The sequence below is a fragment of the Pseudanabaena sp. PCC 9330 genome, assembly GCF_055795045.1.
The window spans coordinates 169,494-252,297 of sequence record NZ_JAYFES010000107.1; the positions used below are offsets into that span (position 1 = coordinate 169,494).

The 82,804-nt window shown below is 57.6% G+C and carries 68 protein-coding genes, 1 tRNA gene and 1 pseudogene (1 of these 70 running past the window's edge); 30 read left to right on the forward strand and 40 right to left on the reverse strand.

Annotated features, from left to right (window positions below):
• Both AC0QKW_RS14595 and AC0QKW_RS14600 read left to right on the forward strand, forming a co-directional pair.
• On the forward strand, nucleotides 1–998 hold the 3' portion of the coding sequence (locus tag AC0QKW_RS14595) for a protein kinase domain-containing protein (protein ID WP_473151805.1). It extends 871 nt beyond the left edge of the window; the window shows 998 of its 1,869 coding nt (coding positions 872–1,869); the start codon falls outside the window, past its left edge; it ends in the stop codon at nucleotides 996–998.
• 333 nt (nucleotides 999–1,331) lie between these two features.
• Nucleotides 1,332–1,586 carry a ribbon-helix-helix domain-containing protein gene (locus tag AC0QKW_RS14600; protein ID WP_473151806.1) on the forward strand — a complete coding sequence of 85 codons (255 nt, stop codon included), beginning with the start codon at nucleotides 1,332–1,334 and terminating at the stop codon, nucleotides 1,584–1,586.
• A gap of 90 nt (nucleotides 1,587–1,676) precedes the next feature.
• On the opposite strand, the gene AC0QKW_RS14605 is transcribed toward AC0QKW_RS14600, so the two are convergent.
• Nucleotides 1,677–3,167 carry an MBOAT family O-acyltransferase gene (locus AC0QKW_RS14605; RefSeq protein ID WP_473151807.1) on the reverse strand — a complete coding sequence of 497 codons (1,491 nt, stop codon included), beginning with the start codon at nucleotides 3,165–3,167 and terminating at the stop codon, nucleotides 1,677–1,679.
• Nucleotides 3,164–6,307, reverse strand: a complete 3,144-nt coding sequence (locus tag AC0QKW_RS14610) for a DUF1574 domain-containing protein (RefSeq protein WP_473151808.1) — start codon at nucleotides 6,305–6,307, stop codon at nucleotides 3,164–3,166. Before AC0QKW_RS14610 ends, AC0QKW_RS14605 begins: the two co-directional genes overlap by 4 nt.
• A gap of 402 nt (nucleotides 6,308–6,709) precedes the next feature.
• Here AC0QKW_RS14610 and AC0QKW_RS14615 point away from each other — a divergent pair, with 402 nt between their 5' ends.
• From AC0QKW_RS14615 to AC0QKW_RS14625, 3 genes are all read left to right on the forward strand, one after another.
• Nucleotides 6,710–6,955, forward strand: coding sequence for a hypothetical protein (locus AC0QKW_RS14615; RefSeq protein WP_473151809.1), 246 nt, complete (start codon nucleotides 6,710–6,712; stop codon nucleotides 6,953–6,955).
• 175 nt (nucleotides 6,956–7,130) lie between these two features.
• A complete protein-coding gene (gene ppc, locus AC0QKW_RS14620; protein WP_473151810.1) occupies nucleotides 7,131–10,262 on the forward strand; it encodes a phosphoenolpyruvate carboxylase in 3,132 nt (1,043 codons plus the stop codon).
• 40 nt (nucleotides 10,263–10,302) lie between these two features.
• Nucleotides 10,303–10,536 carry a hypothetical protein gene (locus tag AC0QKW_RS14625; RefSeq protein ID WP_473151811.1) on the forward strand — a complete coding sequence of 78 codons (234 nt, stop codon included), beginning with the start codon at nucleotides 10,303–10,305 and terminating at the stop codon, nucleotides 10,534–10,536.
• 14 nt (nucleotides 10,537–10,550) lie between these two features.
• On the opposite strand, the gene AC0QKW_RS14630 is transcribed toward AC0QKW_RS14625, so the two are convergent.
• The 6 genes from AC0QKW_RS14630 to AC0QKW_RS14655 all read right to left on the reverse strand — a co-directional run bounded on the left by AC0QKW_RS14630 (nucleotide 10,551) and on the right by AC0QKW_RS14655 (nucleotide 16,421).
• A complete protein-coding gene (locus tag AC0QKW_RS14630) occupies nucleotides 10,551–11,579 on the reverse strand; it encodes a Rieske 2Fe-2S domain-containing protein (RefSeq protein ID WP_473151812.1) in 1,029 nt (342 codons plus the stop codon).
• Nucleotides 11,580–11,680: 101 nt separating this feature from the next.
• Nucleotides 11,681–12,784, reverse strand: coding sequence for a fatty acid desaturase (locus AC0QKW_RS14635; RefSeq protein WP_473151813.1), 1,104 nt, complete (start codon nucleotides 12,782–12,784; stop codon nucleotides 11,681–11,683).
• 484 nt (nucleotides 12,785–13,268) lie between these two features.
• Complete coding sequence (locus tag AC0QKW_RS14640) at nucleotides 13,269–15,317, reverse strand: ribonuclease catalytic domain-containing protein (protein WP_473151814.1); 2,049 nt, start codon at nucleotides 15,315–15,317, stop codon at nucleotides 13,269–13,271.
• Nucleotides 15,318–15,346: 29 nt separating this feature from the next.
• Nucleotides 15,347–15,562 carry a 30S ribosomal protein S18 gene (gene rpsR, locus AC0QKW_RS14645; protein ID WP_473151815.1) on the reverse strand — a complete coding sequence of 72 codons (216 nt, stop codon included), beginning with the start codon at nucleotides 15,560–15,562 and terminating at the stop codon, nucleotides 15,347–15,349.
• 6 nt (nucleotides 15,563–15,568) lie between these two features.
• A complete protein-coding gene (gene rpmG, locus AC0QKW_RS14650) occupies nucleotides 15,569–15,757 on the reverse strand; it encodes a 50S ribosomal protein L33 (RefSeq protein WP_072015960.1) in 189 nt (62 codons plus the stop codon).
• 94 nt (nucleotides 15,758–15,851) lie between these two features.
• Nucleotides 15,852–16,421 carry a phycobiliprotein lyase gene (locus AC0QKW_RS14655; protein WP_473151816.1) on the reverse strand — a complete coding sequence of 190 codons (570 nt, stop codon included), beginning with the start codon at nucleotides 16,419–16,421 and terminating at the stop codon, nucleotides 15,852–15,854.
• 310 nt (nucleotides 16,422–16,731) lie between these two features.
• On the opposite strand from AC0QKW_RS14655, the gene AC0QKW_RS14660 reads away from it, so the two are divergent.
• Nucleotides 16,732–17,268 carry a phycobiliprotein lyase gene (locus AC0QKW_RS14660; RefSeq protein WP_473151817.1) on the forward strand — a complete coding sequence of 179 codons (537 nt, stop codon included), beginning with the start codon at nucleotides 16,732–16,734 and terminating at the stop codon, nucleotides 17,266–17,268.
• A gap of 328 nt (nucleotides 17,269–17,596) precedes the next feature.
• Here AC0QKW_RS14660 and AC0QKW_RS14665 read toward each other — a convergent pair whose 3' ends face one another.
• Nucleotides 17,597–19,252 carry a CocE/NonD family hydrolase gene (locus AC0QKW_RS14665; RefSeq protein ID WP_473151818.1) on the reverse strand — a complete coding sequence of 552 codons (1,656 nt, stop codon included), beginning with the start codon at nucleotides 19,250–19,252 and terminating at the stop codon, nucleotides 17,597–17,599.
• Nucleotides 19,253–19,342: 90 nt separating this feature from the next.
• Entirely contained in the window at nucleotides 19,343–19,837 is a 495-nt protein-coding gene (locus AC0QKW_RS14670) for a cupin domain-containing protein (RefSeq protein WP_473151819.1), read from the reverse strand.
• A gap of 542 nt (nucleotides 19,838–20,379) precedes the next feature.
• On the opposite strand from AC0QKW_RS14670, the gene AC0QKW_RS14675 reads away from it, so the two are divergent.
• Complete coding sequence (locus AC0QKW_RS14675; RefSeq protein WP_473151820.1) at nucleotides 20,380–21,513, forward strand: SpoIIE family protein phosphatase; 1,134 nt, start codon at nucleotides 20,380–20,382, stop codon at nucleotides 21,511–21,513.
• 154 nt (nucleotides 21,514–21,667) lie between these two features.
• Here the strand turns inward: AC0QKW_RS14675 and AC0QKW_RS14680 are convergent, their stop codons facing one another.
• The 7 genes from AC0QKW_RS14680 to AC0QKW_RS14710 all read right to left on the reverse strand — a co-directional run bounded on the left by AC0QKW_RS14680 (nucleotide 21,668) and on the right by AC0QKW_RS14710 (nucleotide 29,689).
• The gene (locus tag AC0QKW_RS14680) at nucleotides 21,668–21,988 is read right to left on the reverse strand and encodes an STAS domain-containing protein (RefSeq protein ID WP_473151821.1); all 321 of its coding nucleotides are present in this window, start codon (nucleotides 21,986–21,988) and stop codon (nucleotides 21,668–21,670) included.
• A gap of 116 nt (nucleotides 21,989–22,104) precedes the next feature.
• Nucleotides 22,105–23,193: a glycerate kinase gene (locus AC0QKW_RS14685; protein WP_473151822.1), complete on the reverse strand. Its 1,089-nt coding sequence runs from the start codon at nucleotides 23,191–23,193 to the stop codon at nucleotides 22,105–22,107.
• A gap of 14 nt (nucleotides 23,194–23,207) precedes the next feature.
• On the reverse strand, nucleotides 23,208–24,902 hold the full coding sequence (locus AC0QKW_RS14690) for a DUF3352 domain-containing protein (RefSeq protein WP_473151823.1): 1,695 nt from the start codon (nucleotides 24,900–24,902) through the stop codon (nucleotides 23,208–23,210).
• Nucleotides 24,903–25,244: 342 nt separating this feature from the next.
• Entirely contained in the window at nucleotides 25,245–26,522 is a 1,278-nt protein-coding gene (stpA, locus tag AC0QKW_RS14695; protein ID WP_473151824.1) for a glucosylglycerol 3-phosphatase, read from the reverse strand.
• A 72-nt stretch (nucleotides 26,523–26,594) separates the two neighbouring features.
• Nucleotides 26,595–27,389: a YdcF family protein gene (locus AC0QKW_RS14700; protein WP_473151825.1), complete on the reverse strand. Its 795-nt coding sequence runs from the start codon at nucleotides 27,387–27,389 to the stop codon at nucleotides 26,595–26,597.
• A gap of 24 nt (nucleotides 27,390–27,413) precedes the next feature.
• A complete protein-coding gene (locus tag AC0QKW_RS14705) occupies nucleotides 27,414–27,866 on the reverse strand; it encodes a hypothetical protein (protein WP_473151826.1) in 453 nt (150 codons plus the stop codon).
• Nucleotides 27,867–27,889: 23 nt separating this feature from the next.
• Nucleotides 27,890–29,689, reverse strand: a complete 1,800-nt coding sequence (locus tag AC0QKW_RS14710; RefSeq protein ID WP_473151827.1) for a PP2C family protein-serine/threonine phosphatase — start codon at nucleotides 29,687–29,689, stop codon at nucleotides 27,890–27,892.
• A gap of 234 nt (nucleotides 29,690–29,923) precedes the next feature.
• Between AC0QKW_RS14710 and AC0QKW_RS14715 the strand changes: the two genes are divergently transcribed.
• Both AC0QKW_RS14715 and AC0QKW_RS14720 read left to right on the forward strand, forming a co-directional pair.
• Nucleotides 29,924–30,349: an NfeD family protein gene (locus tag AC0QKW_RS14715; protein WP_473151828.1), complete on the forward strand. Its 426-nt coding sequence runs from the start codon at nucleotides 29,924–29,926 to the stop codon at nucleotides 30,347–30,349.
• A 57-nt stretch (nucleotides 30,350–30,406) separates the two neighbouring features.
• Nucleotides 30,407–31,363, forward strand: coding sequence for an SPFH domain-containing protein (locus AC0QKW_RS14720; RefSeq protein ID WP_473151829.1), 957 nt, complete (start codon nucleotides 30,407–30,409; stop codon nucleotides 31,361–31,363).
• A gap of 107 nt (nucleotides 31,364–31,470) precedes the next feature.
• Here AC0QKW_RS14720 and yidD read toward each other — a convergent pair whose 3' ends face one another.
• The 6 genes from yidD to psbH all read right to left on the reverse strand — a co-directional run bounded on the left by yidD (nucleotide 31,471) and on the right by psbH (nucleotide 34,774).
• Nucleotides 31,471–31,740: a membrane protein insertion efficiency factor YidD gene (gene yidD, locus AC0QKW_RS14725; RefSeq protein ID WP_473151830.1), complete on the reverse strand. Its 270-nt coding sequence runs from the start codon at nucleotides 31,738–31,740 to the stop codon at nucleotides 31,471–31,473.
• A 120-nt stretch (nucleotides 31,741–31,860) separates the two neighbouring features.
• Nucleotides 31,861–32,220, reverse strand: coding sequence for a hypothetical protein (locus tag AC0QKW_RS14730; protein WP_473151831.1), 360 nt, complete (start codon nucleotides 32,218–32,220; stop codon nucleotides 31,861–31,863).
• A 260-nt stretch (nucleotides 32,221–32,480) separates the two neighbouring features.
• Entirely contained in the window at nucleotides 32,481–33,152 is a 672-nt protein-coding gene (locus AC0QKW_RS14735; RefSeq protein ID WP_473151832.1) for a PTPA-CTERM sorting domain-containing protein, read from the reverse strand.
• 234 nt (nucleotides 33,153–33,386) lie between these two features.
• Nucleotides 33,387–34,004, reverse strand: coding sequence for an aminoacyl-tRNA hydrolase (pth, locus tag AC0QKW_RS14740; protein WP_473151833.1), 618 nt, complete (start codon nucleotides 34,002–34,004; stop codon nucleotides 33,387–33,389).
• A gap of 13 nt (nucleotides 34,005–34,017) precedes the next feature.
• The gene (locus AC0QKW_RS14745) at nucleotides 34,018–34,392 is read right to left on the reverse strand and encodes a TatA/E family twin arginine-targeting protein translocase (protein WP_473151834.1); all 375 of its coding nucleotides are present in this window, start codon (nucleotides 34,390–34,392) and stop codon (nucleotides 34,018–34,020) included.
• Nucleotides 34,393–34,570: 178 nt separating this feature from the next.
• Complete coding sequence (gene psbH / locus AC0QKW_RS14750; protein WP_473151835.1) at nucleotides 34,571–34,774, reverse strand: photosystem II reaction center phosphoprotein PsbH; 204 nt, start codon at nucleotides 34,772–34,774, stop codon at nucleotides 34,571–34,573.
• A 74-nt stretch (nucleotides 34,775–34,848) separates the two neighbouring features.
• Here psbH and psbN point away from each other — a divergent pair, with 74 nt between their 5' ends.
• Nucleotides 34,849–34,980: a photosystem II reaction center protein PsbN gene (gene psbN / locus AC0QKW_RS14755; RefSeq protein ID WP_040697336.1), complete on the forward strand. Its 132-nt coding sequence runs from the start codon at nucleotides 34,849–34,851 to the stop codon at nucleotides 34,978–34,980.
• Between the two features lie 188 nt (nucleotides 34,981–35,168).
• Here psbN and AC0QKW_RS14760 read toward each other — a convergent pair whose 3' ends face one another.
• Nucleotides 35,169–37,070 carry a transketolase C-terminal domain-containing protein gene (locus tag AC0QKW_RS14760; RefSeq protein ID WP_473151836.1) on the reverse strand — a complete coding sequence of 634 codons (1,902 nt, stop codon included), beginning with the start codon at nucleotides 37,068–37,070 and terminating at the stop codon, nucleotides 35,169–35,171.
• Between the two features lie 199 nt (nucleotides 37,071–37,269).
• Nucleotides 37,270–38,067 carry a cyclic nucleotide-binding domain-containing protein gene (locus AC0QKW_RS14765; protein ID WP_473151837.1) on the reverse strand — a complete coding sequence of 266 codons (798 nt, stop codon included), beginning with the start codon at nucleotides 38,065–38,067 and terminating at the stop codon, nucleotides 37,270–37,272.
• Between the two features lie 417 nt (nucleotides 38,068–38,484).
• Between AC0QKW_RS14765 and AC0QKW_RS14770 the strand changes: the two genes are divergently transcribed.
• Nucleotides 38,485–40,275, forward strand: coding sequence for an SLC13 family permease (locus AC0QKW_RS14770; protein ID WP_473151873.1), 1,791 nt, complete (start codon nucleotides 38,485–38,487; stop codon nucleotides 40,273–40,275).
• A 12-nt stretch (nucleotides 40,276–40,287) separates the two neighbouring features.
• Here AC0QKW_RS14770 and AC0QKW_RS14775 read toward each other — a convergent pair whose 3' ends face one another.
• Entirely contained in the window at nucleotides 40,288–40,839 is a 552-nt protein-coding gene (locus tag AC0QKW_RS14775; RefSeq protein WP_473151838.1) for a 1,2-dihydroxy-3-keto-5-methylthiopentene dioxygenase, read from the reverse strand.
• 216 nt (nucleotides 40,840–41,055) lie between these two features.
• On the reverse strand, nucleotides 41,056–42,990 hold the full coding sequence (locus AC0QKW_RS14780; protein WP_473151839.1) for a DUF3352 domain-containing protein: 1,935 nt from the start codon (nucleotides 42,988–42,990) through the stop codon (nucleotides 41,056–41,058).
• A 408-nt stretch (nucleotides 42,991–43,398) separates the two neighbouring features.
• Here AC0QKW_RS14780 and gltX point away from each other — a divergent pair, with 408 nt between their 5' ends.
• Nucleotides 43,399–44,838, forward strand: coding sequence for a glutamate--tRNA ligase (gene gltX, locus AC0QKW_RS14785; protein ID WP_473151840.1), 1,440 nt, complete (start codon nucleotides 43,399–43,401; stop codon nucleotides 44,836–44,838).
• 347 nt (nucleotides 44,839–45,185) lie between these two features.
• On the forward strand, nucleotides 45,186–47,072 hold the full coding sequence (gene ftsH2, locus AC0QKW_RS14790; protein ID WP_473151841.1) for an ATP-dependent zinc metalloprotease FtsH2: 1,887 nt from the start codon (nucleotides 45,186–45,188) through the stop codon (nucleotides 47,070–47,072).
• Between the two features lie 380 nt (nucleotides 47,073–47,452).
• Here the strand turns inward: ftsH2 and AC0QKW_RS14795 are convergent.
• Both AC0QKW_RS14795 and AC0QKW_RS14800 read right to left on the reverse strand, forming a co-directional pair.
• Nucleotides 47,453–47,534, reverse strand: a tRNA-Leu gene (locus AC0QKW_RS14795).
• A 199-nt stretch (nucleotides 47,535–47,733) separates the two neighbouring features.
• Nucleotides 47,734–48,819, reverse strand: a complete 1,086-nt coding sequence (locus tag AC0QKW_RS14800; protein WP_473151842.1) for a DUF2235 domain-containing protein — start codon at nucleotides 48,817–48,819, stop codon at nucleotides 47,734–47,736.
• 219 nt (nucleotides 48,820–49,038) lie between these two features.
• Between AC0QKW_RS14800 and AC0QKW_RS14805 the strand changes: the two genes are divergently transcribed.
• Complete coding sequence (locus tag AC0QKW_RS14805) at nucleotides 49,039–49,413, forward strand: YccF domain-containing protein (protein ID WP_473151843.1); 375 nt, start codon at nucleotides 49,039–49,041, stop codon at nucleotides 49,411–49,413.
• A gap of 194 nt (nucleotides 49,414–49,607) precedes the next feature.
• The gene (locus AC0QKW_RS14810; protein ID WP_473151844.1) at nucleotides 49,608–50,366 is read left to right on the forward strand and encodes a hypothetical protein; all 759 of its coding nucleotides are present in this window, start codon (nucleotides 49,608–49,610) and stop codon (nucleotides 50,364–50,366) included.
• Here the strand turns inward: AC0QKW_RS14810 and AC0QKW_RS14815 are convergent.
• The 5 genes from AC0QKW_RS14815 to AC0QKW_RS14835 form a co-directional block, all read right to left on the reverse strand.
• Complete coding sequence (locus AC0QKW_RS14815) at nucleotides 50,363–50,950, reverse strand: ribonuclease HII (protein WP_473151845.1); 588 nt, start codon at nucleotides 50,948–50,950, stop codon at nucleotides 50,363–50,365. The genes AC0QKW_RS14810 and AC0QKW_RS14815 overlap by 4 nt on opposite strands.
• A 16-nt stretch (nucleotides 50,951–50,966) precedes the next feature.
• The gene (gene rne / locus AC0QKW_RS14820; RefSeq protein WP_473151846.1) at nucleotides 50,967–53,087 is read right to left on the reverse strand and encodes a ribonuclease E; all 2,121 of its coding nucleotides are present in this window, start codon (nucleotides 53,085–53,087) and stop codon (nucleotides 50,967–50,969) included.
• Between the two features lie 551 nt (nucleotides 53,088–53,638).
• On the reverse strand, nucleotides 53,639–55,555 hold the full coding sequence (locus AC0QKW_RS14825) for a ribonuclease J (protein ID WP_473151847.1): 1,917 nt from the start codon (nucleotides 55,553–55,555) through the stop codon (nucleotides 53,639–53,641).
• Nucleotides 55,556–55,985: 430 nt separating this feature from the next.
• A complete protein-coding gene (gene dapA / locus AC0QKW_RS14830) occupies nucleotides 55,986–56,891 on the reverse strand; it encodes a 4-hydroxy-tetrahydrodipicolinate synthase (protein ID WP_473151848.1) in 906 nt (301 codons plus the stop codon).
• Nucleotides 56,892–57,058: 167 nt separating this feature from the next.
• Complete coding sequence (locus AC0QKW_RS14835; RefSeq protein ID WP_473151849.1) at nucleotides 57,059–58,087, reverse strand: aspartate-semialdehyde dehydrogenase; 1,029 nt, start codon at nucleotides 58,085–58,087, stop codon at nucleotides 57,059–57,061.
• Between the two features lie 81 nt (nucleotides 58,088–58,168).
• On the opposite strand from AC0QKW_RS14835, the gene AC0QKW_RS14840 reads away from it, so the two are divergent.
• From AC0QKW_RS14840 to metH, 6 genes are all read left to right on the forward strand, one after another.
• Complete coding sequence (locus AC0QKW_RS14840) at nucleotides 58,169–59,209, forward strand: hypothetical protein (protein WP_473151850.1); 1,041 nt, start codon at nucleotides 58,169–58,171, stop codon at nucleotides 59,207–59,209.
• A 102-nt stretch (nucleotides 59,210–59,311) separates the two neighbouring features.
• Nucleotides 59,312–62,317 carry an AAA family ATPase gene (locus tag AC0QKW_RS14845; RefSeq protein ID WP_473151851.1) on the forward strand — a complete coding sequence of 1,002 codons (3,006 nt, stop codon included), beginning with the start codon at nucleotides 59,312–59,314 and terminating at the stop codon, nucleotides 62,315–62,317.
• A 253-nt stretch (nucleotides 62,318–62,570) separates the two neighbouring features.
• Complete coding sequence (locus AC0QKW_RS14850; RefSeq protein WP_473151852.1) at nucleotides 62,571–62,702, forward strand: hypothetical protein; 132 nt, start codon at nucleotides 62,571–62,573, stop codon at nucleotides 62,700–62,702.
• Nucleotides 62,703–62,828: 126 nt separating this feature from the next.
• Nucleotides 62,829–63,785, forward strand: a complete 957-nt coding sequence (locus AC0QKW_RS14855) for an RNA polymerase sigma factor, RpoD/SigA family (protein WP_473151853.1) — start codon at nucleotides 62,829–62,831, stop codon at nucleotides 63,783–63,785.
• Nucleotides 63,786–64,039: 254 nt separating this feature from the next.
• Complete coding sequence (locus AC0QKW_RS14860; protein ID WP_473151854.1) at nucleotides 64,040–64,495, forward strand: Rieske 2Fe-2S domain-containing protein; 456 nt, start codon at nucleotides 64,040–64,042, stop codon at nucleotides 64,493–64,495.
• Between the two features lie 203 nt (nucleotides 64,496–64,698).
• Nucleotides 64,699–68,343 carry a methionine synthase gene (metH, locus tag AC0QKW_RS14865; RefSeq protein ID WP_473151855.1) on the forward strand — a complete coding sequence of 1,215 codons (3,645 nt, stop codon included), beginning with the start codon at nucleotides 64,699–64,701 and terminating at the stop codon, nucleotides 68,341–68,343.
• 101 nt (nucleotides 68,344–68,444) lie between these two features.
• Here the strand turns inward: metH and AC0QKW_RS14870 are convergent.
• A pseudogene (locus tag AC0QKW_RS14870) lies at nucleotides 68,445–69,183 on the reverse strand (Uma2 family endonuclease).
• 436 nt (nucleotides 69,184–69,619) lie between these two features.
• On the opposite strand from AC0QKW_RS14870, the gene AC0QKW_RS14875 reads away from it, so the two are divergent.
• Nucleotides 69,620–71,116, forward strand: a complete 1,497-nt coding sequence (locus AC0QKW_RS14875) for a glycosyl hydrolase family 57 (protein ID WP_473151856.1) — start codon at nucleotides 69,620–69,622, stop codon at nucleotides 71,114–71,116.
• Here the strand turns inward: AC0QKW_RS14875 and recQ are convergent, their stop codons facing one another.
• Both recQ and AC0QKW_RS14885 read right to left on the reverse strand, forming a co-directional pair.
• Complete coding sequence (recQ, locus tag AC0QKW_RS14880) at nucleotides 71,117–73,330, reverse strand: DNA helicase RecQ (protein ID WP_473151857.1); 2,214 nt, start codon at nucleotides 73,328–73,330, stop codon at nucleotides 71,117–71,119. It lies immediately after the preceding gene.
• A gap of 84 nt (nucleotides 73,331–73,414) precedes the next feature.
• Nucleotides 73,415–73,783, reverse strand: a complete 369-nt coding sequence (locus tag AC0QKW_RS14885) for a tetratricopeptide repeat protein (RefSeq protein ID WP_473151858.1) — start codon at nucleotides 73,781–73,783, stop codon at nucleotides 73,415–73,417.
• Between the two features lie 528 nt (nucleotides 73,784–74,311).
• Between AC0QKW_RS14885 and AC0QKW_RS14890 the strand changes: the two genes are divergently transcribed.
• The 7 genes from AC0QKW_RS14890 to AC0QKW_RS14920 all read left to right on the forward strand — a co-directional run bounded on the left by AC0QKW_RS14890 (nucleotide 74,312) and on the right by AC0QKW_RS14920 (nucleotide 79,808).
• Nucleotides 74,312–74,662 carry a slr0373 family blue light stress response protein gene (locus tag AC0QKW_RS14890; RefSeq protein WP_473151859.1) on the forward strand — a complete coding sequence of 117 codons (351 nt, stop codon included), beginning with the start codon at nucleotides 74,312–74,314 and terminating at the stop codon, nucleotides 74,660–74,662.
• A gap of 79 nt (nucleotides 74,663–74,741) precedes the next feature.
• A complete protein-coding gene (gene ycf46 / locus AC0QKW_RS14895) occupies nucleotides 74,742–76,274 on the forward strand; it encodes a stress-responsive protein Ycf46 (protein ID WP_473151860.1) in 1,533 nt (510 codons plus the stop codon).
• A gap of 141 nt (nucleotides 76,275–76,415) precedes the next feature.
• Nucleotides 76,416–76,766, forward strand: a complete 351-nt coding sequence (locus AC0QKW_RS14900; RefSeq protein WP_017299886.1) for a DUF1257 domain-containing protein — start codon at nucleotides 76,416–76,418, stop codon at nucleotides 76,764–76,766.
• Between the two features lie 271 nt (nucleotides 76,767–77,037).
• Nucleotides 77,038–77,901, forward strand: coding sequence for a 3'(2'),5'-bisphosphate nucleotidase CysQ family protein (locus AC0QKW_RS14905; protein WP_473151861.1), 864 nt, complete (start codon nucleotides 77,038–77,040; stop codon nucleotides 77,899–77,901).
• Nucleotides 77,902–78,012: 111 nt separating this feature from the next.
• Nucleotides 78,013–78,696 carry a Crp/Fnr family transcriptional regulator gene (locus AC0QKW_RS14910; RefSeq protein ID WP_473151862.1) on the forward strand — a complete coding sequence of 228 codons (684 nt, stop codon included), beginning with the start codon at nucleotides 78,013–78,015 and terminating at the stop codon, nucleotides 78,694–78,696.
• Nucleotides 78,697–78,810: 114 nt separating this feature from the next.
• Nucleotides 78,811–79,296: a tellurite resistance TerB family protein gene (locus AC0QKW_RS14915; protein WP_473151863.1), complete on the forward strand. Its 486-nt coding sequence runs from the start codon at nucleotides 78,811–78,813 to the stop codon at nucleotides 79,294–79,296.
• Nucleotides 79,297–79,484: 188 nt separating this feature from the next.
• Nucleotides 79,485–79,808, forward strand: coding sequence for a hypothetical protein (locus AC0QKW_RS14920; RefSeq protein WP_473151864.1), 324 nt, complete (start codon nucleotides 79,485–79,487; stop codon nucleotides 79,806–79,808).
• Here AC0QKW_RS14920 and nadA read toward each other — a convergent pair.
• Nucleotides 79,805–80,764, reverse strand: a complete 960-nt coding sequence (gene nadA, locus AC0QKW_RS14925) for a quinolinate synthase NadA (RefSeq protein WP_473151865.1) — start codon at nucleotides 80,762–80,764, stop codon at nucleotides 79,805–79,807. The genes AC0QKW_RS14920 and nadA overlap by 4 nt on opposite strands.
• Before the next feature lie 151 nt (nucleotides 80,765–80,915).
• Entirely contained in the window at nucleotides 80,916–81,668 is a 753-nt protein-coding gene (locus AC0QKW_RS14930) for a response regulator transcription factor (protein WP_473151866.1), read from the reverse strand.
• 379 nt (nucleotides 81,669–82,047) lie between these two features.
• On the opposite strand from AC0QKW_RS14930, the gene AC0QKW_RS14935 reads away from it, so the two are divergent.
• Nucleotides 82,048–82,437 carry a hypothetical protein gene (locus AC0QKW_RS14935; protein WP_473151867.1) on the forward strand — a complete coding sequence of 130 codons (390 nt, stop codon included), beginning with the start codon at nucleotides 82,048–82,050 and terminating at the stop codon, nucleotides 82,435–82,437.
• Between the two features lie 174 nt (nucleotides 82,438–82,611).
• On the opposite strand, the gene AC0QKW_RS14940 is transcribed toward AC0QKW_RS14935, so the two are convergent.
• Nucleotides 82,612–82,804: hypothetical protein (locus AC0QKW_RS14940; protein ID WP_473151868.1), on the reverse strand; the 193-nt coding region annotated here is incomplete at its 5' end.

Here is an 82,804-nt window from a genome sequence, read left to right on the forward strand (position 1 = left end):
GATGGAGTGGGTTAGCCGTTGGCAGTAGTCCTAAACCGTCGTCCCTGGCATCGATCAAACCCTCGGGTTCGCCCCCCGCCTGGGAACAACGGTTTGCCCTCAGTCTGCCGGGAATTGTGGCCAACGGCCTGGCGATCAGCCCCAATGGGCGGGCGATCGCCACCGCCTGCTCCGACGGCACCGTGCGCCTGTGGGACTGCACCAACGGCGAACCTATCCACACGTTTAGTAAATCGTTGGGACTCTTTGGCCTCGGCCATCGCGGCTCTGTCAATGCCATCGTTTTTACCCCTGATGGTGCAGCTATTATCAGCGGTGGTGAAGATAATCAGCTGATTCAGTGGAATTTGGCTGACTACAGCGGCCAGCAACTGCCGCTCTCGGGTTGGCAGATTTCAGCGCTGACCATCAGCGCTAAAGACAATATCTTGGCGGTGGGCAGCGGGGATGGGCGCATTCACCTATGGTCTCTGGACACGGGCGATGCTCCAAAGGTGCTGGTGCATCACCAAGATCAGGTGATGGCCCTGGCAGTGGATGCGCCGGGGAATTTGCTGGTGAGCGGGGGGCGCGATCGCACCATTCGCCTCTGGTCACTGCCCTCGGGTAGACTCACCCGCACCCTCACGGCACCCAAGGCCCCCATCACCGCCGTCGCCTGCCATCCCCAAGATGGCCGCATTGTGAGCGGCAACGCAGACGGCCACGTACAGGTGTGGAGCGCCGAGAACCCCGATACAGGTTTGGTGATTCACAGGGCACCATGCGCCATTACAGCACTGGCGATCAGCCCCAATGGGGCCTGGTTGGCGATCGGCGTAGAAGATGGCATCCTGAGCCTGGTGAATTTGCAAGGTCTGGGACAAACCGCCACTCTTCGTCACGCTTGGGCTGTACGAGCCCTAGCCTTTACCCCCGACAGCCGCATGGTGGTCAGCACCAGTGCTGATGCAACCATCCGCTTCTGGTGCCGTGCATCTGCTGCCGTCAACGTATAAATCTTATTGCTATAGAGATCAGAAGTAATATAGCGGATCCTAGACGGGCGAGGTGCGATCAAAATAGAGGAAACGCGGAGCGACGCTACACTATCGCATTTCCGGTAGGAACTCATGTTTCTGCCAGTCTACTCGCCCAATTGCTCACCCATTGAGCCGTTCTACTCGAAGGTCAAGCATCGCTTGAATTCAGTTAGGACACGAACGTATCAAGCCTTAAAAGACGCGATTGCATTTGCCTATGCTCAAGTTACCTTGGAAGACATTCGGAACTGATTTGCAAATGACTGCTACCGTACCTCATCCGAATGAGAACCGCTATAGAGGTTTCCTATGAGTATCAGTCTCACCCCTGACCAAGAGCGTTTTGTTGAAACCAAGCTTCAGCCTGGCAAATATCGCTCTACTGAAGAAGTGTTAGAAATTGCCCTGCGATTACTAGACGAGTGCGATCGCTCTGAATTCGAATGGATCGAAAATATGCGGGCAAAAATTGATGTTGCGATCGAAGCCTCTGACTATACAACCCCAGTCGATGGTAAAACCTTTGTAAATGGCATTCTAGAGCGTTTTCGGCAGGCAAACTAGCCATGAGCCGTTATGTCATCAACGTTCTTGACAGCCAAAATCTCTAAGTTTTGCTTCGTAAATGAGGCGGCTCTTTGGCAAGTGATAGCCCTAAAAATCAAAATATATGTAGGGCAGTGTCTCTGCCGGGGCCAAGAGCCAGGCCAGCAGACTAAACAGCGGTACCAGCAACAGCTTCACTGGCCAGCTCAGCTCCAGCTTTAGGCCGCGCTTGACCAAGTAGGTACCCGCCATCAGCCCCACCACGCCCCACAGCAGCATCAGCAGTTGGGTAAAGGTAAAGCCCAGCGACTCTACATAGACCAGCTGGCTAAACTGGGCATCTGACGGCGTGCCCCACAGCCGTTGCAGGGCCAGGGTAAAGCGCTGAGGCTCGGGCAGGCGAAAGAAGATCCAGCTGAAGAACACCAGCCCCTGGGTGATCGCCCAGCCCAGCACAGTGCCCGGCAGAGAACCCCAAAAAGCTTTTACCCCTGGGCTGGCCTTGCCCCACGCCTGGGTCAGCCGGTGCACCACCAGGCCCGCCCCATGAATGGCCCCCCAGATCAAAAAGCCCCAGTTGTTGCCGTGCCAGATGCCCGCAATCAGCATGATCGTCATCAGGTTGAGGCAGGTGCGCACCAGCCCCTGCCGCGACCCACCGAGGGGAAAGTAAAGGTAGTTGCGCAGCCAGTCGCCCAAGGTCATATGCCAGCGCCGCCAAAAGTCGGCCAGACTGGTGGTGAAGTAGGGGGCGTCAAAATTTTGGGGCAGGTTAATACCCATTAGCAGAGCGCTGCCCCGGGCGATATTCACGTAGGCGCTAAAGTCGAGGTAGAGCTGTAGGCCGTAGGCAAAGGTGGCCAGCCAGATATCGGCGCTTCCCGCCCGCTCTAGGTTGTCAAAGCTGAGGTTGACCAAGATAGCAATATGGTCGGCAATCAGCAGCTTTTTAGCCGCTCCGTAGGCGATCAGCCAGAGACCTTCCACAGTGGTGCTGAGGCCCGGCGGCTTTTGCTGCTCAACCTGGTCAATGAAAGGGTGAAAGCGAGTGATTGGCCCCGAGATAAGCTTGGGAAAGTACAGCTTGTAGGCGGCAAAATCAGAAAAATTGAGGGCCGCTGGCGACCCCCTATACACATCCACCAAGTAGGCGATGCATTCAAACACAAAGAAGCTCAGCCCCAGGGGCATGACGATGCGGGTGAGGGTGTCGCCGTCGGTAGCGGCCATGCCCAGCTGCCCTAGGCCCAGGCTTTGCAGCACCCCTTCGGCGTACTTAAACCCGAGCAGCAGCAGCACGTTGATGCCAATGCCCAACCACAGCAGGCGGGTGCGGCGCTGGTTCCAGCCGCGCTCGGCCAGCTGCCAGCGGGGGTTGGGAATGCGCCAGTCAAGCGGAGTGGCCATGGCGTTGCCGATGAAAAAGGTCACCAGCAGCAGCGCCACCATTAGCAGCAAATACTGCACCTGAATGGAGGCGTAAAACACTAGGCTGGCCACCACGAGCAGCCATAGCCTCGCCTGGAGCGACTCCAGCGTCCAAAAGATACCGACGACGCTGAGCAAAAAGAGAGCGTAGACCAGGGAGGGCAGGGTCATGGGGCGGGAGGAGCGGCAGGGCGGGGCCAGGCAATCAGCGGATCTTGACCTAACTGGCTAGACACCTGGTAGGCACCGTAGCGGTTTAGGTGGCTGGGGTCAGAGAAATAGTCGTAGCGATCGGGCCAGAGTTGGGCAAAATCGCGAAAGAGAAAGCCTGCTTCGGTGGTGGAAAGCTGGAGCATGTGCTGCAAAAACTGGGCTTCGGCCTCCTGGCGAAACTCGTCGAGGTATTCGTCGGTGAGGGGGGTGTTGATGAAAACAATGGGGATGGACTGGGCCTGGGTAAAGCTGAGCAGATTGGTAAAGGCCTCAGACTGCTGCCCATCGAGACGAAAGTTGTCGTAATCGCCATCGTAGCGCCCAGACACTCGGGCGTAGTTTTGGTAGTAGGTGGCAGGGTTAAAGCGCACCGCCAAGGCTAAGAACCCATCAAAGTCAATGGCGCTACCGGCGGGCATGACGGCGTCAAGCTCTTCTTCGCTGAGGCTGGTAGAGCTGGGCGTGGCCGCCACGAGCTGTTGCTGAAACCAACCCTTGAGCCAATCGCGATCGCCATACACCGCAGAGATATTGCCCAGGCGATTGCTCATCCAGTCATCTATGGCGGCATAGCTATTGGGCAGCGACCCGGTGGGGTTGAGCACGCCCGTCGAGTCGTCACCCGTAGCGACCTCGATCGCCTCGGGCCGACGGCTGGCCACGTCGCGAAAGCCGGGGGAAGCGGCGATCGCATTGTAGGTGACATCGATGCGACCACTGTTAAAGGCCCGCGCTCCGTCAGCCCAGATGATCAGCTTGGGCAGCTGGTGGGGCTCTAGCACCTGGCGAATCACCAGATCGACCACCTGGGCGGTGGCACCGTTGATGCCAAAGTTAAACACGCTGATATTCTCGTAGCCCAGACCGGCCAGCTCCTTGCGCAGGGCCACGGGGTCGACTCCCCGCAGGGCGCGGGAGCTGCCGACAATCATCACGTCGGGGGGGCCAGACTGCTCCAGCTGCTGGTAGTAGAGGGCCAGCTTTTCGTTCATCTGGTCGCTGTTGAAGCTGGCAAAGGAGGCCCGATCGACCAAATCGTCGATCGCTACCATGGGCTGACTGGGGCTGGTAGCCAGGCTGCCGTCAGGCTCAGCACTGCTGATGAAGCCGCCGCCAACCTCTCCGGCAGCGCTTTGGGCGGTGGGCCAGTCTAGCTGTGCCAGATCGTCTTCAAAGGGGGTGGTGGCCGATCCATCGGGGCTCAGATTCTCGGGGGCGATCTCGACTGCCTCAGCCCTGCCCTGCTGACGCTGAGGGGCTGTGATCTGCCCCAGCAGCCAGTCGACCTGAAGGGCAACCAAAACCCCCACCGCCGCCCAAACAACGGCAATTTTGAGGCCGTCTGAGCGGCCCATCTCTAAGCCACTGTCGAGCGGCTCACCCAGACCGTCGGGGCTAGTGCTGATGAGTAGCTGCGATCGCAGCAATAGCCGCCGCCCCTGGGCGAGCAGATCTTGCACCCACTGCCCTAAGGCAATATCCTCGTCATCCTCGAACTCTAGATCGGCCTCTAGGGTGGCAGAGACTGGCCCATCGGGGCGCACCAGCAGCTCATTGACGTAGCTGTCGGAGGCGGTAAACTCGGGGGTCGCCTCGGGCACCAGGCGGCGGCGCTCTAAAAAGTCGTGGCCAAAGCTCCAGGCGGGCTGGGCCTGGCCCGATCGCCGACCGTAGATGCGTACCCCCTCGATGCCGACCGGGCTCAGATCGAGCAAATATTCGGTGATCGGCGGTGCCACCAGGCGGCGGCGGGGGGCCACCGGGCTATCGACCATGACGTGCAGCAGCCCGTCGCGCAGCAGCAGCTGCACCCGCTGCCCGCCAGTGGCCAAGCGGTCATCGAGGCTGGGGTTGAGCAGGCGGGTGAGCAAAAAGGCGATCGCTGGTAGGTCACCGGTTTGGCCCAAGTACTCGGGGCTGTCGGCCAGGGCGCTGTGCTCGGTGGCGGGCAGATCGAGGTAGTGTACCCAGGCTGGGGTGGCACTCGCCCCAGGCAAAGTCTGGGGCTGGCCGTAGATCACCGCCCGAGAAATGCCCTGGGGAGCTAGCTCAGCTAAGGGCTCACTGAGCGCCGCCAAGACCGCTTCCTTGGCCTCTAGGCTCTCAGTCTGTTGGGTGTCGTGGTCACCGCTCTGGGGCGAACAGATTAGGTGCAATGTGCCGTTGGACAGCTCTGTGGTCACCCCCATGTGCCAGCTAGCCACCGCCGCCGACAACAGCCGGGCGATCGCATCGGTATCGCCCCAGCGGCCCCACTCCCGCAGCATCTCCTCCGGCGGGGTGAGGTCAATGCGCAGACTCCAGTCGGGCTTGGTTTCGCCCCGCACCTGAAGCAGCAGCACCGCATCTTTGAACTGGGTCAGCTGTAGCTGTCGCAGCCGCTCCGCCGTCGGGCGAGCAATCAGCGACGGGTCGGGGCTGTAGGTGGCCTCACAGAGAATCCACAGGCGCGAAATGGTGGTGTCGCCGTCGGCCTCGGTGGCCGCGTTTTCGTCGTCAATGGCAACGGCCATGCGGTGCAGGTGAGCGGTGCCCGGTATGGCCTTGATGCTGACCCACACCCCGACATCGAGGCTGCTGAGAGTCTCGCTCAGGTACCAGGCGATCGCCTCAGGGTCACCCTTGCGGGCCAGACTCAGGTTTGAGAGCACCATGGCACCGCTGCCGCCCTCGCCCAGCTTAAACTCAGGCTGCCCCTGGGTGTACTGCTCCAGCAGCGACTGGGTGGCCTTGATGTCGGCCTCATCCTGATTTTCGAGCACCAGCTGGGCCAGGTGGCGCTCCAGCCGATTGAGATAGATGGGGGCCGTCCAGGCGGGGGTGGGGTTGCCGGTCTGGCGACTGTAGAGGTAAAGCTGGTAGACCTGGGGATAGTGCTGCCGCACCAGGGGCTCGCCGGTTTCCAGCAGCGATCGCACCAGTTTGAGCAGCACCGCCGACTGCTCTAGGGCCAGCTCTGTCTCACACAGTACGTGGAGAATATTGCCCCGCAGCTTAATGTGCAGCTCTGCCGTAGGCAAACCCATGGCATGCTTGAGCCAGCTCAGCACGGTAGCCGCTGGCGAATTGGAGCTAACGGTTGGGTGGGATAAGGACACAGGCATCGAGGGTCAGAGTAACAGCTCCGGCTGAGGCCACACTCCCAAGCAGTGAGACGCTGCCCGGCTAGGCAAAGTTGTCATGGGCGCGGTCGGTTTAATTTATACCAACTCCAGCGCCAATCAGCTGATTTCTTTTCAAGGAGTTTGCCAAAAACCCAAAAAGTAATGTACAGCCTCGGGGCATCGCCGCTCCCGGTGCTCTGAATAAGGCGCTCTGGCCAAGTAGAGAGCGACTTGTCTAATATATTAATGATCAATTTCGCCAATGGTAGACGATGGGGCGACGATGCCAGCCCTAATTGGCCCCAGCCAGAGACCGCCCCAGTAAAATCGCCGTATTTTGGCTCTCAGGCCTATCCACCTGGCCTTCTCGTTACAACCCTTAATCTACACAACTCTATGCCCTCAGCTCAGTCCCCAGCCTCTGCGTCACCCCTGCCGGCCTGGCCCGGTCACTCTACCGAACTGCTCATCGGGGTGCTAGTGCCACCAGTGCTGCTGGGCATTTTGGCTGGCCAGATGCTAGCCGACGGGCTGACCCAGATCGGTCTGGCCAGTGAGCAACTTTTTGCCGGTGAACGACTGCCCAATCTCAACCCAACCGTCCCACCGGTCGAGGGTGCCCTCTCTACTAGTGAAAGCTAGGGTTTTAGCGCGGACTGGTAGCACTGCCCTCCTGCGGTATTTAATTGGAAATTTAGGTTCAGCCAGAAGCCTAAACCGGGTAACGTTTTCAATTTGTTCATCTAGATAAACTTCTTCCGGTCGGGGTAATCCTATAGAATCTTTGCGATATCGCCGTTCTCTCTCTGATATACCCATGAGTTCTATGCTCCACTCCTCCGGAGATACCAGGCCCGCTGCCCAGCCCGACGTGGTCGGCCCGATCGCCCCAGTGGCCGATCAGCCCTCCCTTCAGGATCTGCTGCTGCGCCACCGGCTGCGGGTCGTCGAAGACCTCTGGGAGAACGTGCTAGAGCATGCCTGCGGCCCCGAGTTACTCAAGCTGCTCCAGCAGCTGCGCCAGATGTGCTCTCCCGAGGGCCAGGCCCCTACCGCCGAAGAGGCCAGGGTCAAAGCCGTCGTCGATGTGGTCGAAGCCCTCGACCTCGAAGACGCCATTCGCGCCTCTCGGGCTTTTGCTCTTTACTTTCAGCTAATCAACATTGTTGAGCAGCACTACGAGCAGCGGGGGCAGCAGCAGCAGTACCGAGCCGCCTACGAAATTTCTGAGCTGGTGCAGCGGGCCAGTCACAGCCCCTTTAGTGGCTCCACTAACGGCAGCGAGGGTGCCCCCAACCTCGACAAGAGCAGTTTTTTCCAGGCCGATCTGCTCAGCCGTAGCATTGCCGAGCCGCCCAGCGGCCGCAAAGAGGCCGGTACCTTCCACTGGCTGTTTCCCACCCTAAAGCGGCTCAACGTACCGCCCCAGGTGATTCAAAACTTAATCGATCAGCTGGATGTGCGGCTGGTGTTTACCGCCCACCCCACCGAGATCGTGCGCCACACCATCCGCGACAAGCAGCGCCGCATCGCCAGCATTTTGCGCCAGATGGATCAGGCCGAAGAGAGTGCTCAAACCCTAGGGCTGGCCTCCTCCTGGGAAATGGAAGAACTCAAAGACGAACTCACCGAAGAGATTCGCCTCTGGTGGCGCACCGACGAGCTGCACCAGTTTAAGCCCTCGGTGCTCGACGAGGTCGACTATACTCTGCACTACTTTCAGGTGGTGCTGTTTGAGGCGCTGCCCCAGCTCTACCAGCGGTTTGATCGGGCGATCGCCACCACCTTCCCTGAGCTTGACCCGCCCCGCCATCGCTTCTGTCGATTTGGCTCTTGGGTCGGCTCCGACCGCGACGGCAACCCCTCCGTCACTCCCGAAGTCACCTGGAAAACCGCCTGCTACCAGCGCAACATGGTGCTGAGCAAATACATTGCCTCCATCGATCGCCTAGTCGATCTGCTCAGCCTATCGCTGCACTGGAGCGAGGTCTTGCCCGAGCTGCTGGAGTCGCTTGAGCAAGACCAAGTCAAAATGCCCGACATCTACGACGATTTGGCCATTCGCTACCGCCAAGAGCCCTACCGGCTGAAGCTCGCCTACATCAAGCAGCGGCTAGAAAACAGTCGCGATCGCAGCCAGCGTCTTTACCACAGCGACCCCTTCGCCGACCATTCTAACGACCCCAGCGGTGCCCCCATCTACCGCTACGGCCACGAGTTTTTGGCCGAGCTGCGCCTGATTCAGCGCAACCTAGAGGCCACCGGGCTCAACTGCCAAGACCTCAACACTCTGATCTGCCAGGTCGAAATCTTTGGCTTCAACCTGGCCCAGCTCGACCTGCGTCAGGAGAGCACCCGCCACTCCGACGCTCTCGACGAGATCGCCCAGTACCTGCAAATCTTGCCCCAGCCCTACAGCGACCTGCCCGAAGCCGAAAAAATCGCCTGGCTGGTGAGCGAGCTCAAGACCCGCCGCCCCCTCACCCCCCGCGAGCTGCCCTTCTCCGACAAAACCCGCGAGACCATCGCCACCCTGCACATGGTGCGCCAGCTCCATCAAGAGTTTGGCCCCGATATCTGCGGTAGCTACGTCATCAGCATGAGCCACACCGTCAGCGACCTCCTAGAGGTGCTGCTGCTGGCCAAAGAAGCTGGCCTCTACGACCCCACCACTGAGATCAGCAGCATTCAGCCAGTGCCCCTGTTTGAGACCGTCGAAGACCTCCAGCGGGCACCAGCGGTGATGGATCAGCTGTTTAGCCTGCCCCTCTACCTGAACCTACTCCAGGGCCAGGCGGCGCTACCTGCCGATGAGGGGCCGGGCAGCGTCGCCACCCCACGGGCCGTGCCCCTGCAAGAGGTGATGCTGGGCTACTCCGACAGCAACAAAGACTCGGGCTTTCTCAGCAGTAACTGGGAAATTCACAAGGCGCAGCAGTCGCTGCAAACCACCGCCGATCGCTACGGCGTCTCCCTGCGGATTTTCCATGGTCGGGGCGGCTCGGTGGGGCGCGGCGGTGGCCCTGCCTACGAAGCCATCTTGGCCCAGCCTGGACGCAGCATCAAAGGCCGGATCAAAATCACCGAACAGGGAGAAGTGCTGGCCTCAAAATACAACCTCAATGACCTGGCCCTCTACAACCTAGAAACCATCACCACCGCCGTGATTCAGGCCAGCCTGCTGAGCAATAGCGTCGATGACATTCAGCCCTGGAATGAGACTATGGAGGAGCTGGCCACCCGCTCCCGTAGCCACTATCGCCAGCTCATCTACGAAAACCCCGACCTGGTCAACTTCTTCCACCAGGTGACGCCGATCCAAGAGATCAGCCAGCTGCAGATCAGCTCGCGCCCCTCCCGACGCGGCGGCAAAAAAGACCTGGGCAGCCTGCGGGCAATTCCCTGGGTGTTTAGCTGGACCCAGGCGCGGTTTTTGCTGCCCTCGTGGTACGGCGTCGGTACCGCCCTGCAAGAGTTTATGGATGAGTCGCCCGAAGAGCACCTCAAGGTAATGCGCTACTTCTACAGCAAGTGGCCCTTCTTCAAAATGGTGATCTCAAAAGTCGAGATGACCCTGGCCAAAGTCGATCTGCAAATTGCTGAGCACTACGTGCGCGAACTCACCGCCCCCGAAGACAAAGAGCGATTTCTCAAGCTATTTGAGGCCATTTCCCAGGAGTTTTACCTGACCCGCGATATGGTGCTGCGCATTACTGGCCACGATCGCCTGCTGGATGGCGACCCCGATTTGCAGCGATCGGTTTACCTGCGCAACGGCACCATTGTACCCCTAGGCTTTTTGCAGGTGGCTCTGCTCAAGCGTCTCCGCCAATACAAAGACCAAGCCGCCACCGGAGTGATTCGCTCTCGCTACAGCCAGGGCGAGCTGCTGCGGGGTGCCCTGCTGACCATCAATGGCATCGCTGCCGGCATGCGCAACACCGGCTAAGCCTGTGGCAATGTCTTGGCGGCCGGGCGATGTACTCACCTTGCCTCACTCCGCCCGTGTGGGCCAAGGTGAGCAGGTGATCTCACCTCAAAAAAGTGGACATTCCCCAAGAGCCGACACCGAAGGAAAATGTTCAGGTGGCGCAATTCGCATCGTGCATCAATCGGGTAAGCCCGTCAGCCAGGTTGCACAAGCGATGGGGTTGACCGAAGGCACGCTGCATAAACGGGTGAAACCAGCCCCAAAAGACTTGGTGGTCTTGCCAAAACTTTAACTCACAACCCAGCCCTAGGCAGTATAAGTTGCGCCTAAGCCGAGCGACCTGAGCCCTTTCCGATAGGCGATCGACGTCTTGTCAGCCCCAATGTGCGACTCTGCCGACATATCAAGGGGCAGGTCTTCGGGGTATTGGGCCTCGACCACTTCCTTATCCTCCGCAAAAACCTGATAGTTAAACTCGTACACTGGTTCCAGGGGTTGGTCTTTGTCAAAGTTGCGGCAGATGGGCACAAAGATGCGCGTCTTGCGGGCCGAAACAGGGCTGGCCGCATTGAGAATGCACAGTCGCCCCTCACCGGGAAACTGTACCGTCAGCCGCGCGGTGAAGGGCAAAAACACCTCAAACACCCGCAGCCACTGAAAGTCTGCGGGGGCGCGGTCTTGCATGGCTTTGGGAAAGTTGCTCACATTACTCAGATACTCTGCTCGCAGCCCCTGGTTGGTAGAAAAAACCTCGTAGCGAGGCACCACGGGGTTGTTGATGTCGCCAAAGGTGTCGGTGTGCACCCAGGCAAAATGGGCCACATCGAGAAACCCCTCGATCTGCCGACCTGCTGCTGCATTGATATCCACTGCATCGGGGAGAATTTGCTGGTAATCGGGGTCATCCCACTCGGGCAGATCGGGGAGAACAGACTGGTCACCACTGCTGAGGGTTGTCCACACCAGGCCGTAGGCTTCTTGCACTGGATAGGTTTTGAGGCAGAGCTTTTTTGGAATGCTGGCTTCGGGGTTGGCAGGCACCTTCACGCACTGGCCATCAGCGGAGTAGTGAAAGCCATGGTACTTGCACACCAAAAAGTCATCCTTAACCCAGCCCATGCTGAGAGGTATGCCCCGGTGTAGGCAAATGTCATTGGCAACAGAAACCCCCTCGCCGGTACGCCAAATCACCAGTCGCTGGTCTAACAGGGTAGCGGTAACCGGCTGGTCAGTCACTTCGTGGCTAAAGGCGACAGGGTACCAAAAGGGGTATAGCGCATCCCAGTCAGATTCGGCGAATGTGCAGCCTCGGGGGTAAACCTGCTGGTGGGCCATGGCGTGTCTCCTACAAATGTTCTGCTAGAGATAGCAGACCAGGAGAGCTAGCGTCTGATTCTGAAGATACAACCCATGACCAAAGCATGGCTTTAGTAGACCTAGACAGCGCTGCGGCATTGCTGCTGTCGAAACGACTGCACTGACACCAGGCTACCAGCCTCAGGATCCCACAAAATGTACTTGGCACAGCCTGGCATATCGGCCATCCGCAGCGTTTTCACCGTTGAGAGCAGATGGGCATTTTCGCGCTGACAGGCTTTGAGATGGTAGTTGGGGATGCGTTCAGAGAGGTGATGAATATTGTGATAGCCAATGTCAGCGGTAAACCAGTTGAAGATAGCCGGGAGTTCTAGCAAGCTGCTACCCTCTACAGCTCCCTGTAGATAGTCCCAACCTTGAGTTTCGTGAGCGTACACCCCTTCAAAGATGTGCTGCACAAAGAAAACCCAGATAAAAATGGTCGCAGACAACATGAGAACAATGCTGTAAAGGCTCAAAAAGAGCGGAAAGCCGATGATGTGCCCGAGAAGAGCACAGCCGCCAATTACAGCAATATTATTCAGCAGTACATCCCAAAACTCTGCTGCCGACTGCCACTGACGTGACTCATGGGTGGCAATGATCTTCCCTAAGCTCATGCCTGGCTGCTGCCTAATACTGCGCCACAGGTAGCACATAAAATCATAGATTCCGGTCAACAGCACCAGTCTCGGTTGAATAGCCAGGTAGAAAAAACCACCTGGAATAGCCATTAAAGGGTGACGTAAGCTTTCATAGCTGCGCTGTTCAGCAGGGCTCAGCTGAGCAAACTCTTCAGTCGAAAGAAAGTCAGCAACTCCACGATACCGCTCCCAGTCGCCGTTGGTTTTGTGGTGATAGGCATGATCTCTAGACCAGGCATACTGAGGAATCGCATTAATTATCCCCAGCATAAAGCCGACTAAACGATTAACCCGCTTTGACCTGAAGAGCGAATAGTGCCCACAGTCATGCATTAACGAAAAACAGCGGAGAGAGAAAAGCACCAGCAGGACGATGATCGGAGGCAGAAACCAAAGCGAAATAGCTGCTAATTTGACGCCCAAAAACCACAACAGAACATAGGGAACAACGGTATTTAAAACCTGGATAGTAGCCCTTAGATCGTTGCTCTTCATATAGGGAGTTAAGACAAAATCAGACTTTTTGAGCGTAGCTTGCATTCAAAAAAAACTCTTTTGATATGGTTAATAAAGCTGCAACGACACCTGCCGCTTTTAGACAAGGAGCTAGCCCCGACTGCTACCGCTGGAATTACTAACCCAGGGCTACAGGGCAATCTCAATGGCTAGACAATGGTGGAGACAGTCTTGCAGTCGACTGGCCCTGGGGGAGACTGCATCGGGGCGATTTTGGCAACGATGTGACTATCAACTAGCTTCTCTGGCTTACCCAAGCAAGGGCTAGAGATCAGATCCGCGAAGGTAGCACTCTACCCCCGACTCACTGGGCGGGCAGAAGATAAGTGGTTAATGTCGTTGGTAGCCAGACGACACTCCAATCCATCGACATTAACAGTTTGATCGCAGCTTGAGCGTTAAGTAGAGACACTCTATCCAGTTGAGCAACCGTTAGACATCCATAAACAGCAAGGTGAGTATAACAAAGTATTACAAGTTTAGGAGCCGGGGAAGTAGACCTGGTGAGCTAGGTAAGCGTAGCCACCGCAGCTGATACATCCTTTTCGTCATCCACTGCCTCTTCAAAGCGGATGACATCTTGGCGAGGGCTGGCATGGCTGACCCGCACCTGCAACTGCTCTCCCAGGGCTACTGCTCGATTAAAACGCATGGCCAGCTCTAAACCTAGGTCTTCGACCATAATCAAGCCCAGCCTCTCGTCTTCACGCAGCCAGCGCAGCAGCATGACATCCCAAACTCTGCCTTGGTGGCGGCGCAGGTATTCAAGCGCCCAATAGCGCTTGGTTTGGCGCTCTACTAAAGTAGCCTCATAGGCAGCAGAACTAGCTCCGATCGCCAGTTCTGTCACCTCTGTAGAGGTAAACGGCAGCGGCTCACCCCGCAGGTGGGCTTTGAGCTGAAAGTGGGTCACCAGATCGAGGTAGCGACGAATGGGGGAGGTGACCTGGCTATAGCTGTCTAACCCCAGAGTGGCGTGGCGGTTGGGGGTAATACCCACCTCGCTGCGGGTCATGCAGCGACGAATAGCCGAGTCGCGCACCCAGCCCATGGGTAGCTGAATGAGTTCTTCATCGGAGGGCAACTCGGGCTGGGGCTGACTGCGAAAGGGGATGGCTAGGTCATGGGTTTGCCCGTAGCGGGCGGCAACTTCACCGGCCAAAATCATCATCTCAGCAACCATCTGCCGAGCCATGGAGTCATTGAAGACCTCAATGACAATGTCGTCGCCTGCCTTAGACACCTTGATGCTCGACTCAGGCATATTGATGTTGATAGCCCCTTGAGTCTGTCGCCATTGACTGCGCACCTTGGCCCAGCTAGCTAGGCCCTGGAGCTCTAGCTCGGCGGTGATGCCCAGTTCTAGCATTTCATCGACATCGTCGTAGGTGAGTCGATAGGTAGGGCGAATCAGGCTGGGGTGAATGGTGTAGTCGAGGATATCGCCGTCGTCGGTGAGGGTGACACCAAAACTGAGGGCATAGCAAGTTTGGCCCTGAATTAGGCTCATGGCCCCAATCGCTAGCTCTAGGGGAAACATGGGAATCATGCCGGTCGGCAGGTAGACCGTGGTACAGCGGCGGCGGGCTTCCAGGTCTAACTCATCTCCCGGCAGCAGCCAGCGAGTGGGATCGGCAATATGAATCCACACGCGCTGAGTACCGTCGTCTAGGGTCTCTAGGCTCAGGCCATCGTCAATCTCTTGGGTGCTCGCATCGTCTACGGTGTAGACCTTGAGGTGGGTGAGGTCTAACCGCTCTGCATCTGGGTCGGGTGGCGGAGACTGAAGACGCTGCTGCGCCATGGTAGAGGTTTCCTCAGAGAAGAGAGCGGGAATTTGGCTGCGCCGGAGGGCCAAATTTTCGTGCACACTCCATAGCCCTATGGCCACTAGGGTATCAAATGCTCCATCTGCCGTTGGGGCTACACCCAAAGCGTTGAGAATCTCTACGGCCTGAACGCGCTGATTGGACTCTTCGCCAAATAGCGCCAATCGCTCAAGCACCTCAAGTCGGGGACGATCGCCCTTTTCCCACTGCACCGTCTCCCCCGCCATCCCCCCACGGGCCTTGGTGAGAAAAGCTTCCCACTCCTGCTGACGCAGGGTCTCACGCTCGATTTGCAGGCGCAGTTCATCGACTTGGGCAGCGGGGCGGGGCTCGTAGCGATCGCCTTTCTGCTTAAAAAAAATCTTGTCTTCTACTAGCAGACGGTGGGCAGCGTAGCAGAAGGTCGGGCTCTGGTCAGAGAAGAGTAGCTGCGCCAAAGAAGCCGGGTCAGCAGACTCGCCGGCTTCGACGCAGAACTCCCAAGCAATCTCTAGGCTGGCAGGATCAATATAAGACTCAGCCTCTTTGATAAAGAGGCCAATGTCGGTATGTACGTAAGTCTGACCGCTGACTTCGTAGATAAAGTCGCGGGGGTGCAGGGTGTGGGCTTGACCACGCTCGTCGATCACGACCCAGTTTTTTTTGCCCTCGGGCCGGTCTGCTACGCCTAGACGTGGCTGCCCCTGGTGCTTAAATTCGACTAGCGTTCCTTTGTCAACCAAGCCCATACCCTAGCGATCGCCATCCCTAGCCTAGCTTAGCCTTCCCCATTCACATAGGGCAGCAGAGAAATGATGCGGGCGCGCTTGATGGCGGTGGTGAGATCCCGCTGTTGTTTAGCGGTCAAGCCAGTAATACGGCGGGGCAAAATTTTGCCGCGCTCGGTGATGAACTTGCGGAGCAGATCCACATCTTTGTAATCGATGGGGTCTCCGGGCTTGATTGGAGATACTCGACGACGAAAATAGGCCATGGGTGCTTACTTGATTTCTTTGTGGACGGTGTGCTTGTTGCAGTGGGTGCAGAACTTCTTCAGCTCAATGCGGTTGGTCGTGTTACGACGGTTTTTTTGGGTGGTGTACCGAGATACACCGTTAGAGCGCTTGTCGGGGTTAGTCCGACATTCGGTGCACTCTAGGGTGATGACGAGGCGGACGCCTTTAGCCATGACTGTTCACCTGAAAATAGGGCGGGCAGATATTAAGACACAGTCTTCCATTATTTCACAGGCTGCTCAGATCTGCCAAATTTGATTTTGGTTGCTACCCCTCTACCTTTTGCTCTACCCCAAACCCCACCAGCACCAGGGTATCTAGCGCTGCCCCCTCAGCGGGCCGTAGGTAGTTGAGAATGCGGCGGATGCGCATGGTGGGGTTGATTAATTTAATGGAGTCGACGGAGACGACTTTGGTGTAGGGGGTGGTCATTAGCAGCTCGCGATCCCTGGGGCTATAGCGAAAGCTAGAGATGATCGGGCGGTCTTCTTCGTAGGCGCGATCGCGTAGGTAGGCACCAGTCAGCACACCGTTGTCGTCTTGCTGCTGGGGCACAAAGAGGGCGCGTAGCTCTTGGGTAACTTCGTCGCCTTTGTCGGAGACGGTGTGAAAGGCGAGCTGGAAACCGGGGAGGCTGTCAATATCATCGACATTACTGACTTCGCCGTAGTCGTTGTCGTTGAGCACTTTGCGGCGCAGGTCGGGAGTGATGGCGTCGACGCGAAAATCGGTATGCGATCGCTCTACATCTTGCTGGGGAATGTAGTGGTAAGTGCGCTCGATCGACCACTGACCGATGCAGCAATCAAAAAAATAGGTGATATCGGCTAAATCCATGGCGGTAGCCCTTGAGCATTGGCGGCGATTTCTACGGTAACAGGGTTTGCAAACCCACGACTGCCCAGAGAGCTGCCCCTATCCCCAGGCAGCCAGTCGATTGAGTATTAATGCTTACAGAATCTTCTGAAGGACTGCGTAAAATCAGCGGCAAGCTTCTCCCGTCACCCCACCGGGTAATTGTCGGGGGCGAGCCTGCCCACTATGATGAAGAAGCTGGCATTAAGAAATGCAACAATTCAGATTTATGAATTGACTTCTTTCGCTCTGTATCGTTTTTTTCTAAGCCCGTTCGCCTGGATGATTGACTATGCCTTTTTCTGCTGATACCGCCCGTATCCTCGCCGAGCCTCTGGTACAGGCTTTCTTTCAAGACACCGCCGGAGACTGGCGATCGGAGCGGCGCTACTACACCCTTGAAAGCGGCGAAACCCAGCAGGTGGTAAGCCAAATTGCGATTAATTTTTTGGCGGCGGGGGCGGCAGAGTTGCTTCATCTAGCCGATCTGCACCAGCTAGAGGACAATCGCCCCCTAATCTGCGGCACCACAGTCACCTGGGAGAGCGACTATGTGGGCACGGGCAAAAAGCCCGTTAAGGGCAGCACTATCTTTGGGGTGCGGGGTCAGACGCTGTATCGCGATCGCGGTTTTGCCACCACCAAGCCAGTCACCGCCCAGTACCACTTCAACGACAACCGCACTCTGGTACTCAAAACTCGATACAACGACTCTAGCTTTGAAGAAGAAATTCGTCTGATCGGTCAGCGCTACCGCACCCGCCAAACCGTGATCTCGCGCGCAGGGGCAGAAGTCATGATTGGCCAATACCTAGAGACCCGCTGCTAGAGGGCCAAGCGGCTTCTGAGTACATCTGCTCATTAGCCTAGGTTATCGAATCCACACACAATCAGCAGAGATTGTGTTATTGAAAATCTGTTGTTATTGTTACAATGGGAAACGGAGGAGATGAGAGCCCTCCACAGGAAGAATTGTCTAGGGTCGGCACTGGCTGTTAAGTGCCTAGTTTCTAGTGGTTTCTTCCAGATTGAGAGAACAACGTAGATATTTAGTATCACCTAATCGGCTTCCAATGGGGGGCCGATTTTTTTGTTTCTTTACGTTTATGTCAATCGTCTATGCCGTGCTAGCGGATTGACATGAGGCCTATCCCCCGCTAATCCACCGGTAGATAAATGCAGGAGGGATGGGCCGAGCCATGGGCTAGGGTCACGGTGATAATGCGATGGTCAATCTGAGGGCAATCTGGCCCGACCCCGGTGCCGCTATTGACGGCGTAGGCAGGAAAGCAGGCGGCCGCTATGCTCAGACGCAGGCGGTGTCCAGGAGGGATAACCCAGGCTGTGGGCTGGAGATCTAGGGAAATGTTTAGGGGAGTAGAGTCATGATTGGGAGGCTGATCTAAACGAATCTGCCCCTGGGTCAGATTGACTACACGGCCATTGCTATGCACCTCAGAGAGCACAACGCTGAGGTCAAAGCTGGGAGCATCGGCCCAGCAATAAAGACTTGCTCTCGGGGTGCCCACGAGTCTGAGGTCAGCGTCGAGCACAGCGGTGGTGTAGGTGAGCACATCGGTGCGGCAGTCGAGAGCAGAGCGGTCAAAGGGGCCGGGGGGCAGGCCACAATGGCCGCCCAGGGAGGGTACCGGTCGCCAGGGGTCATGGACAATTACATCGGTGACCATCCCATTGGTGACCATCCCATCGGTGAAAGGCTGATCGCTAGAGGGAGGGGTTGATGGCCCCTGGGGCAGTTTAGGGTTGAGGCTGCCGTCGTCTCCAACCATACCGGCGAGGCCGGTGCTGCGGAGGTAAAAAGGCTGTTGGATCGGGGACGGCCAGCGATCGCGCCCCTGCCACTGGTTGAGCCCCATGACAAAGAGTTGCACCGCTGGTTCAGAGCTACCGTCCATGGCCTGATCCTTTAAGAACCGGTCAAACCAGCGGATTTGGAGACGATCGATGGAGCGATCGGCCTCGGGGCCAAAATCTAGTTCGCCGATCCGTCGCCCCCAGGGCAGGTGCCCCCAGGGGCCAATCCACAGGCGCTGTGGGGCTTTGCTCTGGGCCACCATCTGTTGATATAGGCGCAGATTGCCCCGCAGGTAGGGGTCAAACCAGCCGCCAATGTGCAGCATGGGCAAATCTACGGCGGTCAGATCGGGCTGGAGGGTCTGCCAGTAGCGATCGGCCTGGGGATGGTCGAGCCACTGGTGAAAAAACGAGTCTGGGGCATAGGTCTGAAGCACCTGGGGCCGGGCTGGGGTGGCCTGGCTGAGGGGCAGGGTGTGGGCGGCCTGGCGCAGAGCCTGGTAGGCCTCGGCATCTCCCCGCAGTCGGGCGGTTTCGGCGGCGAGCTGGAGAGCCCAGCCTAGGCCAATTTGCAGGGGTAGGGCACCATTTTCGTAGGCCCAGTCGGCGTAGGGGTCGTAGCCCACCATGGCGGGGGCGATCGCCCTGAGGGCAGGCGGGGCCATCGCCGCTGCGTAGAGCTGGGTCATGCCCTGGTACGAAAAGCCATACATACCCACAGCGCCACTGCTCTGGGGTAACCCTGCCGCCCACTGCACCGTGGCGTAGCCGTCGTTGGCCTCATGGCGAAACAGGTCAAACTCACCCCCAGAGGTGCCCCGCCCCCGCACATCTTGAATCACCACAATATAGCCCTGGCTGGCGTACCAGGTGGGGTGGGCGTAGACCACAGTAGAGGCGATCGCGCGACCGTAGGGCTGGCGCATCAGCAACACTGGAAATGGCCCTGCTCCCAAGGGGTAGTAGAGATCAGCATCGAGGTTGATCGAGCTAGCCATTTCACCAGGCTTTGCAGATGGCACAGCTAGGCTAGCAGTCTGCCTGGGTGCTACCGCGTAGGGACCAGAGGAACGCAAGCTAGCCAAGTACTATATCCCCGCAGAACTGTCGGCATCTCGTCGGCCCAATACCGCTAGATCTTCGTCGTCTAGCTCTACTGGGGTGCCGCTGCGAATGAGTTCGGCAAAGTCTTCGTTGGGCACCATGATGCACAGGGTATAGAGTCGGCTAGGGCCAGTATTCTCGACGACATGTACGCCGTTGGGAGGCACTAAAATGCTGTCTCCGGCGCGGATAGCGACAGGTTTGCCGTCGCAGGTGGCGCAGCCTTCGCCCTTGAGCACAAAGAACATTTCCACCGCCAATTGGTGTCGGTTGGGGGGCGTTTTGCCGCCGACATCAAAAATTTCCACGCAGTAGGTCAACGACATGCCGGCAATGGTAGGGTCAAACACCAGGGCCAGCCGGTTGCTGTCGCCGGGGCTGATGCGAAAAGCCTGATAGTCTTTGGGCGACTTATAGACTGGGACGACGCAGCTGGTCGGCAGCGGGCAGGTGGCTGAATTCATAACCAAGGTGTCCATAGATAGGTCGACCTAGTGTCCATCTCTACGCAGTAGTAACAGGATGTCTGCCAGATTTGCCCTAGGAAGTACGGTGCTGGCAGAGCCAACTGCCCTATGACAAAGCCAGTTGGCCATTTTTGGGGCCTGGGGCATCATTACTGACCTGGATATAACCCTAGAGTTGACCCGCATAGAGTTTACTTGAGTTATGACTAACAGACTGACACAGCGCTCACAGTAGCCCACCGCACCTTTCATAAAAAGTTGTCTGGGCAAAGGTAGCGATCGGCAGCTTGCTTTAGGGCTATTTGCTCTACATCTGGGCCGATAGAAACCCTTTGGAGGCAAGGCGGGCGGGTGCCAGCGGGTCGCCCCAATGCCAGATCGCGTAGGATCTTCATAAAGCCCCCTGGGGTGGTGGTTTAGGATTAGGCTAGGCAGTGGGTTGATAAGTCGTGCTGGGTCAGACCTGGCTCTGAGCCAGCTATCTCTGTGCCCTGTCTCTCCCTGTTATCCCCATAGGTGACGATGCGGTTACGCCCTGGGTCAAAAAGTGCAGCATGATCGACATTCTTATCATTGAGCATGATGCCGCCACGGAGCAGTTTCTGGTCAGCGCCCTTAAACAGCAGGGCTACAGCGTCACCACGGCCCGTAGTGGGGCTGAGGGGTTGGCCATGGCTGAGAAACTGCTGCCGGGGGTAGTGATCTGCGACTGGAACTTGCCCGGTGCCATTAACGGGCAGGAAATTTGTAGAACCCTCAAGCATCATCCGGTGCTGTCGATCACCTCGCTGCTGATGTTGACGGCTCGCTACAGCACCGCTGACCGGGTTAAAGGACTAGAGATGGGGGCCGATGACCTGCTGTCTAAGCCCGTTGATATCAACGAACTCAATGCTCGGGTGCGGGCGGGGCTGCGAATTTACCAGCTTACCCAAGATCTACGCCAGCAAAAGCACCGCATGGAGGCCGAAATGGCCGAAGCTGAGGGCTATGTGCGATCGCTCTTGCCCGACGACCAAGAGGGTCGGGTGCCAATTCAGTCGCGGTTTTTGCCTTCCCAGCAGCTGGGTGGCGACTGTTATGACTACTACTGGCTCGACCCAGACTACCTGGTCATATATCTGCTGGATGTGTCGGGGCACGGGCTGGGGTCAGCGCTGCTGTCGACCTCGGTGCTAAATGTGCTGCGATCGCAGTCTCTGCCCGACGTCAGCTTTTATCGCCCCGAAAAAGTGCTGCGAGCACTCAATGAAACCTTTCAAATGAGTGACCAAAACCAGAAGTATTTTACTATTTGGTACGGCGTACTCAACTGCGCTAACCGCCAGCTGCTCTACGCCAGCGCCGGGCACCCCCCGGCAGTACTGGTCTCGATTGATGATAACCAGCAGGTGACCACAACCCGACTGCGTACCCGAGGCATGCCGGTCGGGATGCTGCCCGATGCCAAGTATGAGTGGCAGCGGTGCTCTCTACCACCCAACAGTAGCCTTTACCTATTTAGTGACGGCCTCTACGAGGTGCTCCAAGACAATGAGCAATATATTGGCCTCGACGCTTTTGTAGATCTACTGGCGTTAGCCACGCGTAAGAAAAACGTAGATCACATTTTAGAGGCCGTCATCCAGCGCCAGGCGGGAGAAACTGCTAGCGATGACATGTCTTTGATGATGGTAAGTCTTGACTGAAGTTGCCAGCGGTCGCTGCCTATATAACTCTTGAAAAGACAGTTTTCTCAATAGTAAGCGGTGACCACCTAAACCGGATGCAGTCGCTGGATTAAAGCTAGCACCTTCTTTTGTGCCCCCCCTTTAGCCTCTCCTAGGTGACCTTTCTGTGGCTCTATTCATGCCATTTCTCCTCAAAGTCTTTACGGTCTTCGTATACTTCAAAAACTCGATCCATGCTGGTGAGTTCGAAGAGCATACGCACCTGATCGTTGATGGAGCAAATATAAAGATGGCGACTTAAGCTCCGCACCTTCTTGAGCAGCACAACCAGGGTACCCAGACCAGAGCTATCGATAAAGGTAATGTCTTTGAGGTCAACTAAAATAACGTCGGCTCCCTCCTGCAAGAGCTGCTCTACTCTCAACCGAAACTCCTCGGCCTGGGTGCTATCTAAAATGCCGGCAGGCTCAACGATCTGAATATTAGAACTCATAATAAAAACATAATCCTTTAATCAAAAATAAACTCAATAACAGCGGTCAACAACTTAAGATGCTTCCCGCAGGATTGCTCTAGAAGCCAACGCCTCGCCTCCAATCATGTCTATGACTAAATCATAGCTAATGTTGGCGAATAAATAGCCGTAGGACATCGATCGGAACCAATCTCAACGACTAGATTGACGTGATCGGCGTCGCGCTTGAGGGGCGGAATAAATAACTCTGGGTGTAGCGCTCGCCAGAAGTAGTCGACAAATTCATCAATGGTGGCGTCGTCCATACCGGTTTTGCCCTGGGCTTTCATCTGGTGCTCGGCGTCTTTGCGCCACTGTTTGCTGAGGCGATAGTCGGCTGGGCAGAGCACCATGAGGCGATCGAGGGCATCCCACAGGGGCAGGTAGGTGGCCAGTTGGGCATTCATATCGCGGGCAAACTGGCGATCGGCCTCGGTGGTGATGGGGGCCGGAGCCTGGTCAAATTGTGCAGGGTCGATGGGCCGAGCGCCTAAAAACCAGCCTTCAAACAGCAATATATCGACATTTTGCACCCAGACTGGGTCAATGCGATCGCCCTCTCCGCCGTGCAATGACTTGTCAAACTGGGGCAGCGCTACCGCCTCCCCCGCTGCCGCCGAGCGAATGTGAGTGATGGCCGCGAGGGCCAGGTCAATATCGTGGGTGCCCGGCGGGCCGCGCCAGCGCAGGCGAGAGTCGGTCTGCACGAGCTGCTGGCGATCGCCGTAGGTTTTGTAGATATCGTCGATAGAGAGGCCAACGGCTTTATGGCCCATCACCGCTAACAGGTGCTGCAAGATCAGGGTGAGGGTCGTCTTGCCAGTGCCCTGTACACCCAAGATGCCCTGGATCAGCGGTGCCTGGATCTGCTCACGGGCCTGTTTGAGGGTGACGGCCAGCGGCAGCCAGAGTTGCCAGTACAGAGGCAGGTAGCGATCGATGGGGGCAGCAGGGAGGGGCAGAGCGCGGTGGTGGGGAGCGATCGCCCTGAGCCATTCGAGCCGCTCTTGCAGTTTAGCCATGCCGTTATCGGGGGTGATGCCCCAGGCCGACGCCCGTTGGGGGTCGGCCAGCTCCCAGGTTAGAAGCTGCTGGAGCTGGGCAAGGTCTAGGTCATGGCCCGCTAGATGATCGGCCAGCAGAGATGCGATCGCAAGATTGGTCTCCGGGGTAGCGTTAGTCACGTCTGTTATAGCTGCTATTGGTTGCTGAGCTGGACCAAAATTTGGCCGGTCTGCATCGACTCGCTGCGATCGCCGCTGACCAGAGTAATCTCGCGTAGATGCTTGAGAACAGGCTGGGCGGCGGTACTCCACAGCCGCCACTGAGGGAGCTGGGCTACCGGCTGAATCTGGGGCCAGTCAATATGAATGTAACCGCTGCCGGGCTGTTCTGTGGCCAGGGGCCACCAGCTGGGAAGTCGGCGGGGCTGCGCCTCGGGATGTAGAACAGCTTCGAGCAGGGATGGAGAGGCAGTCAGCACTTCGTACTGGTCGACCTGGGCCTGGAGCCCCGCCACCTCGGCCACCACCGCAAGAGATTGGCCCCCGCGACCACCGGGGAGCGACAGACGAGTCCAGGCGATCGCGGGGGTACCTTGCAAATCGAGGGTGCCTTGACTCAGACCGTAGGCCTGGGTCAGAGCGGTGAGAGAGGCTAAGGCCTCAGTCAGACTCTCGCTCTGGGGCGCTACCACCAACCATTCGGCAGAGTCTGAACTAGCCGGGGCTTTGAGACCGACAGCATAGGTCTGGTCAATGCCAGTTTCTAGGCGGGCGGCAGCTCCGGTGCCTAAGGCTTCATCCAGCAGCCGAGTGAGAATATCTGTGCCCTCGCCTGAGGCAGAGACCAGAGTTAGCAGAGGCTTTAGATCGCGGCCCAGGGTGGCCAGGTCAGACCCCACCGCTGCTGCCGCCAGCGACTCGGGCAGGTAAGAGGCGATCGCCCCCCAATTTCCTGATTGGGGACTGCGGGCGTGGAGCCGGTGACCCTGGGCCGCTAGCAGTGCTGTATGGCCTACCAGCCCCTGGCGAGTGAGCTGCCACGACAGCAGCCCCCAGCCGACCTGATCGTCAAGGGTGCCAAAGGCGACGGGCTCGACCCTCGCCTCAGGATGTAACCACTGGTTGAGGGCGGGTAGGTTGAGCGCCAGCAGCCCTATTCTGGGCTGGGGCAGCGATCGCAGAGCGGTTTTGTAGCGGCGATCGGCCTGGAGATTTAGATCGGTGGATTGGGCAGCGGTCAGGGCCTGGCGCAGCACATCGGGGTGGTTGGCCGCCAGCAGATAGCGGTTGGCCACCAGCACGGTGGCGAGCTGAGGGCTGTCGGCGTTGGGCGATCGCTCCGTTCTCTGGCGGGCGTAGATTAGCCGACTGCCGGAAAAGTCTTCGAAGGTCAGGGCATCGCCTGCGATCGCCCGATTTTGCCAGTACAGCTCTAGGGTGGCCTGGGCTAGGGCGCTGTCGTCGCAGGCCAAAGCTACCAGATAGCCAGGGGTCTCGCCGTTGGTGGGGTCTTGGTCAAGATCGGGGCTGACCAGCGCCGCCGTCACCTCTTCCCCCAGCCAGGGTTGAATGTCACGGCTGTAGCTCAGGCCGGTATTGGCCAGCAGCAGTTGCTCAATGCGCTCCTGGTCTTGCTGCACTGCTGGGCGGAGGCGAGGGGCGGCCAGATATTCCCAGAGGGTGGCGAGGCGATCGGGGCGCACCAGTACGGAGGCCACTACGGTTGACTGCTTGGGTACAAACTGGAGGGCCATAGGCTGGCCTTGCCCGCCTCGTTCTAGCAGATAGAGGGGAGTATTGAGGGTCAAGCGCCCCAGCAGAACCAGCCCCACGACCAGCACTAGCCCGGCGGCAATGGACAGGGGACGAATAAATGAGCGAAACTTCATCGATCTCACCTGTGAACCCACAACACCCGCAGCACGCTCCGCTGCGTCAGCTCAGCCGCCAGTACAAGCCAAGATGTGACCTGGGGCAGTCCTTCAGTTGCAATAGATTTGCAATGGGGCAAGGGCAGAGCTTTTTTAGTGTATGGCCCTAGGGGGTCGCAATGACCCGAATGGCAATGGACTGTTGAGAAATTCAGCAATTTTTTATGGCGCTGGCCAGCTAGCTGATGACACAGGCGATCAGTTTATCGTCAAACCTGGAACGGCCAGCTGGCTCGCCATTCCCCAAAGCTGCTATTGAAGCGTCATCTCCTTTGCGGCGATGGGCGGTGGAGATTGGGGTCATCGATGCCGTTGTGCCGCTGCCGCTTGAAAGACTTGGCTGTACTGGCGATAGCCGCCGGGGAAGACCACGTTGAGAACTAAGGGATCTTCGGTATCGCGCGGGTCGCCGGGGCCAGCAGTGACTACCGGGGTGCCGTTGCCAGCCTCTAGTTTTAGCGCCCTGCGATTTTTGAGCTGACCCCTGCTGCTGTCGACGTAGGTGACCACGTTACCGGTGCCGTAGTGCTGCCCGATCGCTTGAATCAGGTGGAGAAAATTGCGATCGCTGCCCCCGCGCTGGGCCACCATCTGACCATCTTCGATGACCACGGCGCTGGTTACCGTATCGCCCACCCCAACCAGAGTGGGCATCAGCGCCGGGTCAAAACTTTGAATCACCAGATCTAGCAGTTCGCCGTGGCTGTGGGGTGCCTGGCGCACGCTAAAGGCTTCTCCCAAAGGGAATTCTCCTGTTTTGGCGGCATAGTAACGGTTGAGCAGGGCCAACACCCCCGCCTCTTTGATCGCCCCCCGCAGCATGAACTGAAAGTCGGTGGTGCCCGACTCATCGCCTTGGCCAAACCAGAGAATCTCTTTGCCGTCTGGCCCCCGCCCGCGGTTGGGAGCGTAGTGCACAAAAAATGAATCCGCCAAACCCTGGCGGGCGGCCTCGCGCAGCAGGTCTGCCATCAGGGTCTCCATGTCGTACTGGAGATCGACATACACCGCCCGCCAGTCGCTGAGCAGGTGAAAAAAGGTGTTCAAATTTGCCGTCGGAGAGGCAACATTGTCGAGCACCGTGGCCCCAATGGCCCGCTCCAGGGCTAGATCCGCAAAATCTTGCCGCCGCCCAAAGAACTGTCGCAGGCGATCGCCGATCTGCTCGGGCACCGCCGCCAAAAACGCCAGCTCCGCCGCACTCACCCCCGGATGGCTAACCTCGCCGGCGCGGGTCTGCCACTGCACGCCCCCCGCCGCCAGCCCTGGCAGGTAGCAGCATTCTAACTCGGCCACTTTGGCACTGCCCAGGGCGCGATCGACAATGCCATTGACCCCCCGCTTGCCCTTGTGCTCGCCGTTGGTAAGCACGTAAAAGTGACCGTCGAAGCGCTGAGTGGCCCTGACATAGTTCAGATCTATCACCCGATCGAGGGGATCTTTGACCAGCTCCATACAGACCCCGTCTAGGTCTTGGATGATCAGCAGATTGTCGGTGGTGGCCAAAAGGTCGGCCCAGGCAGCGTGATCGAGGGAATAGGCCTGGTGGTGAAGCCCAGGAGAAGCTACAGAAGCCATAACAATGGTCTAAACAAACAGCTTAAACCTAGCAGACCGTTCGCCAGGGCAAACCTATCTTGGGGAAGGCGACTACAGCCAGCCCCGGAGCCAGTAAATGAAAGTGCCAATGTATTCTTTCAGCGCTCGGGTGAGGTAGTGAAGGTTTTCGGTTTGGGGGACTAGGCTGAGCAGCTTGCCCTGCCAGGTGACAAACTCTGGGTCGACGGGGTCATCGACCACGTGAAAGTCGGTGGGGGCCGGGGTGGCCACAAAGCCCTGCCGCTGGAAGATCGCTAGGGATCGGGGCATGTGCAGGGCCGAGGTGACCAGCAAAATTTGATCGATACCGCGATCGCTCAGCAGCGCCTTGATATAGGTGGCATTCTCAAAGGTGTTGAGCGAGTCGGGTTCGATTGCAATGGCGCTGGCTGGCACCCCCAGGGCCATGGCCAACTCGGCCATGTCTTCGGCTTCAGATTTGCGCTGGCCTTGGCCCCAGGTAATGCGTCCACCGCTAAACACCAGCAGCGGCGCTTTGCCCGCCAGATACAGCCTGGCCCCGTGCAGCACGCGATCGCCCTCCTCCGCCACCTCCACCCACGATCGCGGCGGTATCTGGGGGTGAATGGCCCCACCCAGCACCACGATGGCGTCGGCAGAGGGCAAATTCACCGTGTCAGGGTAGCGCCACTCCAGCGATCGCAGCACCCCCGTGGCCACCCAGTTGTTGCTGCTCAGCAACAGCAGCGCCAGGGCACCTGCGATCGCCCCCCGCGCCCACCGGGGCCGACGCTTTAGCCACACCAGCGCTAGCCCTAGCAGCACACAGGCCAGCCCCAGGGGATAGATCAGCAGCGGCAGCAGCTTCGACAAAAACAAAAACATAGTTCTAGATTTCCTGTCCCTGGGCTAGGGTTTCGCGCTGCCGCGTTTCTCTAAGATCTGACGCATCTCCGCCAGCAACGTCTCCTGTTCGGTTTGCAGAGTTGCTAGCCGACCCAAAATTTCATCCAGGCGATCGCCACTCTCCTCAAAGGCCGCAGGCTTTGCCCACCACTGCACCAGCAACCCCGACACCGCCCCAAACAGCCAGCCACTGAGCCGAAAGGGCAACCCTACCAGAGCCAGCCAAAAGCCCTCGGTCAACCGGGCGATCGCGCTCCACAGCCCCGCAAACAATAACAGCCCCACCAACCCCAGCCCCAGCGTCCACAGGGGGTGCCCCACCAGCCAGCCAAACCACGGGTGCTGGGCCAGCCAGCCCTGCATTGGCCCCGCCAGCAGCGACTCCCAGGGATTCCCAAAGCCATCGCCAAAAAGTCCCACCATCACCCCGATTCGCCCAACACCTCGTACGGGCACACAGCCGTACGCCCCCACACCCCCTAGGGAGCCACCTGCTCCAGCGTTTCCCCCGGCGGCTCCGGCTCCTGGGGAGCACGGCTGGCCAACCACCACCAGCCCAGCAGGCCCACCAGCAGCGCCGACCCTGACACCGCCAAAATCCAGCGGGGCACACCATGGGGCGATTTGGGGTCGACGGCCACTGCGGCCACCTCGTCTTCGTCCTGGCTTTCGCCATAGAGCTTGGCCCCAGTGGGGGATGCCGTTTCTTGCTGGGCTCCGGCAGTGACCGGCGTTTCGAGATCGGCCTGCACCTGGGTTGGGGTCAAAAGCTTGTGCTGCATCAGCACCACAGCAGTATTGTCGTGGCCATTTTTTTGGTTGGCCAGCTCAATCCACGACGCTACCGCCGAGTCGAGGGTGACAATGTCTTTAATAATCAAGCCAATATAGTTGGCCCAGGCATCTTCGATGCGGTAGTTGTCGCTGAGACCATCGGAGCACAGCAGCAAAATGCCCGTCTCATCAAACATAAACCGCTGAATGTGGGGCGTCAGGTGGTCGCCGCTGCGGGTGCCAATGGCCTGGGTCAGGGCACTGGCGTCGCTGCGCTCTAGGGCTACGGGCCAGGTCTGACGACCGGCGATCACCTCGCGCCCGGCAATGTCGTCATCTACGGTGAGCTGGTGGCAATAGTCGGGGGTAATCCAGTAGGCGCGGCTGTCGCCCACGTGGGCCAGGTAAACTTCGTTCACCCGTTCCCAGCCGTCGTCGGTCTGCACCCGCTGGGGAATCACCACCGCCATCACCAGGGTGGTGCCCATGCGCTGGCGACCCACCCAGCCGTGGTTGTCATTTTGAAAACTGATCAGCTCATTGACGATGCGAATCACCGCCTCGATCTGCTGAATGATCACCTGGGAGGGCACCACCCGCATTTCTGTTTGGGTCTCGGCCAGCAGCGCCTGGAGCTGGATTTGCAATGACTGCACTGCCAGCTGGCTGGCGATTTCGCCCCCCTCGTGGCCGCCAACGCCATCGCAAACTATCGCCACCTGCAACGATTGAGATCCTTCGGGCTGGGTGCCTTGGGGCCAGCAGACATCTTCGTTGCGGGGCTGGGTAGGCCCCTGGGCGGTGGCCCCCGAGAGGGCGATGCGGGTGGTGACGGTGGCCGCCTGGCGGAGCAAAATCTGGTTGAGCTCGAGGTCGAGGGTGGCCAGGTCGAGGGTGCCAGCGTCGATCTGATTGACGAGCGATCGCAGCGGTTCAGACACCGCTATATGAAGGGGAGACAGGAGCGATCGCCACAGCTCCACCAGATCCGCCAGCTCTGGCGGTTCAGCATCGGCCTCTAGCTCCAGCAGCCGCAGCCGCCAGCCATCGACTCGCAGGTTACCGGCGATCAGCAAATTCCCAGCCAGGCCTAGCTCACCCAGGGTGCCCCATAGCGTCCAGAGCTGCCAGAGCCAGTTAGCCTGGCGCAGAGGCGACGCGCTAAACAACCCCGCTTCTAGCGCTGGCAGCAGTTCTCCCGCCTGGGGGTGAATCGGAGCATTGTCGAGCAGCAAAACTGGGGCGGCCCCGGTGCGATCGAGCACAGCGTAAAGCCCCGGCAGGTGGAGCCGGTAGGGGTGCGCCCTAAAGTAGGGCTGGGCTTCTGGAGGAAACGTATCTGGGTCGCTGGGGCGATCGTCGGGCTGAGTATCGAGCCAGACATGCGGCCCCACCACTTGGTAGCGCTGTCCCACCAGTTCACCGACCGGCAGGGTCTCCAGGTCTGTGCCTACGGCCCAGAGGTAAGGCTTGTAGCGAGAGGGTCGGCGCTCAACACGGTTCATAGGGGTTATCGGCACAGTGCAACGCCTGGGCATCTATTAAAACAACGTAATCAAGCCACCAAAAGCCCCAGGCCTAACGATAGATTTATCCTAGAGGATAGCGAGACTTTCAGAAGGGTAACCTGGGTTCGGTTTCATGGATCAGCGTTCTGCGTAGATTCCTTATCCTGACAGAAGCAAATCCTGGTCAATCTCACTCTCCCTCAACGGCTCAAAGTTCCTATCGAGCTTGCTATGAACTACCCTCTGTTTTGGGCCATTCTCGGAGCCATTTTCTGCCTCATGGAGCTGTTTTTGCCCACGGGGTTTGTAGAGTCTACCCTGGGTCTCAGCGCCTTTGCGGTGGCCGTCATTGCCCTGGTGGTGCCCTCCTTTACCCTCCAGATTGTGGCCTGGGTAGTGCTGGCTCTCGTGTTTATCTTCTTGCTGCGGCGGTTTGTGCCCAAGCGCACCCCCTACAGCCTGCAAGAGTCGACCGAGGCCCGTACTCTCACCGCTATCCCTCCAGGGCAGACCGGGCGGGTGATCTACGAAGGCAACTCCTGGCAAGCCCGCTGCGACGACGACACCATTACCATCGGTGCCGACCAGCCTGTGGTCGTCGTCCAGCGCAAGGGCAATACCCTCTACGTCATGCCTGAGAGCGCCCTGCACGCCTAAAAGGTTGTCTCACTGGGCTGCAACCGTTTCGCACAATACTCAAGGACTTAAATTTTTATGGGCGGCATATTTGGTTTTCTAGTGGTGCTGATCTTTGGCGGCTCGATCGCCGCCAGCACGGTCAAGATCATCAACCAGAGCGACGAAGCCCTGGTCGAAACCCTGGGCAAATACAACGGCAAAAAGCTCACCCCCGGCCTCAATTTTTTGGTGCCCTTCCTCGACAAAGTGGTGTTTAAGCAGACCATTCGGGAGCGGGTGCTCGACATTCCCCCCCAGCAGTGCATTACTCGCGACAACGTCTCAATTACGGTAGATGCCGTGGTCTACTGGCGCATTGTGGATATGGAAAAGGCCTACTACAAGGTCGAAAACCTGCAATCGGCTATGGTCAACCTGGTGCTGACCCAGATTCGATCTGAGATGGGCCAGCTAGAGCTTGACCAGACCTTCACCGCCCGCTCTGAGATCAACGAACTGCTGCTGCGCGAGCTAGATATCTCCACCGACCCCTGGGGGGTGAAGGTGACCCGCGTAGAGCTGCGCGACATTGTGCCCTCCAAGGCCGTACAAGATTCCATGGAATTACAGATGGCCGCCGAGCGCAAAAAGCGGGCCGCCGTCCTCACCTCCGAAGGTGAGCGCGAATCGGCAGTGAACAGCGCCAAGGGTCGGGCGGAGTCGTCTGTTTTAGACGCCGAAGCTCGTCAAAAAGCCGCGCTTTTAGATGCCGAAGCCCAGCAAAAGACCATTGTGCTGCGTGCCCAGGCTCTACGCCAAGAACAGCTGCTCCAAGCTCAGGGCACCGCTGAGGCCATGCAGGTAATCGCCAAAACCCTGGCCGCTGACCCTGGCACCCGCGAGGCGCTACAGTTTATCCTCGCCCAGCACTATCTGGAAATGGGGCTGAAAATTGGCAGCAGCGACAGCAGCAAGGTGATGTTTATGGATCCAAAGAGCATTCCAGCAACTCTGGAAGGCATGCGGGCGATCGTCGGCGATGGTCAAGCTTAGATAGTTCGCAGCGCCCTCAGCGTCCTATAGTTGCAACGATTTAACGCTCGTCAGGATGCGTCCCATTGGGCGTGACGCATCCTGGCGAGCCCTGAGGGTAGGCCAGCCTACTCTTCATGCACCTTTTCTCTATGCGGCTCTCCTCTATGACCCTCTGGGCTGGCCTGCTCTGGTACAGGGTCATAGCCGCCGGGGTGAAACGGGTGGCAACGAGTGATGCGTCGCGCCGCTAGCCAGCTGCCTTTTGCCGGGCCAAACCGCTCGATCGCCGTCAGGGCGTACTGCGAACAGGTCGGGTTAAACCGGCAGGTCGGCGGCAACAGCGGCGAAATGAGTTGCCGATAGCCGTGGATGAGGAACAGCAGGACTTGCTTCATTATCCAATTCTAGCGGCTGTCTCCTGCTGGGAGCTGACTCTTCTGGTCAAGTCCTACAACCGGATGATAGCAAGGGTTCTAAGTCTGATTTTGCTGTCCAGAAGCCGGGGACGATGGGTATTAATAGTCCAACGTCAGCATGCTGTAGTCTTGGGGCACCTCGCGGGTGGCGCGCTCAGGCAGGTATACATTGGCACTCGGGGCAAAGCTGATGCCCTGGGACGGCTTGGCAGCGGCAGATGGGGTCGTCTGGCGCAGGGTGGTGGCGTTGGCGTCAAGCAGATCGGTTGCTTGCTTGATTTCGGCTAGGCGATCGCAGAGCTGTTGTCGCCGACTATCGATGTACTCTAGCTCCTGCTCGAGGCGCGTCTTCTCGACCGTGAGCTTATACATATCGAGATACTGCGCCGCTTCGGTGGCCGGGCGCGGCATCGTGCTCACCTTGGGAAAAATTCTGCGGGGGGCGCGTTTGCTGTTCATCGACAAAGCTCCGGGGGCTGATCTAGCATTCAGCCTTTAGCTTGCCCGCCGGCAATCGGAAATTCCCAAGACTGTACATTTTTTAGCAATTAACCTGGGTGCAGTCATCGAGGGGTAAGCCAGGGCCGAGAGGCCCCCTATAGCCATCGACATTATGGTTACGCCACCACATTTAGAGCGATGGCCATAGGCCAATTTGCCACCTGAGCCTTGGCGATTGTCGATTACCGCTATCTTCAGCGAACTAGCCAAAGCAGCATTTAAGCTTGGTTTGACCCAGCTTTTTTGCGCCACAGCGCTAGGCCTAGGCCCGCCAACCCTGGAGCCAGGGCTGGAGTCGGCACGGGCACCACCTCGACAAACAGGTCGTCAAAGGCCAAGGCCGTATCTTGCCGCACTCCCAAGTCCCGAAAGATCAGGCTCAAAAAAGCGTCCTGGCCACCCAGTCCCGCCACATTTACCACATCCTCAAAAAAGAGCCAGTCGCTGGCTTGGGCTCCATTGCTAGCTAGAGAAGAGCTGAGTCCGTTGACCTCGGCACCCAAGATAACCGAAGGCCCCGCCATGATGTGGAACCAAATCAACCCTTGGTCGCGGTTGTCTTGAAAGGTATTGAAGGAGAAAAACCGCAGGTTGCCGCCAAACCTGAGTTGATCGACCGCGTTGGGAATCGTGAACTGCTGAAACAAGAAAATCGGGGTGCTGGCCCCATCCCCAGGGAAAATCCTCGCTCCGTAGTTGCCCGTGAGGATGGTCTCTGGAATGAAACCGGGTATGGCAGTTACAGCACTATTGCGATCGCCGCTCCAGCCGGTGAAATCTCCCGTTTCAAAACCGGGGTTTTTTAGCAAGTTGGCGGCCTCGGCCCCGGTTGACCAGGCTGCGATCGCCGTAAACGCCAGCGCTGGTGCCAGCGCAAAAAACATCTTCATTCTCAAAACCTGCCATGGGTGGTGGGCACACAATCAGCCTGGAGCGGTAGACACCCATGGCGCTAGGTCAGCTCTAGATCGAGATCTAGACACACAGACCTGCGCCCTTCTTTAGATACTACGCATACTAGCAAATTCACGGAGAGACGATGTTTAATTTCTGTCGGCGCTTTACTAAACGTTGACGGGGCCAGCACACAAACGTTGATGCCAATACGCCCTTGAGGTGGGCGGCTAGCGATCGCTGAGGTCTACGCTGTTGTAGAGGCTCATGGCCTTTTCGACGTCGTCAGTCATAGCTTTTTCGATGGTGCGTAGGGCCGTATCCACCACCGCATCCATGGTACTGCGCTCAACCTTGGAGAAATTGCCCAGCACGTGGGAGACTACCGCTTGATCGCCCTGCCGCTGACTGGCCCCAATGCCAATGCGTAGGCGACAAAAGTCTTGGGTACCGAGGTGGGCAATGGCAGACTTCATACCGTTGTGTCCCCCGGCTGACCCAGACAGTCGCAGCCGCAGCCGCCCCACCGGCAAATCCATATCGTCGTAGACAACTAAGACCTGCCTGGGCTCTAGTTTGAGCCAGTCTACTACCGCCCGCATCGACTGTCCTGAGCGATTCATAAAGGTGAGGGGTTTGAGCAGGTAGACCTTTTGTCGCCGGGGGCCAAACCCAGCCCCATACTCACCATTAAACCGCCGCTCGTCTTTAAGGGAGATGGCCCAGGCCTTAGAGAGGCGATCGACCACCTCAAAGCCAATGTTGTGGCGGGTGCCCACGTACTTATCTCCCGGATTGCCCAGCCCTACAATTAGGCAGGGCACCGGGGTAGAGAGTTCTTCAGCCATAGCTCCGTCTGGCCTAGGCGGCAGAGTCAGGCACGCCAGGGACAGCCTCTGCCGGGGTACTGTCGTTGGCCTCGCTAGAAGGGACTGCAGCATCTGTGCCAGAGGTCGCTGCACTGTCAGCCCCAACCTCTGTAGTGGCTTCGGGAGGGGTCAGCACCTTCTGAGTATCGGGTTCGAGGGTAGCCTTCATGGGAGCAGTTACCGCCTTTTCAATCTGCTGGGCTTCTTTCTTAAACTCCTCTTCAAACTCGCGAGAGGCGTCTTGAAAACCCTTGATTGCCTTGCCCATGCTGCGGCCTATCTCTGGTAGCTTCTTAGGGCCAAAAACCAGCAGAGCCAACACTAGGATTAACGCCATCTCTGGCAAACCCACACCAAATACGTTCATCGATCAACCCTCGCCAACACTAACTGCTGCGTGAACTACTGCTGTGCATCAAAAAGCAAAAAGGCTGGGTAGTCAAGGGTCTACGCCAGCCTCAGACGGGCAAATTTTGGATTCTTAGATCCAAATTGTGATGGCAAGCTATTAGAGTCAAACCCACAAGGGCCGATCTACAAAACCCCTAGAGACCCACACTGCGCCAGTCAACATCAAAGCTGTCTAGCACGATGGAAGAATTGTACAGCTGCAAAATAATCAGCAAGAACACGAAGAACAGACCGATGAAAACCGCCATGAGCGGCGTAGTGCCCCAGCCTGGAGCTACTTTGCCATACTCAGAGTTTAGGGGCTTCAACACGTCACCTAACCTAGTCCGTTGTGCCATGGATCCTTCCACAATCAACACTTTATAGTTCGTAATATTATAGGATGGAGAGGTTTCCCATTCTCATAAATCCTATGGAACCTGCAACAGTTCTTATCATCTCAGTTGCGACTGTTTTGGTCGCAGTGACCGGTTACTCAGTATATATGTCTTTTGGCCCCCCGTCTAAGCAGCTAGCCGACCCCTTTGACGACCACGAAGACTAATGGTCTGCCCAGGCTAGAAGCTGGAGTGAGGGTTTTGTAAAACTCGGTTCCTGCTGCCACCCTTGGTCAGCTCACCCTCAAAGGCGGTGGTTGTCTGGGCAGCCCCGCTTTTAACCAATTTTCCACAGCAAAAGAAAAGATCCCAGGGTTCTTAAAGAACCCTGGGATCTGGAGGTTTCGAAGGGGATCTAACCCACCAGTTCCTTCACTTTGGCCATAATGCCATCGGGGTCAATGCCCTGGTGAATAAACTGCTCCCACAGGCCGCCGCTGCCCTCGTGGTGGGTACCAATGTGGGCAAACTTGGGCGTGTAGCCCCGCTCTAGCAGCCAGGAGCCAAAGCGGCTGCCCAAACCGGTCTTGCGGTTAAAGGCCTCGGTCACCAGCACAAAGGGAGCTTTGCCCACCTTGGCCATGGTCTCCTCATCCACCACATTCAAGGTGGCCTTGTTGATCAGGCCCACGTCGATGCCCTGCTGCTTCAGCCGCTCCACGGCATCGAGGGCGCGGTAGAGCGAGTCGCCAAAGGTGACGATGTAACCGGCCGTGCCCTCACGGATCACCTCATCTTTACCGGGGGTAAAGGTGTAGTCGCCGCCAAAGAACTCGTTGCCGTCGGCGTCGAGAATCATCGGCACCTTCGAACGGGTCGAGAAGATGAAGCGCAGACCGGGGTCGTGGAACACCTTCTTGACGCAGGCCTTCATCTGGTTGGGGTCGGCGGGGAAGTAGAGCTTGGTGTCGTAGCCGTCATCGAGGCCGTTGTCGGCAAAGAAGTTGTTGAGGCCGAAGTGGCAGGTGTTGTCGGCCATGTCGTCGATGCCCGAGTGGGAGAAGTGGCACAGCAGGTTGGAGTAGTTCAACCGGGCCATGGTGATCTCAGAAATGCACATCTCTAGGAACGCGGCGAAGGTAGCGAATACGCCCTGCTTGCCCTCGGCCATGCCAAAGCCCGCCGCCGCCGACAGGTTGCCCCGCTCCATAATGCCGCCGCTGATGAAGATCTCGGGGTAGGCCTTGCGAATCTGGGCCAGGCCGCAGGAGCCTTCTAGGTCGCTATCGACCACCAGCACGCTCTCTTTGCGAGCCATTTCATCCATCTCGCCCAGCACTTCGACCATGGCGTCGCCAAACACGTTGCGGTTAGCGCCCACGTTCTTAGACGAGCCCATGAACTCGTAGGTGTTCTTGGGGGTCTCGATGCCTTCGAGAATTTCTACAGCAGCGGTGTGGCCCTTGGCGGTCAGGTAGGCGATCGCCGCCTTCACCGAGATCACATCGTGGCCGTGGGTGCTGCCCTCAATACCCTCGATGCCCACCGCCATCTTGCGCTTGTTGATCACCGCCACCGGGCCGGGGGTGTTGATCGCCTTGCAGATGTTGGCGTAGAGGCCGTCGAGGTCTTCGCCGTCGCCCTCTAGCACCGTCAGGCCGTGGCCCTCTAGGGTTTTCTTGACGCTGTAACCGCCCATGTACTGGGAGGGGTGACCGGCGATCGTCACGTCGTTGTCATCCACCAAAATCTTGACGTTGACGTGGTTCGCCACCGCAAAGCGGGCCGCCTCAGCGTCGTCGCCCTCCTGCTGGGCACCGTCAGAGCCGAGGCAGAAGGCGACTTTGCCGGGGTTGGCCAGGGCCACACCGTTGACGTAGGGCCACATGTGGCCCAACCGCCCGGAGCTAAACTTGACGCCGGGGGTCAGCCCCAGCTCGGGGTGGCCGGGCAGCTTTTCGTTGGCGGCGCGGTACTGCATCAGCTGCTCGGCGGGCATGTCGCCGTTGAGCACCGACATCAGGTATTGGGTAGCCACCCGGTGCCCTGCCTCGTCAAAGAAAATCGGCACGTACTTGTCGCCCGCGCCGCGAAACAGGGCGTCGAGAATCATCACCTCAGGCACGGTGTCGTAGGGGCCGCCGGTGTGACCGCCCACGCCCCGCGCCGCGCCCGTGGCGGTAAAGAACACGATCGCATCCCGACACAGCTGAATGTTGGCCGCCAGAGCGCTGCGCTGCTCGTCGGTGAGGGTGGGGTTAGACGCATCGAGAGAAATTCGCTGATATGCGCCCAGATCAATGGGAAAGCTGGTCATAGAGTTTCGTCCTATAGGCTGGTGAGAGAAAAGCGTGGAACTAGGTGAAGTTTTTCATATAGAGCAAGTCCACTGCTCAAGTTTGGATAGCAAAAATCCACTACCTCCATCATTCAATACTCTGGTAAGGCTGTGAAGGTATTAAGGAGCCGACTATCTCTGACCAGTAAATCCCGTGACGCTCGCAGTCATATTGCCTTTACTTCAGCGGCCACCAGGAAACTTTGTCGCGGGTGGCACCGTAGACTTCTTTGAGCCCCTCGGGGTCGATCACCTTCACCAGGTCATTGGCGGAGTCGGTTAGTCTGTCAGTCTTGATATAGCTGGCCTTGGCTAGCCCCTTGAGCACTTGCTCCACGGTGCGGTGGTTGAGCTGGCAGGCCCGGGCGATCAGGTCGATGGGCAGGTCAAACACGTATTCAATTTTGGTGCCTTGGGGCTGGGCACCCAGGCTACGCTCTTGAAAGATCAGCCCCCGCAGCACCGCCGCTACCGCCTGGGGGGGGTAGGTACTGCAATTGAGCAGGTGGTACTGAAACTTTTCGCGCAGCTCAAACAGCAGGGTGTAGCGATCGCGAAACGTTTCATTTTGATCGTAGAGATCTTGCACCACCTGCACCGGTATCTTGATCACGTTGGTGGTCTTGTAAGCTTCGACCAAACTGGGAAAGGCCCGCGTCGCTGCACCCACGCCCACAGGCAAACTGCGCATGCCAAAGCAGCCGCCGGGGTAGGTCATGGCAATTACCCGGTCGAGGGGGGTGCTGTGCATAATGACCGGGCCGCCATCGACAACAACATATAGATGTTCTTGCCAGGTGTGGGGCCGAAAAGCGGTGTACACCGGGCGATTGGAGTAGAGTTTCTCGTGCACCAGCAAATCGGGATCGAGGTCGCACAGCAGCGGGTCTTGCCCTAGCCCACGGAACAAAAAGCTTTGGGTCGTCAACGTCTCAATTGTTTTGGAAGTCAAACTGGGGCTTTTTGCCTTTGCCATGGGGTGTTGTCGATGCCGGACGGTTCTATTCTCCCTCGAAACTGCGGTGCTTGCCCAAAATGGCGTGAACTTAGGAGATTTTTGGGAGAGAAGATAGCCCCATTTAGGGTCGCAGAGCCTGCGGCGTCGGGAGGCCACAAAAATCTCCGGTATTCTTGCTGCCAGTATTGGACTTAGCGGGTTGGTTGGTGGTGATGTGGCTAGAGAAGATCACTCCCTCTCAGGCATAATTGCATCAGTCAAAGATCAGCCTAATCGAAGTTCAGTCGAAATATATCTGAAATGCAAGACGAACGGTTTTCGAGTCAAGATCGGTCTGACGTTGGTCTGGTGGTGTCTCCTCCCCGCAATCGGTTTAGCGGTCTTGGGCTAGGGCTGATCGGGCTGGCTATTACCAGTCTTGGTATCGGTGTGGCGATGGCCCTCTCCGCCAGTCAACTGGGCTGGCCAGGGTGGCTGGCGATCGCCGTTACCCTGGCCGCGTTTTTGTGCAACGCCCTCACCAGTTTGGCCGCAGAGGCCATCTTCCTGGGGGCGCTGGCGGTGCTAATGCTGAGTGGTGTGCTAGATACCTCAACGGCGCTAGCAGGCTTTAGCAACCCTGGCATGGTTACCGTGGCGGTGCTCTATGTGGTGGTGGCGGGGCTGCAACAGACGGGCGGGCTAGATGTGGTGTCGCGCACGGTGTTGGGTATGCCCAAGGGGCAAACTCAGGCCTTGATTCGGCTGATTGTACCGGTGGTGAGCCTGAGCGCCTTTTTAAACAACACGCCGATTGTGGCAATGTTTATTCCGGCGGTGGGCGACTGGTGCCGCAAGCTGCGGATCAGCCCTTCGAAGCTGATGATACCCCTCAGCTATGCGGCGATTATGGGGGGCATGTGCACTCTAATTGGCACCAGTACTAACCTGGTGGTGAATGGCCTGCTGATCGCCGAGACTGATCTGCCGGGGCTGCGAATGTTTGACCTGTTGCCGGTGGGGGTGCCCTGTGCCGTGGCCGGTAGCCTGATGCTGATTTTGGCCCAGCGGTGGCTGCTGCCCACCCGCAAACCCGCCATCACCGAAACCGACGACCCCCGCGAGTACACGGTCGAAATGGTGGTAGAAGACCACAGCCCCCTGGCGGGGAAAACCGTGGAGCAGGCCGGGCTGCGGCATCTGCCGGGGCTATACCTAACCGAAATTCAGCGGGGTGAGCAGTTGTTGACAGTGGTGACGCCCCAGGAGGTGCTGCGCGATCGCGACCAGCTGGTGTTTGTGGGCATGGTTGATTCAATCGTAGATCTCAACCAAATTCGCGGGTTGCAACCGGCTACCGACCAGGTATTTAAGCTCGACTCGCCTCGCTCCGAGCGATCGCTGCTCGAAGCCGTAGTGTCTAACACCTGCCCTCTGGTAGGGGTGACCATTCGCCAGGGCCAGTTTCGCAGCCGCTACGGCGCGGTGGTGCTGGCCGTAGGTCGCAACGGCGAGCGTCTACCCGGCAAAATTGGCGATATTCGCCTGCGTCCTGGCGACACCCTGCTGCTAGAGGCCAACCCGTCCTTCCTCGAAGAGCGCCGCGCCTCCCGCGATTTTTACCTGGTTAGCCCCATTCCTAACTCTGACCCGCTGCGCCACGACAAGGCTGCGATCGCCTTTGGCATTTTGGGGCTGATGGTGGCCCTGGCCACCTTCGGCTGGATGGACATGCTCCATGCTGCTTCCCTGGCGGCAGTGCTGATGGTCGTCACCGGGTGCTGCTCGTTTCAGCAAGGGTTTCGGGCGATCGACTGGTCGGTGCTGCTGGTGGTAGCGGCGGCTCTGGCGTTGGGCAAAGCCCTAGAGGTCACCGGTGCCGCCGAAGCTTTCTCGCTGTCGGTGTTGGGGTTAGCGGGCAACAACCCCTGGACAGCCCTAGCCGTCATCTATGCCATCACCACCCTGCTGACGGAGGTGATCACCAACAATGCGGCGGCGGCGGTGGTGTTTCCCATTGCCCTGTCGCTATCCCAGAGCCTGGGGGTGAGCTTTATCCCCTTTGCGGTGGCGATCATGATTGGGGCTTCGGCCAGCTTTAGCACACCCATTGGGTACCAGACCAACCTCATGGTCTATGGCCCCGGCGGCTACAAGTTCACCGACTTCATGCGGGTGGGCATTCCATTCAACCTGATGTTTTGGGGGCTAACGGTGCTGATCACACCTCGGGTTTTTCCGTTTTAGAGGGCATTGCCGCTACGCCGCCACTGGCCTCACTCGAATGTCTCTGCCCGTATACTCTGGCACCCAGCCTTCGGTGCCGATGAAGTAGCGCACAGCTTTGATGCGGCGGCGGTTGGTGAGTACAAACCAGTGCTCGGTACCAGCGGGCACGTTGATGTATTCTCCGGGTTCGACGGTTAGCTCTACCTGGGTTTCATCGGGCAGCACAAAGCCGAAGACGCCTTCGCCATCGATGATGTAGCGAATTTCGTCGTCGGCGTGGGTGTGGACTTTGTCAAACTTGGCCAGCATGGCATCGAGGTTGGGCACCTGGGGGTTCAGCACGATCAGGTCGCGATTTTGGTAGCCGTCGGTTTTTTGTAGCCGCTGGAAGTAATGGTCTAGGGCCGTGAGGACGGTCTCTTTTTCGACGTCGTCTAGGCTGGCTTGGGCCAGGAGCGATCGCAGCTCGGCATTTTCTCCAATTGGCCAATGGTGCAGCTGAATATTCAGCGGTGCCAGAGTAGCGGCAATGCTGGGCAGGTCGGTGATGGTGAGGCCGTTTTCGAGACGAATTTTTGCCATGGTTTAGGAGAGGGGGGAGAGAGTTATTGCAGAGGGCAGAGACATACAGAATAGCTCAGGGGCTTAGCGCTGAGTAGGAATAGGCTGGCGGCTGACTAGGGGATCAGGGGTAGCCATCGGCCCAGAGGTGAGGCCATTTCGCCAGGAGCTTTGGGGCGATCGCCAGCCCCTGCCAGGTTTAGCGAGAGTGCCCTCCTAGGGCCAGAGCACCCGTCTCTAGTCGCGGCGGCGAGCCAGGCCGAGCTGACTGTACACCTCAAGATAGCGAGGGGTTTGGGCGGTGGTAGCGCTGAGGGTGCGAATGCTACCCAGGGCGGGTTTGATCGGTTCTATGAAGGGACTATCGTGGAGGTCAAAAACCTGGTAGGCCAGCGATAGGGTGGCTCCGACATTGAGATAAAAGTAGCCATTGTTGGGCTGGGGTAGGGGTGCGATGGCACTGCGAAATCCAGCAAACTGCTCCAGTGGGTTGTGGGGCGAGGGGGCCATGAGGCGGCCCATCGGACCGAGGCCAGAGGCGAGGGCGAGGGTGTTATCGGTGACCCAGCCATAGCTGAGTAGGGCAAACCCAGGGGTAGTTAATTCGCCATTCCCAGCTGCGATCGCAGAGGGAGCCTGAAACCCTAGAGCGGTGACGGGCTGCTGGTTGACTGTAGTAGGTGTGGGGGTCAGGTCAAGGCCAGGGGCAAGGGCTTCGAGGGCGACCAGGGTATTGACCGCAGCGGGGCGATCGCTCGTCTGTAGCAGCACCCCTAGCCCCAGGTGCAGGTCGGGAGAAAGGGTTTGAAAGGGGCTGTTTGTGGCAGGGAAGGCCGCAAAAGCGACTTCGCCATCCATCCAGCCCAACAGATCGCGATCGAGGTCGAGGCCCGTTGCTAGGGTAAAGAGCGATCGCGCCGTGGCCAGCCCCTCGCTGGTAAACTCGCTGGCCGACTCCAGCAATTGGCTCAGCCCCTGCCACATCCCCGCCAGGTTGCGACCGCTAATCATCAAAAACGTAGAGGCGGGCAGCAGTTGGAGCAGGCTGTCGGCCTCGGGCCCGGCGGCGGTCAGGCCAAACGTAAAGGGGGCCAGGTCGTAGTAGTAGCGCCCCCGCGCCTGTATGCCCGTAGCGGAAGGATAGATCAGTCCTTCTATGGTGCCGCCAAAGTTATACGCCCGCAGCTTTTGAATAGTCTCAGGGTCAAAACTGGGGGTAAGCAGCAGGTCTACCTCGGGCAGGCCCATGGTGGGGTCAAAGTTCAGCAGTTCTAGGGCGTTGCCGTAGACCGCGAGCAAAGCCGAGCTTTGCTCGCGATTGGTCAGCGTGCGGCGAAACTCACCACTGTCGGCCAAAGAGGTTTCATTCTGCTGGCGCAGGGTCAGGTACTGCTCGATCGCCCCTGGGGTTTCGGCGGCAATCACGGCGTCAGGGAGAAAGGCGATCGCCAGCCCCCCCGGCCCAAACTCTGGCCCTGGCATAGGAATATTCAGCTCAAACTGTTCAGGGTCTGTGTGGAAAGACCGCACCGCTAGGGGCAACCCCAACCCGCCGCCAAAGCGCAGAGCCTGGGGCGCTGAGTAGCGGAGTGCCCGAGACTGTAGATCGCCGTAACATTGCTCTGGCTCAACCTCACAGTCGATCCAGTCATCGTCGTCATCCCAGTCTGGTTCCCCGTTTTCATCCCAGTCGTCCCAGCTGCCGTAGTCGGGGGCAGACCACAGGTAGATGTCAGTGCCCAGCGCATTGACCACCTCCTCAGCCTCACCCTGGAGGTCAAACACCGTTGCCTGAAAACTGGCCAATCCAGCGCGATCGCGAGCAGGAATCACCATCACCAAATGGTCACTAAAGGAGGCCAGGGCACCGGGATCGGCGGGCAACAAGGCCAACACCACTGTGTCCTCCACCCAGGGGGCAATATCAGCAGCAAAGTCAATGCCGTAGGGTATGTAGGGTAGCCCTGGTAGGCCGGGCAGAATGCCTTGATCGGTTTCGAGCCACTTAAAAAGCTGAAACTGGCTGAGTTGGCCCCAGGTGTCGGCGGTGGTATCAAAGAGCATCACCAGGGGCGCGTTTTCAGGCAGGTGGTGCCATCCTTCAAGGTCATTGGCGTGGGTTGAGGAGGCATGGGTTAGGGGCGCGGTCAGGCTGAGCCCAGCTCCCAACAAGCCAAAGGTGAGCCTACGTTTCCAAGTTCGCTGTTGCTGTTGACTGCCACTGCCCATAAGTCATCCGTACTCCAAAATTCTTCTCTATCAATACCTGAGCCCTGAGGCTAAATTCGTAAAGATGCAGGATTTTGTTTACGTTTGCATGACCTCAGCTTTGACTGTGGCCTCGGCGGCAGAGCTAACCGCGGGCCAGGCTGAGCCATCAGGAACAGCGTCCCCCTGTGGCCCTCCTGTGGCATAGATGGTGCCAGCCGCAGTGTAGTACCACCAACCCAGCCGTTCACCCACCTTTATCCCCTCACTGGAGGGGATAAAAAGTCTGCCATGCCAAGAATTTTCAGATCTCGAACTCGCCCCTCTAAAATAGAGAACTGTCCCATTTGCCGAGAGTGCAGGAACCCCCCCATGACCGTTCGCGTTCGCATTGCCCCCAGCCCCACCGGGAATCTGCACATTGGTACCGCCCGCACCGCCGTATTCAACTGGCTATTTGCCCGCAATCAGGGCGGCCAGTTTATTCTCCGCATCGAAGACACCGACGAAGAGCGATCCAAACCCGAATTCACCGACAACATTCTCTCTGGCCTCCAGTGGCTGGGTATGGATTGGGATGAGGGGCCATTCTTCCAGTCCCAGCGGCTCGACCTCTACCGCCAGGCTATTCAAACCCTGCTAGATGCGGGCTTAGCCTACCGTGCCTATGACACCCCCGCCGAGCTTGACGCCATGCGCGAGGCCCAAAAGGCCAAAGGACAAGCTCCCCGCTACGACAACCGCCACCGCGACCTCACCCCCGAGCAGCAGGTCGCCTATGAGGCCGAGGGCCGCCCCGCCGTCATCCGATTCAAAATCGACGACAGCCGCACCATCACCTGGACAGACCTAGTGCGCGGCCCCGTCACCTGGCAGGCCAGCGACCTGGGCGGCGATATGGTGGTGGCCCGTGCCTCTTCCGCCAGCACCATTGGTCAGCCCCTCTACAACCTGGCCGTGGTCGTGGACGACATCGACATGGCGATCACCCACGTGATTCGTGGCGAAGACCACATCGCCAACACGGCCAAGCAGATTTTGCTCTACGAAGCCCTGGGCTCTGTCGTGCCGGCCTTCGCCCACACGCCGCTAATTTTGAATCAAACGGGGCAGAAGCTCTCTAAGCGCGACGGCGTCACCTCCATTTCTGACTTTCAGAAGATGGGCTTTGTCGCCCCGGCCCTGGCCAACTATATGACCCTGTTGGGCTGGTCGGCCCCCGACGCCGCCGAGCAGTTCACGCTAGAAGCAGCGGCTAAACAGTTCAGCTTCGATCGCGTCAACAAAGCCGGAGCCAAGTTTGACTGGGATAAGCTCGACTGGCTCAACAGCCAGTACCTCCACGCGATGGAGCCTGTCGCCCTACTGGAGCTAGCCCAGCCCTACCTAGAGGACGCGGGGTACCCTTTAACAGATGCCGACCAAAGCTGGCTGCTGCCCCTGATTGCGATGCTTGGCCCCAGCCTCACCCGCCTGACGGACGTAGTCGAGCAGAGCCGTTTCTTCTTTACCGAAACCGTGCCCTTTGCCGACGATGCCAAGACCCAGGTGCAGCTCGATGGCGTGGCAGCTGTGCTCGACAGCATCCTGGCCGGACTCACCGAAAAATCTCCCGCCACCATCGACGACCTGAAGACTTTGGTGGATGACGTCACCAAAGCCCAGGGTGTAAAGAAAGGTCTGGTGATGAAATCGATGCGAGCGGCGCTGATGGGTGCCCTGCAAGGCCCAGACCTGATGGAGTCGTGGCTGATTTTGCGCCAGCGCGGGTTTGATGTAGCGCGGCTCAAGGCGGCCCTAGCGCTAGCCTAGGGATCGATAGCCGCGTCTAGGGTTAGGTATCTAGTGCAGAGCCCTGACCCGACGCGGCCCAATGCCCCACGAGCTGCATTGATCACATCTCTAGCCCCTCAAGAAGCGATAGACTGACGTTAATTCTTAGAGACAGGAACATTTCTTGGGCCTGTGTGATCTAGATTCGCCGATTACGTTACATTAAGTAAAGATTCGTCTCATATTTATTTTCCCAGGGGGCATGTTGCTCTGCGGTGCCCGGCAGGCTTAGGTTTCTAGGCATTTCAAGGGTAGGTTCAAGCCCCATCAACACCCGTTAACAGCACACCCGTTAACACCTTGCACGTTAAGAAGAGGCCATTGGTATGAAATTTTCCTGGCGAGTAGCCTTGTTGTGGACCCTGCCGCTGCTGGTAGTGGGGTTCTTTTTGTGGCAGGGGGCGTTTTCGTCGGCCCCTGCTGACATGGGTCGGAATGCGGCCAATACCCGCCTCACCTATGGGCGCTTTCTTGACTACCTCGATGCTGGTCGGGTGACAGCGGTTGACCTCTACGATGGTGGCCGCACTGCTATTGTCGAAGCGGTTGACCCTGATCTCGACAACCGGGTGATGCGCTGGCGGGTAGACCTGCCGGGCAACTCCCCCGACCTAGTCAGCCGTCTACGCACCGCTAACATCAGCCTCGACTCCCACCCTCCGCGCAGCGATGGCGCTCTGATCGGTGCCCTGGGCAATTTGCTCTTCCCCATTTTGTTGATTGGGGGCCTGTTCTTTTTGTTTCGCCGCTCCAGTGGTGGCATGGGCGGCCCTGGTCAGGCAATGAACTTTGGCAAGTCAAAGGCTCGTTTCATGATGGAAGCGAAGACCGGCGTCATGTTTGACGATGTGGCCGGTATTGACGAAGCCAAGGAAGAGTTGGAAGAAGTGGTCACCTTTTTGAAGAAGCCTGAGCGCTTTACCGCCATTGGTGCCCGCATTCCCAAGGGGGTGTTGCTAGTTGGCCCTCCCGGTACTGGCAAAACTCTGCTGGCTAAGGCGATCGCAGGAGAAGCAGGCGTACCCTTCTTCAGCATCTCTGGCTCTGAGTTTGTAGAAATGTTTGTAGGTGTGGGCGCGTCCCGCGTTCGCGACCTGTTCAAGAAGGCTAAAGAAAACGCTCCCTGTATCATCTTTATCGATGAGATTGACGCCGTGGGTCGTCAGCGGGGCGCAGGTATCGGCGGCGGCAACGATGAGCGCGAACAAACCCTCAACCAGCTGCTCACCGAAATGGATGGGTTTGAGGGCAACACCGGCATCATTATCATTGCTGCCACCAACCGGGTAGACGTACTCGACTCAGCCCTGCTGCGGCCCGGTCGCTTTGACCGTCAGGTGATGGTTGACCCGCCCGATGTTAAGGGTCGAGTAGAAATTCTCGAAGTCCACGCCCGCAACAAAAAGCTGGCTGAAGATATTTCATTGGATGCGATCGCCCGCCGCACCCCCGGCTTTACCGGCGCTGATCTGGCCAACCTGCTAAACGAGGCCGCCATTCTCACCGCCCGCCGCCGCAAAGACGCCATCACCATGGGTGAGATCGACGACGCCGTCGATCGCGTTATCGCTGGTATGGAGGGAACCCCTCTGGTGGATAGCAAGAGCAAGCGGTTGATTGCTTACCACGAGATCGGCCATGCGATTATTGGCACCTTGGTCAAAGACCACGACCCAGTGCAAAAGGTCACTTTGATTCCTCGCGGTCAGGCCCAGGGCTTGACCTGGTTTACCCCCAGCGAAGAGCAGATGTTGATTTCTCGCTCTCAGCTGCTGGCCCGCATTACCGGTGCTCTGGGCGGCCGCGCCGCTGAGGACGTGATCTTTGGTGATGCCGAAGTTACCACCGGGGCTGGCAACGACCTTCAGCAGGTCAGCGGCATGGCTCGCCAAATGGTGACCCGATTCGGCATGTCTGACCTTGGCCCCCTGTCACTAGAAAGCTCCCAGGGTGAGGTTTTTCTAGGCCGCGACTGGCTCTCTCGCTCAGAGTACTCTGAGGAGGTTTCCTCTAAGATTGACGGCCAGGTGCGGGTAATTGTTGACAGCTGCTACAGCAATGCCAAGCGCATCATGGAAGAAAATCGCGCCCTGATCGATCGCCTAGTCGATCTGCTGGTAGAGCGCGAGACCATCGACGGTGACGAGTTTCGCCAAATTGTCTCGGAATACACTGTGGTACCCGACAAGCAGCAGTTTGTGCCCCAGCTGTAAGTCTTGACTAACTCAAAGGAAAAAGGCTCGTTCTAGCGGACGAGCCTTTTTTTCTAAGGATTTATCCTAGTGCAGCGTCAAAACTAAGACTTATACCAATACCTGGCCCCTTGCTCTTCAGGGTCATTCTCCGGCAGGTTTGGCTCTGGACGTGGCTGTATCGTCATGCCCCTTATGCTACAAACTTTTGCCTCATGCGCAATAGGTCAGCTTTGTTGCGGTGACTAATTACGCAGGATTTACGCTGAAACGTCTATGACATTTGCCTATTAAGGCACCTAATGGGCTGAATTTGCTCACGAACCATCATCAACCCTCTCTAAACACGAAAGTGGAGTTGTTTTTACAAAACAACTCCACTTTCGTGTTTATCTTGAGTATGCGGATGAAAGGACTTGAACCTTCACGTCCGAAAACACTAGAACCTAAATCTAGCGCGTCTACCAATTCCGCCACATCCGCGTTCAGTCATATAGCATAGCAAACAACTGCAGACTGTGGGCATATCTCAGCGAAGTCTTTTTTGCCTTGGCCATGGGTAGTCTAGGCCTTGCAGTAAGGCGAGTTATGGAAAGAAGTTTCCTCAAATGGTGCGCAGTGTCTACCCTACAGCGGTTATGGTCGCTGGATTAAAGCTGTTACCGTCCTTCCTAGAGATTTCCTAGGTCACGGTGTAATTGCTGAGCTGGGCCTTTAGTGCTGGGGGCAGGTGGGTGGGCCGATAGTTTATAGCCGAAGCGTGCCAGCGCCTATAAACGCTTTGATGTAAGAGAGCATCCTCAGGTATGACACGGGGAGTTGCCCCCGTCAACCGAAACAGGAGAGAGCCCTGGGCTGGTGAAATAGGAATCTCGGGATCGGGGTAAATGACCAGTCGGTTGGCCGCCCGGTTTACCCTGGCAGAGTCAGTTTCTACGTTGCTGAGGTTAAACCGCAGTCCTAAGTTAAGGGTGTTTTGAATGGTGTCAATCATCCACAGCAGCGCCCCATCGGCAAGGGCGGCGGTGTCAAGGTTGCCGCCGCCTACCGCCCCATGGTCGCCTGGAAACCACACTTGGTGAAGGGTTTGGCCAGCCTCAATATTATTCTCGCTCTGCTCCATGGGAGTGTAATCAAATACCTTGTGGTCTTCGTCAATGGCCACAGCGTGAAGGGCATGCTCAATGATGTTACTGAGTCGACAGTCGTGAAATTCGTATTTTTTGTTGAGAAATCGACTCAGCATCGGCACAGTGCGGGGGATACCCAGTGCCCCCACTGTATCCCAGCAGCCCAGAAGGGTGACTTTGGCGGGGCGCACAGCAGCGCTAAGGGCTTTCATCTCCCGCTCTTTGTGAGCCAGATCGTAGTTGGCACGATAGATTGCGTAGGCATCGGGCACTTTTTCTACTTCTTCTCGGGGAAGTAGCCCACCGGCAACTCGCATGAGCCCGGCTAGGCTGCGCACCGTATAGGCACCTCGGCTAAACCCAAACAGATAGATTTCGTCTCCCAGTTCATAGTTGAAGCAGAGAAAGTCGTAGGCGGTTTTAATTTCTTGATCGATGCCCCAACCAAAGGCACCGCCCCCAATGCGGTCAAGCCACTCTTGGCCAGATCCAATACCTTGGTTATAGCGAACGGTCTGGGGTTTGCCTTCGACGGGGTCATTGGGCAAAATTGTTTCTGCCAGTTTGAGCACGTTGGTGGGGACGGGTTGATCGGCTTGCTGCCAGGTGCCATCACAACAGACAACCAAACGCTTCATGACAATTGCTCCGATGGGGATATTAAAACCGGCTGAGGGGATATGCTTGCACCTCAGCCCCTAAAATACGTCACCGGCACCGATTTTCGGTCATTTTGCTAAGAAACATAAATGGTGGTATCTTACGCTGCAAACCAGGGCAGAAAACCCCTAATTTAGAATTATCTGATCTAGGCTGAATCTACTCAACCCAGTGGAAGACCCTAAAGGAAGGCAAAAATGAGCTTGCTAGGCAATATTATCTGGCTAATTTTTGGTGGTTTTTTAACTGGCGCGGGCTACATTTTGGGCGGGTTGGTGCTGTGCCTAACTATTGTTGGGATACCCTTTGGGGTGCAGGCGATTAAGCTGGGCACTGCTACTATGACTCCCTTTGGGCGAAAGCTGGTGGAAGACAATCACCCCAACAGCATGCTCAAGATTATTTTGAATGTGGCATGGCTATTTTTCTTTGGCTGGGAAATTGCGCTTGTGCATTTATTCCATGCGGTGCTGCTGGCTATCACCATTATTGGTTTACCCTTTGCTAAGCAGCACATTAAGCTGGTGCCGCTGGCACTTTTCCCGTTCGGCAGAAGCCTGGAGCAGATATGATTTATTTCCTAGGACATCTTTTCAGGCGTCCGGAATCTTTTTAAAAATTGCCCTGAAACTTCGCACTGTGAAGTCGTAGCTAAGACTTTTGGGTCGTTTTTGGCAATTCGGTAAAAGTGTTTTTCGTGAACATTGAATATCTCTGCTCCCTCCCATGATTGACCCATGACTTGGTTCACCATTGGGGTAATTCAATGCACGATCTACAGCAATTTTCAAAAGCTGATATGTGTCAGTGTGCGGTGACGCTGCGCAATATGGAGGAGCGATCGCCTGCCATGGAAGAGACTGCCAATCGGGTAGTGCGCTACCTTTACAACAATTTTGTCGATCCGCGCACTGGTCAGTCGGCGTGTGCACTGGTGCGATTTTTCAAAACTCATCCCTTTGGCTTTTTGCCGCCCGACGTGCAGGAGACCACCCGAGCCATTCTTCAAGGACAGTACGTTCCTTCTGCCACCAAGTGCCTGACCTTGCTGGCTACGGCGGGCAATGAGCCTCAGTGGAACGATCGCCATAGTTCGGCGGGCCACCAGGGCATTCCCCTGATGGATCAAGACTTTGTTAGCCGGGCACCCATGATCTTGCAGCTAATTCAGCAGTTTGGTCTAGAGGTGAGCAAGGTCATTGAAACGGTGCCAACGCTGATCACCGATGCGCCCCACAAGTCGTTTAATGTGTTTTACGTGCCCAGGGCGATGGGTAGCCCTTACATTCCGGCCCAGAGGGAGTTTGTTCAGCCCTACGGAGTGCAGTCGGTACTGGGCTTTGGAGGTATGACACCGGCCAACGAGCTGTTTGCCGTGATTTTGTTTAGCAAGGTGCCTATTCCTCGAGAAACGGCCGATCGCTTTCGGTGGCTGTCGGCCTACGTGCGGATCGCCATTGAGGGTTATGACCGAGCCACAACCTTCACTGAGCAGACTTTGGCCCCCACTTCGGCCCTGCGCTAGCTACAGCCCTTAAAGCTGCGCCGATGTTGGGGAGTTGGTCCTAAGGTTTGCAGCGCAAAGCGGTGGGCAGCGCTGCCATAGCCTTTGTTGCGGGCTAGGTGATAGCCAGGGTAGCGACGATCGAGCCGGATGAGCAGGCGATCGCGCCATACCTTGGCCAAAATACTGGCGGCGGCGATCTCGGTGTGCAGGCGATCGCCTTGAACTACTGTCCGTTGAGCGATGGCCAGGTTGGGAATAGGCTGGTTGCCGTCAATCAGACAGAGATCGGGCACGATCGCCAGACGGTGTACGGCTCGCTGCATAGCCAGCAAGCTGGCATGCAGAATGTTGAGCCGATCAATATCGTGTACTGTTCCTAGGCCAAGGGCGTAGTCTGTGGCTAAGGCTTGAATAGGTGCGATGAGCTGCTGGCGTCGAACCTCGGTGAGGCGTTTGCTGTCGGTGACTCCCATGGCCTCAAGCCGTTGACAAGCCTGGGGAGACAGCAAGACTGCGGCGGCCACCACCGGGCCAAACAGACAGCCGCGGCCCACTTCATCAACTCCGGCAATTTTAGGGGCCGGGCTAGGTTCAGGCTGCACCACCAAGGCTCCAAGCCTACTCGTCGCCGTCGCTACCAGCAGAGCCCCGACGACGACGGCGGCGACGCAGGGTGCTGACTTCAGGTTCTCCGGCTGTGGGAGGTTCAGCGCTAGGGGGCTCGATGGACTCTGACGCAGCCGTGGGCTCTGATGCAGGTGTGGGCTCTAAGACCACAGGGGCAACAGCCGTTGTGATGTCAGTGTCCTGGGCCTGAGAGCGGGCGGAGCGAGTGCGCACAGCGCGACTGGGAGCAGCCTTGGGAGGTTCTTCGGCAGTGGTCACGGCGATCGCAGATGATTCAAGAGAGTCTTCTGTCGGAACATCGGCTGCTGTGAATGAAACTATCTCCGGCGGTGCCTGCCCGGGTAAAACTACTGACACTGTCACACTGCGAGGGTCGCTAATCTCTTGGGTTGACAACACCAGGGGAGAAATACCCATCATGGCGTAAATGCGCTGCTCGTCAGCGGTCATCTCTACAGTAACGACCTGAGGCGGTGTTGAAGACCGGCGATTTCGGGAGGAATCGCTCTGCAAATCTCCTCGTCCAGAGGAGCGTCCTCTGCCCCGAGGCGGTGCTTTATCCTCCTCCGGTTTACTGGCTAGAACTGGTATGGGCAATTCGGCTGGTTCTCTGGTCTCAGCTTCGAGTCCATTGTCCTTGGCTACTGGCAGCTCTTTGCCGTTACTACGAACGGGCAGCGGCTCCCGGCGGCGACGGCGGCGATTGTTCCCCCGACCCGACTTATCTTGATAGCTAGGATGATTCATCAAATCCAGCTCTTGCGGGTCGGGGCGACCGTCGAGACCATCGCTGTCGCCCAGGGGCGGCGCTAGCTGAGGCGCTGCACTGCTGACAATAACGGTGCGAGGGGCTTCTTGTCCACTGTCTGCGGGCGCTTCACCGGGCAAATGTACCAGGTGACCGAGTCCACCGCAGGTAGGGCAGGGGCGACCAAACAACTCGTAAATATTCTGCCCCTGGCGTTTGCGGGTCAGCTCGACTAGCCCCAACTCAGACAGTTGGGAGATCTGGGGGCGGGCCTTGTCAGAGCGCAGCGCCTTAGTGAAGTGTTCTAGCACTTGCAGCTTGTCGCGCCGGGTATCCATGTCGATAAAGTCGACGACGATCACCCCGGCAATGTTACGCAGACGCAGCTGCCGGGCGATTTCAACGGCCGCTTCACAGTTGGTCCACAGCACGGTTTCGCGGGCGGTGGCAGAGCGGGTAAAGGATCCAGAGTTGACGTCAACTACCGTCAACGCCTCGGTACGCTCAATGATGATGTAGCCGCCGGAGGGCAAATCTACCCTGGGTTTGAGGGCTTCGCGGATAGCGGCATTGACCCGAAAATATTCGAGGATGGGGGTGCGATCGCGATGGTGGTCAATCAGCACCCCAGCGGGTACCTGGCCATCGCTCCAGTTGGATAGGTGCTGCTTGACCCGCTTCATGCCGGTGGCCGAGTCAGTCACAATCCGGTTGACGTCGGCATTGTAGGCGTCGCGCAGCACCCGCTGAATGAAGTCATCGTCGCGATTGAGCAGAGCGGGGGCGCGAGTGGTCATCGCCTGCTGCTGAATACTTTCCCACTGCTTTTGCAGGGTTTCAAGGTCTTCAATGATGGCGTTTTCGCTGATGCCCTCGGCCTCAGTGCGCACCAGCAGACCCATGCCCGCAGGCTTGATCAAAATGGCCAAGGCCCGCAGGCGGTTGCGATCGCTCTCGCTGCGAATCCGCCGCGACAGGTTGACCCCCCGGCCCGAGGGCATCAGCACCAGATAGCGTCCCGGCAGAGAGATATTCCCCGTGAGGCGGGGGCCTTTATTGCCGGTGGGCTCTTTCATGATCTGCACCAGCACCTTTTGCTGGGGCACTACTAGCTCGGTGATTGACCCAGCGCTGCGCTTGAGCTTGAGGGGGCCGAGGTCGGTGACATGCATAAAGCCGTTGCGCTCGCTGTCGCCAATGTTGACGAAGGCGGCATCGATACCGGGCAGCACGTTTTCGACGGTGCCTAAATAAATGTCGCTAACCTGGTGGCTACCGGTGGCCACAATTAGCTCTTGAATCTGATCTTCAGAAAAAACCGCCGCGATCCGATTCTGCTCAGCAATAACAATCTGCTTCGGCATCCAAATTCCTCATACGACGCTCACCAGGGCGAATAAAAATCTGTTTTTCCTGTCCTGGGCGATATGGCCATTCACCGGCCACATCAACAATCAGGCGATCGGAAAACTCGTTTGCAAAGGCTTTGCAATAGAACCCATCGCGACATCGCAACGAGGTCTTGCTTCCTAAGGGCATGCACAGATTACCTAACTCGCTGGTACCTCTGGGAATTTTTGCTCGGATTGGATCTCGTTTGCGCTAGATCTGCTTGGGATAAACCGCACAAGCTGAACAAAAACTCTGACAGAAGCCTTGAGCGCTAAGGATGTGTAGCTGCTTAAGACACTTGCTATGCACCTTTGCTCAGGTACATCAGCTCCTGCTGACAGCATTATAGCGTCAAGCAGAGGCAGCAACATAACATTGGCTATCTTTCTACCACAGGTGGGGCAAAATCGCACCCGTAATGGAGAGTTGCATTGCCGCCGTCGGCCCGATACCTAGCAAAAAGGGAGGGGAGATTGTCACCGCAATCTCCCCTCCCTTTTTAGCTTAAGTTCTCAAGCTGGCCCTAGGACGCTGAAGCTGCCCTGGCCCGAGTGCGGGTGCGGCGCTCAGCCATGGCAGGCTGAGGCTCGGGCTCAACCGCAGCCTTGACCTGGGGCTGCGGCTGCGATTTGGGCTCCACCTTAGGTCTGGGCTCGGACTTGGGTACGACCTTGGACCCGGTTCTGGACTCCACCTTGGATTCGACCGGGGCCACCGTCGCCACACCGGATCCCTGAATCAGCAAAATCAGCATGGGGTCGCGCTTGTCAAACTCACGGCGCACCAGGCGGCGCAGATCTTGGTCGAGGGCTACTTTGAGGGCGTCTAAATCGAGGGCGGCCTTGCCGTTGCCGTTAGACACCACCAGTTCGGCCCCTTTGTTGGCCAGCACCTGGGTGATCACCTGCTTCACCTGACCTTGGAACCGCTCCTGGGAGATTGATTGGGCTACGCCGCGAATTTGCACCGTTGGGTCAGCCATTAGCTTAGCGTTGTTGCCTACAGTGGCTGCAATGGTGACGACGCCGTCTTCGGCCAGTTGCTGCCGCTCTTTGAGCACATCGCGGCCCACTACGCCAACGCGAGAGGCGTCTACCAGCTCAATACCCGAGGGCACCTTGCCAGCTTTACGAATGCCCGATGGATTGACCTCAACAATATCGCCGTTATCGATGATCACCATATTCTCGGCAGGTACGCCCATACTTTGGGCGGTTTCGGAGTGCTTCACCAGCATGCGATGCTCTCCATGCACTGGCAGGAAGTATTTGGGCTTAGTCAGGGCCAGCATCAGCTTCTGATCTTCTTGGGCACCGTGGCCCGAGACATGGATACCTTTGTCTTTGCCGTAGACTACCTTAGCCCCACGCATCATCAGCTTGTCGATGGTGTTGACCACCGAGATGGTATTGCCGGGGATAGGATTGGCGGAGAACACGACGGTGTCGCCCTTCTTGACCTTGATCTGGCGGTGGGAGTCTTCGGCAATGCGGGTGAGGGCCGCCAGCGGCTCACCCTGGGAGCCGGTGGTAAGAATTAAAACATTCTCATCGGCGGTATGCCCTAGGGATTTGAGGGGCAAAAACAGGCTCTCGGGACATTTGATATAGCCCAGGTCGCGGGCGTGGGCGATCACGTTGAGCATAGAACGACCCACCACAAAGACCTTGCGGTTGTGCTTTTGGGCCAGCTCCAGAATCATGTTGACCCGGTGCACCGACGACGAGAAGGTGGTGACAATCAGGCGACCGTCGGCCTTGCCAAACTCGCGATCGAGATTGGGGAAAACCGAGCGCTCGGAGGGGGTGTGGCCGGGCACCTCAGAGTTGGTGGAGTCGCTCACCAGACACAGCACCCCTTTCTCGCCAGCTTCGGCCAGTTTTTGAATGTCGAAGGTTTCACCGTCGACGGGGGTGTGGTCAAACTTAAAGTCGCCGGTGTGAATCACGATGCCGACGGGGGTGTGGATGATCACCGAGCAGCTGTCGGCGATAGAGTGGGTGTTGCGAATGTATTCGACTAGGAAGGAGTTGCCCAGCCGCACGGTTTCGCGGGGGCGCACGGGCCGCAGCTCGGTGCGATCGCTCATGCCCGCCTCATCCAGCTTGCCCTCTAACAGAGCCATAGCTAGACGGGGGCCGTAGATCACCGGAATGTCGAACTGCTTGAGGTGAAAGGCAATGCCGCCGATATGGTCTTCGTGGCCGTGGGTGACAATCATGCCCTTGATTTTGTGGCGATTTTCTCGCAGGTAAGTGACATCGGGCAGCACAATGTTGACCCCGTGCATGCCGTCGGTGGGGAACGCCAGACCCGCGTCGAGCAGCATGATCTCGTCGTTAATCTCGAACACACAGGTGTTTTTGCCAATCTCGTGGAGACCACCCAGGGGAATAATTTTTAGGGCATTGCTAGCAGAATTTGCAGTCTTTGAAGTCATAAACAATCTCGTCAGTAGTAAACAATCGTGGTGAAAAATTGAAAGCTTGAAAAATAATCAGCGGTGCTAGAGACCGCGCTAGTTCCAGATCAGCGGCAGGCTGAATAGCCTAAATTAGGACGTAGGCCTCCTGCGCTCGTGCCATACCTAGCCTGAGTACTAATACTGGTCAGCAGGGGCCATGGGAACAGTAGAAGCCTTGGCAAACACCGCAAGCTCAGCGGTCACGCAGGCCGAGGGCATAGACGATACAGATAGATCCATAGATAGCGTTACACAGCGATAAAGAACAAACAGGCTATTTAGTTGTTAGAAAACTGAGATCAGTGGTGGTAGTCCTGAGTCGACTGCGCTGATTTAGCCTTGAACTCTGGCAGAGACGTCGGCTAGGTCTCTAGAGTCAGATAACAATCGCTGGATTGAGGGTGCCCTAAGCGCTCTTCGCTAAAACACCACTGGCAGAAAGCTGGTCCAGAACTTGGAGAATCGTAGCGGTGGTTGCCTCATCGGGCATGCATAGGGGCGATCGCACTGCACCCACCGGCCAGCCCTGCTGAGCCAACGCTACCTTAAGCGGCACCGGGTTAGTAGTAACAAACAAAACCTTGAACAAAGGCAACAACTGCAAATGAATCTCGGTGGCCAACCGGGTGTCTCCGGATTCGTAGGCCTGCACCATTTTTTGAAGCTGTGGGCCAACCAGATGACTGGCCACACTGACAACTCCACAGCCGCCCACGGCAAGCATCGGCAGAGTCAACGAGTCATCCCCGGAGTAGATGCCAAACTCAGCAGGGGTATGGTAACGAATTTGACTGGCTTGGTCTAAACTTCCACTGGCCTCCTTAATAGCCACTATATTCGATATTTCTGCCAGACGGGCAGTGGTCTCTACCGCCAAAGCACAGCCGGTTCTCCCCGGAATGTTGTACAGCATGATCGGCAGGTCAGGCACTGCCGCCGCAATCTGGCTAAAGTGCTGATACAGCCCCTGCTGAGAGGGCTTGTTGTAGTAGGGCACTACCTGTAAGGACCCATCGACACCCAGGTCGTAGGCGTGGCGGGTAGCCTCAATGGCCTCTGAGGTTGAGTTAGACCCCGTACCCGCGACTACCTTAGCACGACCGGCCACAGCCTCGCGCACGGTCTTGTACAACTGGTACTCTTCTTGCCAACTCAGGGTGGGTGACTCGCCCGTGGTACCGCACACCACCAGTCCATCACTGCCGTTGTTGACCAGATAGTCGGCTAGGCGCTCGGCCACAGCATAGTCAACGGAGCCATCTTCAGAAAATGGCGTCACCATTGCTGTTAGCACTCTGCCAAAATATGTCACCCGAATGCCTTATATCCTACGAAGTTCAATGACCCTGAGATTATACCAACTTAGCCCTTGGCGGGTCGGCCCTGGGGAAGATTATGACGAGAAAAGCGACTTGGGGATGTTTATCCGAAGCCCCTTTCATGTCTTGGTTGGGTGATGGGCATGGCCCACTCTATGCTTTAGTGGCTAGCGCCGACAGCCTGGGGCACTTGCAGCAGCTCCGCAATTTGCACTGCGTTGAGGGCAGCCCCCTTGCGGATTTGGTCGCCACAGAGCCATAGCTCCAGGGCGTTGGGGTTAGAGATGTCTTGGCGAATGCGGCCCACCAGCACATCGTCTTGGCCGCTGGCATCGATGGGCATGGGGAAGTAGTTGCGCCCCCAGTCTTCGACTACCTTCACGCCGGGAGCCTTAGCCAGCAGAGCCTTGGCATTCTGCGGCGAGAACGGTGCGGCAAACTCAATGTTAACCGCTTCGGAGTGGGCGCGCAGTACGGGAACCCTCACACAGGTAGCAGAAATTCTCAGATCTGCAGCTCCAAAGATCTTGCGGGTTTCGTTCACCATTTTCATTTCTTCCTGGCAGTAGCCGTTGTCCCCCATGGGTGAGTTGTGGGGAAACAGGTTAAAGGCCAGGGAGTATGGGAACGATTCGGCCACGGGCTCTTCGCCCGCCAGAATGGCGCGGGCCTGCTGCTTGACTTCTTCCATGGCGCGGGCACCGGCTCCGCTGGCCGACTGGTAGGTGGCGACGACGAGGCGCTGCACGGGCTGCACCTGGTGCAGGGGCCACACCGCCAGGGCCATGAGAATGGTGGTGCAGTTGGGGTTGGCGATAATGCCCTGATGGGCCTTCGCAGCCTCAGGGTTAACCTCGGGCACGACTAAGGGGACAGTCGAATCCATGCGGTAGGCGCTGGAGTTATCAATGCAGACGGCCCCTGCCGCCACTGCCTTGGGTAGCCATTCTAGCGACACCGACCCGCCCGCCGACGCCAGCACCAGATCGATGTTCTTAAAGGAATCTTCGGAGAGCACCTGCACAGGAATCTCTTCACCCTTGAAGGTCAGCGTGGTGCCCGCTGAGCGGGGAGAGGCCAGCAGGGTCAGGTCTTTGAGGGGAAAGTTTCGCTCGTCGAGTAGGGTGAGCAACTCTGCTCCTACGGCCCCTGTGGCCCCCATTACCGCAACTCTCAACCCGTTCGCCACAGCGCTACCTCAACCTTATCGGTACAATCAATTGCATCAGCTGATATTAGCATTTTGCCTTTGCCCCCCCATAGCTTTGCTATGACACCCCAAGATCCGAATTTTCCCGAAGACATTTTGCCGGTGCCGCCGCCGCGCGACGGTCAGAGGCCGGTCTCTGACCAGGCCACTGCGTCTGGGGCTGGTCAGCCCAATTGCCCGGATGGGCTGGAGGGCTCTGAGGGCATAGACGAGTCTCCAGGTCTTGCCCCGACCCCAGCGATCGCCGATGCCGGCCTCCTAGCCTCACATCAGCCCACGTTGGGCCTCTCTCCCGAGGCCGATCGCCGACCTCTCGACGCCCTGCCCACGGAGCCTATCTCCGCCGCCCCAGCCGCAGAATTGCCCGGTGATCAGACCTACCGAACTCCTCGCGCTGTGCCACCCTTAGAAGATGTGTGGGCTGACACCGATATACCCTACCAACCTAAGGAGCTGGGCGTGGTCGATCAAATACTGCTGTGGCTGGCGGATGGGGTAACCCTATGGAAGCGGTTTTTGCGGTGGGTGCGATCGCAGCTGCCGCCCAACTTACAGCTATCGGATGGGGTATTGACGGCGATCGCCCTGGGGCTACTGATTTTGGGCCTGGCTCTGGTCAACCCCCTCGGGTCAGGGCGCGGTCACCGCGTCGTTGCTACCGATGGCCCTTTACTCGGTGTGGTAGAAGGGGAGCCCGGTTTTGAAACCGAATCTCCGACTGCTTTGCCTGCCCCAGCGCTGCCCGAATCGCCTGTCCTAGAGCCGCCCCAACCCCTTGTCCCCAGCCCAGAGCAGCGTCTGATTGCCGACATTCAAGACCGCGTCAGCTCCATAAGTCGATCGTATGGGGTGGGGCTGATTCAGTCGGTGGAGGTGAATTTGCCCGCTAACACCTTGGGAGTCAACCTGGCCGAGGCCTGGTACGGCCTGCTAGCTAGCCAGCAAGACGAGATTGCCCAAGACATCTATAGACAAGCCCAGGGCCTAAACTTTAGCAACCTGCAACTGCGTGACCCTGACGCAGTGGTGGTGGCCCGCAACCCCGTAGTGGGTAACACCATGGTGGTGCTTCGTCGCCTGCGATCGTCAGAGGCCAGTTGACAGGCCCCTGGGGCTTTTCACCAACGGGATAGGATTTCAGAATACAGGTGTACTTTAGGTTCGTCTGTACTGTAGGCTTAGGTTAGTGGTGCGAATGTACCCATGATTCCTAAGCACATCAGCCTGAAAAATTTTCTTAGCTACCAAGATGCCAGCCTTGACTTCAGTGGGCTGCATGTAGTTTGTGTGGCTGGGCCGAACGGAGCCGGTAAATCGTCGCTGCTGGAGGCGATCGCCTGGGTACTCTGGGGGCAGAGCCGGGTCGCTGATGATGACGATGTCATCTACCAGGGAGCACTAGAGGCCAAGGTAGCCTTTCAGTTTTGCCAGGGCGACCATACTTACCGGGTGATTCGCAGCCGCCACCGCACCCAGGGTACCGGCTTAGAGTTTCAGGTGCAGACCGAGGCGGGCTACCGGGTGCTGACTCAGCGTGGGGTGCGGGCCACCCAGATGCTGATCTGCCGCCACCTGCGGCTCGATTACGACACCTTTATCAATTCTGCCTATCTGCGCCAGGGTGGAGCTGACGATTTGATGCTCAAGCGCCCCGGCGATCGCAAACAGGTGTTGGCTGATCTGCTCAAGCTCAGCCACTACGATCGTCTGGCCGAGCGGGCTAAAGACCAAGCTCGCCAGGCCAAGGCCGAGGCCACCCTGCGCCAAACCCAGCTCGATGAGATCGCTGCCACCCTAGCTGACTATGAGCCGACGCTACAACGCCAGGCTCAGATCCAGCAAGAGCTTGATGATTTAGATAGACAACAGGAGGGCGATCGCCATCGTCAACAGCAGCTCAACACCCTCGCCCAGCGCTATATCCAGCAACGGCAAGACCTGCTGTTGCAGCGTCAGCAGCAGAGCCACTGCCAAGACCTATGGCGGCAAACCGAAGCCGCACTAGCCACCCTCACCGCAGACCACCAGCAGGCCGAGCAATTGATCGCTCAGGCCGACGAGATTGAAGCTGGGCTGGCGACCCTTGTCGCCCTTGAAGCCGAGGATGCGGAGCTAAACCAACGCTTTCAGCAGTATCAGATTCTGCAAGGCCAGCACCAGGCACTGGCAGCGGAGGGGCACAGCCAGTCTGAGCAAACCCGTACCCGCCTCACCCAAACCCAGATGCAGCTAGCGGCAGTGCAGGCTCAGCTGAACGATCTCGATCGGGTGCTGAGCCAGGCAGACACGGTGCAGACCGCTCGCCGAGAGTATCTCAATGCCAAAGCCCAGCTCAAACATCTCGACGCGCTGCAGCTGCAGGCAGAACCGTTGATCCAGCGGCGACGGCAGCTGGAGGCGAGCCTTCAGCAGGCCCAAACCCGCCTGCAAACTCGCCTAGAAGAATTGACTGCCACTGCCCAAGAACTTCGACACCAGCGGGGCGAAGAGCCTCAGCTAGTGGCTACTGTCCAAGAGGTAACGGCTACTCTGGGCTATTTAGACAAACGCCGAGCTTATCAAGAGCAGGTGCGGGAAAAGGGGCTAGAGCGGCGCAGCTTTATGGAAGCGCTCCAGGCCAAACAGCGCACCTGCGAAACCCAGATTGCCCAGATTGGCCAGAAGCTGGGGTTTTTGGCCCAGCCCGAGGCGGCCTGTCCACTCTGCGATCGCCCCCTTGACGCCCCCCACCGCGCCCTGGTTGAGGGTCGTCATCGCCACGAACAGCAAGACCTGCAAGCAGAAATCTGGGTAATCCGGGAGCAGCTGGCCACCTCTGAGCGAGAAATTCAGGTGCTGCGGCAGGAGTACCGGGCGGTGGAGGCGGAGCTAGAGACCTACGCTCCAGTGCTGCAAAAGCAGGGGCACCTGACCGCCCAGCTATCTTCCCAAGAGATGGTGCAACAGCGCCTGCAAGATTTAGAGACAGAACAACAGCGCTTACAACAATGTCTGACCGAAGATGACTACGCTGCCGATCTGCGGGCCGAACTGAGTCGCATTGACCAGACCCTGGCCCAGCTGGCCTACGACGACCGCGACCACGCCCTGGTGCGGGGCCAGGTCGATCGCCTGCGCTGGGCCGACCTCAAGCACCACGACCTACACCAGGCCCAGCGCCGACGGCAAAAAGTTCAGCGCCAGCAGCAGCAGCTTGAAACCGACCTGGCTCAGCTGAAAGCTGACCTAGCCGCGTTTGAGCACAGTGCTCAGGGTCAGGCCTTGGCGGTTGTAAAACGTGCGATCGCCCAGCTCGACTACCGCATCGATCGCCACCAGACTGTCCGTCAAGCACTGCCAGCGGCCCAAACCTGGCGGCAGCGGCATCAGGCGCTAGAGCAGGCTCGCCACCAGCGGCCCCAGCACCTGGCCCAGCTAGACGCCCTTCAGACCCAGCACCACCAGCAGCGGTTGGCCCTTGACGACCTCAGTCAGAGCATCGCCCACCTGGAAGATCAGCTTCAGGCCCTGGCCTACGACCCCGACGAACTGGTGACCCTAGGCCAGCAGCTGGCAGCCCGGCAGCAGCAGCGCGATGCCCTAGTCGCCCAGCTAGGTGCCTTGGGCCAGGCCCGCCAGCACCTGGAAGCCTTGCAACAGGGAATGGTCCAAAAGCAGCAGGAACTGGGGGCGGTGCGCCAGCGCCAGCGGGTCTACCAGGAGCTGGCCCAGGCCTTTGGCCGCAATGGCATCCAGGCGATGATGATTGAAAACCTTTTGCCTCAGCTTGAGGCAGAGACCAACCACCTTCTGGGCCGTCTCAGCGCTCATCAGCTCCACGTGCGGTTCGCCACCCAACGGGCCACCAAGCGGGGCCAGCGATTAATCGACACCCTCGACATTCTGATTGCCGATGCCCAGGGCACGCGCCCCTATGAGACCTACTCCGGCGGCGAGGCCTTTCGGGTGAACTTTGCTCTAAGGCTGGCCTTGGCACGGTTGCTGGCCCAGCGATCGGGCATGGCGCTACAGCTGTTAATTATTGACGAGGGCTTTGGCACCCAGGATGAGCAGGGTTGCGATCGCCTGATTGCCGCCATCAATGCGATCGCCTGCGACTTTGCCTGCATACTCACCGTCACCCACGTACCTCGATTTCGGGCGGCTTTTCAACATCGCATCGATGTGGCCAAAACGCCCCAAGGGTCTCAGCTGTCGCTGTCGGCTTGACAAGCCAGAGAGTTGCCCCACTGCCATGAGTAGTATTAAGGATTTTTATTAACATTCTTTTTAGATTTTAAGATTTTCTTTCTGCAGCAGCCCCAAAATATGTCTTCTGGAATGCAACAGCCAACCGCTGAGAGCACTAATCTAGGGAGATAGAGCGTTTTTTCAGCAAACTGGACTAAGTATTAATAGCCATTCACGCTTCTTTTAATAAATGTTACAGTTATTTACATACCAAGTTAATAACTTATTACCCATGAGCATTGTTGACATTCTTTTGGAGGCAGGTGCCGCTGCTGTAGCAGCAGGTCTGCTTCTCAAGCGTCGCTCGGACGAGGCGGCTTTAGAGGTCGAGCCTATTCCTGTACCAGTGCGCTCGCGCCGCTAGGATTCATTCACTAGCCCTCGACTGTCGAAACTTTATCGGAGTTACGCCCTGACGCTGTTAGCGTCACAGGTGAATTTACGTACGTCAGCCGTTCTTTTGATCGTCACCTCCTTACCGTACTGCTTTATGAGAACTGTGCAAAATTCCACCGATTTAGTTCGCACCTACCTAAAAGAGATTGGCAAGGTTCCCTTGCTGACTCATGAAGAGGAGATTGTGCTGGGGAAGCAAGTGCAGCGCCTGTCAGCTTTAGAGGCAAAGCGCCAAGAGCTAGAGGAAGTGGCGGGTCACGGCTTTACTCTGGAGCAGTGGGCTGACGCTGTAAACGTTCCTGCGGCTGAGCTGAAGGTGATTGTTCGCCAGGGTAGTTTGGCTAAGCGCAAGATGGTGGAGGCCAACTTACGCTTGGTTGTGTCGGTAGCAAAAAAATACATCAAGCGCAACGTTGACCTTCTAGACCTGATTCAAGAAGGCACCATTGGGATGCAGCGCGGTGTCGAAAAATTTGACCCCACCAAAGGTTACCGCTTCAGTACATACGCCTACTGGTGGATTCGCCAAGCTATCACCCGCGCCATTGCGGAAAAGAGTCGCACCATTCGCCTCCCCATTCACATTACCGAAAAGCTGAACAAGCTCAAGAAGGCTCAGCGCACCCTCTCCCAGCGCTATGGGCGAGCGGCAACGGTAGCCGAACTGGCGCTCGAGTGCGACCTCACTACCAAGCAGGTGCGTGACTATCTTGAAAAGTCTCGCCAGCCTCTCTCGTTAGATCTGAAGGTCGGTGACAACCAAGATACGGAGCTGGGCGAACTGTTGGAAGATGATGGCCCCTCTCCCGAAGATTTTGCCACTCAGGTAGCGCTGCGCCAAGATCTGGAGCGGCTGATGGGCGATCTAACTCCCCAGCAGCGGGAGGTGCTAGCTCTGCGTTTTGGCCTGGCCGACGGCAAGACCATGACCTTGGCCAAAATTGGTGACCTACTTTCTATTAGCCGCGAGCGCGTCCGTCAAATTGAGCGTGAGGCTCTGACTAAGCTGCGCAAGCGCCAGTCTGACATCCGTGAATATCTGGCCAGCTAAAGAACCTGTAGGGAAATCAGGTATTGGCTCTAGCTGACTCTAGGGCGTGCTGAGTTTTCCTCTTAGACGAGAGAAAAATGTTTGTTAGCCTGGATATTGGGGAGGGGAGCATCGCTAGGCCTTTTCCCGGCAGTTCATCAGGCAAATTGGCTACCATGACCCATCTCTCCTGTTCGCAGTCTGGTCAACGGTTGATGTACGGTCGTAGACAGCTGCTCCGGTATATGGCTGGGGGCAGTTTAGGACTGGTTGCAATGGTTTTCTCCCGGCCTCAGCCAGCGGCGGGTCAAGATCTCGAAGAACTGTGTTCGATGTTTCCGCAAAATTCTCGCTGCCTCGACTATTTGCCGGGGGTGCAGGCGCTTGATTTAGCGGGAGATGCGATCGCCGTCGATACTTTCTTGCCCACCACCACAGCCGGAGTTCCCCAGCCGGTGCAAGGACTGCCCAGCGTCACCTACCTGGTGATTCAAGATGGGCCGACGATCGCCCCCTACGGTCTGCGCCCCGTCTGCCCTCACCGGGGCTGCGCCGTCATCTGGCAAGCCGACCAAAACCGCTTTGCCTGCCCCTGCCACGGCTCCAGGTTTGACGCTGAGGGACGAGTGCTGCGCGGGCCAGCCCGCAAACCGCTGCCCCTAGTCACCGTAGTCGAACGGCAAAACCAGATTCGCCTCGTCGATCGGGCTCCATCTATCGACCCACGCTAGTCTGTGACTAACTTGATTGTGACAGGCGTTAACGGTTCGATAGTTCAGGGCTTGCGGCAATCCTTGAGTCATAAACCTTGCTCTCTAAATAGACCGGCCTAACCCTTTGACCGGTAGTCCTGGGAAGCTAGTTTTCGGATGCGTTCTTAGGGGGCAATGGTTGATAATAGGTGATCTCTGTCGCAATCCCGTTCTAACGCCCCATGTCTAGCGCCTTTCTCGATCGCCTCCACAGCCCCGATCGCCCGGTGATGGTTTTTGACGGTGCCATGGGCACCAACCTCCAGGTGCAAAACCTGACCGCCGATGACTTTGGCGGCCCCGAGTACGAAGGCTGTAACGAATACCTAGTGTTCACCAACCCTAAGGCAGTCGAGACCGTCCACCGAGGCTTTCTCGAAGCCGGGGCCGACGTGATCGAGACCGATACCTTTGGCGGCACTGCGATCGTGCTGGCCGAGTACGACTTAGCCGACAGAGCCTACGAACTCAACAAAACCGCCGCCGCCCTGGCTCGCCGCGTCGCCGACGAATACTCTACCCCCGAAAAGCCGCGCTTTGTGGCAGGCTCTATGGGGCCGGGCACCAAGCTGCCTACCCTGGGCCACATCGACTTCGACACCCTCAAAGACTCCTACGTCGATCAGGCCAAGGGGCTGATCGACGGCGGCGTAGATTTAATGCTGGTCGAAACCTGCCAGGACGTGCTGCAAATCAAAGCCGCCCTCAACGGCATTGAAGAAGCCTTCACCGCCACCGGCACCCGCCTGCCCCTGATGGTCTCCGTCACCATGGAGCAGCAGGGCACCATGCTGGTGGGCACCGAAATGGCCGCCGCCCTGGCGATCCTCGAACCCTACCCCATCGACATTCTGGGACTCAACTGCGCCACCGGCCCCGACCTGATGAAAGACCACGTGCGCCATCTGGCCGAACAGTCGCCCTTTGTGATCTCCTGCATCCCCAACGCTGGCCTACCCGAAAACGTGGGCGGCAATGCGGTCTACCGCCTCACCCCGATGGAGCTGCGCATGTCCCTGATGCACTTCATTGAAGACCTCGGCGTGCAGGTAATCGGCGGCTGCTGCGGCACCCGGCCCGAGCACATTGCCCAGCTAGCGGAGCTGGCGAAGGATTTGCGGCCAAAGGAACGGCCTGTGAGGGGGTTGTCCGTAGGGGCGCACGGCGGTGCCGACCCACGGCCTGCCCTCAACTACACCCCCGCCGCCGCCTCGATCTACAGCCCTCAGCCCTACGACCAGGACAACTCGTTTCTGATCGTGGGCGAACGACTCAACGCCAGCGGCTCTAAAAAGTGCCGCGAGATGCTGAATGCGGAGGATTGGGACGGGCTGGTGGCCCTAGCCAGGGCACAGGTGAAAGAAGGTGCCCACGTTCTGGATGTGAACGTGGACTACGTGGGTCGCGACGGCGAGCGGGACATGCACGAGCTGGTGTCGCGCCTAGTCACCAATGTCACCCTGCCCCTGATGCTCGACTCCACCGAGTGGCAAAAAATGGAGGCGGGCCTGAAGGTGGCCGGGGGCAAATGCATTCTCAACTCGACCAACTATGAAGACGGCGACGATCGCTTTTTCAAGGTGCTGGAGCTGGCGAAGAAGTACGGTGCAGGCATTGTCGTCGGCACCATCGACGAAGACGGCATGGCCCGCACGGCAGAGAAGAAGTTCCAAATTGCCCAACGGGCCTACCGCGACGCGCTGGAGTACGGCATCCCCGCCCACGAGATTTTCTTTGACACCCTGGCGCTGCCGATCTCGACCGGCATTGAAGAAGACCGGGTGAACGGGCGCGAGACCATCGAGTCAATTCGGCTGATTCGCGAAAACCTGCCCGGCAGCCACATTATGCTGGGGGTGTCGAACGTCTCCTTTGGCCTCAGCCCCGTGGCACGGGTAACGCTGAACTCGGTGTTTCTCCACGAGGCCATGCAGGTGGGGCTGGATGGGGCGATCGTCAGCGCGGCCAAGATTTTGCCTTTGGCTAAAATCGACCCCGACCACCAAAAGGTCTGCCGCGACTTGATCTACGATCGCCGCGAGTTTGACGGCGACATTGTCTCCTACGACCCGCTGACCAAGCTCACCACCCTGTTTGAGGGCAAGAGCCTGAAGAAAAAAGAGGCGATCGCCAAAGACCTACCCATTGATGAGCAGCTCAAGCAGCACATCATCGACGGCGAACGCCTTGGCCTCGACGATGCCCTGGCCAAGGCGCTCGAAACCTACCCCCCGCTGGAGATTATCAACACCTTCTTGCTCGACGGCATGAAGGTGGTGGGCGAACTGTTTGGCTCGGGGCAAATGCAGCTGCCCTTTGTGCTGCAATCGGCCCAGACCATGAAAGCCGCTGTGGCCTACCTCGAACCCTACATGGAGAAGGCCGACAGCGATGGCTCCGGCAAGGGCACCTTCATCATCGCCACGGTCAAGGGCGACGTGCATGATATCGGCAAAAACCTGGTGGATATCATTCTCTCGAACAACGGCTATAAGGTGGTCAACCTGGGCATCAAACAGCCCGTGGACGCGATCATTCAGGCGTATCGGGAGCACCACGCCGACTGCATCGCCATGAGCGGCCTGCTGGTCAAATCCACGGCCTTTATGAAAGACAATCTGGAGACTTTTAACCAGGAGGGCATCACCGTGCCGGTGATTCTGGGCGGTGCAGCGCTGACGCCAAAATTTGTGCACGAAGACTGCCAAAACACCTACAAGGGCAAGGTTGTCTACGGCAAAGACGCCTTCTCTGACCTGCACTTTATGGACAAGCTGATGCCTGCAAAAGCGGCGGGGAATTGGGATGATTTGAGCGGTTTTTTGGATGAGGCGGAACCAATTCAAAATGGGAAGCAGACCCACCCCTACCCCTCCGAAGAGGGGACAGATGCCCTAGAAATCGAAACTTCAAAACCCGAAATTCAATATTCTGAAGATACTACCCGCTCCGAGGCCGTAGACCCCGCCATTCCCCGCCCCACGCCGCCCTTCTGGGGCACGCGGGTACTCACCCCGGCAGATATTTCGCTGGAAGAGGTGTTTGGCTACCTCGATTTGCAGGCGCTGTTCGTCGGTCAGTGGCAGTTTCGCAAGCCCCAGGAGCAGTCCCGCGAAGAGTACGACGCCTTCTTGAAAGAGACCGTTCGTCCGATTCTCGATAACTGGAAGCAACGGATTTTGGCGGAAAACCTGCTCCACCCCCAACTGGTCTACGGCTACTTCCCCTGCCTGGCCGAGGGCAATTCCCTGCACATCTACGATCCGTCGGTAATGGAGAATCCCGGTGTAGGGGCGCACAGCAGTGCGCCCCTACCGGAACCGGTGGCAACATTTACCTTCCCCCGCCAAAAATCTCTGCGGCGGCTGTGCATTGCCGACTTCTTTTTGCCAAAGGAGCGGGCGGAGCCGGGCCAGTTTGACGTGTTCCCCATGCAGGCGGTGACGGTGGGCGAAATTGCCACGGAGTTTGCTCAAAAGCTGTTCCAGGCTGACCAATACACCGACTACCTCTACTACTACGGGCTGTCGGTGCAGACGGCGGAGGCGCTGGCGGAGTGGGGGCACGCCCGCATTCGCCGCGAGCTGGGCTTTGGGGATGTGGAGCCTGAGACCTTGCGGGAGATTCTGCAACAACGCTACCAGGGGTCGCGCTACAGCTTTGGCTATCCGGCTTGTCCAAATATGGCCGACCAGCCGGTGCAGCTAGATCTGTTGGGGAGCGATCGCATCGGTCTGACCATTGACGAGAGCGAGCAACTCTACCCCGAGCAGTCAACGACGGCGATCGTGGCCTACCACCCGGCGGCCAAGTACTTTAGCGCTTAGCGTAGGAGAACCGCTCCCTGACTTCTCCGAGCAGATACACCAAATTTTGTGCGTCTGTAGCCACAGAACCAGGGAGTTTGGTGCAAAAATTTCACCTCGATCTAAACCTGGTCTGGGTCAATGCCCTGGGCGCGCAGCAGTTCTGCCAGGCGATCGGCCCGCTGGCATTCAGCTTCGGCCCGCTGGTGTTCGGCTTCGGCCTGTTCTGAGCTCCACAGCAAAAGATTGCCGTCGGCATCCCACCAGCGCAGCCAGTTCAGGGATTGGGCTAGGCGTTCGCCGTACCAGACCCCTAAAAATAGTCCTAGTGGCTCAATCCAAAAGCGTCCTGCGGCATCGGGCGGTTGTAGCTCATAGCGCCCGATGCCGCAGATGACGTACTTCTAACCTGGCTCGTCGGGGGACGTAGATGACATAGGTGGGCACCTGCAAAATCTGCTCATAGAAATAGAGCTTGCCGTAGGGGGCAATCGATCGAATTGATAGCTCACCGTTGTCATCGGCAGAGAGAAATTCCATCACTACGGCGACCGGCGCGCCTTCTAGCCGTGGCGTGTAGCTGCGGCGCACCATGGTTTCAGGAATTGGGTTGACCTGGGGCACATAGAACCAGTCCGGTGCTTTTACCACCGTCTCATCATCGCCCCCGGCCACCAGGCCAAAATTAGAGCCGATTAACATGTCAGGCCGAATGCGCTGGGCAGCGCCCAGGGCATCGGTGAGGGCGGCAGCCAGGGGCGGCTGATAAATGTTTTCCACTGGGTCGTCGATCAACTGAAAGTCATCGGGCAGGGGAGGCCAGGTGATCGTGGGGCCAGTGCAGGGCTTTGCTTGAACCATAGCCAGCTACCAAAGCAGGGTAATGACCAGCGATGTTGCTCATCCATCCTTAAAAGTGACCAGCCTAAAAATTTGTTAAGAATGTCTGTAGTTGCTGATTTAGCTTCAGTCTAGCCTGGCCGCGCGGATAACTGTGATTTTTCCCCGGTGGTCACAGCACCGGGCAGCCGCTCATTGCTATTCCTAGTATCAGTAGATCGCAAAGTCCCTGCACCCCTCACCCCCAGCCCCTCTCCCAAGAGGTGAGGGCTGGCTCGCGGCAAAAGAGCGCGTTTGTGATCTACTGAGTATTGGTGTTAGCCGCAGCAGTTTTTTTAAGCTACAAACTACGCCACAAAATGTTGCTAGCCGTGGTGTAAGTGCTCCACAGGGTGCCACACTAAATAGTATTGATAGGCTTTCCCAGTGTTTGGGTAGCCGTTTCCTGGAGACTCCTATGACCGGTGCTGTGCTCTCCCCTATAGATTGGCCTGCCCTAGAAGAGGGACTGCCCCCTCTGTCGGGTCGAGAAGCCGATATCGCTGCCATAATGGCCAGCGACGAGCCGGTGTTTTTGCCCCGCACTAACCTTGAGCTGGGGGATATTTCGGCAGGCTTTGCGATCGCCCTGCATATGCACCAGCCCACCATTCCCGCTGGGGCTAAAGGCGAGCTGATCAACCACTTGCAGTACATGTTTGAGCACCCCTACGACGGGGATAACCACAACGCGGGCACCTTCGCCTACTGCTATGCCCGCCTGGGCGATTTCATCCCAGAATTGGTCAGCAATGGTTGCAATCCTCGGGTCATGCTCGACTATTCAGGTACCTTGCTGTGGGGGCTGCAACAGCTGGATCGGCAAGATATTCTCGCCAAGCTGCGCCGTCTGGCCTGTGACCCCATTTACCAGCCCTATGTAGAATGGCTGGGCACCTGCTGGGGCCACGCGGTGGTGCCCTCCACGCCAGTGCCCGACCTCAAGCTGCACATTCGCGCCTGGCAACACCACTTCGCTGCCGTGTTTGGCCCCGAGGCCTTGGCGCGGGTGCGGGGCTTCTCGCCGCCGGAGATGCATCTGCCAAACCATCCTGATGTGCTCTACGCCTTTGTGAAAACGCTGAAAGACTGCGGCTATCGCTGGCTGCTGGTGCAAGAGCACACGGTAGAGTCGCTTGATGGCCAAGGCCTGTCGCAGCCCCACCTGCCTCATCGGCTGGTGGCTCGCAACGCCGAGGGCTCGGTCGAAGAAATTGTCGTGCTGATCAAGACCCAAGGGTCTGACACTAAGCTGGTGGGCCAAATGCAACCCTACTGGGAGGCCAAAACCCTGGGCCAAGTCTCGCTAGGAAGTGCCACCGTGCCCCAGCTAGTGAGCCAGATCAGCGACGGCGAAAACGGCGGCGTGATGATGAACGAGTTTCCCAGTGCGTTCATGCGATCGTGGTACGAAATGCGCGACAATGGCGGCGGTCGCCAAGGGGTGGTCGGCTTTAACGGCACCGAATATTTAGAACTGCTGGCGGCGGCGGGGTGTGGGCCAGAGAGCTTTCCGCTCTGTCAGGCGGTGGGACAGACCCGGCTGTGGGAGTCCATGGGCGAGACCAGTGGGCCAGAGGCAGTGGATCGGGCGATCGCCGCTCTCCGCGCCGCAGACAGCAATTTTTCTATGGAAGGCGGATCTTGGACGGGCGATCGCAGCTGGGTGCAGGGCTACGACAACGTCCTCGACCCCATGCAGCGGCTCAGCGCTCAGTTCCACCAGGTGATGAATCGCCAGAGCGAGCGGGGCGATGCCCTAGAAAGCCAGTACCGCTACCGCAACGCCCTGATCCACAATCTGCTGCTGCAAACCAGCTGCTTTCGCTACTGGGGTCAGGGCACCTGGACTGACTACGCCAAAGAGATTTACCGCCGAGGTCAGGCCATTCTCGCCCACGATTTTCCGAGCTGATCAAGCCTGCTGTGCTTGCTGCCAGACCGCCCGCACTAGGCGAATGTCTTCGTAGGTGAAGGTGGGGCCAAGGCGATCGCGCACCGCCGTCAGCGAGGCTTCCTCCATTGCCGTCAGCACTGCGATCATCTGCTGCTGGCGATCGCGATCGATCAGCCGATCCAAATCTACCGTTTCTCCATGGCGAATCAGCAGCTCTAGGTGGCTGGCAATGGTGCTGGATCTGAGTGCGCGCTGATCGGCGATCTCATCAATCGACAGCCCCTGACGATGGAGTTCAAGGGTTTGACGGTGGGTGTCCGTCACCGACTGACGGCGTTCTCGGGTGGGGCGCGATCGTCCCCGACCTGCCCCAGGGGCCGACTCCAGGCCGTAGTCTGCACAAAACTGGCGAATAGCAGCGGTAAACGCATCGCCGTACTGCTCCAGCTTGCGACTGCCCACCCCCGACACCTGGCCAAAGGCCTCCAGGGTTTGGGGTCGGGTCTGGGCCATCTGCCGCAGGGCCGACTCGGGAAACACCACGTAGGGAGGCACCGCCTGCTGGTCGGCCAGCTTTTTGCGCAGATCTTTCAAAATTCGCAGCAGTTGCAGCACCTCAGGGGTATCCGCCGCCGCTTCTTCGGTGGGGCTGGGGGCAAAGTCTTTCGGCACCGCCACCTGCACCGGGATCTGCTTGCGCAGCACCTGCCAACTGGCGGCGTTGAGCTTGAGTACTGGGTAGCCGTCGGTGGTTTCATCGACTAGGCGCTGGTGCAGCAGCGATCGCCCCAGCAGCCGCCACTCATCCACCGATCGATCTTTGCCGATGCCATGGGTCGAGAGCTGGTCGTGACGCAGATCCACAATCTTCTGCTTTTTAGAGCCGCGCAGCACGTCGATGATGTGGGCCATGCCAAAGCGCTCCTGACAGCGAGCCACGCAGGAGAGAAACTTCTGGGCCTCAATTGTCCAGTCTTCCACCGGGGGTGGGTTGGTGCAGTTGTCGCACTGGTGGCACAGTCCCTCCAGGGTTTCGCCCAGAATTTCGCCAAAGTAGCTCAGCTGCACCCGACGGCGGCACACCGTGGTTTCGGCGTAGTCCACCATTTGGCGCAGCTGCTGGCGGGCAATGCGCTGTTCCGCTTCGTCGGGTTTTTGGCCAATCAAATACTCCGCCGTAGCCACGTCGCCGTAGGCCAGGTATAGGGTGCAGTGGGCCGGTTCGCCATCGCGGCCCGCCCGTCCGCTCTCCTGGTAGTAGCCCTCAATGTTGCGGGGAATGTCGTAGTGAATGACAAAGCGCACGTCGGGCTTATTGATGCCCATGCCAAAGGCCACCGTAGCCACCATCAGCCGTACATCGTCACGAATGAAGCGGGTCTGGTTTTCTCGCCGGGTTTCATCCGATAGGCCCGCATGGTAAGGCAGTACCGATTCCCCATCGGCAGTAAGTTTCTCCGCCAGCTCATTCACCCGCTTGCGGCTGAGGCAGTAGATAATGCCTGAGCCCTGATGCTGCTTTACCTGGCGGAGCAGCTCACCGTAGGGGTCGCGGCCCTTGGGTCGCACCTCGTAGAACAGGTTAGGCCGGTTAAAGCTCGACACCTGAATCAGCGGATCGCGCAGGCGCAGCTGCTGGGCAATATCCACCCGCACCCGCTCGGTGGCGGTGGCGGTCAGCGCCATCACCGAAATTTGCGGAAAGGTCTGCCGCAGCACCGACAGCTGACGATACTCAGGGCGAAAGTCGTGACCCCACTCTGATACACAGTGGGCCTCGTCAATGGCAAAACCGCTCACCCCTACGGTCTGAATCAGCCGCCCCAGCAGGTCAAAAAAGCCAGAGCTCATCAGCCGTTCCGGTGACACGTAGAGCAGCTTGACCTTGCCCGCCAGCAAATCCGCCTCTCGCTGGCGAATAGCGTTGAAATCGAGGGAGCTATTTAGATAGGTGGCAGCGATGCCGTTGTCGAGTAGGCTATCGACCTGGTCTTGCATCAGGGCGATCAGCGGCGACACCACCACCATCACCCCCAGCTTTAGCAGGGCGGGCAGCTGATAGCACATCGACTTGCCGCCCCCAGTGGGCATGATCACCAGGGCATCCTGATTTTTGAGCACGGCTTCGATCACGGGCCGCTGGCCCAGCCGAAACTCGTCGTAGCCAAAATGATGTTTGAGGGCCGTTTCTAAAGACGGAAAGGCCACTGCGGGCGACACAACCCCAACCATAGCAAACGCTCAGAGAACTATCTTCGTGCGTTTAAGTGTAATCTCTCAGGGAGTTTTGCCGCCCTGCCAGTACATAAGAATTACTCAGGATGACTGAACCCGGGCATAGCAGGCGTAAGACTCTTTGTAGCGGCCCAGGCGGTGCAGAGCCACACCGCGATAGAGCCAGCCCTGGGGATGGTGAGGGGCGATCGCCAGCAGCTGGTCAGCCACCGCCAGCGCCCGCTGGGGCAGCCCCAGGTGAATCAAACACACCGCCTGGTACACCAGCGTCTCACTATCGCTGGGGTTGAGAATGGCGGCCTCTGCAAAGCAGCGCAGGGCGCGATCGTAGTCCCCCTGGTTGGCCAAGCTCTCCCCCTGGGCATACCACTGAGCAAAGGAGCTATCGAGGGAAGAAGCGGCCTGAGAGCAGGGCGCGACGGATATGTCCGGGGCGGTGGTGATAGTCATAGCTGAGAGCGCAACGGAACGACTACAGAGTGCCCAACTGTTTGGGCGATCGCCCAGACAGTTGGGCAAGACATTGGTGTAGAGACCACACAAAGACTGTGACACAGACCCAAAAAGACCCGCCAATAACGTTAACTAGCTGACTCCAAGAGCATATCGATACGACGAGCAGAGAATTCTCTGCTCGTCGTATAAGTTTACGTCTGATCCCATATGCCCTTCCTGCCGCTAGGGTAGTAATCAAAGCGACCCAAACTCCGGCGACGATGCCATACGCTTTGACAGATCTCAGTTAACTCTAGACATCTTTACAGACACAGATCTCAGACCAGGGAAAACCCACCCCAATTCTGAAGCGAAGACCATCAAATGAGATTGGGTTAGCACCCCGCCATTGCAACGATGCATTACCCCATGTAAAGCAATGTTACAGAAATGACGTCATGACAGCATACTGGCTTGACAGCATGGGGATCGCCCACTTAGGGTGTACTCATACCTGGGTTACCACTACTTAAAAAGTGCGCTATGGAAGAGCAAAAAGCTACTAAAGTTACTCTGTATCTCCCCACTGACCTGCATCGTCAGTTAAAGATTCGCTCTGCTGTTGAGGGCGAGGCTATGTCTTCCATTGCCAAGCGTGCGATTGATTTTTATTTGGCCCACGGCGACGAGGTCACTGAGGCACTAGAGGCCTCTGCTGGTCAGACTCACCGCGTTCATAGCTGTCCAAGCTGTGAGTCATCTGTAGTATTCCGTGAGGGTGAGTTAGTAGAGGTGGCCCAAGTTGTCGGCGCTGCAAAAACTAGCGTGATTGTGCCCGACGTGGTTGTAGCAAATACTGGTTCCCGAGAAGAAGGAGAGCTGGTTGTTTGCTAGGTACAGATTTAACTGATTTGTCTGTAGTTAGCTGAGACATCAGCCTGAATGCCCCTTACGCCTGAGAAGGTATTTGGTTATGCGAGAGGATTTGAACGTACTAGTACAGGCCCAATATCCTCTGATCTACCTGGTCACCTTTGAGGAAGAAAGGGCTGAGCAAACCATCGCTACGGTGGCTCGCCATGTATCAAGGGATCAGGATGTAAAAGCTCCCATGCGGGTTTTCACCTGGACCATGACTCGAGGCATGGTGGAATATGGCAACCAGGGCACTGGCACCCAGAATAACAACACCGTCTCGCCCGAAGCTGCCGTAGAGTGGGTGATTCGTCAGCGAGAGCCCGGCATCTTCATTTTCAAGGACTTGCATCCCTTCAAAGATTCTCCAGCGGTGACTCGTTGCCTGCGCGACGCTGTCGTGGCTCTCAAGGGCACCCGCAAGACCATCGTGCTCATGTCGCCAGTACAGGAGATTCCCATTGAGCTAGAGAAAGAGGTCGTGCTGCTCGACTTCCCCATGCCCGACATGTCTGAGCTCGACGAAGTGCTCTCTAGCGAGATGAACCGAGCCCGAGGCAGCAGCATTACTACCGAAGAGCGCGAGAAGCTCTTAAAAGCGGCCCTAGGTCTGACCCGCGACGAGGCCGAAAAGGTCTATCGCAAAGCACGGGTGATGGCTAAGCGCCTCACTGCTGAAGAGGTCGATATTGTGCTCTCTGAGAAGAAGCAGCTCATTCGCCGCAACGGCATTCTAGAGTTTATGGAGGTCGATGAAACCCTCGACTCTGTAGGTGGCCTAGAAGAGCTGAAGCACTGGCTTAAGCAACGTTCTGATGCCTTTACCGAGCGAGCGCGGGAGTATGGCTTGCCCCAGCCCAAGGGCATGCTCATTTTGGGGGTACCCGGTTGTGGCAAGTCGTTGATTGCTAAGACCACCTCTCGCCTTTGGGGTCTGCCCCTGCTGCGCCTAGATCTAGGCCGGGTCTACGACGGCTCTACCGTGGGCCGTTCGGAGGCCAACCTGCGCAACGCTCTACGCACGGCTGAGTCGATTTCTCCCTGCATTTTGTTTATCGATGAGATCGACAAGGCCTTTGCGGGGGGTGTTGGGTCTGCTGACTCGGATGGGGGCACCTCCAGTCGCATCTTCGGTACCTTCCTGACCTGGATGCAGGAGAAAACCTCCCCAGTGTTTGTCATGGCTACCGCCAACCGGGTAGAAAAGTTGCCCAGCGAGTTTCTCCGCAAGGGCCGCTTCGACGAGATCTTCTTTGTTGATCTGCCCAACGCTGAGGAGCGCAAAGATATTTTTCATATCCATCTGCAAAAGCGCCGTCGCGACATTGAGCGCTTTGACCTAGATCAGCTAACCAAGGTCTGCGATGGGTTTTCTGGAGCTGAGATTGAGCAAGGGCTAATCTCGGCCATGTACGAAGCGTTTGCCCAAGGACGTGAATTCACTCAGCTCGACATTATCGCGGCGATTCGCGCTACGCTGCCGCTGTCGAAGACCATGAGTGAGCAGGTCACTGCCCTGCGGGATTGGGCCCGCCAGCGGGCGCGTCCGGCGGCAGCCTCCGTCGCTGAATATCAGCGGATGGAGTTCTAAAGGCTTTCCTCCCGGCGGTATCCGGGGGAAGGGCTAGCGTTTGCTAGCAGTTTGTATCCAGATAGTCCTCCATACGGCTAACTGGTTTTGTCTCTCTCAAACCTCGTTGTCTCTCTCATTTTCCCTACAGGAGGAAACACCATGTCTCACTTCAGCACCCTTCGCACCAAAGTGACCGATGCTGAGATCCTAAAGCAGTCTCTGGCTGATTTGGGTATCGCTACCAAAACTGAGGCGGATGTTCGCGGTTACAATGGCCAGCGTGTTCGCGCCGACCTTGTCGCCGTTCTCGACGGTGAATACGATCTGGGCTGGTCTCGCAATGCTGATGGTTCGTTCGACTTGATCGCTGATCTCTGGGGTGTGGCCAAAAAGCACAACCAGACTGAGTTGATCAACTCCATCAACCAAAAGTACGCGGTCAACAAGACTCTGGCCGAGGTTAAGCGTCCTGGTCTGCAAAACGCCAACGTCAAGCTGGTGCTTCAGTAGGTCTACAACGCGTTCCCTATTTGGGTTGGCTAGCCTAGGCTAGCCAACCCATTTTTTGTGCCTAGATTTTTTGGGTTGTGATTTGGTCGTGTTTTGCCCGTGAGCCAGACTACACTGACAGGGAGGCGTGGTTTTTCGGTTGGCGGAAACGATCCTAGAAGCCCATCTAAAAACCGCTTGAAATCTTTGGCAGGCGTCTTGACGTGAGGCGTTTCAGATCGGTTCTAGGTGTAATTTTCCCGCTGTGGTCGGGGTTGTGGTTTTACTCGGTATGTCTCCTATTTGCCCCTCTGATCTCTCGGCTCTGCACCGGCTGGTGGTGGCCTGTGGCGACTACGCCAGCCAGCAATCTCAGCAGTCGTTCCAGGTGTTTGAGAAGGGGGTAGACGACTATGTGACCACAGTCGATCGCTTTCTAGACCAGCAGCTCCTGGCTGGAATGCAGGCGATTTTTCCGGCAGATGGGATCATTACGGAGGAAAACCGGGCGACGGTGCGGCAGTATCAGCAGAGCGATCGCACCCTTTGGTTCGTCGACCCTATCGATGGCACCGACGATTTTATCCAGGGCCGCGATCACTACTCGGTGATGGTGGGGCGGTTGGTCAAGGGCAGCCCCGAGGCGGGCTGGGTCTATGCTCCGGTGGGGCGGCGTCTGGTTTGGGGTGGCCCCGACTGGGGACTCTTTGAGCAAGTCGGTATGGGGGAACCAGCTCCACTGATGCCCAAAGAACCCAAGTTTGACCCCGATCGCCCCTGGACTCTGGTCATTGGCGATAAGGATGAGCGCCGGTATGGAGAGGCGATCGCCCACCGCTTTTCCCAGGTGCAGTTTCTCTCTCTGGGCAGCTTTGGCCTCAAGGTGCTGGCAGTGATCACTGGGCAGGCGGGGCTCTACATATACTTCAATGGCCGAGTCAAACTATGGGATACCACGGGGCCTCTGGCCCTGGCCCAAGCGGCAGGGCTGGTGTGCTGTGACCTGGCGGGGCAGCCCATTCGGTTTGCAGAGCCCGATGTCGATCCGCAAACCTTGATTCACCGGCAGCCAATTGTGGTCGGTTGGCCCAGCTACGTTCAGGCGCTGCGATCGCCGTTGCAGGCGATCGCAGCGGGGCTAGGTCAGCCGAGATAGCTGCCCCCTCGGTCAGCCCATCATTTCTGGGTACCATGGACATAGGCCGTCTTCGAGAGACTAGCGGCCTAGTCTAGCCAACCCTGAGCGACACCCTTAACTACGCCTTTTATGCAAGCCGACTCGCTGAGTGAACTGTATCCCCTCTTCCATGCCGCCAGCCCCGAAACCGCTGAGTGGTTGGCATCGGTCGCCACCCACCATGACTATCCTGCTGGTCGAGCTGTGGTGATGGAAGATGCCTGGGGCAACGCCGTTTACTTTATTGCAGCCGGCTGGGTCAAGGTGCGCCGCCACGCCGAAGACACCTCGGTTACCCTGGCGGTGCTCAGCAAAGGTGAGTTCTTTGGTGAAATGGCCATCCTCGACGAATCACCTCGCTCCACCGATGTAGTAGCCATGACTGCCGTTAAGCTCATGAGCATCTCAGCCCAGCGCTTCATTCAGACCCTTTTCAAAGATCCTCAGCTGCACCACCGACTGCTGCAAATTATGGTGCAACGGCTTCGCCAGACCAACCTGCGCTTTCAGCTGCTGCATCAGCCCCCCGCCGTCAAACTGGCGAATACCCTTACCGTCATCCAAGAGGCCTACGGTAATCCGGTCGAAGACGGCGTCGAAATCTTTAATATTGCCCGCAAAGATCTGGCCGACCTGGCCGATATCACCCCTGATGAAGTCGATCGCATCATCGCCAAGCTCACCGAAAAGGGCTGGCTGATCGAAGATCCCAGTCGGTCTGTGCTGCGTCTGAAAAACACTCGACAACTGGCCCACTTGGCCGGGCGTGCCTAGCCCCTGCTCCCGCCGCTTTTGTAGAGAATGCTAAAGATACCCAGCTCTCCCATGTCTCTATGATAGGTTGTCATCATAAGCTGCTTGGCGTGGTTTATTGCCTCGGAGAACCCTATGCCCCTACAACCGCCTTCCCCCCCGTCTATTAGCCCCAGCCAGATGACCCTGCTGCGCATTGTGTCGACTATGGCCTGGAGTGATGGCCATTTAGCTGACGAAGAAGTCAGCGTTATGCTCGACCAGTTTAGCCAGCTATTTGCCAGCAATGCCAGCCAGCAGGCGGCCCTCCGCGACGAGCTGCGCGACTATCTGATGCAAAATCTGCCCCTAGCAGAGTTGGTGCCTAAACTCAGCAGCACCGCCGAGCGTGAGTTAGTGCTCAAGCTTGGGTATCAGGTGATCAACTCCAGTGCCCGTACCCCAGGCGAAGACCTGATCAATGCAGAAGAAGCCGCAGCCTACGAGCGACTGGTCGCCCTGCTCGACTTGCCCACGGATGTGGTGCAGCGGATCGAGCAAGACAGTAGTCATGGGGGTGACCCCGACGGTTTGATTGACAACCTGACCAGCACTCTACGCACCTTCCTACAAGATTCCTAGCGGTCTGACTGAGAGTAGGGGTAATGGGAGACTAGAGAGCTTACTGGATCCCAAGACCCTTGATAATAAATTGACTGTATGAAGCACACCCTAATGGGTTTGGTTGTAGCCCTGGCTATGGTGGGGATGAGCTGCGATCGCAGCACCCCTCGGCCACTGTCATAGATGCTCCTCCAGGCAATTCCTCTGTGGTTGAAGAACCCAACCAAGACAATTTGCAGATGACCTGCACCGGCTCCATCACCGTCAACGACATAAACTTTACCGCCTACTTCACACGTGAGGCTGGGTTCTCTCAGATTGAGCTAAAGCAGCCGGCCACTGGCGAGGTCTTTGCCGACTCTACCCTCAGCTTTGACGGTCAAAACGACCAAAGTGAGAGCATTTGGCGCGGCGATGTTGAGGGCATGGCAAGTGTTACCTTGGTACACCTGTCTCCTAACCCAGCCCAGCTAGGGGACGAGATCTCCGTGGGCTACGATGGACAATGGGGACGCGGCACGTGTAGCTAGAGGCTGAGCTCTAGCATGCGCTGAATGGGCCTGAGCGCTTGCCGCTGAAGTTCGGGGTCGAGGGTAATCTCGGGCTGGCGAGTTTTCATCGCCAGGTAGAGTTTTTCTAAGGTGTTGAGTCGCATGTGGGGGCACTCATTGCAAGCACAGTCTGCTGTCGGCGGCGCTGGAATAAACACTTTGCCTGGAGCCTGCTTTTCCATTTGGTGAATGATGCCGGGCTCGGTTACCACAATAAACTCGGTTTTCCGACTCTGCTGGGCGTACTTTAGTAGCGCCGTGGTGGAGCCAATAAAATCGGCATGGCGCAGCACCACCGCCTCGCATTCGGGGTGGGCAATTACCTCCGCCTCGGGATGGGTGATCTGGAGCTGCACGAGCTTTTTCTCAGAAAAGGTTTCGTGTACGATGCAGCTGCCTGGCCATAGCACCAGATCGCGCCCAGTTTGCTGCATGACATAGCGACCCAGGTTTTGGTCGGGCGCAAAGATAATTTTTTGTTCTGGCGGCAGCTGCTGCACAATAGCCACAGCATTAGAGCTGGTACAGATGATGTCGCTCATCGCCTTAATTGCCGCCGTGCAGTTGATGTAAGAAATCACCAGATGATCGGGATAGGCCGCTTTAAACGCCGCAAAAGCCTCCGGCGGGCAGCTGTCGGCCAAAGAGCAGCCGGCACTGAGATCGGGCAGTAGCACCTGCTTGGTGGGGTTGAGAATTTTGGCCGTTTCGGCCATGAAGTGCACCCCAGCAAACACAATGACATCGGCATTGGTATTTACCGCTTGGCGAGCCAGACCCAGAGAGTCGCCAATGTAGTCGGCCACATCTTGAATGTCAGGATCTTGGTAATAGTGAGCCAAAATCACCGCATTGAGATCGCGTTTGAGGGTGTCGATAGCCTCAAACAGATCTGGGGCGGGGAGCGACGTAGCAGGGGAAAGGGTGGTGAACACGTGGGTTTTAAACCAGGGAACAGTAACCCCTGAATTATAGTCTGATTCACCAAAACTGACCAGCGTCTAGGTCGAGGAGTAGCTGGCTACAGCTCAGAGAATGCCCCAAGTCTCTGGGCAGAGTTTCCCAGAGGTTTGAGTACCCTGTCCCTCATGCGAGAGAGGATGAAGCTAGGCTAGGGCTGCTGACCCGTGGGCTGTGGCCGTTAGACTCGGCAGAGATGCGCTCTACATTAAAGCGATAGCCTACATTGCGAACGGTTTGAATGATATTGGGCTGACGGGGGTCAACTTCGATCTTTTTGCGCAGCGACAAAATATGAGTGTCGACGGTGCGGGGGTTGTCGATCGCATCAGGCCAGGCGCGCCGCAGCAAATCGGTGCGGCTCAGGGGTGCCCCTGCCGCCTGGGTAAGCACGTAGAGAAGGCTAAACTCTTGGGGAGTGAGGTCGATATAGTCGCCGCGAAAGTTGACCCGTCGCTGAACTAGGTCGATATTGAGATCGCCATAGGTGAGCGAGGCCGGAGCGCTCATTGTCCTCACTCGCCGGGTCAGCGCCTCGACCCGAGCTAGAAACTCCTGCATCCCAAAGGGCTTGGTCATATAGTCGTCAGCCCCAGCCCGTAGACCAGTGACAATATCGGTTTCGGTGTTGCAGGCCGAGAGAATCATGATCAGCGGTTGCCCCTGACTGTGCAGCCACTTACACAACTCTAGCCCGTCGCCGCTGGGCAGTTGAGAGTCTAAAATCACCAGATCGGGCTGACGATTTTGAAAGATGTCTCTCGTGCGGACAACATCTGCTGACTGAAAGACCCTGTAGCCAGCTTGCTGGAGATGCCAGCCCAGGAGCGATCGCAGATGGGGATTTCCCTCAATAATCTGTATTGATACAGCGCTCACTGGGTTTCGTCATAAACGACAAATCGTATTCGCCAAACATAGCAAAGGCTTCTGAGGGGTTTTGTAGCTAGGGTTACTCAACCACGCACACACTGTGGCCCGGCGAGGGTGCGATCGGTACAAAACGTCATCCTCCGTCTGCCGCTAAAGCAAGCTTGAGATCAATCGTTTACATAAATTCACTATAGTTTGAGTTTTGAAAACATAGGTCTTTGGTAAGCCTTTAGATAGGCTAAGAAAAATGGAAGAATGGGATTTAGTCAGGGACTTGAAAATGTTCTTAAAACCCTTGCTGCTGCCCAAAAAAATGGAGTTTTAGGCAGAGTAATCACTATTTTGGAGCTGAGTAATATAAGAAGCAATTGCGTCGCTTCCTATCATGAATTTGACCCGTGACTATATCCTTGTGCTCGATCCCGATTGTCGCCGTCGCGATGATACTCATCCCTTAGCGGTCGATTTGCAATACCCCGTATACGTAGCTAGTTCTCCAGAGCAGGCTGTCACTCGCGTGAGCGAGAGGGTGCCCTGCCTGGTGATTTTGGTGGGTAACAACGTTCAAGACTGGTCGCAGCCGTTGGTGCATCAGTTGCGTCAGCGAGATGGAGCCGCCGACTTGACCATTGTGGCCTTGACCGACTCTGCTAGCCCCCAGTGGAACTACAGCGAAGAGACTCCTGGCCTCGACGGCCTGCTGGTAAAACCCCTGGGTATGGATATTTTGCGATCGCTGGTAGAGTCGGCCTTTGCCCGTCAGGTTTCTCCCTAGACCTGGCAAGCTGGCTGGCTGTTAGCTTGGGTCAAAAGTAAGCCGTTTAGCCGATTCTTGCCCGTCGTGCCAAGTCCGGCTTGGGATCTGTAATTTTCGCCTAGACAGAACTCCGCTTCTGAACCTGGCAGGGGTTGATATCAGGATTTACTCAGTGAACTGGGTATGCTGAGTTCAGATTGCGAGAATGGCGCCATGCTGCCCAAGGTACTGCCGGAAAATCGAATTCAGATCTTTAAGTTTTGGTTTAACGGTGCCCTGCAGGATGGCACCTGGTTGACTGACAAAACTAATCGGCAGCATAGCAGTACGTGTGTATTTTGAACTCGATTCGATAGATGCGCTGCTCATGTTGTTTCCGAGACGC

Bases quoted from the DNA above. Each gene is read 5' to 3' on its own strand.
- metH (WP_473151855.1), top strand. From the start codon at position 64,699: ATGTCTAGCGCCTTTCTCGATCGCCTCCACAGCCCCGATCGCCCGGTG.
- gltX (WP_473151840.1), top strand. From the start codon at position 43,399: ATGACCGTTCGCGTTCGCATTGCCCCCAGCCCCACCGGGAATCTGCAC.
- AC0QKW_RS14770 (WP_473151873.1), top strand. From the start codon at position 38,485: ATGGCCCTCTCCGCCAGTCAACTGGGCTGGCCAGGGTGGCTGGCGATC.
- AC0QKW_RS14715 (WP_473151828.1), top strand. From the start codon at position 29,924: ATGAACTACCCTCTGTTTTGGGCCATTCTCGGAGCCATTTTCTGCCTC.
- AC0QKW_RS14915 (WP_473151863.1), top strand. From the start codon at position 78,811: ATGCCCCTACAACCGCCTTCCCCCCCGTCTATTAGCCCCAGCCAGATG.
- AC0QKW_RS14905 (WP_473151861.1), top strand. From the start codon at position 77,038: ATGTCTCCTATTTGCCCCTCTGATCTCTCGGCTCTGCACCGGCTGGTG.
- psbH (WP_473151835.1), bottom strand. From the start codon at position 34,774: ATGGCACAACGGACTAGGTTAGGTGACGTGTTGAAGCCCCTAAACTCT.
- AC0QKW_RS14910 (WP_473151862.1), top strand. From the start codon at position 78,013: ATGCAAGCCGACTCGCTGAGTGAACTGTATCCCCTCTTCCATGCCGCC.
- AC0QKW_RS14635 (WP_473151813.1), bottom strand. From the start codon at position 12,784: ATGCAAGCTACGCTCAAAAAGTCTGATTTTGTCTTAACTCCCTATATG.
- AC0QKW_RS14860 (WP_473151854.1), top strand. From the start codon at position 64,040: ATGGTTTTCTCCCGGCCTCAGCCAGCGGCGGGTCAAGATCTCGAAGAA.
- AC0QKW_RS14615 (WP_473151809.1), top strand. From the start codon at position 6,710: ATGCCCTCAGCTCAGTCCCCAGCCTCTGCGTCACCCCTGCCGGCCTGG.
- AC0QKW_RS14760 (WP_473151836.1), bottom strand. From the start codon at position 37,070: ATGACCAGCTTTCCCATTGATCTGGGCGCATATCAGCGAATTTCTCTC.
- rne (WP_473151846.1), bottom strand. From the start codon at position 53,087: ATGCCGAAGCAGATTGTTATTGCTGAGCAGAATCGGATCGCGGCGGTT.
- AC0QKW_RS14765 (WP_473151837.1), bottom strand. From the start codon at position 38,067: ATGGCAAAGGCAAAAAGCCCCAGTTTGACTTCCAAAACAATTGAGACG.
- AC0QKW_RS14655 (WP_473151816.1), bottom strand. From the start codon at position 16,421: ATGGATTTAGCCGATATCACCTATTTTTTTGATTGCTGCATCGGTCAG.
- AC0QKW_RS14665 (WP_473151818.1), bottom strand. From the start codon at position 19,252: ATGGCTAGCTCGATCAACCTCGATGCTGATCTCTACTACCCCTTGGGA.
- psbN (WP_040697336.1), top strand. From the start codon at position 34,849: ATGGAACCTGCAACAGTTCTTATCATCTCAGTTGCGACTGTTTTGGTC.
- AC0QKW_RS14885 (WP_473151858.1), bottom strand. From the start codon at position 73,783: ATGACTATCACCACCGCCCCGGACATATCCGTCGCGCCCTGCTCTCAG.
- AC0QKW_RS14730 (WP_473151831.1), bottom strand. From the start codon at position 32,220: ATGAACAGCAAACGCGCCCCCCGCAGAATTTTTCCCAAGGTGAGCACG.
- AC0QKW_RS14890 (WP_473151859.1), top strand. From the start codon at position 74,312: ATGGAAGAGCAAAAAGCTACTAAAGTTACTCTGTATCTCCCCACTGAC.
- AC0QKW_RS14775 (WP_473151838.1), bottom strand. From the start codon at position 40,839: ATGGCAAAAATTCGTCTCGAAAACGGCCTCACCATCACCGACCTGCCC.
- AC0QKW_RS14710 (WP_473151827.1), bottom strand. From the start codon at position 29,689: ATGAACCGTGTTGAGCGCCGACCCTCTCGCTACAAGCCTTACCTCTGG.
- ftsH2 (WP_473151841.1), top strand. From the start codon at position 45,186: ATGAAATTTTCCTGGCGAGTAGCCTTGTTGTGGACCCTGCCGCTGCTG.
- AC0QKW_RS14605 (WP_473151807.1), bottom strand. From the start codon at position 3,167: ATGACCCTGCCCTCCCTGGTCTACGCTCTCTTTTTGCTCAGCGTCGTC.
- rpsR (WP_473151815.1), bottom strand. From the start codon at position 15,562: ATGGCCTATTTTCGTCGTCGAGTATCTCCAATCAAGCCCGGAGACCCC.
- AC0QKW_RS14690 (WP_473151823.1), bottom strand. From the start codon at position 24,902: ATGAAGTTTCGCTCATTTATTCGTCCCCTGTCCATTGCCGCCGGGCTA.
- AC0QKW_RS14660 (WP_473151817.1), top strand. From the start codon at position 16,732: ATGCCTTTTTCTGCTGATACCGCCCGTATCCTCGCCGAGCCTCTGGTA.
- AC0QKW_RS14600 (WP_473151806.1), top strand. From the start codon at position 1,332: ATGAGTATCAGTCTCACCCCTGACCAAGAGCGTTTTGTTGAAACCAAG.
- AC0QKW_RS14805 (WP_473151843.1), top strand. From the start codon at position 49,039: ATGAGCTTGCTAGGCAATATTATCTGGCTAATTTTTGGTGGTTTTTTA.
- AC0QKW_RS14700 (WP_473151825.1), bottom strand. From the start codon at position 27,389: ATGTTTTTGTTTTTGTCGAAGCTGCTGCCGCTGCTGATCTATCCCCTG.
- AC0QKW_RS14720 (WP_473151829.1), top strand. From the start codon at position 30,407: ATGGGCGGCATATTTGGTTTTCTAGTGGTGCTGATCTTTGGCGGCTCG.
- AC0QKW_RS14670 (WP_473151819.1), bottom strand. From the start codon at position 19,837: ATGGACACCTTGGTTATGAATTCAGCCACCTGCCCGCTGCCGACCAGC.
- AC0QKW_RS14640 (WP_473151814.1), bottom strand. From the start codon at position 15,317: ATGGGCTTGGTTGACAAAGGAACGCTAGTCGAATTTAAGCACCAGGGG.
- AC0QKW_RS14745 (WP_473151834.1), bottom strand. From the start codon at position 34,392: ATGAACGTATTTGGTGTGGGTTTGCCAGAGATGGCGTTAATCCTAGTG.
- AC0QKW_RS14875 (WP_473151856.1), top strand. From the start codon at position 69,620: ATGACCGGTGCTGTGCTCTCCCCTATAGATTGGCCTGCCCTAGAAGAG.
- AC0QKW_RS14900 (WP_017299886.1), top strand. From the start codon at position 76,416: ATGTCTCACTTCAGCACCCTTCGCACCAAAGTGACCGATGCTGAGATC.
- pth (WP_473151833.1), bottom strand. From the start codon at position 34,004: ATGGCTGAAGAACTCTCTACCCCGGTGCCCTGCCTAATTGTAGGGCTG.
- ycf46 (WP_473151860.1), top strand. From the start codon at position 74,742: ATGCGAGAGGATTTGAACGTACTAGTACAGGCCCAATATCCTCTGATC.
- ppc (WP_473151810.1), top strand. From the start codon at position 7,131: ATGAGTTCTATGCTCCACTCCTCCGGAGATACCAGGCCCGCTGCCCAG.
- AC0QKW_RS14810 (WP_473151844.1), top strand. From the start codon at position 49,608: ATGCACGATCTACAGCAATTTTCAAAAGCTGATATGTGTCAGTGTGCG.
- AC0QKW_RS14850 (WP_473151852.1), top strand. From the start codon at position 62,571: ATGAGCATTGTTGACATTCTTTTGGAGGCAGGTGCCGCTGCTGTAGCA.
- AC0QKW_RS14630 (WP_473151812.1), bottom strand. From the start codon at position 11,579: ATGGCCCACCAGCAGGTTTACCCCCGAGGCTGCACATTCGCCGAATCT.
- AC0QKW_RS14735 (WP_473151832.1), bottom strand. From the start codon at position 33,152: ATGAAGATGTTTTTTGCGCTGGCACCAGCGCTGGCGTTTACGGCGATC.
- AC0QKW_RS14675 (WP_473151820.1), top strand. From the start codon at position 20,380: ATGATCGACATTCTTATCATTGAGCATGATGCCGCCACGGAGCAGTTT.
- yidD (WP_473151830.1), bottom strand. From the start codon at position 31,740: ATGAAGCAAGTCCTGCTGTTCCTCATCCACGGCTATCGGCAACTCATT.
- AC0QKW_RS14800 (WP_473151842.1), bottom strand. From the start codon at position 48,819: ATGAAGCGTTTGGTTGTCTGTTGTGATGGCACCTGGCAGCAAGCCGAT.
- AC0QKW_RS14825 (WP_473151847.1), bottom strand. From the start codon at position 55,555: ATGACTTCAAAGACTGCAAATTCTGCTAGCAATGCCCTAAAAATTATT.
- AC0QKW_RS14845 (WP_473151851.1), top strand. From the start codon at position 59,312: ATGATTCCTAAGCACATCAGCCTGAAAAATTTTCTTAGCTACCAAGAT.
- AC0QKW_RS14855 (WP_473151853.1), top strand. From the start codon at position 62,829: ATGAGAACTGTGCAAAATTCCACCGATTTAGTTCGCACCTACCTAAAA.
- AC0QKW_RS14935 (WP_473151867.1), top strand. From the start codon at position 82,048: ATGAATTTGACCCGTGACTATATCCTTGTGCTCGATCCCGATTGTCGC.
- AC0QKW_RS14840 (WP_473151850.1), top strand. From the start codon at position 58,169: ATGACACCCCAAGATCCGAATTTTCCCGAAGACATTTTGCCGGTGCCG.
- rpmG (WP_072015960.1), bottom strand. From the start codon at position 15,757: ATGGCTAAAGGCGTCCGCCTCGTCATCACCCTAGAGTGCACCGAATGT.
- recQ (WP_473151857.1), bottom strand. From the start codon at position 73,330: ATGGTTGGGGTTGTGTCGCCCGCAGTGGCCTTTCCGTCTTTAGAAACG.
- stpA (WP_473151824.1), bottom strand. From the start codon at position 26,522: ATGGCTTCTGTAGCTTCTCCTGGGCTTCACCACCAGGCCTATTCCCTC.
- AC0QKW_RS14680 (WP_473151821.1), bottom strand. From the start codon at position 21,988: ATGAGTTCTAATATTCAGATCGTTGAGCCTGCCGGCATTTTAGATAGC.